This window comes from Arthrobacter sp. NPDC058127 (assembly GCF_042884555.1).
GTDB lineage: Bacteria > Actinomycetota > Actinomycetes > Actinomycetales > Micrococcaceae > Arthrobacter.
Map to the genome: position 1 here is coordinate 57,672 of NZ_JBHVTT010000007.1, position 113,536 is coordinate 171,207.

Genomic DNA, 113,536 nt, shown 5'->3' on the forward strand with positions numbered 1-113,536 from the left:
TCGCCGAACAGCCCAGCCGCTGGATCGACCTGCTTGATGACCAGCGGGCCGCCATCGACGCCGCCGCCGACCTGATCCGTGAAACCCAACCAGAATTGCTCGTCTTCGTGGCACGAGGGTCAAGCGACCATGCCGCGATGTACGGCCAATACCTCGTCCACAACCTTCTTCACATCCCGGCCATGCTGGCGACCCCGGCAACGGTGACCGCGTTCGACACGAGCCTCCGCTACCCCTCGACTGTCGCCATCGCCGTATCCCAATCGGGCCAGTCCCCGGACCTCCTCGCGACCGCCGAATCCATTGCCGAAGCGGGCGTGCCCATCGTCGCGATCACCAACGATTCCCGGAGCGCCCTCGCCGCACTCGGGCGCGTTCATATTCCGCTCGCGGCAGGGCCGGAACTCTCGGTTGCCGCGACCAAGACATACACCGCGGAGCTCTTGGCCATCGCACTCGTGGTGTTCCGCGTCGCCGGCCTCGATTGGGACGACATCGGAACTCGCGTCCGTGCGACAGCGGAGGAGGCGATCGCAGTCCTCGGTCAGCCGCTCGACGAGCTGGTCGATGCGTTCGAGGGCCGCGAACGCATCCTCATCGTCGGCCGAGGCTACGGGATGGCCACCGCGAAGGAGGGTGCCCTCAAGCTCATGGAGACGAATGCGATCGCAGCCTCGGGCTGGAGCGCCGCCGATGCGACCCACGGCCCGCTCGGGCAAGTCGTGCCTGGTGCGGGCATCATCGCGTTGACGCGCGGCGACGCAGGCCGCGACTCCGTCATCTCCTTCGCCGAAGCGGCCACCCGGCTTGGCGGGCTCGTCGCTGAGCTGGGCGGCCGGACAATCGCGGCCGCCCAGGTCCAGGTGCCGAGCGCCACGGTGTCGACCGAACTGTCGCCGCTCGTCGACATTCTCCCGCTGCAGAGACTGGCCCTGGAACTGGCACTACGCCGCGGACTCGACCCAGACAGTCCAGTCGGTCTCGCCAAAGTCACCAAGACCCACTAACGGTTCCGGGATGACGGCCGCGATGTCCAGGGAAGGCAGGAAGCTGAACAATGAGAGTAGGACTGCGGCTGCAGGGAACCAGCTGCCGGACCGTTGTGCTGAACGGGCGGACTGTAGTTTCAGCCATTCGGGAGGTGCACGCGGGCAGTTTGTCGGAAGCCTTGGAATTGTCCATGTCAGGGCTCCGTCGGGAGTTCGGGCCAGGCATCACGGAGATCACTGCCGACGTCGGACGGGTCTTGGTGGAGCGGAAACTGGCCGACGTTGTCGCCATCCGCATTTCGCCCCGTCCGCCCGCGGACGCCTTCCACATGACCGTGCCGCCACCCCTTGTTGAGCCTGCAGTGACCCGGACCGTGCATGTCCGCGGGGGTCACGACCTGCGGGGACGGCCTCTGGCCCGGTTGGACCTGGAGGCGTTCCTGGCCGATCTCCCCGGCATCCTTGCCGGTGACGCACGGAACGTGGCGATCACTTCCGTCGGTTCGACCGCGTCAAGGAACCATGAAACGCGTATAGCCGATGCCATCCTAAGCAACGATAGAGATATGCGGATCAGTATTTCCAGTGATTTCTATTCCAGTGTTTTCCGGGACCGCGACTACACGGCCATCCTAAACAGCGCCCTGATGGAGACGGGGGAAGAGCTGGCTGCAATGCTTACGGAGGTAGGCCGGCGGCAGTTCCCGGCCACCCACTTGTCGTTTGCAAAGAACGACGGCGGCCGCGCGCCTCTATCACGGTTGGCGTTGGCTCCTGTGCACGGGTTGCACGCCGAGCCCGCGATGGCAATCCTTGGCGCGGCCACACTGGCGGGAATCCCCAACGGGGAAGTCATTCTCTGCATGGAGGCTGGGGCCACCGTGGGCCACACCCGCGGAGGGCTGCCTGTCTCCAGAAGCCTCATTCGCCAAGGATTCGACGCAAGCCTCGCCAGCAACGCCGCCATTCTCGAGCCGTACACCGTCCACCACCCGGTTCGCCCCGACATCCCGTCCGTGATTGCCGACCTCCGCGAGCGGCCGGAGAGTGCGCTGCCCTTCGGGCTGGTGCCCACTCTGCCAGCGGTGCAGGACGCCGCACTGGTAGGGTCTGCAGCGGCGCCGCTGACGGCGTGGATCGACAGACTCGAGACCGTCAGCGGCCGGGTTGACCTGGAACGCGTACAGAACCTCGCCGAAGAGGACGCCCACTCAGCGGCGGTCCAGTTAGGCGCCAGCCCCGGGCAAACCCGCATCCTTGAATCGAACGTCTACGCCATGCCCTACGGTAATCCCGGAATCGTTAGAATCCGGGTCCAAGCGGCAGGAGAAACGTCCGCCGACGAGGAACACGTGCTGCCCGCTGCCGTGCGGGGAACCAACCCATGAGCACCATACTCACTACCGAGGACATCCGTAACCTCCGCACCGGGGCCCACTTCCTGACCTGCACCATCGACCCGACGGCCATCTACATCTACGCCGAGATGATTCAACGAGCGATGGAGAACCGGTCGTTGGAGCTCATCACCGTCGATGAGCTTGCTCCCGACGATCTGGTGGTGGCGGTCGGAATGGTAACGCAAGGCCTTTTCATCGCCGACATGCCTCCCGTGGGCGATGAGTTCCTTGGCTGCATTCGTGCCATCGAGGCGAGTCTCGGCCGGTCGGTGCGGGCGATCTATTCGCTCGCCGCCGCCAACATCAACGGAATCGTCCCCCTTATGGTTGGGCTGCAGTCCTCGCTGCCTGTCATCGATTCCGACCCCATGGGCCGTGTTTTCCCCTTGATCAGCCAGACAACTCTGAACATTGGAAACGTGGCAATCGGCCCTATCGCGCTCATGGGGGTAACCGGGGAACGGGCGGTTGTTGAGGTCGAAAGCCCGCAGCGGGCCGAAACGCTGGTGCGTGCACTGGTGACCGAACTCGGCGGCTGGGCAGCCACAGCCATGTATCCGTGTTCCGCGCAACAGCTGAAGGAGCATGGCGTCCATGGCTCCATCAGCCGGATGATCCGGATCGGGCAAATCCTCGACGCGAGCACATCGGTTGAGAGAAAGCTGTTGTTGCTCGCCGATCTCCTCGGCGCGACGCGCATCGCCCGGGCCCGCGTGAGCCACATCGAAAGCCTCTCCCGGCCCACCGACCTCGGCCTGCCGGCGCAGCCGTCCAGCGTAACGCTCGAAGACGAAACCACCGGACGCATCGTCCGTCTTGAAATCCAGAATGAGATCCTGCTGGTCCTCGTGGATGGTGCGGTGACAGCAGCCGTCCCGGACATGGTGACGCTACTCAATTCCGAGCACGGCACGGTGGTCAACATCGACGACGTCCAGGTGGGCGACGTCATCGACATAATGAAGATCACGGCAGCGGCGCAGTGGTACACGGAGGCGGGGTTGGATCTCACCGAGCCAAAGGCCTTCGGCATTCCGATCGTGCACCCAAGGCGGAGACATGCGTAGATCGAAAAATGAAACCCGCCTCGATGTCGCCGGGCTATTGGCGCACGGTTCCCTCCGTGGCACCACTCCGCTATATCTCACTCCATCCAGCGGGCTGATAGAAAGTGTTGTTCTCGTCTCCCAGCTTGAAGCAATCCGGCAGGTGCGGCCCAATACCGTGGTGGTCCTCACCTCAGAGATGGGATCAGGGGGTTGGCTTGTGTCAGCGGCGCTGCGACACGCCTGGGAGCGGCGGGCCAGCGCCGTCGTCGTGGCCGGCAGCGCCTATGCAAGCGCGGCGGTCGGACTGGCAGAGCGGTTGGGCATCACGCTGCTGGCCACTGACGGGGAACCTGCAGCGCTCGCCTTGGCGCTGGCGGCCGAGATCGGAGCGGCCCTGTCAGTGGTCGATGCGGAACTGGCCAGGGTTGCCCGGACAGTCGCAAAGGACACCACACTCGGTGATGTCCTCAAGACCATTTCCAGGGAACTGGACGGATCCGGAGTTTCGCTGGAACACGACGGCGTTGTTCTGGCCTCCGCCGGAATGCCTCCACGGGAGACTGACGAAGTCATCACCGTGGAAGTCGGCGAGGCCAATAGTGCCGTCCGCTTCACCCTCACGGCCCGCGTGCCCACTTCCGGCGTCCACAACCTGCGGCTGGTCCGCTCAATCCTTGAAGTAGCCACCCCCTCTGTGAAGGCTGCCTGGCTGTTGGAGGACCTACTCAGCACTGCCCGGGCCGTTCCCACAGCGGCTATCGCCGGGTTGGATCAGGACCCTGCCGCGTCAGGCGCGGAGTTCGAGGAAAAGCACCGACATCTGCTGAAGCAGTTGGGCTGGCGCGAAGGGGAGCCGTACGTGGCCGTGTGGTTCCGCAGCGGGCAGGTGCAAGACCATCGGCCTGAGCTGACGGCCGTGTTGCGCCTGCTCTGGCGCAAGGTCACAGTACGCAGCCCCTTGGCGGAGGTTCAAGGCGGTTGGCTGACGCTCGTACCGGCCGGGGAGGAGGACGCCTCCACCCAGCTCGAAACCCGGATCAGGACACGTCTGGGGCCGGCTCTTGCCGAGCTTGGCCTGGTGGCGGGACTGTCCCGATGGCAGGAGGATGTCCCAGCGCTGGCGTTGATCGTGCGTGAGGCGCGGCTGTCCGCTGAATCCGCCCGGTCAACGGGACCCGGCACGGTTCTAGGCTTCGCCAGCCTCGGGGTGGTCGCGGCCACGACCTTCGTCGACATGGCCGCCGTCGCGCTCGTGGCAGAACTATCACTGCCGCGGCTGATGACCTCCCCTGACCGCGACGTAATCATTACCGCAGTGGCCGTCTTCCTCGATCACCGCGGCTCAGTCAGCCTCGCTGCGAAAACCCTCAACCTGCACCGGAACACCCTGCAGGCCCGGCTTAACCGGGCGAGGGAACTCGGTGTCCCGCTTGATATTCCCTCTGAGCTGCTGTCCGTCCACCTCATCGCCAAAGTGCTGCAGCGCGCGTCTTCATCCGTCAGCAGTACGTGACGGCGCGGTCCCTGCCTGAGCTCGACCCCGGTCCGTGCCCGCGGACTGTTCCACGGACACGGACACGGAGCCAGGCGCGTCCGGGCTAACTTATTTCGACGACAATCTTCCCTGACTGTTCGTTCGACTCCATGTAGCGGTAGGCATCAAGCACTTGGTCGAAAGCAAAGACCCGGTCGACTCTGGGCCGCAGGGCCCCGGAGCTAATCCGCTCGAGGATGAAGTCGACACCTCGCCGCCGCTCATCGGCCCGTCCGACGTGGTTGAACATTGAGTACGGGTGGAAAACCGATTGAGTCCTGCACATTGCGGCCATAGGGATGACGGGCTGCAAATCGCTCAGCGTTCCGTAGCCGAAGATGACGGCGTTGGGTGCGAGGTGATCGACGTAGGTGCCGAGGGACTCTCCTCCGACAGGATCGAAAGCGACCCGCACGCCTTTGCCATCGGTGGTGCGGTCGATGACTTCGCCCAGGTCGTCGACTCCTACGAGGGCCACTTCGTTTGCGCCGGCCTCGAGGAGGAGCGATCGCTTCTTCTCCGACCGTGTCGTCGCGACCACCTTCGCCCCAAGTGCGCGTGCGATCTCGATGGCCCCAAACCCGGCTGAACTGGCGGCGGCCGTCACGAGCACTGTGTCTTCGGATCCGAGGTTGGCTACTTCTGCGAAAGCGAAGTAAGAAGTGAGATATTGCATCCACACAGAGCAGGCCTGGGCGTCCGAAAGTTCCGGTGGAGCAAGGGTTAGGTAGTCTGCCGGGAGGACGGCTGTTGTTGCCTGCACGCCGTCGGTTGTGGTGAAGAATGGAATGCTCGTAACGCGGTCGCCGATGCTGAAGGCGGTGACGTTCGCGCCGATCTCGGTGACGGTGCCAACTGCCTCGGAACCAATGCGCGAGGGGAACACCGGGATGGTGTAGTGCTCTCCGTGGATGAACATTAGATCTGCCCGGTTGAGTGCGAATGCTGCGACGTTGATCCGGACATCGTTTTCGGCGACTGGACGTGGAGAAGCAGCTTCGACGGCCAGCACATCGGGGCCGCCTAATTTGCGGAAGACAACCGCGGATTCCGGCCTGTTCACGAGGACACCGTGGTCATTGACACCATGTGCTTTGGCTCGAGGGCCGGGAAGAACCGCTGGCGTTCTTGGGCCGTGGGCCCGTCGTAGCCCAGGCGCTTGCTGTGCGTCCAACCGAACCGACGAACCGAGTCGACGAGCTGCTCGGCGTGCTTGAGCGGGGCCACAGTCGCGTCGATCACGGGTACGCCGATTTCCTCTTGAACCGTTCGGAAGAATCCGAATTCGGCCGTGCAGCCGAGGATGACGACGTCGGCGCCGTCCTGCTCCACGGCCTTGCGGGCTTCGGTCATGATCCGCTGTTCCGTGAGTGCCGGGTCCTCCTGGAAGTCATCGACGCCCATCTCGAGCACGCGCCATGAGGCAAGACGGTCTGACGCGCCGCAACGATGGACGTTCTCGGCCATCTCCGGAATCCACTTTTTCCGTCCGACGAGGATGGAGAATCGCTCGCCCAGACTTCCGGCGATGCTCAGCGCCGAGTGCGCCGGGCCCACAACCACCATGCGATCGGTGATTTCGCGTGCCGCCCGCAGCGCGGGGTCGTAAAAACAGCCGATGACGGCGGCGTCATAGCCTTCTTCTTCCGCCCACCGCACCGTTCGCAACAGCGATGGAAGCATGAGTGCCTCGAAAGCGTTGTACTCGACGTGTGAGGGGCCCTCTCCGTCAAGGGAAACGACATCAACTTCGGTGCCGGGACGGACTATCTGGCGGAAGGAATCCGCCATCGCTCGGTTGTACGCATCGGTGTAGAGCGGGTTGATCCACAGGATTCGGGCGTTCTCCGAGAGATCGTGGAGATTGTCGGTGGGGGTGATCATTCCAATTCACTTCCTTCGGTTTCGGGCAAGAACAGGCCAAGGATGACTGTGACAAACAAGAACATGTTGATGAACAGAATTGTCGAGGTGGCTCCGGTGGCGGAGGCTAGGAGGAACCCGACAAGACTCGGTGCGACCGTATTCGCGACGCGCTGACCGAAAATCCCGAACCCGTAGCCTGAGCCACGAAGGGCTGAGGGATAGAGCTCGCCCATCCACGTGTCCCAGACACCCCAGGCTCCCAGAGCGAAGAAGGCCAGGGAGAACATGCCGAGATACATTTCGGTCTCGGTTGAGGCTGTCGCGAAGAAGAAGCCGCCGCCAGCCGCGGCGAGGACGTAGATCGTGAATATCCATTTGCGGCCAAAGCGTCCCGTCAGGTAGGAGGCCGTCATGTATCCGGGGATCATGAGGACCGCGCTCAGGGCAATGAAGGCAAAGCTTGATGAGGCGCTCAGTCCCCGCCCTTCAAGCAATGTTGGCATCCACGATTGAAGTCCCCAGTAGCCCCAAGAGAAGGTGAAGTTGATGAGGACTTGAATGACCGTGACCCGGCCCATCCTCCCCTTGAAAAGGCCCCAGATGGACTGCTTCTTGCCCTCCGAGACGGTGAAAATGGTGCCACGGGAGATGCCGCGGGCTCCCAGATGGTCGAGGACATCGTGCGCCTCTTCGTTCCGCCCCCGCCTCGCGAGCCAGTACGGGGATTCCGGAACGATCTTGTACAGAACGATGCCCCAGAGGCTGGCAAGTGCGCTAACAGCAATGACCCAGCGCCAGCCGTGCCCTCCGATCAGAGCAGCGGTGCCGAGGGCGGCCAGGATACCAATCGGCCACCCTGCGGCCAGATAGACCGTTGCCTTTCCGCGGGCCTTGACCGGGAGCAGTTCTTCAAAATAGGGGAAAGTCACAGTGAAGACGCCGGAGAACAACAGCCCGGAGAGGAAACGAGCCACCGAGAGGGTCTCAAAGTTCGGTGCGAAGCAACTCAGGAGCGTGAAGACGCCATAACCGGCGAAGCTCCATGCACACGTGGCCTTCCTACCGATCCGGTCAGAGATGGGCCCCCAAACTAGTGACCCGGGGATCATGCCCAGGAAGAGCGCCGAGATGGCGATTCCTACCTGCGTCGTGCCGACCTGCAGGCTGGTAGCCAGATCACCAGCAACGTAGGTGAGCATGAGCATTTCCCAGGCTTCGATTGCGAAAGCGAAGAATAGAACGGCGCAGATTTTAAAGTGGATGGACCCGAAAGGCATGTCGCGGAACGCGTGCCCGACGGCCATGGAGCGAGGCGGGCTCGCCGTCCCGGGCGCTTGCCCTGAAATGAGTGGGTCGATGCTGGACATGTCTTGACCTCCGATATTTTGGACAGGATAAGAAGTACACGCAGTGTTTCTGGGCACGGAGAACAGTCCGGATATTAGGGAATTCACCTCGGAGCAGCTCACCAAAGCCTCCACTCGGGGTAGCTCTTCCTGGCCTCCCGCCGAGTGATTGCACTCACACTACAAGCGGGGAGTGCTCAGAAAGTGTTCACTTTGCACTTTTTTGATTCGAGCGTTTGGGCGTAAAGCACTGCCCCTCTAAACGCGCACCCTCTGGGGCGCCGGTCACCGTTCGTTCCAGCACTTGCGCCTGCCCCGGCCGGAATGGCTCGTGCCGCTTCAGGCCACCGGCCTCGTCAGCTCTGGTGCCCGCACAACCCTGTTATGCACTCTGCCCGTCCAGCCGTAGCCCAATCATGCAGTATGCCCACCATCTTGCTCGGCCCCGTATGTACCGTGATGTCCCACACACAAAGTTCCATCCCAAGACCATGAGGAGATATACGTGCCGAACTACAGGGTGTCGATGGATATCGGCGGAACCTTTACCGACATTGTGGCGTACGATCAGGACGCCGGAACCTACGCGGCTACGAAAGCGTCCACCACGCCGGGGAACCTGAGTGCCGGAGTCATCGCAGGCCTCGAATCGATAGTTAATGATCTATCGGACATCGATTTCCTGGTCCACGGCACCACCCAGGGCCTGAATGCGTTCCTGGAACGTCGGGGGGTTCCCGTGCTACTGCTGGCAACGGCCGGCATCGAAGATACCTATCACATCGCCCGCGGCCCGCGTCTTGAGCTCTACAATGCTCAATACCGCAAGCCTGCCCCGCTGGTCGATCGCAAGGACGTCATCGGCGTCGGTGGCAGGCTGGACAGTCAAGGCCAGGAACTCCGGCCTTTGGACGAACTGGCAGTCCGCCAAGCAGCGCGCCGGGCGGTGGAGGAGGGCTACGGCGCCGTCGCCGTTGCGTTCTTGTTCAGCTACAAGAACCCCTCGCACGAGCTCCGGGCCCGCGAAATCTTGATCGAGGAACTCGGCGAAGAGTTCACGGTCTCCCTCTCGCACGAAGCAGCGAAGGAATGGCGCGAATACGAGCGCACGTCCTCCGCCGTCGTCGAGGCCTACACGGGTCCGGTCGTACGCAACTACCTCTTGGACTTGGAAGAGAAACTCGCTGACCGGGGAGTGGAAGCCCCGCTGCACATTATGCAGTCCTCCGGCGGCGTTCTTACCGCAGAGTCCGCCCGTAAGCGCCCGCTGCAGACACTGCTTTCCGGCCCCGTCGGCGGTGCCATGGGCGATGTCGAACTGGCAGGTGTCTCGGGAAACCGCAACCTCATCGGTGTGGACATGGGCGGCACATCCTTTGACGTTTCCTTGGTGGTCGACGGCAAGCCGGATGTCTCCACGGAAGCCCACCTTGAAGGTCTGCCGATGCTCATGAGCGTCGTGAACATCCACACCGTCGGCGCTGGCGGCGGCTCCGTCGCTTGGCTCGAAGCCGGCGGCCTCCGGGTGGGACCGCGTTCCGCAGGAGCCAACCCTGGACCGGCCTGCTACGGCCGCGGCGGGACGGAACCCACCGTTACCGACGCCAACCTGGTGCTCGGCCGAGTCGACCCCGACTGGTTCGCCGGCGGACAGGTGGCCTTGAACCGCGAGGCCGCGATCACAGCCCTGAAGACAGTCGGTGACCAGCTCGGCCTTGACCCCATCGCCATGGCCGAAGGCATCTGCGACGTCGCCAACTCGCAGATGGCCCAGGCCATCCGGACCATCACCATCTCCCGCGGCATCGAACCCCGCGACTTCGCCCTCGTGGCCTTCGGCGGAGCCGGACCCATGCACGCCGTCTTCCTCGCGAAGGAACTTGGCATCCCGGAAACGGTCGTTCCCCGCTTCCCCGGCGCTTTCTCGGCCTGGGGCATGCTGCAGACCAACATCCGCAAGGACTTTTCCGAACCGTACTTCTACCTGGACGAAGACATCGATGTGGCAGATATGGCCGGCATCCTGCGCTCGATGGAAGTAGAAGGCCTGTCGTCGCTGGTCTCGGAAGGGGTCCCGGAGGAAAGCCGCGCCACGACGGCGTCCGTGGACGTCCGCTATCAATCGCAGGAGTTCTCCCTGAACGTTCCCCTGACGTCCGCTGACGAACCCGAATCTCCGGACTTCGTCGCGAACCTCGCTGTCCGCTTCTCCGCGATGTACCACGAGCGCTACGGCCACTCCAACCTCGGCGCCCCGATCGAAATCGTCACGCTGCGCACGCAGGCCGTCGGCGACCTGGGACGGCTGGAAGCTCCCAGTTACGTAACCGCACGGGGCCCGGAGTTCAAGCACGAAATACGCCGGGTGGTCTTTGACCACGTCGAGCAGGACACCATCGTGGTCCGCCGGGACGACCTCGGTGCCGGGCACACATTCGAAGGACCAGCCATCATCGTGGAGCAGACCGCCACCACCGTGGTTCCCCCCGGGTTCAGTGTCAAGGTCGACGAGTTCGGCTCACTGGTTATCCGCTCTGAAGACGTCGAAGGAAACTGAGGTACCAAAAATGACAATTGCAGCAGTCAAAACCCTGGATCCCGTCACCGTGGAAATCATCCGCAACGCGCTCACCAGCGCCGCGGATGACATGAACGCCACACTGATCCGTTCCGCTTACTCACCCATCCTCTACGAGGGCGGGGACTGCGTTGTGGCCCTGCTGGACACCGAACACCGCGTGCTCGGGCAGTCCGCCGGCCTGCCGCTCTTCCTCGGCAACCTCGAAACCTGTTCCATCGCTGTGGAGGAGATGTACGGCCGCGCGGTCTGGCAGGAAGGGGACATTTGGATCCTCAACGACTCATACCTGGGCGGCACCCACCTGAATGATGTGACCCTTTTTGCTCCGATCTTCGACGAAGGCGCGGTGGTCGGATTCGCCGCCACCCGTGCGCACTGGATGGACATGGGGTCCAAAGATGTGGGCGGCTCGATGGACTCGACAGATATCTTCCAGGAAGGCTTCAGAATGGGGCCGGTCAAGCTGGTCGAAGCCGGAGTCGAGACTTCGGTTGTGGACCTGATCCGGACCAACGTGCGCTTCCCCTACCAGACCATTGGTGACATGCATGCGATGATCGCAGCCCTCCGGATGGGGACCACCCGGATGAAGGAGCTCGTGGGCAGGTACGGGATGGAGCAGCTGGATGCCGCCCGGGATGAGATCTTCCGCCAAACGGAGGAAATTGAGCGTGCGACCGTCAGCAACATCCCGGACGGGGTCTACGAAGCCGAGGGCTTCCTGGACAACGACGGCATCAATTTGGACACTCCCATTCCGATCAAGCTGCGGATCACTGTAGCCGGCGACACCGTTGACTTCGACGTCACCGGATCGGCGGACCAGACCCTGGGTCCGGTCAACTGTGGTGCTGCCCAGGCCGTCTCGGCACTGCGCGTTGGCTACAAACTCCTTGTCAGCCCTGAGTCCAACTCCAACGGCGGTTCCTTCCGGCCAATGACCACTCAGGTGCGGTCCGGCTCAGTGCTCGGGGCCGTAACGCCGGCCCCGTGCCAGTGGTACTTCTCCCACCTTGGGCTGCTGATCGACCTCGTCTCTAAAGCGATGGCTCCTGCCATGCCGGAACGCGTCGCCAGCGCCAGCCACGGTGACTCAATGATCATCACCGCCGCCGGTTTCGACACCCGCTTCGGCCGGAACTTCGTCACCATGGAAGCAACCCTGGGCGGCTGGGGTGCCTGGCAGGGCACGGATGGTGAATCAGCCATGATCAATAACGTCAACGGCTCTCTCAAGGACCTGCCCATCGAGATGCTGGAAACCCGCTACCCATTCCGGATCAACGAGTACTCCATCCGCCCCAACTCCGGAGGTCCCGGGCAGTACCGCGGCGGCAACGGCGTGGTGCGCGAGTACGAATTCCTGGCCGACTGCGTGGTCGGGCTCTGGTTCGAACGGTCGAAGACCCCCGCCTGGGGGCTCTTCGGCGGATCAGACGCCCAGGGCCCGGAGGTTGTGATTAACCCCGGCCGCACTGATGAGGTCCGCACGCTGAAGGCGAACGCCCGCAAGGTCAAGGCCGGCGATGTCATCCGCCTCGCCGTGGGAGGGGGCGGCGGCTTCGGAGACGTCTCCAAGCGCTCCCGCGAGGACATCACCTATGACATCGTCAACGGTTTTATCACCGAGGACTTCGCCAAGGCGCACTACGGCTACTAAGCACCGCCAGCTGATGGGTTCCCATCTAGAAAGGAAAGGACCTTATGAGTTCCCAGTTTGAATCCTTTGACGACGTGTACGCTCACGCCCAGGAGGCAGTCGGTGTCACGCTCTTTACCGCCTCCGTGATTGCTGAGAATGGCGCCAGCATGGCCCGCGTCTACACCACGCATCCCGATGTCTATCCGGTGGGCGGGAAGAAGACTCTCGCCGGGGACACGAACCAAGTGTGGCTGAAGCAGGTGCTCAATGGACAGCAGCCGTTCTTGGGGGCGGATAAGGAAGCGGTCCGCGCATTCTTCTTTGATTCGGCAACCATCGAGTCATTGGGCTGCGGGGCCATCGTCAACGTTCCGGTCGTGAGCAACGGCCAGACTATCGGATCCATGAACTTCCTCGGCCCTGAGGGCAGCTACGACCAGAGTTCGGTGGACGCAGCCGTGGACGTTGCACGGCGGTCAGTCCATCTGCTCGAAGAATCCCTTACCGCCGCCAGCTAGTTCCTTCACGGGCGGGCACCAATTGGGGGCCCGCCCGTGCTGGACAACAGGAAGGAACCGTACGTGACCACTCCGGAACGCCTGACAATACGGAACGCCCTAATCTTCGACGGTGAATCACCTGAGCTGATTGAGGGCTCAATCAGCATCCGGGATGGCCGGATCATCGCCGTAGGGCGGGAGGTGGAAGAGACCGGTGCCGTCCTTGACGCCGGCGGCCGAACCGTGATTCCAGGACTTATCGATGCGCATTTTCATGCTTACGCGCTCAGCCTGACGTCCGCCAGAAACGAGACGGGGCCGCTGAGCTATTCTGCACTGGTCGGAGCAAGGCGCCTCGCGGCTACACTGCTCCGCGGGTTCACTTCGGTTCGTGACGTAGCCGGTGGTGACGTTGGCCTTGCCAGCGCCATCGAGGAGGGTCTGTACCCTGGTCCGCGCTACTTCTTCACAGGCCCGGCGCTAAGCCAGACAGGCGGACACGGCGATATCCGTCCCGCGAACGACGGAGGATGCTTCCATGGCGGGCACATGTGCGAAGTGGTGGACGGCGCCGAAGACCTGCTGCGGGCGGTGCGTCACCGCTTTCGCACAGGCGCCTCCGCTATCAAGCTCATGACCTCCGGAGGCGTCGTTTCACCGGTCGATCCGATTCGGGTTCCGCAGTACAGCGCGGCGGAAATCCGAGTCGTAACCGAGGAGGCTTCCCGCCGGGGCAGCTACGCCACGGCTCACGCATATTCGCCCGAGGCCATTCGCCATTCAGTACTCAACGGGGTTCGCTGCATCGAACACGGCAACCTGCTGGATGCCGAAACCGCCCAGCTAATGGCCAACAATGACGTCTATCTGGTCCCCACCTTGGTGACCTACGAAGCCATGGAACGGCGCGGCAAGGAAGTCGGCCTCACCGAAGTGGGAGCGGCCAAGAACCGGGAAGTGCTAGAGGCAGGGAGGAACGCCGTGGCACTGGCCCGAGATGCGGGGGTCCGGATTGGGTTCGGAACAGACCTCATGGGTGAACTAGAGGATGAGCAACTGGCCGGACTTCGCCTGCAGTGTGAAGTGCTTGGCGTGTACGGCGCCCTCCGGTCGGCAACGTCAACCAACGCCGCCCTGCTTCGGCGCGGTGACCTTGGACGCATCGCCGTAGGGTTCTGCGCAGACTTGGTGGTGCTAGACGGGAATCCCTTCTGTGAGCCCTCGATCCTCTGGGACGAAAGCAAGACGCGTACCGTCATCAAGGACGGGCAGATCATCTCCACCGGTGCCCTTCGGGGCGCGGCGGGTTTAACCTTAAACGTTCCGGTTGCCTGAGAAAGCCGGAAGACGGACTTGTGCGCGCCCGGGCGCCGTCCCGGTCATGCTGGACGTACCCCAAACGGGTCCTGGCTGCTTTGGATACGGCGCCAAACATATCGACACAGCAGCCTGCCCAGGATCTCCGGGAGGAGAAGGTGCTCAGGCAGGTTGGGCGGCGGCCTTGAATGGATCACCGAACCGCGGTTGGGTGAGCTCTGCGTCGAGCTCCGCCCAGGTTGGCGGGTTGGCGCCGGGACGGCTCACGGTGATGGCTGCTGCCATGGAGGCGCTGCGGCCTATCGTTTCGAGCACGGACGGGGTGAGGCCTTCGCCGGTGCGGTTCAGGAGCCCGTGGATCAGTGCGGACATGTAGGAGTCTCCGGCGCCGATGGTATCGGCTACCTGTGTTGCCACCGCGGGGATGGTCAGTTGCGTTGCGGCGGTGGAGAGCAGGGAGCCGGAAGAACCAGTGGTGATGACGGCCAGTTCGGCGCCCAGGGCGAGGACCCGGGCTGCGATGTCCTCCAGCGGTGTTCCGGGGTACAGCCAGTGGGCGTCGTCGTCGCTGAGTTTGACGACGTCGGTCAACGGCACTAGTTCTTCGAAGATTGTCTTGGCTGTATCCCGGGTCGTCAATGAAGAGCCCGGCGTCTCGGAAGCCAAAACGGTGCGGGTGCTCCGGGCCGTGGAACAGCTGAACTACCAGTTGGACATGGCCGCGGGCAGTCTCCGCCGCACCGGGCGCCGGACCCTGTCCATCGGCTTGCTTCTGCCCAGCGTGGCCAACCCGTTCAGCGGGGAAATCCACCGCGCCATTGAAGATGCCCTGGCGGCGCGCGGCATTGCCATGTTTGCCGCGAGCCTGGACGACGATGCCGAGCGGGAGAAAGCCCTCGTCGCCGCGTTTCTCAGGCGCCGGGTCGACGGGCTTATCCTCACACCCATTGCCAAGAGCCAGGCCCACGTCATCCCGGAACACTCCCAGGACTTGCCGGTCGTTTTCATCGACCGCGAACCCAACGGGATCGACGCCGACGCCGTCGTGAGCGACAACGCCACCGGCGGAGCGCGGGCGGCCGCCCACCTGCTCAGCCACGGCCACACCAGGCTGGCATACCTTGGAGACCGGACCGACATCCAGACCGCACGGGAACGCCGCCGGGGGTTCCTGGAGGAACTCGCCCGCTCCGGCATCGCCGTGTCCGACGTTCCCGCCATTGAGAACCTTCACGACGAAGAGGCAGCACGTCGCGCGACAGACGAACTGCTCGCCTCCCGGAATCCCCCTACCGCGATATTCTCCAGCCAGAACCTGGTCACCTTCGGCGCCATGAGGGCACTGAAGGAAGCGGGCGCGAGCCACAAAGTGGCCCTGGTCGGTTTCGACGACTTCGCCCTCGCGGACATGATGGAACCGGGCATCACGGTCATCGCGCAGCACCCTGAACGCATTGGCAAACTCGCCGCCGAAAGGATCCTGGCCAGGATCGACGGCGACCAAAGCCAGCCCAGCACCTGGGTTGTCCCCTCGGAGCTGATCGTGCGCGGCTCGGGCGAACTCCCACCATCTGACTGACCCAACCAACCACTCCAACAATTTCGCCTGAAAGAAGGAACCCACCATGACCAAAACGCTGTATGCAGAATTCACTGTCAAGCCCGGCCGCGAAGCCAGCGTCGCGGAAATGATGCGCGAGCTCACCGAACACGTCCGCGCCGAGCCGGGAAACGTGGTCTTCTGGCCCTACACCAGGTAATCCCGGCCCAACGAGTACTTCGTCTTCGAGGTCTACCGCGACCAGGCCGCCTTCGAGGAGCACATCGGCGCCGACTACGGACGGAAGTTCAACGAAGAACTCGCAGGCCCCATCGAGGGCGACGGCTCGGAACTGACCTGGCTCCGGGCGATCCAATAGCCGCCGGCACGATCCTGGGAGCCTGCGTCCTGCACATTCACCGCTCCCCGCGGACGTGCACGCTTTGCCGGAGAAAGGACCGGTGGGTAGATGAAATGAAACCTACCCCTGAGGGAAATCAAGCTGCCCAGGATGACGGTGAACGCACTGCTGAGGTCAGGCGTGCAGACGGTGGGGCAGCTGATCGCCCTCTCAGCCAAGAACCTGAGGGAAGACGTCGCCGGCATCGGTGCCGGCAGCATCCTGGCCATCGAAGGCGCGCTGGCCGATGAAGGCCTGCGACTGGCCCCGGACAACGGAAGCGACCGGTACATCCGTCCCTCAGACCGTCACGTCCGCAACCACAAGGCCTGGCTGCAACCCGTCGTCGAGCTGCCCGTGCCCGCCCGGAACGAATAGGCAGCCTGGCAGAAAAACTACGGGCCCAGTTCGCTTGAACCGGGCCCGTAGTTTGTGTGCAAAATTTACGCGGTAACGCCACTTGGCTGCCGCGTCGATGTGAGGTCCTCGACGGCCTTCTGCATGTGTCGCTTTATGGCTTGTTGAAGTCCGCTCTGGTCGCGCGCCTCAAGAAGATCCAGGATGTCTTGGTGTTCCTGTACCAGCACATCTATGCGGGGATATGAGACTTCCAGGCTGAGGATACACATGCGGGATTCCGCGGCAAGTGTCTCGTAAATCCGGATCAGTCGAGTGTTCCCGGTGCCTGAAACGAAAGCGGTGTGGAATTGCATGTCGAGCCTGGCGATCGCCTGCCAGTCCGACGCCGCCACCTGCTTTGCCATGTTCTTGATGATGCCCTTGAGCTCTCGGCAGGTATCCGTGATCTGGTCGGGAGCAGAGTCGAGGAGAGTGTTGGCGGCGGCCAGTTCCACTGCCTCGCGCACGGCGTAGATCTCTTTGATGTCTACGGTTGAAAGCTCCAGCACGAAAACGCCGCGGTTACGCTTGCTGACTAGGATGCCTTCCTGGCATAACCGTTGCAGAGCTTCCCTGAGTGGCCCCCTTGACGTGTTGAGCTGGCTAGCCAGGGCAGATTCGTTCACCTGCTGACCGGGCCTGAAAGCCCCTTGGACGATGAGCTCACGGAGTTGGTCAGCGATCAGCTGCGCCGTGGGCCGGCCCTCCAATACGAACATTCCCTCCGGTGCCGCCATTGACATCCCCTCATTTCATACTTCGCCAAATTGAATCTATTAGACCGCTATCGCGGTGTACTTGTATTCCAGGAATTCTTCGATGCCGATCTTTCCGCCTTCACGTCCCAGGCCCGACTGTTTGACGCCCCCGAAAGGAGCGGCGGGATTGGACACGATGCCGGTGTTGACACCGACCATTCCGACCTCCAGTTCCGCTGAGAACCGCATGGCCTTGTCCACGCTTTCGGTGAACACGTAGCCCACCAAGCCCCATGCGGTGTCATTGGCCATACGGAGTACTTCGTCCTCACTGTCGAAGGGAGTGATGGCTGCTACCGGTCCGAATATCTCCGTGGTCATCAGCTCGGATTCCAGCGCCACATCCGTCAGGACAGTGGGGGAGTAGAAGTAGCCGGGACCTTCCGGGCGGCTTCCGCCAGTCAGCACCCGTGCACCCTTGGAAACAGCGTCGGCAACAAGAGACTCCACTTTGTCCAACCCTGCCTGTTCGATGAGCGGACCCACTTCTGTGCCTGCCAAAGCGCCGTTGCCCACCTGCAATTCTGACATCTTTTTGGAGAACTTCTCGCCAAACTCCTCTGCAACGGAGCGATGGACGAAGAAGCGGTTTGCGGCCGTGCAGGCTTCGCCCATGTTCCGCATCTTTGCTTTCATGGCTCCATCCACTGCCTTCTCGACGTCGGCATCGGCGAGCACGATGAACGGTGCGTTCCCGCCGAGCTCCATGGAAGAGCGCATGACGTTGTCAGCGGCTTGCCGCAAGAGGATTTTGCCCACCTCGGTGGAGCCGGTGAAGCTGATCTTGCGGGCGATGCCGCTGTCCGTCCAGGTCCGCACCACGCCGGAAGCGCTCGACGTCGTCACGACGTTCAGAACGCCGTCGGGAAGTCCGGCTTCCTGGAAGATGGCAACCAAAGCCAAAGAGGTCAGCGGCGTCAGCTCGGCCGGCTTGAACACCATGGTGCACCCTGCGGCGACTGCGGGGGCGATCTTGCGCGCTCCCATGGCGAGCGGGAAGTTCCAGGGCGTGACCAATACCGACGGTCCGACTGGTTCCTTGGTGATGAGGATGCGCGTATTTCCGTCCACGGAGGTGGTGCTGTCGCCGCCGATCCTTACGGCCTCTTCCGAGAACCAGCGAAGGAACTCGGCGCCATAGGCTACTTCTCCCCTTGCTTCGGCCAGGGGCTTTCCCATTTCGGCGGTCATGATCGCCGCGAGCCGGTCGGTGTTGGCAATGACCAGATCGAAGGCACGCCGCAGGATGTCGGCCCGCCGACGCGGCGTGGATTTGCTCCACTCCGCCTGCGCGCGACCTGCGGCCTCGATGGCCAGGGCGGCGTCTTCAGCACTGCCATCTGCGACGTGGGCAATGACTTCGTTCGTGGCCGGGTTCTCTACCGGGAAGGTGGCTCCGTCAGCAGCGCTTTGCCATTTTCCGTCAATAAACAAGTCTGTTTGGAGAGTGGTGGGATCAAATGGGGGGTTCATGTTCGCTCTTTCAGTGATCAGGGGAACTAGGAAGTGGCCGACTTGAGCGCCTGCGTGAACTTGGACAGGCCTGCCTGGATTTCATCGCTGCTGACGTTCAGCGCGGGGATGAGACGAATGACGTTGCCATGCGGGCCGCAGGTGAGCAGCAGGAGCTCTTCCTTGATGGCAGCCTGCTGGACCGCGAGTGCGGTTGCCGCATCTGGAGTGTTGCCTTCGGAGGTGAATTCGACGCCCTGCATGAGGCCGCGTCCGCGCACGTTGCCGATTCCCGGGAATTCTGCCTGGAGCGCGTCCAGCCCTGCCCTCAGTTCGTCGCCGCGCAGCAAGGCATTTTCCACCAGGTTCTCCCTCTGAATGACACCCAAGGTGGCGACACCGGCTGCTGCTGCGACCGCGTTTCCACCATAGGTACCACCTTGGGAACCAGGCCAGGCCTTGCCCATCAAATCCGCCGACGCGGCAATAGCCGAAATCGGGAAGCCGCTTGCGAGGCCCTTTGCGGTGATGACCACGTCGGGCCGTATCCCGGCCCAGTCGTGCCCCCAGAACTTCCCCGTCCGGCCGACGCCGGCCTGGACTTCATCGAGGATGAGTACGATGCCGTGCCGGTCTGCCCGTTCCCGAAGTCCTTGGAGGAAGGCAACAGGCGTGGGGATGTATCCGCCGTCGCCGAGGACGGGTTCGATGATGAAGCCTGCCGTATCGGCCGGGGTGCTGACGGTCAGAAGGAGGTGGTCCAGTTCCTTCAAGGCAAACTCGACAGCCGTGGCTTCATCCCATCCGTACCGGTACCAATGCGGGAAGGGAGCTACGTGCACGCCGCCCATCAGGGGGGAGAATCCTGAGCGGAACTTGGTTCCGGCGGTGGTCAAGGACGCCGCAGCCACCGTCCGCCCGTGAAAGCCTCCCTGGAAGGAGATGATGTTGGGGCGGCCGGTTGCCATGCGGGCCAAGCGGATGGATGCTTCCACGGCTTCTGATCCGGAAGTCGCGTAGAAGACACTGTCCAATCCTTCGGGCAGGACGCTGCCAAGGAGTTCCGTCAATTCCAGAAGGGGCTTGTGCATCACAGTCGTGTACTGGGCGTGGACAATCTTGCCCACCTGATCGCGGGCTGCGGCCACCACGTCAGGGTGGCAATGGCCAGTGCTGGTGACACCAATCCCGGTGGTGAAATCGAGGTACTTCTTGCCGTCGGTCGCGTGGATCCAGCTCCCGAGTGCGTAGTCGACGACTACGGGAGTTGCCTGCTTGAGGATGGGGCTAAGTGCTGCCATGACTTCATACTTTCTTAGTAACTGTAGATTGTCAACAATACGCGATTATGGGTTCACCCAGGGAACCCATAAGAAGTCGCTAAATCTTTTCGAACCTGTGGGGCCGAACGAAGTCCAGCCCGTCGAACCAGCGCTTACCGAGGGCTTCGCTGGCTGCGATCTCGCCGTAGCCGGAAGCCATTTTGAATCCGGCGCCTGAGAATCCAGTTGCGGCGTAGATCCTGCTGGAATTGTCGAGGAAGCCCAGCAAAGGCTGGGAGTCCGTGGTGTAGAGGTCCGGGAACGCGTCCGAGCGAACGATGCTGGGGAAAAGGCCGGGGAAGAACTCACGTACCGTCTCGGTGGTTTCGGCGATCTCCGCTGCGGTGAGGTCCCTTGGCACTGAGTCAGCCGCTGGGGTTGGCGCCCCGCGACCATCCAAGGTGGCCTTTACCGTCGCTCCGTCAACGCTCGGTGCACCGTACATGGAGCGGTCTCCGGAAATCCTGATGAAGACGGGGAATCTCTCCGGGGAGAATTCCGCCGCGTCTCTGGCCACGAACCAGGACAGGAATATCCGCCGCGTCTCGGTTGCCGCTTTCAGATAGTCGGGCATGAGCTTTTGGGACCAGCCGCCGGACGCGACGATCACGTTTTCGAAGGTCCACGACTCGTCGCCCGAGGTGACGACCACGCCGTCGTCAGTTTCCTGGATGCTGTCGATCGGCGTGTCGGTGACCACTGTTGCCCCGTTTGCCTGTGCGGCGGCAACTGCCGCCGTCACTGCGCGGTCAGTGCGCAGGGCGCCGGCATGCGGATCGAACACGGCGCAGTCATCAGGCCGAAGGTTGTGCTGCGGATACCGTTCCGCCATGGCGTCGCGGCTCAAGATCTCGTGCTCAGCCCCGTTGACCCGGGTCGTGTCGAGCAGGGCGGCGATATAGGGGCCGTCAACCGTCCCGATCGATAGCCCGCCGCAGCGCGTCAGGATGTCCTGGCCCGATTCCGCCTCGAGTTCGGCCCAGAGGCCGCGGGAACGCTGCAGGATGGGGTAATAGTCGGGTCGTCCTCGATATAGCATGCGGAAGAGACGGGTGTCGCCCCCAACGGCGCTACGGGCATGACCCGGCGCCTGCGCCTCGAATCCGACGACGGAACCGGTCAAACGGGAGGCCTGCCACAAGGCCATGCTTCCGATGCTGCCCAGGCCGATCACGGCCAGTTTTCCGTCCATCGTTCAGAGCACCTGCTTCAGGAAGGCCTGGGTGCGGGGTTCTTTGGGGTTGGCAAGGACCTCCCGGGCGTCGCCGCGTTCGACGACGAAGCCCTCGTCCATGAAGATCAGCGAGTCCGCGACTTCGCGGGCGAACCCCATTTCATGGGTGACGACCACCATGGTCATGCCCTTTTTGGCGAGGTCCTGCATGACCGTGAGGACTTCGCCGACTTTTTCGGGGTCCAAGGCGCTGGTGGGTTCGTCGAAGAGCATGATCTCCGGATCCATCGCCAGGGACCGTGCGATGGCGACGCGCTGCTGCTGTCCGCCGGAAAGCTGGGCCGGGTAGTGGTCGCCGAAATCGCCCAGGCCGACGCTGGCCAGCAGCTCGTTGGCCCGTTTGGCCGCCTGCTTCTTGTCACCGTGTTTGACCAGCACGGGGCCGGCCATGACGTTCTCCCTTGCCGTCATGTTGGGGAAGAGATTGAACTGCTGGAAAACCATGCCCACCCTGGTGCGCTGCTCGGCGAGTTTCTTCGGACTGAGTGCGTGGTAGGCGGTGTCTGTCTCGAAGTAGCCAAAGTCCTCACCGTTGACCTTCAGGACCCCGGAGTCGACGGTCTCGAGTCCGTTGATGCAGCGCAGGAGCGTTGATTTGCCGGAGCCCGACGGGCCGATGATGCAACAGACCTCACCGCAGGCGATGTCCAGGTCGATGTTCTGCAGGACTGTTTTGTAGCCGAACGATTTTCGGATCCTGCGGGCGTGTATGGTGCCGTCGTTACTCATCGGGCAACACCTTCCGGTTCTGTCAGCACAACCTTCTTCGCGTTCCGGGGAAGCCTGGAAGATGTACGGGAGTATTTTTTCTCGAGCAGGGATTGCGGGTAGCTCAGAAGGAGGGTCATGACGAGGTACCACAGGCTGGCAACGATCAGCAGCGGGATGGTCTCGTACGTGCGGGCGTAGATGAGTTGGGCGCTTTGCAAAAGCTCTGCGACGCCGAGCACGCTGACAAGTGAGGTTTCCTTGAACATGCCGATGAATTGGTTGCCGGTGGCAGGGATGATCGATGGCATGGCTTGGGGAATGATGACCTTGCGCATTTTCGTTGCGCCGCTCATTCCCAATGAGTCGGCAGCTTCAATCTGGCCCTTGCCGACGGCGGAGAAGCCGCCGCGAATGATTTCTGCCATGTACGCGGCTTGATTGAGGCTCAAGCCAATCAGGGCTGCCGTGATCGGTGCCATTAAGGCGTTGATGTCGACCGCCGTGCTGATGTTAGTGAACGGAATGCCGACGGTCAGGTTCGGATAGAGGGCGGCGATGTTGAACCAGAAGATCAGCTGGACCAGGACCGGCGTACCCCGGAAAAGCGTGATGTAGACGCCTGCCGTAGCCGCGATCGGCTTGATCCGGGAGGATCTCATGATCGCCAGCGCCAGGCCCAGAAGGGTGCCCAGGAGCATGCTGGCGACGGTGAGGAAGATCGTGAGCATTAGCCCACTGATGATTGTTTGATAAGTGAAGTACTTGGCGACCACGTCCCACTTGAAGTTGGGGTTGGTCGACACGGAAACGAGGATGCCCAGGCCAATCAGGCTGCACACCACCCAGGCCACGTATTCGAAGACGCTCCGCCGCCGCAGCCTTGGCTTGAGCGCCGGGTCGGTCCCATCTATCTTGTTCCCGCTTCCGCGACTGATGATTTGCACCATGGGAGCGCGCCTCCTAGTTGAGCTTGGCATCCGTGATGGCACCCGATTCGAGGCCCCAGTTCGAGAGTGACTGTTTGTACTCCGGGCTGTTCAGGACCGACTGGACGGCAGCCTGGAGAGCGGGGGTCAACGCCGAACCTTTCTTGAGGCCGATGGCTGTAACGTCGCTCGAGCCGACGTTGATCTGGGGGGTGAGGACAGTGAAAGCGCCAGGCTGTTGCTTCGCGGCCCACGCGAGGGAGGTGGTGTCGTAGAGGATGCCGTCGATGCGCTTTGACGCCAACTGGGTCAGCGCCTCCTGGACGTTGGGAAGCGTGACGGCGTTAATGGCCGGCTGTCCTTTGGAAGTACAAGTTTGATCCGAGAGGGCGGGGAGGCGCTTGAGCTGGCCCGTCGAACCGGCCGTGACGGCAATGTTCTTACCGCACAGGCTCTCATTCGTGAGCTTCAGCGGATTGCCCGCACTCACGGCCACTGAGTTGCCGGCCTTGAAGTAGTTGATCATATCCAGGACCTTCAACCGCTCGGCTGTGGGGGACATGGTAGTGACGGTGAAGTCGTAGCGGCCACCGTCGATACCGGGAATGATGGTGTCAAACACGGTGTTCTCGAACTTCAGGTTCAGCCCAAGCTTCTTGGCCACCAGGCGGGCAATATCCGGGTTCAGGCCGATCGGGGTCTTGTTGTCATCGGAGAGGAAGGTGGTTGGCGGGTAGTGAAGGTCCATCGCCACCGTCAGCTCACCTTTGTCCTTATAGGACTGCGGCAGCAGCTTGACAGCGGTAGCGTCGGGCTGGACGCCCTGGGAAATATCAGCGGTGCTTGACGCCTTGGAGCTGTCCGGTGTCGAGGTGGTTGTGGCGGTGCCCCCGCAGGCGGTCAGTGCAAGCAGCACCGCCAGTGCTGCGGCTGCAGTTTGGGCTTTGGTTCGAGTCTTCATAATGCTTCCCTTCGAAGGGGTAGTCAGCTGGTGGTTGTCACCGGGGAGGGGAGAGAAGTGTGATCCGAATCTCTCCGCCATCTAATGCAATGCAACCCCCTCAACAGTAGATTGTCAACAATTTACAGAAACTTTTTCGGAGGCCGGATCGGTTCTGAATCGTTCCGGCCGGTCGCGTTCAAACTGTTGACAATTTACAATTTGCAAGCCTAGAGTCGAGTCATCGGGCAGGATCTTCCAGCCTGGCGGGGACCCGTTCCCGGCCCACCACGCGCTTCCCGAAACCTCCAATACGCAGGGACGGCAACCGCTTCCATTTCCTGACAAAGAACGGAACCGAACATGGCAGAGACCAATTTCCGGCCGAAGTACATCTCTTTTGATATCTACGGCACGCTCATCAACTTCGACATTGACCCCACCACGCGTCGCCTGCTGGATGGCCGCATCTCGGAAGAGCAGTGGCCGACCTTCAAGAAGCAGTTCCGTGGGTACCGGTTCGACGAGGTCCTGGGCGACTACAAGCCTTACGAGCAGATCCTGCAGGATTCCTTTGACCGCGTGTGCAAGCGGTGGGGCATTGGACCGACCGAAGGTGCCGGCGCAGAGTTCGCTGAGGCGGTACGCGGCTGGGTTGCCCACGAGGACGTGCCCGCCCCGCTGAAGCTCATGGGCGACAATTACAAGCTGGTGGCCCTCTCCAACGCGGACACCAGCTTCCTGGACATCAGCATTCCGAAGCTCGGTGCAGACTTCCACGCCGTGTACACCGCTGAGCAGGCCCAGGCCTACAAGCCGCGCTACCAGGCGTTCGAGTACATGCTGGACACCCTGAACGCCAAGCCGGAGGACTTCCTGCACGTCTCCTCGCACACACGCTACGACATGCACCCAATGCACGACTTGGGCTTCCGGAACCTCCTCCTGCTGGACCGTGGTTATGACCCCGTCACCACGGGCTACGACCTCTTCACTGTTAAGTCCCTGGACGAGCTCAACAAGCACCTCGGTCTCTAAACCGACTTCGAGGCGAAAGGTCACACCGTGAAACTTGTTCCTTACTGGCTGGACACAGCCGAGCCTTCCGGCGACTACCGGCAAACATCCGTGCCGGAAAATGTTGATGTGGCGATCATCGGGGCCGGATTTACGGGGCTCTCCGCAGCCCTTGAATTTGCCCAGCAAGGCGCCAGCGTCGCTGTCTTCGAGCGCCACACAGTTGGTTGGGGCGCCTCCGGACGTAACGGGGGCATGGCAACCACCGGCTTGGCCATCAGTTTCAACACAGCCGTCAAGCGGTACGGGAGTACCCGTGCCGTGGAGATGTTCCGCGAATACAACGACGCGATCGACAGCATCGAGAAGCTTGTCCACGACAACGGCATCGACTGCGACTACAAGCGCTTCGGCAAGCTTTCGCTGGCCTTCCACAAGTCCCACTACGAGGGGATGCTGAAGTCCCAGGAGCAATTGGCGAAACTTGCCGACTACTACGTGAAGGTCATTCCCGAGTCGGAGATCCACAGCGAAATCGGTACGGATTTCTATCACGGTGCAATGCTTGATCCGCTCGGGGCCGGCCTCCACGTAGGCAAGTTCGTGCACGGCTTGGCCGGTGCAGCCGCTGCTGCCGGTGCCCACATTTGCGAGAACGCCGGCGTCACCGAGCTGAAGAAAGTCTCCGGCACGGTCCATGACGTACACACCACCCGTGGCATCACACGGGCCAAGCAGGTTCTGGTCGCCACAAGCGGATACACAGGCAATGTCACACCGTGGCTGCAGCGCCGCGTGATTCCGGTGGGCAGCTTCATCATTGTCACCGAACCCTTGCCGGATGACGTGGTGAACCGCATCCTTCCGCACAGGCGCCAAGCCTCGGACAGCAAGATGCTGACTTACTACTTCCGGATCACCCCGGACAACAGGCTCCTTTTCGGCGGACGTGCTCGATTTGCACTGTCCAGCCCGGATTCAGATGTCAAGAGCGGCGAGATCCTGCACAAGGCGATGACTGAGCTCTTCCCGTATCTTGCCAACGTGAAGGTGGACTACACCTGGGGCGGCTTGGTGGACCTCTCCATGGACCAGATGGTCCATGCCGGCGTGCACGATGGCCTGTTCTATTCGCTCTGCTACAGCGGCCACGGCGTGCAAATGGCCGCCCACATGGGCAAGAAGATGGCCCATTACATGGCCGGAGACAAGCAGGCGAACGTGTGGGAAGACCTTAAGAACCCGCCGGTGCCCGGCCACTTCGGCCCGCCGTGGTTCCTGCCCTTCATTGGCGGAGCCGCGAAGATTATCGACCGATTCAGTTAGGCAAGAGAAGGTTTCCTATGAGTTCGTCAACAACCGTCGCTGAAGCGCGCCCAAAAACAGCAGAAGAAACGGCCTACAGGCGGGCAAGCATAGCCGCGCTACCGGGTGGTGCATTCCTGGAAGGCCGTTGGGAGAGAGCCGAGATGATCCTGGAGGTCCGGGATCCCGAAGACGGTGTCCTCTTGGGAAATGTGTGTTCCTCGACCCCACAGGATGTGCGGCGGGCCGTAGCCTACATTCATCGGCACCTGCAGGACAGTGAATGGCCCCTCCGGGCCCGCCGCGAGGCTTTGGAACGTGCGGCCGTGCTTCTGGCGGAGCAGTCCGTTCGCTTCGCGGAGCTCATTGCCGCAGAGAGCAGCAAGACCATCAACGAGGCCGAACGTGAGGTGCGCCGCTGCACCGAAACGTTGCGGCTCTCCGCTGCTGCGTCCAGCGAACTCAATGGAGAAACCCTCGCTTTTGAGGACAGCATGGCCAGAGCAAACAAGATCGGATGGTACAACCGCAAACCGGTGGGAATCGTCGCCGCCATCACGCCCTTTAACGATCCGCTCAATCTCGTGGCACACAAGCTGGGGCCGGCGCTCATCGGAGGCAACGGCGTCGTGCTCAAGCCCTCAGGCCGAACGCCGTTGACCGGGCTGGCCTTCGTCCAGCTGCTGCTGGAAGCCGGTGTCCCTACCGGACGCATCGCTGCGATTGTCGCCGGACCCGGAGTCTCCGAGGCGATCGTGACGGACCCGCAGGTAGACCTCATTTCCTTCACCGGCGGCCCAAAGACGGCGGACCGCATCGCTGCCGCCGCAGGTGCCAAGAAGATCCTCTCGGAACTGGGCGGCAACAACGCCACGATCGTCTGCGCCGACGCTGAACCAGCGAAAGCCGCTGAGGCAATCGTTGCCGGCGCGTTCGGAGTGGCCGGCCAGAACTGCCTTTCGGTCCAGCGCGTCTACGTCCACATTTCGCTGTTCGACGAGGTCCTCGAACACGTGATCACCGGGACCAAGGCGCTCCGCTTCGGGGCGAAGTTCGATCGCAGCACGGACATCGGCCCCCTCATCACCGAAACGGAGGCACGCCGGGTGGAGGAATGGGTGGACGAGGCCAAAGCTGCGGGCGCCACCGTCCAGGTGGGCGGGCAGCGCAGCAACGCCTTCTACGAGCCAACTGTTCTCACCGACGTGCCGGCGGACTGCCGGGTCATCCGCGAGGAAGTGTTCGGCCCGGTGGTCAGCATCATGCCGTTTATCCAAGCCTCCGACGCCATCCGCGCGGCCAACGATTCCGAGTACGGGCTCCAGGCTGGAGTTTTCACGGAATCCATCGATCTGGCTTTGGCGATTGCCGAGAAGCTGGATGTGGGGGCAGTGGTGATCAATGAGACCAGCGACGTCCGGATCGATTCCATGCCCTTCGGCGGGTTCAAGAAATCCGGTGTTGGGCGTGAAGGCGTCAAGCACGCCGTCCGTGAAATGACCGAACCCAAAAGCACCATCATCAAACTGGCCGAGCCAGCCACCGGGTGGCAGCAGTTGACGACCGCAGAACGGAATGCATCATGACCACCCACAAAATCGCGGTGATCGCGGGCGACGGCATCGGCAAGGAAGTTGTCCCGGCGGCCATCGAATGCCTTGAACGCATCGCCGGACTCCACTCGTTGCACCTTGAGTTCACCTATTTCGACTGGGGATCGGACTACTACGCCGAGCACGGGCGCATGATGCCGCTTGACGGGCTCGAACAGCTGTCAGCGCACGAAGCGATCTTCCTGGGCGCTGTGGGCTCGCCGTCCGTCCCGGACGCTGAATCCCTCTGGGGGCTGTTGATCCCCATCCGCCGCGAATTCCAGCAATACATCAACCTCCGTCCAGTGAAAACGCTCGACGGCGTGAAGTCGCCCCTCGCGTCCAAGGAACCGATCGATATCCTCATCGTGCGTGAAAACAACGAGGGGGAGTACTCGGAGGTCGGCGGCCGCGCCTATCGCGGGCTGCCGCATGAAACCGCGGTCCAGGAAACCATTTTCACCCGGCTGGGAGTGTCGCGGGCAGCGCACTACGCCGCATCGCTCGCATCCTCCCGGAAGGGCCGACTGACCTCGGCAACCAAGAGCAACGGCATCATCCACACCATGCCGTTCTGGGACGAAGTGGTGGAAGAGACAACCCGCCTCTACCCCGACGTGACGCTCACCAGTGAACTTGTCGACGCGTTGTCCGCGCATCTGGTCCTGAAACCCTGGACCTTCGATGTCATTGTTGCCTCCAACCTGCTTGGCGACATTCTCTCAGACCTTGGCAGTTCCGTCACCGGCTCCATCGGTGTAGCCCCGAGTGCCAACCTCAATCCCGAAGGTGACTTCCCGTCCCTCTTCGAACCTGTCCACGGATCAGCGCCGGACATTGCAGGCAAAGGCCTGGCCAATCCGGTAGGCCAGATGTGGTCCGGAGCAATGATGCTCCAACACCTCGGGTACCCGGAAGCTGCCGAGCACCTCCAATTGGCCTTCGAGTCCGTCCTACGGGACGGCCTGGGTACCCGCGATGTCGGAGGACCGTCCTCGACCTCCGAATTCACCGCCGCCGTCCTGGCCGCCATTGACGTCATCGACGCCGTTGGGGCGGTGGACGCCACGACGGGAAACACGCCGCCGGCAGCAACGGCGTCGTCATGACAGCTACGGAACGCAAGCGGCCCGTCGTCGCGGTCCTGTACCGGGAGGCTTTGCCGCCCCGGCTGCAGGAGATCGAGGAGCTGGCGGATGTCCGCCTTAGCAAGGCCGATGGGCTTGCTAAGGCGTTGGACGGCGCGGACGTGTTGTACCAGTGGCACTCGTTCTCACCTGCCTTGAAGGAGAACTGGGCCGCAGCCTCGTCGCTGAAGTGGGTTCATGCCTCGGCGGCAGGCGTCAGCCAGCTGCTTTTCGAGGAGTTGGTCCAAAGCGGCGTTGTCTACACGAACTCCCGGGGTGTGCTCAGCAGGGCCATTGCCGAATTTGCGCTCGGGTTCGTTTTGGATTTGGCCAAGGATGCGCAGGGTTCGTTCCGGCTCCAGCAGCAACAACGCTGGCAGCACAGAACCACGCAAAAGATCCATGGCAAAAATGCGCTGGTGGTGGGCATCGGATCGATCGGACGTGAAATCGCACGCCTGTTCCGTGCCGTGGGCATGGAGGTCAGCGGTGCCGGACGCACAAGTCGTCCCGGGGACGATGATTTCGACTGGATCTACTCTTCCCAAGACCTGCCCGGCATCGTCCATGACTACGACTATGTTGTGCTCGCCGCTCCGCTGACCGCGGAGACCAGGGGACTGATGAACGTCGACGTGCTTGCGTCCATGAAAACGTCGGCGCACCTGATCAACGTCGGCCGCGCCGAACTTGTTCACACCGGCGCCCTGACTGAAGCACTGGCATCGGGCTCGATCGCCGGTGCCGCCCTCGACGTCGTGCACCCGGAGCCGTTACCTGGGGGACACGCGCTTTGGAGCATGGAGAACGTCATCATCACCCCTCACATGAGCGGTGACGCTGAAAACTATCTCGATGACCTCAGCAAGCTGTTCTTGGAGAATCTGGGACGGTTCGTCAAAAGCGAACCGTTGTTGAACGTGGTGGACAAGACCCTCGGATTTGTCCCTGTTTCCTGATCCAGAAGGCGTCTAAGGAGCCGCAACATGCCCACTATTGCCAACGCGTATATCGCCAATTCGGCTACGTCCGCACTGCAGCCCGGCATCATTGAACGCCGCGATCCAGGTGAGTTCGACATCAAAATTGCCATCAAGTTCAGCGGCATCTGTCATTCCGACATCCACACTGCGCGAGGCGACTGGGCAAGCGTCAACTTCCCGATCGTTGTAGGACACGAGATCTCCGGAATTGTTGAAGCTGTCGGAGCCAAAGTGACGCGCCATGCCGTGGGCGACCGGGTAGGTGTGGGCTGTTTCGTGGATTCATGCCGGAACTGCGTCAACTGCCTCGCAGGCGAGGAGCAGCACTGCCTGTCGGGATCGACGAGTACCTACAACTCGGTGGGCCGGGACGGCCGGCCCACCGCAGGCGGCTACAGCAACAGCATTGTTGTGGACGAGAATTACGTTCTGCGGATTCCCGAGGGCATTTCGCTCGAAACAGCCGCACCACTACTATGCGCCGGGATAACCATGTACTCGCCCCTCCGCAATTGGGGTGCAGGCCCGGGAAAGCGGGTGGCCATTATCGGCATGGGCGGGCTCGGCCACATGGGCGTCAAGATCGCAACAGCGCTCGGGGCGCAGGTGACGGTGCTCAGCCAATCGCTCAGGAAGCAGGAGGACGCGCTCCGTTTCGGGGCGGCGGCCTGCCACGCGACGTCGGATCCCGCCACTTTCGCGCGCCACCAAGGCTATTTCGATCTAATCATCAATACCGTCTCCGCGGACATCGACATCGATCAGTACCTTTCCTTGCTCGCCTTGGACGGGACCCTGGTCATCGTGGGGCTGCCCTCGAAACCCCTAACACAACGGGCCTGGTCACTGGCCAGTTTCAGACGCAATCTGGCCGGTTCAAAGATGGGCGGCATCAGGCAGACGCAGGAAATGCTGGACTTCTGCGCCGCCCATGGGCTCGGCGCCGAGGTGGAGGTGATTCCAGCCGGCAAAATAGCCGAGGCTTTTGACCGAGTCATTGACAGTGCGGTGCGGTACCGCTTTGTCATTGACGCCGCGACGTTCTGATCTTCCGCATTTCGAGTGTTTTGGCGAGTCGGGTAACGCCGAGTTCCGACCGCTCAGGGGTTTGCGAGGCAAAGCATAGACGCAATGCGTTGCCAAACTGTCCTGCCACGGAAAACGCCGCATGGCGAAGCTGACAATATCGTGGGTCTGCTCCTGCAGCAGTGACGTACTTGAATCGATGATGGAGCCGACAAGGCTTTTGGCGCGGGCCGCCCACGGAAGGCTTGCTGGCTCAACGGATGGTGCTGACACGATGAGTTCCCCTTCCAGGCAAGGGGTCTTTAGCACTGTATGACGAGGCTGCCCATCAGACCTCCCAGTTGAAGGATCCGGGATGGCCGTCATGTCCCGCTGCGGCCACAGCCTCCTGGGCAGGTGTGGACAACGCCATGATGAGCAACTCGTAGTCGTCCTCTATGTGGAAGAGTCGACGGTCACCGATGGCATCGGTCACCCAGATCATTCGGCCATCTTCGGTTCGTTCGTCAATAGTGCCCCTGTGGCACTGCATACCGCGCCGGAGAAGCGTGACGATGTCTCCGCGCTGGAGGGATGTCCACAGAGACACCTGACTGGACGCACGACCGCTTTGTCGCATCTTTATCTGCCTTTCTGGTCCGGCGCGAGATAAGGAACTTTAGCAGTCTATCGTCGATTGTTGACAATTACTAGACCTATGGAGCCGGCAGTTTCGACGGAGGCGGTGCATTGTCGACAAGCGTTGCCGACGCTCTTCGCGACAACGTCCAGGCGGGGCAAAAACTAGGTCGAGGCTTCGATTTCCGCTAATTGTAGAGGGAGTTCGGGATCTCTCCGAAGGATGCCAGCGCCGCCTAGTAGCGGGATGGGGCGAGCTGGGAAGCCGCCCGTCCCGAGGTTGTCGACAATCCAAGAGCAAAAAATCGTTGACAATCGACTATTTCGATGGAAATGTGTTCCGCACCACTTCAATGTGTGTTTCGCATCACTTCTTGGACCAACTCCACCGCATCCCCTGACTAAAGGCAGTTTGCATCATGCGAAGAAGCAAAGCAGTCCTCCTCGGCGCATCAGGCGCCACCCTTGCGCTCACCATCAGCGCATGCTCGTTCTCCGGTGGAAGCGGCAACGGCGCCGCCACCGGAAGCGGGAACGCCATCATCGACATGCAGTTCACGCCAAGGGCGAACTTCGCCCTGGAGACCGACGACGCCTTCATCCTCAGCCAGATCGGCTGCCTTGAGACCCTCGTGCGCTACGACGAGGGCACCGGCAAGCTGCAGCCCTCACTCGCCACGGCGTGGAAACAGACGACGCCGACGACGTGGGACTTCACTATCAGGGACGGCGTCACCTTCCAGAACGGCACGAAACTGACGGCGGCGAACGTCGCGGGCGCGCTCTCGCGTGCACTCCACGTCGAGACCCCTGCCCGGTCATTCAAGCCCAGCGTCGTCAGCGACGTCAAAGCACTCGACTCCAGCACCGTGCGCGTGACTTCGCCGAAACCCAACGCCCTGATCCCGTTCAATCTGGCCAGCGTGAACACCGGCATTCTTGCACCGGAGGCATTCAAGGCCAACAGCGTCGACCCGATCGGCGCCTGCACCGGCCCGTTCAAGGCGACGGCCTACACCCCGGGGCAGTCGATGAAGCTCGTCCGCAACGACCAATATTGGGGCGCGAAGCCAGCCCTGAGCAGCGTTGAGGCAAAGTTCGTGCCGGACGGAGCGACGCGGGCTACCCAGGTGAGGACCGGCGAGGCCGACATCGCCCTGGGCATTCCGGCCTCGAGCCTGGCGGACCTCAAAGGCGACAAGAACGTCGTCGTGACCCAGACAGGCGCCCCCAAAACCAACGGGCTGTATCTCAACACATCCAAGGCGCCATTCAATAACCCAGACGTCCGCCGCGCCATCCAGCTCGCCATGGACACCTCGGCAATCGCTTCCCAGGTGTACGACGGCACTGCACAGCCCGCAATCGGTCCCTTCGCTCCGAACGAGCCGTGGTCGCCCAAGGACCGAGCGGCGAAGCAGAACCTGGACCAGGCCAAGGCCCTGCTGAAGTCCGCCGGGGTCGACCCCGGCAAGCTCAGCCTCGAACTGCTCGGCTATACCGAGCACCCCGAGTTCCCCGACCTCGCGACGGTGATCCAGTCCGACCTGGCCAAGATCGGCGTGACCGTAAAGGTGCGGATCGCCGACTACGCTGCCATTGAGCCCAGCCTCCTCTCGGGGAAGTACGACATGGCGCTGCTGTCGCGGAACCACCTCATCGACATCCCCGACCCGCTCGGGTTCCTCTCATCCGATTACACCTGCAAGGGCTCCTTCAACATCAGCCACTACTGCAGCCCGGAGCTGGACAAGCTCATCGCCGACGCCGGCAGCAAACCAGAGGTACAGGACCGGGACGCCATCTACGCCCAGATCGCCCAGAAGCTTCAGGACGACGCGGTCACGGTCTTCCTCGTGCACGAGCAGAGCACCGCTGTGGCGCGCGCCAATGTGAAGAACTTCCACATTGACCCGTTGGCCAGGGACGCCATCACCCCGACGCTCACAGTCGGCGGCTGAACGAAAGGAGAGCAAGGTGATCTTCTTGCTGAGACGCTTCGTCGTCCTCCTCGGCACGCTGGCCTCGGTGTCGTTCCTCGTGTTCCTGATCCCCTACTTGACCCCCGGGGACCCGGCCCGGAAGATCCTCCAGGCCCGGACGGGGGAGCTGAACCTGGACCCCTCGGCGGTGGAGGCCGCCCGAGTCCGCTATGGCCTCGACAAGCCCGTGATCGAGCAGTACTGGAACTGGGTGCAGAATGCCCTCCATGGCGACTTGGGTCTGTCGTACACGAGCCGCACCCAGGTCTCCGACCTGGTGGGCAGCGCCCTTGCGGTGACGACCTCCCTGGCCGTCGCGGCACTGTTCATCGCCTTGGTGGCGGCCCTTCCCCTCGGGTCACTGGCCGCGATCAGGCGCGGAAAGGCCTCCGACATCGCCATCACGACGGTCACCCAGGGCTTCGTCGCGCTCCCCGAGTACTGGGTGGCCCCGGTGCTTGTCCTGGTGTTCGCCCTCAAGCTCGGGATCCTGCCCTCCGCCGGATGGACCGGACCGGCGTCGATGATCCTCCCCGCTGTGACCCTCTCGCTCCGCCCGCTGAGCTACTTCACCCAGGTGACCCGGGCATCGATGGTGGACGTCCTGGAGTCACCCCACCTCACAGCCGCGCGTAGCCGGGGACTGAGCTTCGCCCAAGCGATGCTCAGGCACGGGCTGCGCAACGGCCTCCTGCCAGTGGTGACGCTGTTCTCCATCTGGCTTGCCGGACTGCTGGGCGGCTCGGTCGTCATCGAGGTCATCTTCGCGGTCCCCGGAATGGGGAGGCTCCTGTATCAGGCCGTGACCGACGGCGACGTCCCGGTCATCCAGGCTGGAATCGTCTGCATCGTCGCACTCACGGTCCTGATCACCACGCTGACCGATCTGCTCTACGCGCTCATTAACCCGACTGTGAGGTCCTCGAATGTCTCGCGTTGATAACCCTGCAGTTGAAAACCCTGCAGTTGAAAACCCTGCAGTTGATAACACTGCATCCGGGGCACTGGATGGCGTTCTTGACCCCGTGCCTTCGCCTGGCGCCCCGCGCATCCGCGGCTTGCGGCGCCTTCGGGTCTGGCCGTGGAGCCTTCGCGTGGGCCTGTTCGGCGTCCTCGCCGTGGTCCTCGTGCTCCTCGCCACGCCGTGGAGCGCCCCGTTCGACCCCGCACTCCAGGACCTGTCCAATAGGCTGGCGCCGCCCAGCGGCGCCCACTGGCTCGGCACTGACCAGCTCGGGCGCGATGTGCTGAGCCGGCTCATGTGGGGCGGCCGGTTCTCAGTCACCATAGCGGCCATCACCCTGACCATCTCCGCCGTGTTCGGCACCCTCCTGGGAATCGTGTGCGCCCGGAGCAAGGGAGCGCTCGACGAGTTTGTCATGCGCGTCTCGGACGTCCTGCTGGCCTTCCCCGAGATGATCGTCGCGATGTTCCTGGTGTCGATCCTCGGCGCCGGGTACGGCACGCTGATCCTGGCGCTGGCCGTCGCCGGGTGGACCCCGTTCGCCCGCCTGGCACGCGCCTTGACGCTGGAGATCAACTCGCGCGACTTCATTGAGGCGGCCGAGAGCCTAGGCTTTTCGCGGACCTTCATCATCCTGCGCCATCTCCTCCCGAACGCGTTCAGCCCTCTCCTGGCCCATGCCTCGGTGCGCTTCGGGCACACGCTCATCACGGTGGGTGCGCTGTCCTTCCTCGGTCTTGGCGTCGCGCCGCCGGACTCCGACTGGGGCTCGATGCTGGCCGATGGGCTGCCCTACATGTCACGCGCCGCGGGGCTGGTCATCTACCCTGGCCTGGCGATTTTCCTCACCGCTCTCGCAGTGACGCTGACGGGCAGGGGCATCAATGTCCGACCGAGGCGACAGGGGCGAGGCTGACATGAATCCGCTTTCAAAAACACGCGAAGGGCAGGAACGACGATGACAGCGAGCTACGGGCGTCAAAATGGAAAATCCGAGGTACCCAAGCGGACCCTCTCGTCAGTGGTCGCCTCCCAAATGCGACGTCGGATCGTCGACGGGACCTACCCGCCGGGCATGCAGCTGAACGAGCAGGAGCTCGCGGCGTACTTTGCGACGAGCCGCGCTCCGGTGCGGGAAGGAATCCAGCGACTCGTCCAGGAGGGGCTGCTGGTGAGCGAGCCGCACCGCGGCGTCTTCGTGCCGCAGCTGACCTACGAGGACCTCGACGACATCTACTTCTCCCGCGCGGCCATCGAGCGGGCATCGATGGTGAGGATCACCGAGCGGGGCCTGGCCGCCGCCGATATCGCGGCCCTGGAACATTCGCTTGGCCAGATGGCAGTCGCTACCCGGCAACAGGAATGGCGGGACGTGGTCGCGGCCGACCTGCGCTTCCACGAACTCATCGTGGGCGCCGCCCGAAGTCCCCGCCTGTCGCGCATGTACGCGTCGCTCTTGGGGGAGTCCCGGCTCGGCCTGAACATGCTCGTCGGCAGCTTCGAGGGGCGGGCCGACTACCTCGAGGAGCACCAGCGGATCTTTGACTACTTGGTCGCAGGAGACCGGACCCGGTTGGTCGAGGAACTCGAGTCTCACCTAGGAACAGCCCTGAACACGCTGCACAGACACTATGCGGAGGCCGCGGAACCCCTGCAAAGCCCGTTCGGCGCCGACGCCGAATTGAGTGTGCCTGCTGCCGGGGGCGCACCGAAAGCTCCAGGAGGAAGCAATGACTGACACCCTTACAATCAGCGGGCTCACGGTCGAGCTCGGCCCGCCCGGCTCGCCGCCGATCCTGGACCGGGTCTCGCTCACGGTAGGCCCGGGCGAGATCGTGGCCCTCGTGGGCGAATCCGGATCCGGGAAGAGCATGACCGCGATGTCATTGATGCGCTTGCTGCCACCCGGGGCGCGCATGCGCGCCGACGCCATCAGTCTGGGGGACATCGACGTGCTCCACGCCAGCGAGCACGAGATGAACCACATCCGGGGCGCCCGGATCAGCATGCTGTTCCAGCAGCCCAAGCGGATGCTCGACCCCACCGCCACCGTGGGCGCCCAGGTCGCCGAACCGCTACGCCTGTGCCTTGGTCTGAGCCGGTCGCAGGCGCACGCCCGAGTCATCGAGCTCCTCGCCGACGTCGGCATCGCCGAGCCGGAGCGGCGCGCGCACTCGTACGCCCACCAGCTTTCCGGCGGCATCGCGCAGCGCGTCATGATCGCCATGGCCCTCGCGGGACAGCCCGACGTCCTGATCGCCGACGAGCCAACGACGGCGCTGGACGTCACCGTGGAGGTCCAGATCCTGCAGCTCATCGCGGCGAAGCGGGCGAAGCTGGGCATGTCGGCGCTCTTCGTCTCCCACGACCTCGGAGTCGTCTCCTCCATCGCGGACCGCATCGCGGTGATGTATGCCGGCCGCATCGTCGAGGAGGGTACGACCCGGGAGATCCTCCATTCCCCGCAGCACCCGTACACCAAGGCACTCGTCAAGTGCGCGATGCTCAAGCCGGAGGCAGACGGGTCCTTGTACACGATCCCGGGCGACGCGAACGCTGCCCGGGCGGTATCGCACGGATGCAGGTTCCGAGCGCGGTGCCCCGTCTGCACGGCCGAGCACCTTGAGCAGAAGTGCGAGAGCGAGGAGCCCGAGCTCGCAGGGTGCGGCAGGGCCGAGCACAGCTCACGTTGCTGGGCGACGATCGAGACGAGGAAGGCGAGATGAGCATGCTCCGCACCGCACCGGTCAAGGACACGGCTCAGCCACTCGCCGTCGACATGGTGGCGCTGGACAACGTGGTCAAGCACTTCCGTCTCGCCCGGAAAAAACTGGTCGGCAGCCCCGAGTCCGTCCGTTCGGTCGACGGGATCAGCCTGCGGGTGCGCGCCGGCGAGGTGCTTGGCCTGGTCGGGGAATCGGGTTCGGGCAAGAGCACCCTGGCACGGGTGATTCTTCGATTGCTCCCACCTGACTCGGGAACCGTGAGCATCGATGGCCAGGACGTCTCCCGAGGGGGCAGGGCCCTTCTCAAAAGCCTTCGAGCCAAGGCACAGCTGGTCTTCCAGGATCCCCACGCCGCGATGGATCCGTGCATGACCATAGGCGTGGGCCTCGCTGCGGTCCTGCGTACCCACGGGATAGGCACGAGGGCCGACCGGCGGGCGCGGGTCGTGGCGGCGCTCGCGGAGGTCGGGCTCGATGCTTCTTACCTGGACCGGTACCCGGGCGGTTGCTCCGGCGGCCAGCTCCAGCGCGTTGTCATCGCGCGTGCGCTCCTCACGAACCCCAAGCTCCTGATCTGCGATGAGCCGACGTCGGCCCTGGACGCGTCCGTCCAGGCCAAGGTGCTCAACCTCCTCGCTCGGCTGCGCAAGGACCACCGGTTGACGATGGTCGTGATCTCCCACGACTTGCGGGTGGTCCAGTACGTCAGCGATCGCGTCGCGGTGATGTACCTCGGCCAGATCGTGGAGACGGCGGACAGGGAGGACCTGTTCCAAGGATCGCTGCACCCCTACACCATCGCACTGCTCTCCGCGGCACTGGCTACCGACGAGAAACATCCGGAGCAGCTAGTGGCGGCCGGGGAGCCTCCATCGCCGATCAACCCACCGGCAGGATGCCGGTTCAACTCCCGGTGCCCGCTCGCCACCGAGCAGTGCCGCACAGAGATGCCGGCGCTGCTCGAAGTCGCCCCTGGCCACGAGGTCAGGTGCCATCGATGGACCGAGTCGCGCGCACTGCTGATCCAGACCCAGGAGCCCACGATGTGACTCACCGTCCCGCCTTCCGCTAGACCCCATCCCCGACAGCCGGCCCCCGAGAGGAACGGCAATAGCCAAATGCGAAGAGTCGGATCGCGACCATCACGATATTCATCCGAGAACGGAGAACTAAGAACATGAGCATTGAAACTGTCATCTTGCATCACGAGCCTCAGGGAACAGGCCTTGCGGCAAAACTGAACTGGCTCCGGGCCGGCATACTCGGTGCCAATGACGGCATCGTCTCAGTTGCCGCGGTCGTCGTCGGCGTCGCAGGCCTTACAACGGAGACTGGTCCCATCCTCGCTGCGGGTATGGCCGCCGTCGTGGGCGGCGCCATTTCGATGGCCCTCGGTGAGTACGTCTCGGTCAGCAGTCAGAGCGACAGCCAGAAGCAACTCATCGAGAAGGAGACCCGGGAGCTGCGTGAGCAGCCGGAGGAGGAATTCGCTGAGCTCGTGGGGATGTACCTGTCGAAGGGGCTGTCCCAGGAGACAGCATCGAGGGTCGCCCGGGAGCTTACGGAGACGGATCCGCTGCGCGCACACCTCGACATCGAACTTGGAATCGACCCTGACGAGATCGTGAGTCCGTGGCATGCCGCCATCGCGTCGGCGGTCTCGTTCCTGCTTGGCTCGATCCTCCCGATACTCTCGATCCTCCTGGCCCCCGCAGCGGTCCGTGTCCCGCTGACATTCGCGACGGTCCTCATCGCCCTCTTCCTTACCGGATGGGTCGGCGCGTGGATCGGCGGCGGCTCCAGGCTCAGGGCCTCGAGCCGCGTCGTCGTGGGAGGCGCCCTCGCACTGGCCGCGACGTTCGCGATCGGAAGCCTCCTGGGCACCACGGGTATTGCCTAAACATCGAACAATCAAGAGGAGCGCGCATGAAGCAGGAAGATCGGGTCGTCGTGGTTGGGTCCGGGATAGCCGGTGCGGCATGCGCCGCGACGCTGCGGGAAGGAGGGTACGACGGCGAAGTCACAGTCGTGCGCGGCGAGGACGCCCTGCCGTATAACCGCACGGCCGTGAACACGAAGATGTTGTCCACGGCAGTCTCCCACCTTGAGTTGACCCTGCCGGAGGCGCGGACACCCGACGTCGAATGGCTCTCGCCGGACGAGGCTGCGGCATTGGACCCCGTGCGCCGGGAGGTGGGGCTTGCCAGCGGCAAGGTGCTTCGATACCGCTCCCTCGTGATAGCCACCGGCTTGCGCGCGCGGTCCTGGCCGCGGAGCGCCTGTTCGATGCCGGACCGAGTGGTGACCCTGCGCACCTCGGAGGACGCAGCACGCATGAGGTCGCTGCTCGGCTGGGCCGGCAATCACCTTCGGCGCTCTGGGCGCGTGATCATCCTGGGTGCAGGGCTGACCGGAGGGGAAACGGCTAGCCTGCTCAGTGGCGCCGGAGCGGAAGTGGACCTGGTCGCGAGGCAGCCGGTACCCATGTCGGACCGGCTCGGCCGCAATGCGGCCGCGTGGCTCCTGGACCGCCACAACGAGCACGTGCACACGCACATGGGGCGCACGGTCACCGGCTGCAGCGTCGGTGAGGACGGGGTCATGGTCCGCCTGGATGACGGACACCGACTGACGGGCGACCTGCTCCTGTTGGCGGTGGGCAGCCTCCCGAACACCGAATGGCTCCAGGGCAGCGGGCTTGACGTGGAGGACGGGGTGGCCGTCGACCCTTCGCTGCGGGCGCTCGGGGCCGAAGGGGTCTACGCGGCGGGGGATGTGGCCAGGGTCGCGACAACTGCGCGAGCCCGACGCACTGAGAACTGGGCCAGCGCTCTCGCCCAAGGCCGGCACGCGGGTCGCTCGGTCCTCCACGACCTCGGCCTGGGCGAGGCGCTCGGGCCGTTCTCGGACCTGCCGGTCTACACAAGCAAGATCTACGGGACAAAGCTGACCATGCTGGGGGAGACCGGCGCCGCCCTGCACCAGACCCCTATCCCCGGGGATACCCCGGTTCCGCTGACGGTGTTCACCGACGAGCGGGAATGCCTCCGGGGGGCCGTCGCAGTTGGCGTCGAGCAGCTGGAGGACTCGCTTGTCGAGGCCATCCGGGACCGGATTCCGCTCAGCAGCCTGCTTACCGCGGCCGCCGTCGGCAAGGTTCACCGCTAGGCTCCGTCGCGCAGCCCGCCTTCAGAAATCCGCAGGCCGGCCTGGGCCACCAGTTCGGCCAGCCATGGGCGATGCCCTCGATGAAAGACCATCCCAGGTGGAAGTCCCTGCACGGTGGGAACCGAATCTGCAATGTCGATGGTTACCCGGCCGCCCGCCATAGGCGCGTTGGTGATATGCAGGTCGCCGTAGGAAGGCGGCAGCTTCGGGTCCATCCAGAACCCGCCGCGGGAAACATGGGTGTCGTATCTCATCAGGCTCGTCACTAGTTGGATGGGTGAAGTCGCTGCCCACGCCTGGGGCGAGCATGCAGTCGGATAGGGCACGGGTTGGCTGTACTGGTCCCGGCTGAATCCGCAAAAAAGCTCCGGAAGGCGGCCTTCCGAGTAGTCAGCGGCTTCAAACAGGGCGGACGCAATCCGTTGAGCCTCTTCGACGAATCCGTAGCGCATCAGGCCGGCGGCAATGACGGCGTTATCGTGCGGCCAGACGGAGCCGTTGTGGTAGCTGGCAGGATTGTAGGCGCCCATGTCGCTGGCCAGGGTTCGCACGCCCCAGCCGCTGAACATCTCAGGGGACATCAACCGTTCGGCGACCAGCGGCGCTTTGTCCTCGTCTACGAGGCCGACCCAAAGGCAGTGCCCCATGTTCGAGGCGCAGGCATCCACTTGCCGTTTGTTGCCGTCCAAAGCTATGGCGTAGTACCCGCGATCGGGCATCCAGAACTGCTCATTGAACCGTGCCTTCAACCGGGCAGCCAGATCGGCGAGTTCGGTCGCCAAAGCTGCGTCTCCGTCGTCGTAGGCAATCCAAGCTCGTGCCATGTACGCGTCATAGACGTAAGCCTGAACTTCGCAGAGCGCGATCGGCGGTTCTGCGAGGGTTCCGTCGGCGAAGTTGATCCCGTCCCAGGAGTCCTTCCAGCCCTGGTTGATCAAACCCCGGTCGTTGAGGCGCTCGTACTCGACGAAGCCGTCGCCGTCCCTGTCTCCGTAGTCCCGGATCCAATCCAAAGCCCTGTCCGCGTGGGGGAGCAGGGCGGCGATGGTGTCCTTGGCAAAGCCCCAACGGCTGACCGAGCCCAAGACCGTCACGAACAGCGGTGTCGCATCGATGCTGCCGTAGTAGATGGACTTGCCTCCCAGGGCCAGGCTGCTGGAGACGTCCAGCCTCACCTCATGCAGGATCTTGCCGGGTTCCTCCTCTGTCACCGGGTCGACCACCGCCCCCTGCCGGTCCGCCAATGTCTGCAGCGTGCCAAGAGCCAAAGATGGATCAACGGACATGGCCATTTCCGAGGCCCAGAGCGAGTCCCGGCCGAACAGCGTCATGAACCATGGAGCACCGGCTGCCACGACGATCCTCTCCGGGTGGGTGGGGTCCTCGATGCGAAGGGCGCCAAGATCGTCGTAGCTTCGCCGCAGCGTCCGTTCGATGGAGTGGTTGCCCATATGGAGAACGGGGATCTTGGCCACCCATTCCTGTCTGCGGCGGTCGCTGCGTGAGAGTTCGCCGACGGCGGGATGAACCACAGTTGCCGCCGGCACCATTCCGTCATGCACTGGCGCGACGGTGAGCACCGTTTTCCATTGGCCACGTGGCGGAATCGTGGTGCGATACGTCAGCGCATCCGGGGCGACATCCGCACCTTCGGACTTGATGACGACGGCCTTGCGGATGTCCTGCCAACTTGCACGGATGGTGAGTTCATGTTCGCCCAGCTCGCGTGATTCGCTCCATTGGCGCTGGATCCGGGCTTCCTTCACCTCGAACACGTCCGCGAAATCGGAACCTACGCTGAACGAGATCGAGCATTCTGCTGGCTCCATGGAGTGGTTGTGCACCGTGACATGCTCCAGGATTCCAACGCCGACTTCACGAATGCGCTCCACGATGAGCGGACTGTCCCCATATCCTTCCGACCGGACAATACGGCCTGCAAAAACGGCCCGGTAAGGCTCCTTGGTCTGGGCTGCCAGGGGCTCCAATGGTTGGCCGTTGATGGTCAGGTACCAACGCGACAGGATGCGGGTGTCCTGGACGAACACCCCGTGCGGTGAATCCGGATGGATGTCCCCGTTGGGCAACGAGATGCAGAACGACGTACCTTCCACGAGGGTTACCGTCCCGGCGCCGAGCGGGCCGGCGGCCGTGTCAGCATTCCATCCAGCCATTGTTGGCTCCTTCAAGAACCCCGTGTCAGGCAGCCCCGGCCTTTCGCCTGGCGCTGACCGTCCCTCCTGCATCCTCACACCGACGCTACTCCTGCGCGCGGATGCGGGCCAGAGAGGTCGGGGCAGGCGCCGCGCCTGACCGGGACATTTTCCATCTCAGCCCTATCGTCGATTGTTGACAATTGCTAAGGTTAAGTTTGTGCTCTTCCGAAGACGGGAGGCACTTTCGAAGGGCGCAGTCCCAGAAGGAGTAACAATGGTCAAGGCCACTGTCATGAGCGATGCAAGCACAACGAACCCGGGCGAGCACAGCCCCAAGGCAACGTCCAGCACCCCGGGGCAGACGGAGGTGTCGTTGCGTCTTTGGGCCCGCGAAGGGCTGAAGACGGGCATCTGGGAGGTCACTCCGGGAACGTTCGCGAGCACCCGGCCGGGCTATGACGAGATCTGCCAGATCCTGAGCGGCACAGCGACCATTACGGAAGAAGACGGAAGCAATTTCGAAGTCGGTCCGGGTTCCCTGTTCGTCACGCCTGCAGGGTGGCGGGGTACCTGGGAGATCCACGAGACCCTCCGGAAGATGTGGGTTGTGATTGACCTTCCCGCCTAAGTAGCCGCGGCCTGGTCGAACGGAAAAGCGCCCCCGGGACAGGAGCAACTGTTCCGGGGGCGCCGGCGGGCGGCGCCCCATCCCATCAAATCCTTTGCCAACATGACTTGGTTTCATCGCCATTTGTTCGCGAAATCGTCAACTGTAGACAACAGGATGAACGTCATGAACTCTCACCTCACTGCCTCCGCGATCGCCTATACCATCCCTCCGCTTTGGCAAATGCTGTCCCTATTTGGCTACTTCGTCGGCCTGTCCGGGGCCATCGGCACCACAGTGACGTACGCGACGGTGGTACGCCCGGCACTGCGAATACCAGGCAACGAGGGTGGCGATGTCGAGACGCTGCGTCGCCGGACCGCGACCTCGCTGGCGTGGGCCGGGGTCCTGCTGGCCGTCACCGCCTACTTCCAGCTCGCAGCGTTCGTGGCCCAGTCAGGCAATGGCACGCCGTATGGCGATGCCCTGCAACCCGGACTGATATGGGCCTTCATGAGTGCGCCCGCGAAGCCGGGAAACTGGGTTTCGGGGGGCACGCTCTTCCTGGTGCAGAGCCTCATCGTCGTCCTGACCTCCGCCCTGCTGATCGCCCTCTTCAGCCCACACGCACGGCGCCGCTTGGACAGGCTCGCGCTGCCCGCGTTGCCCCTTGCCCTGGCGGCGGCGCTGATCAGGCTCGTACCACCGGCCCCCTTCGCAACCACGGACGCCCTTCTCAACAAGGTCTTCTTGCAAACTCACATTGTCAGCGGCTGCACGTGGCTCGGCGGTCTGGCCTTGCTCGTCGTGCTTGCTGGCACCCGTCGCAGTCTGAGCGAACGCGCCGGCCTGCTGTGGGCGGACATGTGGCGGCGGTTCGGCTTTGTCGCATTGACAAGCGTCGGAGCGGTACTGATCTCCGGCCTGTGGCTGACCTGGCAGCACATCGGCAGCATCCAGCAGCTGTGGACCACGACCAACGGACTGATCCTGCTGGTCAAGATCGTTCTGGTATTTGGAATGATCGCCGCCGGCGCCGTGAACTCGTTCTGGCTGATGCCACGCATCGCCCTGGCCCGTGAGGCCGACCCGGCCGCCTCCCTCGTACACTTGACCCTGCGTCACTTCCCGCAGGTCGTCTGGACCGAGGTCGCCCTCGGTGTAGGCGTACTGACCGCCATCACCTTCTTCAACGGGTCGGCCCGCGCCGAGGCGACGGGCCAAGGTGCCCCGCCCGTTGACCCCAGCCTCATCACAGCAGGCGTTGTCCTCTCCCTCACGCTGGCGGCTTCCCTCTACGCCTCGGCGAAGGCCTCGGATGCCCTGGCCAGACGCCAGGTCACCGCCCATGCGGCTACCGCCACGGCCCGCGGCTAGGACCCGTCAGTCATGTGTCTGCCTGAGTGCGGGGGATGCTGGTCGAACCCCGTGTGATGAGCCGGGTCGCGAGCTCAATCCTTGGCCCGTCCGTGTTTGGGTCGATGCCTTCTCGCTGATTCGTCAAGCGCAGGAGCATGCGAAAGGCGGTGGCTCCCATTTCCTGAATGGGCTGCCTGACCGTCGTCAGTTGCGGTGTCGCCCAAGTCGCTTCTGGCACGTCATCGAATCCGACCACGCTGACGTCCCCGGGGATGTCGAGGCCGAGGTAGCGCACCGCGTCGTAGACGCCGAGGGCCATCATGTCCGATGCCGCGAAGATGGCGGTCGGCCTGTCCTCCCGGCCCAGGATGTCGACGGCGAAATCGCGTGCCTCGTCGCGGTTCCAATCAGCAGCACCGATTAACCGAGGCTCGACGTGCAGGTCCGTGGCCGACAGGGCAGAACGAAAACCGTCGAGGCGCGCCCGACTATAGAGGTGATTCTTCACCCCTCCGATGAGGCCGAAATGCTTGTGCCCCAGGCTTAGAAGGTGCTCCGCCGCAATCCGTCCACCTTCCCAGTTCGCCACGCCCACGCTCGCGGCACTGCGAGGGGCAGGGCTCATCGGGTCGATGAGGACGACCGGTATGCCAGCCGCGTCGAGTGCGCTCAGCTGCGTCGACGTCGGATCGACCAGGACGACGATGGCTCCGGTTGAGGGGCGGCGCAGGAGGCGGCCCACCCAGTCGCGGTCCGGGCGGGCGATGGTGAGGACCACGTCGCAGTCCGCGACCGCCGCGGCTTCTTCGACGCCGGTGAGGATGCTATTTGGCCAGGAACCACCGATGTTGCTCACCACAAGGTCGACAAGGCGAGGCGCGTTCGCGGGCAGCCGGCCCACAGCTTGTGATCGCTTGGTCTTCGCGTAACCCATCTCCTGTGCGATCCGGACCACGCGCTCGCGCGTTGCGAAGGACACGTCTGTTGCTCCGCGGAGAACCTTTGACACTGTCGGTGTGCTGACGCCGGCCGCGGCTGCCACGTCGGCCAAGGTCGGGTTCTTGCCATCCGCCGCTGGACTGTTGTTTTTGCGCAAAAAAATTATCCTTTGATCTCCGAATGGCGATATGTATACTCACTCTGCGCAAAACGATAATCGAAAATTGCGCAACTTTTCAATATTCGATGACCCGGTGGCGGGTCAAGGAGGAAAGTCGATGGAGACTTCACGTCTTACTACATCAAGGCGGGGCTTCTTGGGCCTTGTCGGAGGCGGCGCGGCCGTCGCCGCTCTTGCGGCTTGCTCGACCGGGGGCGGTGGCGGTGGGGCAAGCGCCAGCTTGAAGTTCTGGAACATGCCCTGGGGAACTCCGGCGTTCAACACGCTCGACAGCAAGATCACCCTTGGCTACAAACCGGAGTCGGGGCTTCCTGCGGCGACATATCAGGCGATCCAGTGGGCAAACTTCAACCAGACCTTCTCGTCTGCCCTCGCATCGAAGACCGGGCCGGCCATCTCCTCGGGCGGCGGAACCCAGGCTTTCCAGTTCGCTAAACAAGGCTTCATCGCTCCCGCGGACGGCCTCATCGAGAGCTGGAAATCCAATGGCATCTACGATGACTTCCTCCCTGGAGTCCTCGACACGATGAAGACCGACGCCGGATACGTCGCCGTTCCGTACAACCTTGACATGCGGGTGAATTGGTACAACAAGGAGCTACTCGAAAAGGCGGGCGCGACTCCTCCCACCGACTGGCAGTCCTACCTCGACGCCGCAGCCGCTCTCAAGAAGATCGACGTGTACGGGTTCGCGGCCAACGGCAACGCCAGCGGCGGTAACGCCTTCCAGATGATCGTGGGCCTGATGATCAACAACGGTGGCGGCATCTTCGACGAAGAGCACAAGCCTAACCTGGTGACCGCCGCGAACATCGAAGCTCTCGAGTTCGTGCGCGAGAACATCAGCAAGGGCTACATGGACCCGGCAGCCATCAGCTACACGGCCACGAACGCGAACTCGCAATGGAAGGCCGAGAAGTTCGGCATGGGCTTCGACGTCCCCAACCTCGCGGCAAACGTCGGGGGAGCAGCAGCATCCAAGTTGCTTGTCAGCGATCCGCTCACTGGCGCCAGCGGCAAAAAGGGCGCGCTGTATTTCCCGAACAACATCATGATGTACAAGAACACGCCCAGCCAGAAGGGTTCGGAGGCGTTCATGACCTACTACTACCAGAACATGAAGGCCCTGTGGACCCAGAACACCGGTATCGGCCTTCCGGTTCTGAAATCAATCGCGGCGACCCCGGAATTCCAGTCGGACCCAAACGCAGTCAAGATCGTCAAGATGTGGCAGCCCATCGCCAAGACCTGGGCAGCGCCCGGCGGAACCCCCCTTTTCTCGAACATTTCTTACGTCGACAGCACGCCCGCCATCTCCGACTTCGGCCAGAACGTTCTCTCAGGCAAGGCTCCGAAGGACGCCCTGACCACATTCCAGGCCACGTTGACGTCGCTCATCAAGGACTGATCCATGACATCCACGAGCATCGCCGAGAGCGTCAAACGTGCACGCCGTGGGGTCGGACCGGCCGGGGCGGGACGCAAGCCCGGTCCGGCGCCCGCCGGTCGGGCCAGGAAACGGTTTACACCGCGTACCTGGACTCTCATAGCATTCGCAGCACCATCGCTCATCCTCCTCCTGCTCCTCAACGTCTACCCGCTCGTCTATGCCTTGATTCAAGCACTCCATGACGGCACCCTTCTCGACACCGGGCCCTTCGTCGGATTGAAGAATTTCGGCGACGTCCTCGCCCAGCCCTCGTTCTGGTCGGCGACGTCCTTCACCGTCGTCTTCACGATTGTTGGCGTGTTCGGCTCCTGGCTCGTCGGACTCGCGCTGAGCCTGCTGCTTCGCACCCACATCCCTGCCGGCGGGCTGTTCAAGGTACTGCTTCTCCTGCCGTGGATCGTTCCCACGGTGGTCTCCGCCACGTCGTGGAACTGGCTGGTTGCAACACCCCAGAGCCCGCTTCCGGTGATCGCTGAGCGTCTAGGCTTCGGAAACGTGCTCTTCCTGGCAGACCCGGTGCTTGCGCAGGTGGTCGTCTGCCTCTTCAAAGTGTGGATTTCGTTCCCGTTCATGATGATGATGATGTCCTCGGCTCTCGCCTCAGTCGACACGAACGTCTACGAAGCGGCGAAGGTCGACGGGGCGACAGGGTGGCAGTCGTTCCGGCTGATAACACTCCCGCTGATTGCGCGTACGACGTTTGTGTCGTGGATTCTGATGACGATCTTCTGCGTGAACGACTTCCCGACGATCTTCCTGCTCACCGGCGGGGGCCCGGCACATGCGACGACGTCGCTGGTCCTGCTCGCCTACCTCACCGTCTTCCAGAACTTCCAGACCGGGCCCGGCGTCGCCATCGCGTTCTTGATGACGTTCGTCCTCGTGGTGATCTCGGTCGTTCTTTACCGCCAGATCCGAAAGGTCAACGTCGAATGATAACGACCAGTGCTCCTCAAGAAGAAGTCCGAACGGGACCCACGGACAGGGCCGGAACTCCGGCCGACCGCCAGACCTCACAGGACATCCGTGAGAGAGGCAAGTGGCCCCGCTTCGTCTTGATCCTGCTCATGACCGCCGTCGTCCTGGTCCCGATCGTCGCCGTCTTCGGACTGTCGCTGACACCGTCACTCGGCTCGAACGCAGAAGGTCTCACCTTCGAGAACTTCGGGAACATCTTCACGCAGACGGCCGTCCTGACCTGGCTCGGCAACAGCCTTGTCATCACCGCCTGTACCGTCGTTGTCGCCGTCGCGGTCGCGGCTCCCGCCGGTTACGTTCTGTCCAGGGCCCGCAACCGGCTCGTGTCGGGATATTCGCTCATCCTGTTTGTCGTGCAGTCCCTGCCTGTCGTCACCTCGGCGATCCCGCTCTTCATCTTGTTCGCGAACCTTGGGTTGGTCGACAGCCTCTTTGGCGTCGTGATCATCTACGTCGGTGCCACGATGTCCGTCGCCATCTGGATGATGGCCGCCTACTACGACTCCATCCCCATCGCTCTCGAAGAAGCCGCCTGGATAGACGGTGCCACGATCTTCGGTTCGTTCACCCGCATCGTCCTCCGGAACTCCCTGCCGGGCGTCCTCTCAACCGCGATCTTCTCGTTCCTCCTGGCCTGGAACGACTACCTCATCGCCGTCGTGTTCCTCCGGTCCGACCCGAATTACACCCTTCCGGTCGGTTTGGAATCCTTCTTCCAGCAGAACGCCACCAACTGGGGCCTCGTCATGGCGGTCGCCGTCGTGATGATGCTCCCGCCGATCATCCTGTTCGCGTTCCTCAACAAGCACTTCTCGGTCGGCGGAATCGGCGGGTCGCTTTCCAGCCGCTGAGCGACGCCCGCAAGAACGCATCAACGAACCATGCCGCATGGCGGCAGCAAGGAAAACATGAGTACCCCTGATCCAGGATTCACGACCAAAACCGCACTCGTCGTGCGCGGCGGTTGGGACGGGCACCAACCCGTCGAGGCCACAAACCTCTTCATCCCGTTCCTCAAGGCGCGCGGCTACACGGTCCGCGTGGAGGAATCACCCGCAGTCTATGCTGACAGCTCCTACATGCCCTCGGTCGACCTCATCGTCCAGTCGAACACGATGACCTCGATCGAGAAGGAAGAGTTCGAAGGCCTCCGATCAGCCGTCGAAGCGGGAACGGGACTCGCAGGCTGGCATGGCGGCATCGCCGACTCCTATCGCAACAACTCCGACTATCTGCAGTTGATCGGAGGCCAGTTCGCTGCGCACCCCGGCAAAGCCCCCGAAGAGCTCACCGGCGAGCAGGCTGACAATTATCGCCCTCACACCATCAACTTGACCGAAGCTGCAGCCTCGCACCCCATCACCGAAGGCATCGGCGACTTCGAGCTGACCACTGAGCAGTACTGGGTACTCCACGACGACTACAACGACGTGCTCGCGACCACCACCCAAGCCGTCCGGCCCTGGGATCCGTGGAACCGCGAAATCACCTCACCCGCCATCTGGACTAGGCAGTGGGGCGAGGGCCGCATCTTCGTCTCTACTCCCGGTCACCGTGTCGACATCCTCGAGAACCCGAACGTCAAAACCATCATCGAAAGGGGACTGCTGTGGGCGTCCCGCTAACCGTCGGAGTCATCGGCGTCGGAAAGATCAGCGAACAGTACTTCGAAAGCCTCCCGAAGTTGCCCGGTCTCAAGCTCGTCGCTGTCGCAGACATCAACGAAGAACGAGCGCACGAGGTGGCGGCCGAGCAGGGCATCGAAGCCCTGACAGTCGATGAACTCCTTGCCGACGACCGAATCGACTCGATCATCAACCTGACCATCCCCGCCGCGCACGTCGAAGTCGGGACGCGGGCGCTCCACGCCGGCAAGCACGTCTTTGCCGAGAAGCCCCTCGCGCTGTCCCCGGAAGAAGCCCTCCCCATGCTGGAGCTTGCCGACTCTTTGGGACTTCGAGTCGGGAGTGCCCCCGATACGGTCCTCGGCACGGGCGTCCAAACTGCCCTGCAGCTGCTCAACGCAGGTGCCATCGGCGCACCGGTAGCGGCGCAAGTTCACTGGTCCGCACCCGGACACGAACGCTGGCACCCGTCACCCCTCTTCTACTACCAACCCGGCGGCGGCCCATTATTCGATATGGGTCCCTACTACCTGACCAGCCTTGTCATGTTCTTCGGACCCGTCGTCCGCGTATCGGGAGTAGCCACAAGGTCCGACCGTGCGCGAACCGTCGAGACCGGCCCCCTGGCCGGCACGCCGATTCCCGTCGAGATCGACACCCATGTCAGCGCGATCCTCGAGCACGCGAACGGGGTGACCACCACGATCACGGTCAGCTTCGAAGTCTGGGCCACGCGGACACCGCTCTTCGAGATCTACGGCACCGATGGCACCATCGCCGTCCCCGACCCGAACCGATTCTCCGACCCCGTCGAACTGATGACCCGGGAAGAACCTGAACGGCGTGAGGCGCCAACCTCCGCTGGTTACGAGGATGCCGGGCGCGGTTACGGCCTCGCAGACATGGCCAGAGCCATCGAGACAGACCGCCCACATCGGGCCTCCGGACGGGTAGCGTTCCACGTCCTCGAGGTCATGGATGCCATCACGCGCGCGAGTCAAGAGCGTCGGGTCATTGAAGTGGACAGCACGGTCGACAGGCCGGACGTCGTGCCCTTTGGTGCGGCACCCGACACCTGGTAGCCGCGCGGATCGCGCATGGCGCCCCGCGCCCTCGGGGTCAGGACCGGCCCTCTTCCGGCTCAACGTCCGGAAATCTAGCTAAATCTACTCATAGACTTTGGAGAATTTCGACCATGGCATCCTCGCCCCGGCTCGTCGTCAACCTGGACATCGCGGGCCCCACCATCAGCCGTCACGTCTACGGCCATTTCGCTGAACACCTTGGCCGTTGCATTTACGGCGGCTTCTGGGTGGGGGAGGACAGCGGTATCCCCAACACCCGGGGCATCCGGAATGACGTCGTGGAAGCCCTGCGCGAACTCCGGATCCCCAATCTGCGCTGGCCGGGCGGCTGCTTCGCCGATGAATACCATTGGCGTGACGGCGTCGGACCCCGTGAGCAGCGCCCGCGCATGGTCAATTCCCACTGGGGCGACGTCGTCGAGGATAACTCCTTCGGTACTCATGAGTTCATGGACCTCTGCGAGATGCTCGGTGCGGACGCCTACGTCAACGGCAATGTGGGTTCCGGCACCGTCCAGGAAATGAGCGAGTGGATCGAATACCTCACCCGCGCCGATGATTCACCCATGGCCGCCCTCCGACGGCAGAACGGCCAGGACGAGCCCTGGAAGGTCCCGTTCTTCGGCATCGGCAACGAGCCCTGGGGGTGCGGCGGCCACTTCCGCGCTGAGGCCTATGCAGATGTGGCCCGGCAGTACAGCACGTTCGTCCGTTCCCACAATGGCAACGAGGTGTACCGGATCGCGGCCGGTGCCAACGCCGATGACGTGGCCTGGACCAAAGCCCTGATGGAGGCTCTCCATGACAAGGGTGGCGTGGACCGCAAGGCGTTCCCATACCAAGGCATTTCCCTGCATTACTACACAATGTCCGGCCACTGGGACGCGAAGGGCTCTGCCACTGAATTCAGCGAGGAGGAGTACTGGAAGACCGTCAAGGCAGCCCAGCATATCGAGACCCTGCTGAGCGCCCACTCCACCATGATGGACGTCTACGACCCGCACAAAGCGGTGGGGCTGGTCCTGGATGAGTGGGGCACTTGGTGGGACGTGGAGCCCGGCACCAACCCCGGCTTCCTGTACCAGCAGAACACCGTCCGCGACGCCCTGGTGGCGGCCATCCATTTCGATTCCTTCCACCGCCACGCGGACCGCCTGGTCATGGCCAACATCGCCCAAACCGTGAATGTCCTGCAAGCCATGCTGCTCACCGATCCGGAGAGCGGCGCCCTGGTCAAGACCCCCACGTTCCACGTCTTCGCCATGAACGCAGGCCACCAGGACGCCGCGGTGCTGCACACGTACGTGGACTCCGGCGCTTCGTATGAGCTGGATGGTGCCCAGCTCCCGGCATTTACTGCGTCTGCCAGCACGAAGGACGGCCAGGTGCTCATCTCCGTGGCCAATCTTGGGCTGGAGGATGAGAGCGAGGTGGTCCTGGATCTGCGCGGCGGCCGGCTGGAGCACGTGGAGGCCTTGGTGCTCAGCGGTGACAGCGTCGCAGCGTTCAACGCGCCGGCGCACCCCTACGCCGTCGCTCCCCGTCCTCTGGAGGTGAAGGAACGCGACGGCCAGCTGGTACTCCGCCTGCCGGCCCACTCGTTCTCGACGGTTCGCGGCACACTGGCCGGTCAGATGCCCGAGACCGTTGTTTCCGCCGCTTCCGCTACGGTGACAATCGCGCCCGCCACGGGCAGCAAGCCCTGCCTCAACTGCTGAGCAGTATTAACACCTGGCAGACGGCCCAAGTAAGTGGTTGGTGGAAGTGAGTTTCTCTTCCGTTTACCCACCCTTGAACGCTAAACGTCGAGGACGAGTTCTGGCGTATTTGCACGGGACACGCAGATGAGCATCGTCGCCCCCGATTCACGGTCGGCATCGCCAAGGAGGAAGTCGCGGTGGTCAGGAACTCCGGCGATCACTTTGGTCTCGCATGTACCGCAAATGCCTTCCTTGCAGGAGGTCGGCACGACGATTCCGGCCCGCCCCAACGCATCTGTGATCGACTCACCAACAGCAACTTCACAAGTCACGCCGCTGCGCTCCGCGACGACGGTGAACACGCTTGAGCCCGCTTCCACGCCTTCGTCGAGGCTTCCGGCAGAAAATCTCTCCAGATGCAGTGTGCCGGTCGGCCACGTCCCACAGAGTTGCTGGACTGCGTCCAGAAGTCCCGTAGGTCCGCAGCAGTAGACTTTCGTGTCGAGCTGAGGCACTCCCAGGAGTGCCTGAAGGTCGATCCGGCCGAGTTCGTCTTGGGGCACTATTTGGACCCGTGACCCGTAGCGCTGGAGTTCGTCAAGGTAGGCCATCGAGTCTCGAGACCGGCCGCCGTAGACGAGGCTCCATTCGATGCCGTCTTCGTTGGCTTTTCTGATCATGGGCAAGATTGGGGTTATGCCGATACCGCCTGCGATAAAGAGCGCCCGCTCGCTGCTGCTAACTGCGAAGGGGAAGTTGTTCCGCGGTCCGCGCACGGTCACTGCGTCGCCCACCTGGAGATCGTTGTGCACGTATTCTGACCCTCCGCGACTTTCGGGAGCCAAGAGCACCGCCACCTCATACGAGTCGGTTTCGTTGGTGTCGTTACAGAGCGAGTAATGGCGGATCAGCCCGTTAGGCAGCTCGAATTCGAGATGTGCACCCGGATCCCAATTGGGGAGTGGAGCACGGTCGCCGCGCGCAAGGCGCAGCGACCGCACACCGGCGGCCACAAGTGAAGCCGCCGTGATCTCAAGAGAGAGCTCCAGGTCAGATGACATGGGAGGCGCCCAAGCTAATCTGTAGTGGTTTCTCCCAACGACCTGTCAGATAGGCTGTGGCGAGTTGGGCTTGGAAAGCACGGACGCCGTCCTCGCGTTCATCGAACGGACCTGGGCGGTAACCGTCAGTGAGCATGCCCTGGTAAACGGACTCGCAGGCGCCGAAGTCCTGCTTGTTGGTGATGTCCCAGAAGTCCGCAGCGAAGGACGGGTCAAATCCCGGCCGCTCGGCAACCTCGCGCGGGAAGTACCACGTGCACTCCACCCACGTCTCGCCCGGGGAAAGTGGCACGAGCCGATGGGTCATCACGTAGTCCGGCTGGAGCGTCAGTAGCAGGTTGGGGGCGAGCATGAAGTAGAGCGTCCAGCGGGCCTGCTCGTCATCAATTCCGACGATGCGGTCGCCGCCGCTGCGGCCGTCGAGGCTGTTCGTGTCCGCGTCGTCACGAAACTCCAGGCCGCCGCCCAGCCACATGCCTGTCTGATGCAGGCCCATTGCGGATTCCGGCGGGGCGACGCGGCAGAGCTCGGGGTGAATTGACGGGCAGTGGTAGCACTCGAGGTAGTTCTCGACGACGGTCTTCCAATTGGTCTTGAGAGTGTAGTTGTGTGACTCACCGACAACCATATCCGTGGGGTCCCATGGAGCCACCACCTCGGTCAGATTGCCGACCCACTCGCTGAACTCAGGGGCGTCACCGGAGGCGTTGATGAAGATCCAACCGAACCACTCGACGGATCGGACCTCGAGCAGCGGCCACTCCTCCTTGTTGAAGTTCTCGGTGTCCATGAACTGGGTCGCCGACCGAAGCTCCCCATTGAGGCCGAAAACCCAAGCGTGGTACGGGCACTGCACCAACTTCTTGTTCGTGCACGCGCCCACCGGAAGCAATTCGTGGCCGCGGTGGCGACAAGCGTTGTAGAAGGCATGGAGGGCGCCGGAATCGTCGCGGGTCAGCAGGATGCCCTGGGTGCCGACTCGGACGGCACGCTGGTCCCCTGCCTTGGCGACGTCGCTGCTGCGGCCGACGCAGACCCACGCGGCCTCGAGGAGGTGCTTGCGCTCCCAGTCAAGAATGTCCTGTGATAAGTAGGCGTCTGCGGGCAGCGTCCGGGCGTCCGAGAGTCGTTCTTCGAGCACAATGTCCAGGTCGGATTTGGTGAGGGGTGCCGGTGGCAGTGAAGTGGTCACTTGTCGTCTCCATCGTCGATAGTCGAGCTGATAGGGACTAACGTTATTCAGGCGCACTGCGCATCAACATAGGCATGCGCACCGTTCAAGCCGCCCTAACTGTGCGCGCCCACATTCACGATTGGGACTTCGCGTGCTCGACGAGCAGATTGTCTGAGAGTGGCGTCTGTAGTCCGAAGGTGACGCCGAAGGGATCCGCGAGCAGCGCGAAGGGACCTAGGGCAGACTCCGTGACCGGCACACGAACCCTGGCCCCGAAGTCACTCAGGCGCGCAACCTCCCCTTCTAAATCAAGCACCCGCCAGTACGGAATCCAGTGCGGTGGGACGGATTCCGGGAGAACATCAAGCATGTCGACCACACCCGCGACTGGCTCATCGCCCCAGGCCAGGAATCGGTAGTCGCCCGGGGTTGGCTTCAGTTCATGAATTACACGACACGACAATGCGTTCGCGTAATAGTTCGCGGCTTCCTTTGCCCGTGGCGTGTAGAGATCGACAAACGCCACCTGCCCGAGTCTCTGCGGTTGCGGCTTAGAGCCGACAAGCTCAGCGAGCACGAAAAGCGCTCCAGCGGGCGCCGAGTACACACTCAGGTCCTGCCCACCTACAGCCAATTTGGCCACCAAGTCGGCGCCGAAATCTAGGGCTCGGCGAGCCGATGCGTCCTTGTCAGTGCTCCCGAAGCACGGAATCCAGCAACCTGATGGGGGTATCGGCGCGTCGACTGACGGTACGAAGGACACCGTTTGGCCGGAGTCTGAACCTTCGTGCAATCGGTCCATTACCAAGTTGAAAAACGCGCGTGTTGCGCCCGTGTCTCCGCCTAAGAAGAGGACGCTCTCCATGGCGACCCGGACGTTGTTAGTCATCCTGAACTGTACCTCGTTCGAAAAGGGAGGAGAGATTGGCGCTGGAGCGAAGATCCAGACCTGACGTGGCCAGCCAGAAGTGAGCGTAGTTGCTTGGCGATGACACGTCGCGTCCGGTGAGTTCTTCGATTAGCCGCAGGCGGTTGCGCAGGGTGTTTCTGTGTACGAAGAGCGCAGCTGCCGTCGCGCTCATGTCGCCGTCTTCTGCGAGGTAGCAGCGGAGTGTGTCTACCAGCAGGGTGTCGTTCTTTCGGTCGTACTCCACCAACGGAGCCAGAGCTTCGGCCGAGAGGTCGCGAAGCGGTACCCCTGCCTCCAGACTAGCTATCAGGAGGGCCGTCGCCAGATCTTGCGTCCGATGCACATGAACACCGTACCCTTCAGCCAGCGCGTTGCGCGCCTCGAAGTAGCCTAGCCTCAGGCCCCGCACTCCAACGCGCGGCTTACTTACACCGACTCGTGCGTTGGGCCCGAGCCTGGCCAAATGTTCGTGGCAGAGCCGCGCCACGAACAGGCCGGCTTGTTCTGGAACGACTAGTACCAATCTGTCGTCCACGATCGTCCGCAGGTGCGGATCGTTCTGCTGGGTCAGCAAGGTGTGCAGGTTCCAGGGGTACGACCGGAGCCGGCGAGGCGAACCATCGGCGGACCCGACGACGACCTCGTGCGGCTTGGCTACGTCCAGGCCGTGGTCAAGGAGTCGTCGCGCGCCTTCTTTTTCGCCGAGGTAACCGGCAATCACGTCTTCAAGGACTTGGCCCAACAGCTCTCTTCGCCCGCTCAAGATGGCGTGCCGTCGTGACAGTTCGATACCTGCCAGGGTGGCGGCAAAAGTGAGGAGCTTCGTCGACGCGCCTTGTCCACGCATGGCCAGCACGGCGACTGGTTCCCCTTCCAGCTCAACCGACCGAAGGATGCATCCGGCGACGGGACTGTCCGGAGGAGGCGATACGGCGACGAGTTCCTTCGCCATCCATTCCGCTCGCTCAGGTACACTCACCAGCACGCCGCCACGCAGATCGATCACAGCCACAGGCGCAGAAGAGATGCGGTATAACGCCCTCACCAGCGCATGCAGCGGCCGTTCGGCGGTGAGCGCGTCGGCCAATGCCCGGTGGTCGGCGAAATCTGAATCGGCCGCCCTCATGATTCGAATCATACCTTCTGGACGGCTACAGAACCCGACGACGATTCGGTTACCAAAGGGGTCCGCAAGTCGGGTACCGCTGTTGTGTCGAAGCAGCGTTGCGGCGCTTGGGCTCTTGCGTCATCCAGTCGGTTCACGTCGGCTGAGTCAAAGGACAGGCTGGCGGGCCAACGTACCGCCATCAACCGTGAGCGTTTCACCGGTCATGTATGCGGAGGCGTCGGAGATCAGGAAGCCAACAACGGTCGCGATCTCCTCGGGCAGTCCGAACCGGCGCATCGGTGCCCATCGCGCAACCACGTCATCGGACAGGCCGGTGATCCAGGGCTCCGCCATCGGCGTTCGGATCAGGCCGGGAGCAACGCAATTGACGCGGATGCCTGCATCTGCGAGCTCGATAGCGGACGTCCTTGTGAGTGAAATCAACCCCGCTTTTGAGGCGTTGTACGCCGCGAAGTTGGCCTCCGGTGCCAAACCGTTGATAGAAGCGATGTTGACGATAGAGCCATGGCCCGCGGCCCTCATCACCCGCGCAGCAGCGGCGGAAGTCAGCGCCGGTCCGCGCAGGTTCGTGTGCATCGTCGAATCCCAGTCCGCGGCCGTCACGTCGACAAGCGCCGTCGACTCGAAGATCCCGGCGTTGTTCACCAGGGCATCGACCCCGCCGAAGAGATCGACACATCGCCCAACGACTTTGGAGCCCACTTCAGGGTCAGCAAGATCGGCTACCATTCCTTCAGCAGTACCGCCGACTTGCTTGAGCTCAGCGGCTACTGCCTGCGCCTCGGAAGCACTACGCGAACAGACCAGGACACGGTTGCCGCGTCGGGCGAAGTGCTCTGCGCACGCGCGACCAATTCCTCTGGTTCCTCCGGTGACAATCACGCGCCGGCTTGCGTGGTTTTCGGTGTCGGCCACGTCTACTTCCTTTCGAGTTAGTCGTTTGTGCTAGTTACGCAAATGAGTCAAGGCAGCGGGTAAAGAATGATGGGATTGAAACGGCGGAAGAGTCTTGCATGACGTCGTCTACGATGCTTTTGCAATGCCATGTCCAGCCTTCTTCTCGTTATGAGCGCAGCCCATCTTCATCTTTAAATCTGAAGGGTGGACATGAAGAGCGGCCCGGCAGCGGCACAAGAAGCGACTACGCCCAGGCATATGCGGGCTCGCATCCGATGCCGGCCAGACCGCCCTTCACAGGGTTTTCGATTCGGCTCACATGATGTCTACAACTGAGCTGATCGTGCTTGCCGCCGACGCTCACGCTCCGCCTGGACCTGGCGCATTTCCTCTTCGAGGGCGATAGCGTCTTCGCCTTCTGGCAACGCGGGCGAAGGAAGGCGCCAGGCCATCGGCTTCTTGTCCTGGACCACGCGTCGGTAGATGTAGAGCACGACGGACAGGAGCAGGATAGCGACAGCGACGAGGGTGTCGCGGAAGTCGCCGTAGCCGAGGAGCTCAGGATTGGCGACGCCGACGACGGTGATGACGATGTTGAATGCAACCAAGATGACGACCACCGCGATCCAGCCACGACCGCGGCGGATCGGACGCGGCCAGTTCGGGCGGTCCTTGCGCAGCAGGAGGAAAGCGGACAGACCAAGGATGATCGACAGCAGGTAGCCAAGGTTGCTGGCCAGCAAGATGCTCACGGGTGCCCCGACAAGTACCATGACCGTGGCGTTCAGGAGCACGTCCAAAGTGAGGGACCGTCCGGGCACTCCCCAGCGGTTCACCCAGTGGAGCTGCTTGATGGTCATACCTTCTTCAGCTAGGCCGTAGAGTGCCCTGCCGCCGTCGGCCGTCGTGGAGATGATCGCGATCAGCAGGGCGGATCCGATCACGATGGTACCGATCCAGCTGGCGCCGCCGAAGGCTTCGCCGAACGCCACCGACACATAAGTCACCGGGTTGTCGCGCACCGCTCCCTCACCGATGGTGCCGGCGAGCACGGTCGGGACCACGCAGAACAACACGATCATGAACATCGAGATGCGAGTCATGGCCTTGGAGGTGTCGCTCGACGTGTTCTTATACTCTGGCGCGAAGGACGCGACAATCTCACTGGCGTAAACCGCCCAAGCGGTCACGTACAAGACGACTGCGACCGTGCGCCAGTCTCCGTTGACATACCAGGTCATGTTGCTGGCCGACCAGTGCAGCGATGGGCTAACTAGGCACGCGACCGTCACCACGGCGAGGCCGACGATGACGAAGGCGCCCAGAAACTTGTTCACGGTTGCGCCGAACTTGAGGCCGAAGTAGTTGAAGGCCCAGGCGAACAACATGGCGCCGAGAGCAATGATGTGCTCGAGGCCGAGTTGGTTTCCGAGGATGCTGAAGCTCAGGTTATTGCTCGGGAACCACGTGGCCTTGATGAGTTGCCCTAAGACAACTGAGGCCATCGAGATCGACAGGGACCAGCCAATCCAGTACCCGAACGCCGCCATGGCTCCTAGCGGAGCGAAGTACCGCTTCCAGCCCTCGATCGCATAGCGGGCTACGCCACCCGAGTCCCGAGGGAACATCGCCGCCATCTCGGAGAATACGAAGCACTGGAGCAGGGCGATGACGGCTCCCACGCACCACACGGTGATCGCGGTCCAAGCGCCAACGACTCCAAGAAGGTATCCGAAGGTTACGAATAGGCCCGTGGGCAAGGTCAGTGCAAGCGCCATTCCGTCACGCCAGGTCAGGGTCTTAGCGAGCCGGCGACGCTCGGTAACAACCTCGGTAACGACCTCGGTCTCGGTCATATTGAAGTCTTTCTGTGTGAGTGCGCTGTATCTGAGGCAGGAGCGCTGTGAGAGGAGGTGCTGAGCAACTGTGTGTGGACCTCACGGCCGGCGCGGATGCCGGACTCGATGGCACCGTCTATGAAGCCGTTCCACCCGTTAGCGATATCCGATCCGGCGAAGAACACGCGACCTTCGGCCTGTTGGAGTTCGGAAAGGTACGCGACCGTCTGGCCAGGTCGGAACATGGACCAGGTGCCCTGGGAAAACTCGTCATTTGCCCAGTTGTGCCCGGTGGTTTCCACGATCTCGAGGTCTCCGAAGATCTTGCCAAGTTCCTCACGCACCATCCCGGCATTGGAGGCGTCTGTGTTTGCCCCATCGGGACCGAACGCAATCAGTATTTGGCCGTCGTCGAAGATTTTGTCCGTTACGACATAGTTGATCAGATGGTTGTCGGGGGCGACCGCGAAGAAAGGCTTGGGCAGGTTACCGCGGACCCGCACCCAGACTTTCGAGCCGCGGCCGGCTTGCCGCTCAGCACTGACCGTTCGCTTGCCGGGCGAGAGTTCCGGAGTGAACTTGATGGACCCGAGTGTGTTGATCGGAACAGCCATAACGACTCCCGACGCTTGGAGAACCTCGCCGTCACGCGTGACGACGCGGACGCCTTCATCGTTCTGTTCGACTGAAGCAACCGGGGTGCTTAAGCGAATTTCTGCGAGGGAGTCGTCAGCGATTGCCTCAATCAAAGATCGGGTACCGTCCTTAAACTTGTACCGTCCCACGGCGTCAAACATGGACCCGATATTGAAATCGCTCAGTGCGTACCAGCGCATGGCTGCAACGACGCCGACCTCATTGCATGGAGCGGAACCCATGGCACCCCAAAGCCCGTTAGCAAGGTCTTTTTCCTCCTGGGAGATGTCCAGCGAGTCGATGCGATCCTGGATCGACAGCTTGTCGACCTCTGCGAGGGCTTCCGGATGCAGGAAAGGCTCGAACGGCCTATCGAAGACCTCGCGGGCACCTGCGACCACTTTTTCCATCACGGCGTTGATTGAGTCGGCCACCTCGTCGTACTTTCGGATGCTCTGCTTACCACCGGTCACCGTGGCTGCCAGTTCCGGCCCAGAGACGCCAACGGTCTCGACCAACTGGAGGCCGTAGCGGGTGATTTCCGAGTACACGTGGGGTTGGAACCAGTGCACCCAGGTGCCACCCAGCTCCAGCGAATAACCCGGAAGTGCATCATCCTTGTACCAAGTGCGTCCACCGAGGCGGTCGCGACCTTCTAGCAGCGCGACCTTGTAGCCTTGGCGGCCGAGTTCGCGTGCAGCAGTGACGCCGGCAAATCCGCCGCCGATGACAATGACGTCGTATGATTTATTGCTCATTTTCTTCTGCTACCTTTATCCGCTGATTACAAAGAACTTTTTGATGGGCTCATGAACGTGAGCAACGGTCTTTGTTCCCTTCGGAAACGATGCGACGTCGCCTGCTTTCAGGGAGACCGACTCGCCACCTATCACCTCGACGGTCATGCGACCCTCTAACATGTAGACAGATTCGTCACCGAGGAGCTCGTCTTCCACCCCGCAGGGCTCGCAGGTGAAGAGGCCGACGTAGAGTTGACCTTCGCCGTCTGTGGACGTCCGGAGCCATTGAACCTTGGCGGCCGGTGTTCCGTAGAGAACATTCTCCAAGGGGTAGTCCTCGGGAGGACTGAGGTGTTCTGTTGAAACCGATAGTTCAATCATTTGCGTTTCTTGCCTTCCTAATCATTCTGATTCGCTCTGCTTTGTGTGGCCAGACCGGCCGCGAAAAAGCAGTGTGGTTCCTGAATGGTTCAGTGATCTGAGTACGCCTTCTTGGCGATGTGAATGACGGAGCTGTCCGTGTACTCCAGAAGTCCATCGATCCCGAATTCGACACCCAAGCCGGACTGTTTGCGGCCGCCGAACGGCACATCGGGCGCGACTGCCGAGTGCGTGTTCACCCAAACTGTCCCGCTCTCAAGTTGCCGCGCAACGGTTGTGGCACGTTCCACGTCGCTGCCCCAAACAGAGTTTCCGAGGCCGTAGTCGGTTCGGTTGGCCCGTTCGATGACCTCATCGATGTCGTCGTACTTCAGGACGCTGCGTATCGGGGCGAAGGTCTCTTCGGCGACAAGCGGACTGGTCTCCTCAATGTCGCGCACCACGGTGAGTTCGACGAAGTAACCAGGCCTGTCGATCACGTTTCCGCCCGCGATGATTTTTCCGTCGCGGGCAGCGATGCCGAGTGCGTTCTTGGCGGTCTGGAATTGGCGCGCATTCTGCAGCGGCCCGAATTCGTTATCCCGGTTGAGCCCGGGGCCGATCTTCGCCTTCTCAGCGAGCCGGGCGAGCTCAGTGCAGAACTCGTCGTACTGCGAAGAGTGCACGTAGATTCGCTTGATGTTGATGCACACCTGACCCGTGTTCCAGAACGCCTTCTCAAAGATCCGCTGGGCGACGGCGGGGATGTCTGCATCGTCGAGCACCACAGCCGCGTCGTTGCCGCCAAGTTCGAGGACTACTCGCTTGACGGTGTCACCACTCGCCATGACTTTCCGACCCACGGCGGTTGAGCCAGTGAAGGAGACCTTTGCGATCGACGGGTGCGCGCTAAGGAATGGCCCGATTTCGCCGCCGTCGCCCACCACGTTGACCACGCCTGCTGGCACCAGATCGTGGACGATTTCGGCCACAACCATCGCGTTGAGCGGGGTGGTCGGCGCCGGCTTGATGACGATTGTGTTGCCCGCAAGCAGCGCCGGAGCGAGCTTGTAGATGGTCTGGAAGAACGGAAAGTTCCACGGAATGATCGCAAGAACAACACCTAGGGGCGTGCGGTGGACCTCGATGCGCGACTCGTCATCCTCGCGGAGGACCTCCGGGTCCAGACGAAGGCTGTTGAAGTACCGCAGCCATGTCACCGCCGCGTCGACGTCACCCTCAGCTTCAGCAATCGGCTTGCCGTTCTCGAGGGTAATGATCTGCGCGATCTCCAGGCGGCGCTCTTCGATCCGCACCGCGATCTGTTCCAGGATATTAGTCCGGTCACCATGCGTGGTCTTTTGCCAGCCCGCGAACGCTCGGGCGGCTGCGAGGCATGCTTCGTTTGCCTGGCTCTCGTTCGCGACCGGAGCTACGGCGAACGCTTCGCCAGTCGCAGGGTCGATGACAGGCTGGCTGGATGCGCCCTCGAGCAGCCGCCCGTCGATGAGTTGCTTGAATGACCTGTCGGATAGCTCGGTCTTGGTCCGTACGGGATCCATCTGGAGCGTCATCTGGGCTCCCTCTCCATTGAGTACTGATTGCTTGTAGCCGATCACGCTGATCGGCGATAGCGATATCGTCCTCCAACACCCATGTGAGTAACTGTTCAGGAATCGGACACCTGACGTTCTTGCAGCGTTCCAATGCGGAGATCTGGGCTGAGCCGCCCGGTGCCGTCCGGTCGATCCACCTGCCAAGGTCTTCGCCCGGCGAACCGACTCTGGCGGAGGATTGACGGCCCGTGCGAGCATTGATATACCCCTGCTCGGAAAGAAAGCCATATGCCCATCCGTGAATTTGTCGGAAATCCGATGCCCGAAGGTGACTCGCCCATGGATCCGGACATCCGGCAGTCGTGGTATCGATCGACCCTAGCCGGACTGAACCCGGGCAGCCAGATCGTCATTGATCAACTCGTCGACATGAATCTCGGCTCCCGACTCATGCGGGCAGCCACGCCGGTCCTCGAAGGTCTAGAGAACCAGCTACACGACTCCAATTTCGGGCTTCTGCTTGCCGACAACGAGGGCTACATCCTGCATCGCACCTTCGGCACACCACATTTGGCCGCCGCGTCGGATCGTCTGGGGGTGTTGGTTGGCGCCCAAATCACAGAACAGACAAGCGGCACCAACGCGATCTCGACACCAATCGAGACCAGGCGCGGTGTTTTCGTGCTGGGGGAACAGCACTTTCTGGAATGCCTGCGCGACCAGATTTGCTTCGGTCTCCCGATCTTTCAGCTTGGCACAAGGCGTTTGGAAGGCGTGATCAACATAATGGGTCCGGGACGTGAAAGCCCGGCCCTGATGAAGCCCGTACTCACCGCTGCGGTCCGGGAGATCCAACAGAGGCTCTTAACTACGTACTCGGACGCGCAAGTTGCGCTCCTGCTCGCCTTTCGAGCTGCATGTGAAAGCCATCGCCGAATGCCGGTGGTGGCGGTCGAGCCAAGCGAGACTTTCACCAACGGTGCGGCGGCCACGGAGTTACAAAGCAATGACCTCGCCGTGCTAAAAGAGTTCGCTGCGCAACACGGCGTGGTCTTCGGTGACCGAGTGCGGATGGACTTGAGCATTGGACAGCGAACGGTCCTCGTAGAGAGGGTCTCGGATCAGGGTGCGGTGTTCCGCGTTCTGCGAGACGAAGAAGATACCCTGGCTGTGCCCCGCGCTTCAGTTCGATACCGAACCGTCGGTGACCAACTTACCGAGACGCTCATCCGCGCACGCGCTGCCTCCGGCCATGTGCTCGTCTCCGGTGAGCCAGGATCGGGCCGCACCACCGCAGCTCACAGCGTGACAGGTGACGATTTCGTCCAAGTGATTGACGCCAGCGAAGCTGTCGTCAACGGCGCAAAGAAGTGGGCAGCGAGTCTTCAGAGCTTGGCAGAGCAATCGCCGGCCAGCCTCGTCGTCGAGTCGGTCCACCTTCTTGATGCGCGGTTGCTCCGGGTGCTGTCAGACGCTATGGAGCAAACGAGCACACGACTAGTGCTGACGAGCGATACTGGAGTAGATTCACTTGCTGCGGTCGTGACGCACTGTCGTTCGGTTATCGATCTGCCAACGCTGCGGCAACGCCGACTCGAGCTGGCTTCGATAATAGGGGCGATGCTGTCAGATCGCGGCGCCAAGAACATTAGGTTCACACCCCCGGCTCTGGCGGCCCTGTCAGCCCACGACTGGCCCGGCAACTACAAAGAGTTACAGGGTGTGTTAGACGAAGTTCTTGCCGCGCGGTCAGCCGGCGATGTGACTCTTAGCGACATTCCGGAGCGGTATCGAACGCCTGGCCGCCGCCGGAATCTGGGGCTCCTGGAGCAGGCTGAGTTCGACACTATTCGCAAGGTTCTGGTGCAAGTGAGGGGCAATAAGGTTCAAGCTGCAGGGCTGCTTGGCATCAGCCGCTCCACCCTGTATTCGCGGATGAAAGCACTCGGGCTCCAGTAACTCCCGGAGAGCGCAAAGAGCCGCGCACCGGATTACATCAGAGACAACCTCACAGCTTCGGTGAAATCGGGGATGTTTGGATGCGGGTCTCCTTTTCGCCAAGCCAGAACAACGGGCACTCGCGGGGCATCCGATAAGGTGCGGAAATCAATTTGCGGATGAGTATAAAAGCGTGCGGTCGACGCTGGAGTGATACCGATACCCCGACCCAGCGCAATCGCTTCCATCCACTCGTCAATATTGCGGACGCGCACGATCTTGGTGGGCATGTCTGCCTCATCCCACAGAGTGACACTGGTGGTACCCGCGAGGACGTTCATCACCAACGTCTCGCGTGACAGCTCCTTGAGGCCGATGGCGCTTCGTCCAGTGAGTCGATGACCAGCCGGAAGTGCCACCATCCTGGGTTCCTCAGTCAGCACCAGCGTTTCAAGCGCCGGGTTGTTCGGGGCGCCGAGAAGAAAAGCCAGATGGCATCGTCCCTCAGAGAGCCTCGCCATCGGGTCGTCGTAACGGCGAATGTCCACCTGAATGCCCGGATGCATGTTTTCAAAGGTCCTGACCGCCGGTCCTGTTATCTCCGCAAGAGGACCGGCGAAACAAATGCGCAAAACCAAAGAGGTGCCGGTAGCCGCGTCCGCGCCTTCTTGTAGGGCCCTCAAGCAGAGCTGAGCGTAGGCGAGGAGACGTGTCCCTGCCGGGGTCAGGGTAACGGAACGGCGGTCACGGCGCACTAGAACGGTTCCCAGAATCTGCTCGAGGCTAGCAATGGTCCGGCTCAGGGACGGCTGGGTGGTTCGAAGCCGTTCTGCCGCACGGGTGAAGTTCAGGTCTTCTGCGATGGCGACCAGAGCCCGGAGATGACGGAACTCAATGTTGAGAAGCCGATTTTCGAGATCCATCCCTTATACGTACCACGCATAAGGGATGTGAAATCGGCATTTCACAGCAAATTGATCCAACCGTAACGTGAGTCACCTCAGAACTCATCCAATGCAGAGGAGTACTTCCATGACACCTTCACCCCTTTCGATTTCAGGCGTTATACCTGCCCATTTGCAGCCGTTCACAGCCGATGGCCGCTTGGACGAGGTAAACCTAAGGAAGCATCTACGTGCGCTCTTGGATGTTCCCGGGATCTCTGGGATCACAACCAACGCCCATGCCTCGGAGACGGCAACGCTGACTCAGGATGAACGCGCCCGTCAGCTGGATATTGTGCTCGAAGAAACTAACGGGCGTGTGCCTGTTATCGCCGGTATCTATGAAGACGGATCAACCAAAGCCGCGGCAGCTGCGGCTCGGGCACAGCAGGCCGGCGCTGATGGCCTGCTGGTCTTCCCGTCCGCGGTATTGGATGGCGGCGGCTATCAGCGTCCGGAAATGGCGCGCGGGCACTTTGGCGAAATCGCCTCATCAACGGATCTACCGTTGATTGCCTTCATCTATCCCAACTTTTCGGCGTTGCGGTTCACCGTGGACGGCATCACGCAGCTGTGTGCGGAAATCGACACGATCGCCGCCGTCAAGGAATGGTCCAATGACATTGTCATTTACGAGCGGACGTGGAGGGCGCTGAAATCACTCGACAGGGACGTTGCGGTCTTGTCTAGTTTCAGCCGTTCCCTGTTCAGTTCCCTATGTGTGGGGGCCGATGGCATTCTCTCGGGTCATGGCAGCATTGTGGCCAGCCTTCACGTCCGGCTTTGGGAGGCTGTCAACAAGCTGGACCTCGCCGAAGCCCGTACGGTATGGGACCAGATCTGGCCGCTCGCCGAAGAATGCTACAAGGAACCTCTTCTGGACGGACACAACCGAATGAAGAACATCCTGGCATTGACGGGCGGCATCGATGAGGCTTATGTGCGCTCTCCGTTGCAGCCGCTCAGCGACGAAGAACGGACGGCCTTGCGCGCGGCTATAGCGGAGTCGGGACTTGTCCATGCCTGACGTGCAGACTTCGGCATTGTTTACTCCGATCTTTATCGGAGGCGTCGAGATCAGGAACAGGGTGGTCATGCCTCCCATGACGACCAGATACTCCACGAATGCGGGTTTTGCTACCTCTGCCACCGTTGCCTATTATCAAGCGCGCGCCCGCGGAGGCGTAGGGCTGATCACCGTCGAAATGGCAGCACCTGAGGTTGCCGGACGTCACCGGTTCCATGAGCTGGGCATCTATGATGACAAGTTTCTGCCGGGATTGGAAACGATAGTCAAGACAATCCACGATGAAGGTGCCCGTGCGTCGATCCAGCTAGGTCACGGTGGCAGCAGGGCTCGCCGTGCGGTCTCGCAGGTGCAGCCCATCGCACCCTCCGCCATACCAACACCCGTCTTTGAAATCGAAAAGGAAATAGCCCATCCCGAAGCGATGACCAAAGAACGAATCGAGGAAACAATCGGAGCGTTCGTCTCCGCCGCCGCACGCGCCAAACGGGCCGGCTTCGATATGGTGGAGCTTCACGGAGCACACGGCTACCTGATCGCGCAGTTCCTCTCTCCATCGGAGAATGTCCGTACGGATGAATTCGGCGGATCGCTGCGAAACCGGGCTCGTTTATGCCTTCGAATCATCGAAGGCATAAAAGCCGCAGTTCCAGGGTTGCCGGTAATTTATCGACTTGGCGCCGAAGACTTCTACGCCGAAGGCTTACACGCCGAGGACGCCTATGCTGTAGCCGAATGGGCTGTCGAAGCAGGAGCCGACGCGATCAGCGTCACGGCAGGACACTACAAGTCCCAACCCGGCGCCGAGGTGATGATCCCGCCCATGGCCTACAAGGAAGGAATCTTCCTGGACATGGCCGCAGCCGTCAAGGCGCGGGTCAAGGTCCCCGTCATCGGCGTCGGAAGACTGGGCGACCCAGAGATAGCCGGCAGGGCCATAACCGAGGGAAAGCTGGACATGACGGCCGTTGGCCGTCCGCTCCTGGCAGACGCGGAATGGGTCAACAAAGCCAGAAACGGGGAACCTGTTCGCAGCTGTCTGTCATGCAATCACTGTGTGAACAACATGCGAGGCGGTAACAACCTGTCCTGCGTCGTCAACCCAACCACTGGCCGGGAACTGGAGTTCGCAGCCGGTCGTCGAACGGCGACCGGACGGAAAATCGTCATTATCGGTGCCGGACCGGCCGGTCTGTCATACGCATCGCTAACCGCCCCCGGTAACACGGTCAGCGTTATCGACAAACGAGGCCAAGTGGGCGGCAATTTCCTACTGACGGGGAAGGCCCCCACCTTCAATGACGTTGAGGCCACGGAGCCGAGCTTCGCGGCTTACATCTCCAACCTGGAAAATGAATGCAGACGGGCCGGCGTCAGGTTCCATCTTGGTAAAGCTGCGCAATCCAGACCCGAACTTCTGCACGAAGCCGATCTCGTCGTCATCGCTGCCGGAGCTCGATACCGGGCCGGACTTGGTCCTTTGGTGGAGAAAATCCTGAACACGGCGTTCATGAAGTCAGGAGCCGTCAAGAAGGTTTTCAGCAACCAGAAAGTTCGCGATTTCTTTTACTACAGGCTACGCGTCGGGAGGGGAAATTCCCTCGTCCGTGCGCTCGGCCTGGGGGATCTCCCGAGCGACAGACTCGTAATCATCGGTGACGCCGCCCAAGCAGGTAAGGCGCGCGAGGCGATTAGCAGCGCGTTCGACGCAGCACTAAGGCCGCTACCAGCCGCAAACATTGATTCTCTACAGTTCGAACGAAACATCGGAGTGCAAAAATGAATACCTCGCTTAAAGGAAAGACCGCCATTATTACCGGTGCCGGTCGTGGCATTGGCAAGGCAATCGCCGCCCACCTCGTTGCCCAGGGTGCGAAAGTCGCAATCATCGACATCGACGCTGCGACGGCGGCTGACACTGCCGCCGAACTGGGCGGATACAGTGTCGCCGCTGACCTCACGGATCCCGCCTCTGTGCAACAGGCCATGGACGATGCTTCACACCAGCTCGGAGGACTGGACATCTTCGTTAATAACGCTGGAGTCTGCAACCCTGGTGAACTGCTGTCCGGAGATATCGGCCTCTGGGACAAGCAGTTCGCCGTGAACACACGAGCTGCCTATCTCTGTAGCGTCGCTGCCGCCCGAAAAATGATCGCCCACGAAAACCGTGGCTCGATCGTGATCATCACGTCCAACTGCGCAAGCAAACCTAGATTGGATCTTGCCGCATACTGCGCGTCCAAAGCGGCCACACAGATGATGGCGCAGTGTCTAGCGTTGGAAGTAGCGGGACACGGCGTCAGGGTCAACACGGTAAACCCCGGATCCTGCGAAACCGAAATGCAGCGCGAACAGTGGGCGCGGCTGGGAGTAGGACCCGAACGCCAGATCGAGGGGGATCTCAACGCCTTCCGCACCGGGATTCCGTTGGGCAGGCTTGCCCAACCGCAGGACATCGCCAATACCGTGGCTTTCCTGGCGTCCGACGAAACCAGCTTCGTGACTGGCCAGTCCTGGTATATCGACGGCGGCCAAACTATCTAATTGCTCACCCAATAAGTGGCCATGGAGACGGGTCCCGGCAGTCACTCTCGCCGCGGGCCCGTCCGGTCGCAGAGAATTCTCGACACAGTCAGACGCCTGTGGAGAGTGACCAATCAGGACTGTCCTCACAGGAAGTAGACCCGAGCGGAGAAAAATGAGTTTTCATATCCAGTCTGACTGGTTGCCGTTAGTTGGTGAAGTCGTCGAGGTGCGCCTGCATAACGAGGTCGTCCGGCACGGCATCGTTGATGCCGTCACCAACGACAACTCGATTCTCTGGCTTGCCGTGGATGGCGTGAATCCACGCACCATGGTGCAAAGGTGGGATGGCTATGAGATCTGGATCGACTACAAATGGGAAAAGCCCAAAAAATCTCCGGTAAGTCTTCCTGCATGGTAGAAGAACGCGTGGTCGCTACAAACATTCAAATCTTAGGGAGCACTCACCTGGCAGTCATTCCCGAGCGCGAGCCGCAGCAGGCGAGCGGTCAAGCGGCCATCACGGCGTCAGCCGATGACCGGATGGAGATGTTGACATCTGACTGTTGGGGATCGATCAGGGCCGGAAGGCGGCGGGATTGCGAGCAGCGGCGGAGCGCTTCCATTGCCGCCGAGTCGACGTTGGCCCCGCTGACGTCGATTTCAAGGGCCAGACCATGCATGAGGGCGTTGGCCCGCCTCGCGACTACATAGAGGGCGTGAAGGCTCCGGGAGGTTAGCCGCCCGTGGGCTGTGATGCGGACCTGGGCACCATCGATGTCCATTTTTACGAGAAGCCGGATTTTTTCGGTCATGAGTCCTCTTCCGATCAGGAACCGCGACGCTGCGGTCCGGAACAAACACTAAACGGAGGATGTGACGCAGGCAACAGTTACTCCAGTTGTCGGCTTAACTGATTGCGAACCATCTTTTCTGGCTGGGCCATGGCCCTTCAGGGAATCCTGGCATAGGGTTTGACCCACTACCCGCTGGCTGTCCCACTGGGTTTATACGCACGATGTGGGCGTCCGGGCATGAACTTTGAACGCGGGATCTGGCCGACGCCGATTCCCGAATGATGAAGACGTGAGGGAGAAACATGACGCTTGCTCGTGCTGGACAACGAATAGCTACTCATCGTCCCTGTGTTCCCGCAGCGCTGCCAAGGGTACCGGCTTGTGGGCGGTGCGGCCCAGGGTTTCCGCTGACATTCCATGAATATGTTCCGGCGGTCTATGCGGCCGATGGCAGCGGATTGCGTCCGCCGTCGGCAAGCTACAGCTGTGCACGATGCGGTACAAAGGATAACCATCAGGTTCCCTCGGGCTGGGCCCCGCCTGAGTGGCAGTGGTACTCCTGAGCTAGGTAGGACATTGCTGCGACCACATGGGTTTGGACGCCCATGGACAGCGTCGGGTCGATCACGGGCGCGAAGAGCGGGGAGTGGTTGGCCGGAATGTCCCGGGCCACTGTTCCGCGTTCGACGGCGGCCCGGTAGGTTTCGGGATCCACGCCGCCCAGGAGCCAGAATGTGTATGGCGCATCGAAAGCGTCCGGAATGCGGCTGAAGTCTTCGGAAGCTGTCTGCCTATATGCGGTACGCACTGAGTCCTCCCTGAAATGGGCGGCGAATGCGGCACGTACCTTCTCTGTCACAGCCGCGTCGTTGCTCGTGAGCGGGAACTGGTCGTAGTACTCGAAATCCGGGTCTTGCGGTGATCCGGCGGCAGAGCACTCGCCCCTGACTATCCGCTCAATCGCCGCGAGCACGGACGCACGAACCTGGGGGTCGTAAGTGCGGATGTTCAGGAGGAGGGTGGCGCGGTCCGGGATGATGTTCGACGTTGCTCCGGCGTTGAGCGCCCCTACCGTGACAACCGCGAAGTCGCCCGGCTTGGTCTCCCGCGAGACGATGGACTGCAGCCTGAGCACGATCGAGGAGGCCAGCACCACCGGGTCAACGGACATGTGCGGCATTGAGCCGTGTGCGCCCTTGCCGTACACCGTGATCTTGAGCGAGTCCGCGGCGGAGAGGACGGGGCCGGCCGTTGTGGCGACCATCCCTGCCGGGATCGGCATCACATGTTGGGCGAAGGCGACGTCGGGCCGCGGCACTTTGGCGACGAGTCCGTCGTCGAGCATTGCTTGGGATCCTGCCCCGATCTCTTCGCCCGGCTGGAACAGCGCGACGTACGTCCCGGACCAGGCTGTCCGCCCGTCGGCCAAGAGCTTGGCAGCGCCGAGCAGCGCAGCGACGTGCAGGTCGTGCCCGCACGCGTGCATGACCCCGTCCACGGTCGACGCATAAGGTAGCCCGGTCGCCTCGGCGACAGGTAGCGCGTCCATGTCCGCGCGGGCAAGCACGGTTGGTCCGTCCCCGTTTGTGAGGATCCCGACGACGCCGGTGCCTCCGACGCGGGTTACTGCATAGCCGAACGCGGCGAGCTTCCCCTCGACGAGCTTCGAAGTCCTATGCTCCTCGAGGCTCAGCTCGGGGTGTCTATGCAGGTCCATATATGTGTCCTGGATCCAGGCGAGTTCTGTGCCAAGGCCTGCCAGGACTGCATCGCAGCCGCTCATGGACAATCGCTCTCAGTAGCAGTTCGGAGCGCTTGGACGAGCCGGCGCAACCGGGAAACCCAGCATAGACCCGGAAACCGAGCCGGGGGAGTGTACATTCCGAAGCCGCGAGCGGGATTACTTCCACGTCGCGGCTTCGGAAGGGGCGGTACTAGTCAGCGAGGATGTGGTACAGCGCTCGCCGGGCTTCGTCGATCTTTTCCATAGCCGCCGTACGCTGTTCGTCCGTTGCTGCGAAGCGGAATTGATGGATGACTCCCATGAGCTTTGCCACGCTCTGGTGGAACGCGGGTCCTGATCCCTCCGGATCGATGTTCCACGCATTTTCCAGCTCCTCAGCATGCTCCGCTACATATGCCTTCCCGGCATCGGTGAGTGTGAACTCGGTGCGCCGGCCTTCGCCGACAGGCGCAATGAGTTCCTCGTCAACGAGCTGCTGCAGGGTCGGATAGACGGAACCCGGGCTTGGGCGCCACGATCCCGACGTCTTCTCGGCGATTGTCTTGATGAGCCCGTATCCATTTGATGGCGCTTCGGCCAGCAGGGAGAGGATCGCGAAACGAACGTCGCCCTTGTTGGCCCGACGCGGGCCCCCGGGACCAAAGCCGGGACCAAATCCTGGTCCGAAACCGCGGCCCGGCCCAAATCCGCGGCCCGGCCCGAATCCGCCGTGTCCGTGGGGACCGCGACGGCTGCGGCCGCGTCCGAAACGTTCCATATCCGGACCGCAATCTGTGTGCCTATTGTCGTGAATGCCTTTCAAAACGGCATCGTCCTTTCAGTGTTTTGTGGGTTGCCCTCAGGCTCGCAGTTTGTTCTGCGATACTTAACGATATATCGCTGACTGTCGTTAAACAAGAGCTGGATTTGTTCGAACTTGGTCTGCGACGCAGGCCGGGGATACCCGATCGCTCTGCCGATTGCCCGCTCGGAACTTACGATGGTCGTGAACGAGATTGAGGACACTAAATGAGTGAACTACTGACGACCATCGAGGTCGAAGAATTCCTGCCGCATTCGCCTGTCAAGGTCTGGCGGGCTCTGACGGAACCCGGGCTGATCGCCCGCTGGTTGATGGAAAACGACTTCCAAGCGATCGTCGGGCGTCAGTTCCAGATGCGCGGGATTCCCGTTCCGGCAGTTGGCTTCAGCGGCTTGGTGGCAAGCGAAGTCCTTGACGTGGAAACGGAGAAGCTACTGCGTATTTCGTGGCGGGACGCGAACTCCGGAAACAGCCTCAACAGCACCGTGACGTGGTCGATCGCCGCGGAAGACACGGGCACCCGTCTGTCGCTTGTCCATGACGGGTTCAATCCCGACGAGCCGACGCACGTGGCATCGCACCGCATCATGAGCGGTGGCTGGCGAAACCATGTGCTTCCGCGGCTCGGCCAGACCTTGGCCGGACTCGACAGCACTGAATCCGACAGCGCCGAGTCCGACAGCGCCGAATCCGACAGCTAAGGGCAAACAATGCAATTCGTCGTTTTCTACAGCTCGGACCCTTCGGCACTTCCGGGGCTCCAGGCCGTCTATCCCCGGCACGTTGAATATATGCAGGCCTTCGCCGCCAAGGGCGGCCTGATCGGCATCGGGACTTTCAACAATCCCGCCGTGAACGGTTCGATGGGCATCTTCACCAGCAAGGAAAGGGCGGAGCAGTTCATCGCGGGCGATCCTTTCGTCCTGGAAGGACTGGCAGTACCCAGCGAGATCCGGGAATGGAACGCAGTAATGTTCAGCCCACAGGATCTCGCCTGACGTCGGTCAATCCGCGCAGCTCACCCGCGCGGGCTCCACGAACGCTGGCACTTTAGGCTCGATTCCCCACGCCACCCGGTGTAGTGCGGTTGCGAGCCAACCCCGGAGCCGAGACGGCCGCAGGCGCCTTGCCGGGCGTGCCGGAACAACCGGTGCCCCCGGCAAAGCACTGCGGCTGTCATTGTTCACGAGGCCAACGACTGCGCAAGCCATCATCAACGAAAAATCCATAGTCATCTTCTTCTCATCTAAGCGTGGAGCCCTGAACTGGTTGACCAGTTAGCGGCTGGAAGAAACCCGAATAATCCAAGGCGGAACCGCCGTCGTTCAAGGTTCTGTTAAAGACGCTAAGCGCTCTGGAAGACGATGTCAGCAGATGTGCCGCTCCCTGCTTTTCCTAGGACTGACGGTCCTACCCCCACCGCACGCGGCCAAGCCGCAAGGCCTTGAACCCTCAGTCCGAGATCGACGCCGGTGCCGCCAGTTCGCTTGCGGTGGTGGCCGCCCAGCTCGCGAGCAGTTTCAGGCGTTCGTCGCTCGCTGACCCGGGTTCCGCGGTGTACGCGAACATCGTCCACCCGGGGTTGGCCGGCAGTTCCATTGCCTCATAACTGAGTTCGAGGTCCCCGACCACCGGGTGGTGCATTCGCTTGGTGCCGGTTCGGTGGAAGCGGACGTTGTGGGCGGCCCAGCGTGTGCGGAATTCCTCGCTCCGAGTAGCGAGCTCGCCGACCAGATCGCTCAGGCCCTTGTTGTGCGGCTGCCGTCCGGCGTAACCGCGGAGGGTGGCGACGATGTCGTTCGCGCCTTGCTCCCAATCGAGGTAGAGGTTGCGTGACTCGGGGTTGAGGAACACAAACCGGGCGTTGTTCACGGGCCGGACCGGATCGGTAAAAAGGGGCGAGAAAAGGGCGCGGCCGAGTGGGTTCGCAGTGATGAGATCCATGCGCTCGTTCCGCACCCACGTCGGTGCACCCGTGATTGCGTCCATGAATCGCTGGAGGCTCGGGCGGATCTGCTGCGCGGGCGTGACCGCCCGGCGGCGGCGGGCCGGCCCGGGCTGCGCGGCCCGGGCGAGATCGAACAAGTGGGCGGTTTCGGCTTCGTCGAGCCTGAGGGCGTGGGCAATCGATTCGAGCACTTCGTCCGAGACACCTGTGAGGTTACCGCGTTCCAGCCGCGCGTAGTAGTCCACGCTGACTGAAGCCAAGGTTGCGACTTCTTCCCGCCGCAACCCAGGCACCCGGCGGTTGGCACCCACAATGAGATTCACTTGCTCGGGTGTCACTTTGGCCCGCCGCGAGCGCAGGAACTCACTCACATCGTTTCGACTGTCCATGGATTCAGGCTACTTCCGGCAGGGGACGTGTGGGAGGTCCTGTCAGTACACCGTTTAAGCACTGTGGGCGGATACGGCAGGGTGCCGTATCCGCCCACAGTGCTTAGTTGCCTTGGGGGTTAGTGACCGGGGCCGCCGGTTTCGGTTGCCGTGACCTTGAAGCTCGCATCGAGCTTGACGGTGGCGTGTGTGCCGTCCGACTTGGTGATGTGGGCTTCATAGGCGGCGCTGCCGTCGTCTTCGGTGGTCATGTTCTCCACCGTGGCGCCGGAGTTGGCGGCCAGCACGGCGGCCTTGACCTTGCTTGCAGTGTCGCCGGTCAGGGCCGTTTCGTTTCCGTGCGTGCCACCATCCGCGGGGGCGGATGGGCTGGCAGTTGAGGTGTCGGTGGTTGCGGCGTCGGCGGGAAGTGCCATGGCCGTGAGGGCTCCGCCGCCTGCGACCGCGCCGATCAGGGCAGCGCCCACTGCGATTTTCCGGACTTTGTTCACGATGTTGCTCCTTAGAGGTTCAACTCCGAGGGGTTCGAAGCTGTATCCCATCCTCGAAGCCCACACTTTGGCCCCTCTATACCTGTGCTGTGCCTGAACTGTGACAATTCCGCCTGGCTCACAGGATCCGGTTGCGTGGCACCACGCGAACGCCTAGAGGTTGGTCATCCGTTCTGCGGCGTCGTTGTAGCGCCCGCCCTGTACCTGGATCTTCGAGGCGGCATCCTCGATTTCGCCCAGTTCCGCGGCGGACAGTTCGACGACGGCGGCACCGATGTTTTCCTCCAAGCGGTGCAGTTTGCGCGTTCCGGGGATCGGGACGATCCATGGCTTCTGCGCCAGGAGCCATGCCAAGGCGATCTGGCCCGGAGTAGCACCCTTGCGTTGTGCGATGTTCGCGAGCAGTTCGACGACGGCGGCATTGTGCTGGAGCGCTTCCGGCGCGAACCGGGGGATGGTGCTGCGGATGTCGTTGCCGGCGTCGAAGCTCGTGGCCGCGGTAATGGTACCTGTCAGGAAGCCTTTGCCGAGTGGGCTGTAAGGGACAAAACCGATGCCCAGCTCCTCGCACGCGGCCAGCACTTCCTCCTCGGGGCGGCGCCACCAGAGGGAGTATTCGCTTTGGACGGCGCTCAGGGGCTGGACGGCATGCGCCCGGCGGATTGTTCCCGCAGATGCTTCGGACATGCCGAAGTGCTTCACCTTGCCGGCCTCGATCAGTTCCTTGACCGCTCCCGCCACGTCTTCGATGGGAACGTCGGGGTCCACCCGGTGCTGGTAGTAGAGGTCGATGGCGTCGACGCCGAGCCGGCGCAAAGAGCCGTCCACAACATCCTTGATGACCTCCGGGCGGCTGCTCACGCGCCCGCTTGGCTTGTGCTCTGCGGGATCGATATCCCACCCGAACTTGGTGGCGATCACCACTTGGCCTTTGTACGGGGCGAGGGCTTCGCCCACCAGTTCCTCGTTGGCATACGGGCCATAGATTTCGGCGGTGTCGAAGAATGTCACGCCCCGGTCCACGGCGGCTCGGATCAGCGAGATCATTTCCTGCCGGTCCGGCTTGTCGCTGTATCCACCAGTCATGCTCATGCAGCCCAGTCCGACGGCGGAGACCTCCAAGCCGTTGGTGCCCAGTGTGCGCTTTTCCATCGTTCGTCCTCCCGTGTCGTGAATCCAGTGTCGTGAAACAAGATCCAGCCTTGCCGTCAACACTAGGGACGCGACGGTACTGCCAGGGAGTCCCTGTCAGTACCTCTCTCAGGAGAGATAGTGGCCGTGAACTTTGTCACATAAGCTACTAGGAGAGTAGGAAGAGGTTGGCGGTGCACCCAGAGTTGCGTGGCTTGCGATTTTTCGGCGCGCGCTGGAAGGCCCGGCCCCTTGCCTCCCAGATCCTGGTGTGGTTGCTCTGCATCCTCTTTGTGACAGTCACGTTGGGCGCGCTTCTTTACACCCAGATCAGCAACCAGACCCTCGAAGACCAGTACCGGCTCCGGGCGCTGGGAATCGCCACGACGGTGGCGCAAATGCCGGAGATCGTGACGTCCTTGGGGAACGGAGATCCCACGCACTCGATTCAGGCGATTGCGAGCAAGGTCCAGTCCCAGGCACAGCCGGACTACGTCGTGGTCACCGATCGGAAAGGTGTCCGGTACTCCCACCCGAATCCAAACCTCATCGGGCAGACCCTGGAAGAACCCGTCGCCGTACTTGACGGGCAGACCCATGTCGGAATCGACAAAGGCAGTCTCGGTGACTCGGTCAACGCCAAGGCGCCGGTGCGCGCGGCGGACGGGACCGTCGTCGGGCAGGTCTCGGTGGGAATCCTTGAGACCACGGAAAGCAGCGAGCTCACCAAACAGGTGTTGCTGATTGCCGGTTATTCAGCAGTGGTGCTGGTGATCAGCGCCATGGGTTCGGCCCTGCTGGCGCGCAGGATCAAACGGGTCACCTTCGATCTCGAGCCGGTGGAGATCGCGTCCCTGCTGCAAGAACGCGAAGCCCTGCTGCACGGCATCCGTGAAGCGATGATCGGGTTCGACGACGACGGCCGGGTCACCGTGATCAACTCCGAGGCGCGCTCCCTGCTTCACCTGGAAGAAAACGTGCTGGGAGAGAAGATCGAGGATCTCCTGCCTGCCGGGAGGCTTCGTTCCCTCTTGACCGGCCAAATCAGCGGTTCCGACCAGATCGTGATCACCGAGGACGCCTTGCTGGTGGTGAACCGGATGTCCGTTGCCTTGGCTGGAAGGAGCATAGGTTCGGTGGTCACATTGCGCGACCGCACCGAGGTTGAGGGCCTGGTGCGTGACCTTCGCTCGGTCGAAGGCCTGATGGAAGCTTTGCGCGCACAAGAGCATGAGTACGCCAACCGTCTCCACGTGGTGGACGGACTGTTGGAACTTGGAGACGTGGACCAGGCCCGGAATTTCGTATCGCGGATTTCGGACACCTCGCGCTCACTTGGCGAAGGACTGCGCTCGCGGATCGAACCGCCGGAGCTCGCGGCCCTGCTGCTCGCGAAAATCACCGTGGCCGCTGAGCAGGATGTCGAGATATCGGTGACTGACGACTCGCAGCTGCGCCAACCGTTCCTCGAAACTCAAGCGCTGCTGACAATCGTCGGGAACCTCCTGGACAACGCCGTCGAGATCCTCGCCGAGCAACCCGCGCCCCGTGAGGTGACCATCCAGCTGGACGATTCCTCGGGCATTTTCATCTGCGTGACCGACAATGGGCCCGGCGTTCCTGCAGAATTGGTGGGCACGATCACCGCCGACGGATTCACCACCAAGGAACCGCGGCCGGGGATGCGACGTGGGATAGGCCTTGCACTGGTGAGCCGGATCGTTCACCGTGCGGGAGGCACCATGGATGTTTTCCCGGGCCCCGGGGGACGCTTTGAAATTTGGTTACCGGAGCCGCACATGGAATCCGAAACCACCGTCATGACAGGAAAATCGATCGAATGATCCGCACCTTGGTAGTCGACGACGACTTCCGCGTAGCGCGCATCCACGCTAGCCGCGTGGCCAAAATCGAGGGATATGAATGCGTCGGCGAGGCCCACACCGCGGCGGAGGCCAGGGAAGCGGTGCAGCGGCTCAAACCAGACCTGCTTCTCCTTGATGTCTACCTTCCAGATGAAGACGGAATCAGCTTGCTGCGGTCCCTTCAGGGAGCCGGCGAAAAACTCGACGCCGTCATGATCACTGCCGCCCGGGACCTTGAGACCGTAAGGGCTGCCATGCGTGGGGGAGCGGTGTACTACCTCGTCAAACCGTTCGGCTTCGAGCAACTGCAGACCCAGCTCGAGGCCTATCGGCGCTGGCGGCAGGAGGCGGAGTCCCGGACCGTGGCCGATCAGGCGACCGTGGACCAGCTCTTCAGCCTGCGCCGGACGGCTCCCCCTGCCAAAGGACCCCGGCGCCTGCCACCCACCATGCAAAAAGTCCTCGACATGGTGGTTCACTCCACGGAGCCTTTGGGGGCCTCGGAGATTGCGGGTACCGTCGGCATCAGCCGCCCCACGGCCCAGCGCTATCTCAGCGAACTCGAACGCAAGGGACTCGTTGACCTCCATTTGGCCTATGGGTCGACGGGGCGCCCGGTGAATACGTACCTGCCGCGCAAGGGTTGAATCCGGCGGCCGCTATCTGCAACCTAGGGGTTGCTCTTTCGATGGGTTAATGCAACCCTGTAGTTGCAGTAACTGACTGAAAGGAACAGAATCATGACTATGACTGCAAACCAGGCCTCCGTCGTCGACGCCGGCGAATTCACCGTGAGGCGCACCATCACCATCGCGGCACCAATCGAGAAGGTTTGGGCCGCGATCACCGAAGCCGAGCACATCGCGCGGTGGTTCGGACAAACCGCCGTCCTCGACGAGGTCGCCGTCGGCGCCCGCGGTGTCTTCTCTTTCGAAGGATACGGTGCGTTCCCGGTCCTGATCGAGGAACTCGACCCACCGCGAATGATCGCCTACCGCTGGAGCAACGACGACGCGCGCGGTACCCAATCCGCCGAGGTCGACCCCGACCACTCGACCGTATTCCGCTTCACGCTTGAAGCGCTCGACGGCGGAACGCAGCTCACCGTCGTCGAGACCGGCTTCGACACGACGAGCGATCCGGCCTTCAACATGGAGAGCCACCGCCAGGGCTGGGACTCGGAACTCGACGAACTGGCCGCTTATGTCGAGGGTGGGTCGTGACAACGAGCACCCTGGTTCCAGTGTTCGCCGCGCTCGGAGACGAGACGAGGTGGAGCATCCTGGTTGCCCTCGGCGAAGGCGACGCATCGGCGTCGGCCCTCGCCGGGCGGCTCCCGGTCACCCGACAAGCGATCGCCAAGCACCTCGCCGTGCTGCAGGAAGCGGGACTCGTTGAATCGCTGCGCGTCGGTCGTGAACTGCGCTACAGGGTGCTCGGCTCGCAGCTGAGCGAAACGGCGCGTAGCCTCGATCGCATCGGCGCCGAGTGGGACCGCCGCCTGGCCGCGATCAAGCGGATCGCGGAAGGGTTGTAGTTCTTCGACGACGGGGTGGGCTAAGTCGAGCGCCGGTTGCGCGCTTGGTGCGCCAGCTGGACGAAGCCATAGACGAAGGCGGCCTCGATGAGGACCATCAATCCGAGCCACAGCAATTCGCCGGTGCCGATAAAGTCGATGATCCCGACGAGGACCAGAATGGTTCCGAGGACCAGCGTGTAGACGGCGAAACCAAATGCCACCCTTGCGCTCCGCACACCCGTCTGGAAGCCAAAACCCAAAGGTTCTCCTCCCGGGTAGCCCTGGACACGATCGTGTCCCGCGGGCTTGAGCCTGTCGAACTCGTCCCAAGGATCCTGATCCTGATCGGCCATAGTTCCATTATCCCGCGAATCGGGCGGGGTTGCTTGGGGGACGCGTTGCCGTGCCAGCCCGCCGCGCCGCGTGTCATATTCGGGAAACGCTCGGGAAAGCCATGAACAATGGGGGCCATGATGCCCGAAGAACTCACCGCTAGCCCGCGGGCCAAGGACACCGTAGCTGTTGGCGATCAACTGCAGAACGCCGTCTCCCGAGCCTCTGCCTCGAAAGTACCCGAGGTAACCGTCTTGTTCTGGGTAGTGAAGATCCTCACCACCGGGATGGGCGAAACGACATCCGATTTCCTTGTCCACCGCTTCGAGCCCGAGATCGCTTTGGGCCTCGGGTTCGCGGCACTGGTGATTTCGCTGGTCCTGCAGTTCCGTGTGCGCCGGTACATCCCCTGGGTGTATTGGACCGCCGTCGCGATGGTCAGTGTGTTTGGGACCATGGCTGCGGATGCCGTCCACGTCGGGCTTGGCGTCCCCTACCTGGCGTCGACCCTGTTCTTCAGCGTGGCGCTCGCCGTCGTTTTCCTGCTCTGGCACCGGAGCGAGAAGACCCTCTCCATCCACAGCATCACCACCCGGCGTCGGGAGTCCTTTTACTGGGCTGCGGTGCTGACAACCTTCGCGCTCGGTACGGCTACCGGAGACCTGACTGCCTACTCGCTGGGCTTGGGCTACCTCGCCTCGGGCATCATGTTCGCGGTTGTCATCGCTATTCCGGCACTCGCCCATTGGCGTCGGCTGTTGGCGGCGATCCCGGCCTTTTGGTTCGCGTACATCCTGACCCGTCCATTGGGGGCGTCCTTCTCCGATTGGACCGCCGTTACCCCTGACCGAGGGGGACTCGACTGGGGCACCGGCCCCGTCAGCCTGGCCCTCGCCGCGGCGATAGCCGTCCTGGTCACGTTCCTGACGATCAATTGGAAGCGAGCCCGCAAGTAGGGCGATCCGGTACCGCTCGGTTTCACCCGGATGTTCGCATGTCCTGACATATTTGCGTGAATTCTGTTTCCGGTTAACCACGGATTCATTGCCCATGACCCACTCCTTCACCTTGCCCTTGGAAGGTAGTTCCTGCACTTGGGGGACTTTTCGGTTCAAGATGAAGGAACACCATGACCAACCGCTTTCTAGCAGCGGCCGCCGTCGCCGTTGTTGCAGCCACCGCTGTGACCGGCTGCGCCCAAAGCAGTACCGCTTCGGCCCAGAACAATGGCGCCAGCGCATCCCCGGACAAGACGATCACCGTATTCATCAGCGGGGACACCAACGTCCAGAACCTGTGGGAGAAGAGCCTCGTTCCCGCCTTCGAAAAGGCCAACCCCGGCTACAACGTGAAGGTCACCCTCGATCTGCACGGCGAGCACGATGCCCAGACCCTGGCGAAACTGACCAGCGCCACGGAGCAGAACAAGGAACCTGATTTCGACCTCGTGGATGGCGGTTTTGTTTCCAAGGCCTCCGCAGCCAATCTCCTGACGTCCGTAAGTTCCCAGACGATTCCGGCACTGAACGATGTCCCGAAGGACGTCATCAAGGCCGGCGGCACGGGCGGCATCCCGTACCGCGGCTCCGCAGTGCTCCTGGCCTATGACACCAAGACGGTTGCCTCTCCGCCGAAGACCCTTGACGATCTGCTCGCCTGGATCAAGGCAAACCCGGGCAAGTTCACCTACAACTCGCCCAAGTCCGGAGGATCCGGCGGTGCATTCGTTGCCACCGTTTTGGACAAGTTCGTCCCTGCAGACGCCCGCGCCAAGATGACGGTGGGCTACGAGAAGGACCTCGAGAAGTACTGGGACCAGGGCTTCGCGACGTTGAAAGACCTCAACTCGTCCGTCTTCCAGAGCGGTGTCTACCCCAACGGCAACCAGCAGACCCTTGACTTGCTTGCCAAAGGACAGATCTCCATGGCTCCCGTATGGTCTGACCAGTTCATCACCGGCTTGACCAACGGCCAGATCCCGTCCACCGTGAAGGCCACCCAGATCAGCAACCCGTCCTTCACCGGCGGTGCGGCGTACCTGGGCATTCCCAAGTCCTCGCCCCGACAGGAGGCCGCGCTGAAGCTTGCCAACTTCGTACTCTCGCCCGACGCGCAGACCATGATCATCAAGGAAATGTCAGGTTTCCCGGCCATCAGCCTGGACAAGCTGCCGGCTGATGTGAAGGACAAGTTCAAGGACGCAGACACCAACAACCTGCGCAAGGGCTACTTCGACCAGATGGGCAAAGACCTGAACAACCTCTGGGACCAGAAGGTTCCCGGCCAGTGACAACCACGCTTCACAAGCCGGCGGAACTGCAACAAACAGTTCCGCCGGCTGGTGCCACGCGCCCCAAACGCCTGGGCCAGCGCGCCGTCGGGTTCTTCATGGCACTGCCGCCGATCCTGTTGATTGCGATCTTCGTCGGCTTCCCGATCGTTCTCGCCTTCGGGTTCAGCATCGGCCTGACCGGCGGGTTGAACCACACCATCGCCACCATTGGCCAGAACGTGCACGAGGCAGACGCCTGGTGGGGGACCCTCGCGGCGTACCAAGAAATGTTCACCAACAAACGTTTCCTCGGAGACCTCCTGGTAACCGTCATCGTGACGCTGGTCAGCACGGCGACGGTCATCTTCCTGGCCTTGGGCATTGGGCTCTACTTCAAGCTCAAGGGCGGTCGAATGGCCCGGCTTCTCTCCGGACTGGCGATCGTGCCGCTCTTCATCCCGGTGGTCATCGCCTCGTGGGCGATCTTGACGTTCTACTCCGGCACGGGTTTCCTGCGGAGTGTCTTCGCGCTCTTCGGGGTTGACTTCCCCGTGTGGGCATTCACCATGGTGACGGTCATCATCGGCTCGGTCTGGACTTCACTGCCTTTCGCTGTGCTCATGGTCTCCTCCGGGCTGCAGTCCGTGCCAAACGCCATGATCGAAGCAGCCCGCGACGCCGGTGCCGGCTCCTTGCGCACGATCGTTTCAGTGATCGTTCCCATGGCCGCCGTTCCCATCATCATCGCGACGACGTTTACTGCGATAGGAATTGTTGGATCGTTCACGGTTCCGTACTTCACCGGGCCCAATTCACCGAACATGCTCGGAGTGGACATGTCCAACTACTTCTCTGCCTTCAACCAGCCCCAGCAGTCGGCAGTCATGGCTTTCACCGTCTTCCTGATCGCCTCCGGAATCGCCGCGCTCTACGTGTGGGCAAACTTCCGTTCCGCCAAGGAACAGGGGAAGGTCTGATGGCTATTACCGCTGCTTCCCGCACCCACAGGCCGCTCACGCTGGACTCGATTGTCCGGAGTGCCCTGGTGGGCCTGTTCGTGGTCCTCATGGTCGTTTTCATCCTTGGCCCCCTGCTCTGGCTGGGCGTCCGCGCCTTCGCCGGCAATTGGACCTTCCCCAATCTCCTTCCCGATGACTGGACGCTGCGTTGGTGGCAAGTGGTGGTCAACGACGGCGCGCTCGGCATCGCGGTGCAGAACTCCTTGTTCTTCGCCCCGCTGACCGTGCTCGTGTCTGCGATCATTTGCTTGCCCGCGGCCTACGCTTTCGCCCGCTTTGATTTTCCCGGACGCAGATTCTTCCTGATCAGCCTGTTCGCGACCAACGCTTTCCCCAAGATGGGCTTGTTCGTTACCCTTGCGGCGCTCTTCTACGCGTTGAACCTCATGAACAGTGTGCTGGGAATCCTGGTGGTGCACGTGCTGGGCACGGTGGTCTTCATGACGTGGATCCCGGCGGCAGCGTTCGCTGCCGTGCCGCGCAACCTTGAGGAAGCAGCCCGCGACGCCGGAGCCTCCAAATTGCGCGTGTTCGCTTCCGTGACGCTCCCCATGGCCCTGCCCGGGATTATCGTCGCGGCCGTGATGTCCTTCCTTGCGTCCTTCGACGAAGCACAAGGAACGTACTTGGTGGGTGCGCCGGCTTTCATGACCATGCCAACCCAGATGTACAGCCTCGTGCTGAACTACCCCACCCAGGTGGCTGCCGTCTTCTCGATCCTGCTGGCCATTCCCTCCGTAGCCCTCATGCTCGCGGCGCACAAGCACATCCTCGGCGGCCAGCTCGCCGAAGGCTTCCAGATCAAATAGCGCACCGCGCTCAATGTCAGACAGAGAACCCATGACAATCCACGAACCATTGACTAAACCACCCGTCAGCCCCACGAAGCCGGGCACCCCGGCGTCGGGCGGCGGCCTCACCATCCGCGGCCTCCACAAGATCCTCGGCGGCCGCACCATCATCGACAACCTCGATCTGTCGGTGAAGGAGGGCGAACTGGTCTCCTTGCTGGGGCCCTCCGGCTGCGGTAAGACAACGACGCTGCGCATGATTGCTGGCTTCCTCGAGCCGGACTCCGGCTCCATTGAGGTGGAAGGCCAGGAGGTGTCGCACCTCGGAGCGGAGAATCGCCCGAGCGCCATGGTGTTCCAAAACTACGCGCTGTGGCCCCACATGACAGTGGCCAAGAACGTCGGCTTCCCGCTGAAGCTCCGCAAAATGTCCAAGGCCGAAATCAAGGACAGGGTGGAAGCCGTCCTGGAGTTGGTCAGCCTTTTGCACCACAAGGATTCCAAGCCCGCCCGCATTTCCGGTGGCGAACAGCAACGCGTGGCCTTGGCCAGGGCACTCGTCCAGGAGCCGAAGCTGTTGCTCCTCGACGAACCCTTGAGCAACCTGGACGCGAAACTGCGTGTCAAAGTGCGCGAAGACATCCGCAAGATCCAGCAGGAGCTGGGCATCACCACGGTCATCGTCACGCACGACCAGGAAGAAGCGATGTCCATGTCCGACCGCATCGCCGTGATGAATGCGGGCCGGATCGAGCAATACAGCACCCCGGAAGCGCTCTATGCCCGCCCGGAAACCGAATTCGTGGCCACCTTCATCGGCAGCATGAACCGTCTGGAAGGCTCGCTCAAGGACGGACTCATCACCGCGGGCCCGGACGTTCTCGGGATCCGACCCGAGGACGTCATCCTGGCAGACGCGCCGTTCGCAGGTGCCGTCCCGGCGACCGTCGAGAGGGTGGTCCCGCGCGGACACTTCCAGGAAGTGTACGTGCGCAGGGCCGACGCCGTGCTCCGCAGCTTTGTCAGCGGTGAACCCATGCGGCCCGGTCAACAGACGTATGCGGGGATCGGCAAGGCCATGACCTTCCGGGACGGACGCCTGGTAGGAGAGGCAGGTGCCGCACTGTGAGCAACACGATCGACACCAAAAGGACCCGGGCCGCGGCCCATCGGGGCGACTCCAGCAAATACCTGGAGAATACTTTGCCCGCCATAGCGTCAGCCATCGACGCGGGTGCTGACCTCGTGGAAGTGGACGTCCGGGTAACGAAGGACGGGCAGGTGATCCTGCTCCACGATGCCTCGCTGCTCAGGATCTGGAGCCTCGACGCCGACGTTGCGGACGTCGACTATGACCGCATCAGGCAACTGGGCGCCGGCGAGGAACGTATCCCGCTGCTTTCCGAAGCCCTCGAACTTTTCCGCGGCAGCCGGTCAATCTTGCTCATCGACATGGACGAGGCCGGCCCCGCAGAGGCGGCTGCCGCCGTCGTACGCGAAAGCGGCATTGAAGTGGCTTGGTGCGGGAACCTGGACGGAATGCGGATCATCCGTGCCCTCGACCGGGACGCCCGGATCTGGCTCCCCTGGAGCAAGAGGATCGCCCCGCCGGAAGAGCTGCTCGCCGAACTGCGTCCCGAGTTCGTCAATTCCGAGCACGTGGTCCTCAGCAAGGACATGGTCGAGCAGATCCACGCCGCGGGAGCAAAGGTTGCGTGCTGGACCGTGGACGACTTGGAAACCATGCGCTGGGCATTGGGACTCGGCGTGGATTCGATCACGAGCAACCAACTGGACCTGTTGCAAAGTGCCATCGCCGAAGACCCTCAGGCATGGGTATCAGCTCAGGCTCCCGGGGGACTGGCCGGAGACGAGGTTCTTGAGTCCCGGAAAGTCGCGTTGGAGCTGGCCGAATGGGCCGTCGGATACATGCGCGACGCCGATCGCGGCCAGGTCTCAACCAAGGCGCACCCCGCTGACCTGGTCACGGAAGTCGATGTCGCCGTCGAGCGCCACGTCCGCGAGGTGATTGCCACCCGCCTTCCCGGACACACTGTAGTTGGCGAGGAAATGGGCGGAGTCGCAGTGTCCGGTGCACCGTGCTGGTACCTTGATCCCGTCGACGGAACCACCAACTACGTGAACCAGATTCCCTGGACGGCGTTCTCACTTGCCTTGGCTGTGGACCGCAAGCCCGCGGTGGCCGTCGTCGCAGATCCTTGGCGTGGCGAGATTTTCGAAGGGTGGGCCGGTCACGGTGCCTGGCTGAACGGAAAGCCGCTATCGCTGGCTCCTGCGGAAGTTTCGACGGCGGCCCTGGCCGGAACCGTGGTGGCGACCGAACTCGCGGGGCACTTGCCCTGGCCCGGAATGCTGGAACTCCTGGCCGAGCTTGGCGAGCGGCACAGCATCATGCGGATCATGGGATCGGCGACCATGACGGTGGTTGGCGTAGCAGCCGGGCGTGGCGCGGGGGCAATCATCGGGAGTTTCAGCCCGATCGACCACCTGGCGGCGACGCTCGTTGTTCAAGAGGCCGGAGGCATCGTCCTCAATGCCGAAGGCGAGATGGACACGTTCCCGGAACAAGGCGGAGTGCTTGCGGCCCGTCCGGAATACTCGGCCGAGCTTTACGAACTGTGGCGCCAGGCAAATGACGACGCGGGCAACTGAGCTTCTCTCCGACGCCGTTTCCGCGATTGACCGGCGGAGCCGCTTCGAACTGCTTGGGGAGATCCTCCTCGACTTTCCGACGCACCACCCGCAGGGCATGGCGTTCGCCAAGGGACTGACCTTCTTGTCGTCCGTTGAGATCCTCGATGCGCCGCGCCCTGCGGCGGATCCGACGCTGCGCACCCCCGGGCGGGGGAACGGGCACGTGTTCGTCCTCGGGCCGGACGGTGCGCTGCTTCGCGATATTCCTGTGGGCGAGGACGCGGCGTATCACCCCGGTGGTATCGATTTCGACGGCGACCACGTGTGGGTTTCCGTCGCCGAATACCGGGCCGCGAGCAGAAGCATCATCTACACGATCGATCCGGACACCTTCGAGGTCCGCGAGCGGTTCCGCGTGGACGACCACATCGGTTGGATCGTGCGCGATCCCGGACTGGACCTGGTGTTCGGGGGAAGCTGGGGTTCCCGGCAGCTCTACACCTGGGACACGGAAGGCCGCCTGCTGGACGCATGGGAGAACCCCGGCCATTTCGTCGACTACCAAGATGCACAGCTCCTCGGTCCGGGACTCCTGCTGTGCAGCGGGATTTCCCTGTTGCCGCAGGTTGATGGTGGTGTCCTTGAACTCGGAGGACTGGCCCTCATGGAACCGCTGCGGCAAAGAATCAAACGGGACGTGCCCATCAGCGTGTTCAGCGGTGCCGGTCACGTCATCACCCGAAACCCTGTCACCGTCACGGCGGATGAATCCGGGCTGTTGATTCACGCGGCGCCGGATGACGGTTACGACGACGGCGGTACGCGGATACTGAGCTTCAGGATCATTTAACACAGCCGTGACAGACCGGAAACGGGTCCCGAACCCGGCCTCGATAGCGTGGCCGCATGATCGTATCCATCATGTCCAAGGTGAGCGCCTGGATCGAAGCTGCCTACTTCTACGACGCCGCCGAGCTGGGGGCCTCCGGAGCCACTGAAACCACCCGCTACGGCTGGCTCCCGGCGCTCAGCGGTGTGGCCATCGCAGACGCCCAAGCGCGGAAAATCCGCGCTGCGGAGTAGCAAAAACCCCGGGATTCCGGGGTTCTTACGTGGCCAAATGTCTTGTTGAACACACTATTCGTTGATGGCGTGTAGCATGCCCTAAACTGCTTCACTGAGGTGCCTGAAATGGCACTATGCAGCAACGAAAGTGAACCACAACAATGGCTACCGATTACGACGCCCCACGCAAGACCGAAGAAGAGTCTCCCGCCGAATCGCTCGAGGCCCTTCAGGCGTCGCGCGGCTCCGGTGCCCAGACTGCTGTCATCGACATCGACGAGAACGACACAGCCGAGGGCATCGACCTTCCGGGCGCCGATCTGTCCGGCGAAGAACTGACCGTCATCGTTGTCCCGGAGCAGTCCGATGAATTCACGTGTTCATCGTGCTTCCTGGTCCGTCACCGGTCGCAGATCGCGCTGGAAAAGAACGGCCTCAAGTACTGCCGCGACTGCGAAGGCTAAACCCGCACGCAAAGCAGCCCCGCTCGACTGGAACAGGCAACGCCAAACGAGTCAGGTGGGGCTTTTGCGTGCCCGCGGGACTCGACGCACTTGCGGCGCGCACCCTTAAGCGGCCCGCAGTTTGGCGGGTTGGGCGTATTTAAGCGCCTTTGCATGGTGTCGGAGCTTGCGTCGGTGGTGCCTGGAATCTGGCGCCGCCGTGGTCATGGATAGCCCGGTTCCTGGCGGGGGTGGGGCTGTTGATCGGTAGTGGTGTCCGGTTGGGGTGCTGATGTCGAGGACATGCCGTGTCCCGTGCTGGGTTGTTGCTGCTCCGGTTTGTGCTGTCCAGCCGGGGAGTTCTTTGGTGTGGTTGCAGGCTTCGCACAGGCCTGCCCCGTTCGCCAGGCTGGTGGGTCCGCCGTCGTGCCAGGGGATGATGTGGTCGAAATGCCTGATCGGCGCGTCGCAGTACGGGGTGCGGCAGGTGTCGTCGCGGGCTTGGATGAAGCGCCGCAAGCCCGCCGGGAAAAGCCGCGCCCGCGAATCGACGGCGACAAGGTCCCCGGTTCCGGGGGCCATGAAGAGGCGCCGGAGCCAGACCTTCAGATCCTGATCCTGGGCAAGTTGACCGGGTTCACCGGCCGCGGGCTGGCCGGTCGTGAGCAGGGTCCGTGCCCAGCAGGCGGGCACGATCCCGTATCCGGGGAGCCGGGCGGGTTCGCTGTCGCCCTGGAAGAGGGTGCGGTCGGTCATGACGAGCTGGACCTCAACCCCGCTGATGCCACCGGCGGTGCCGGTGGTGCGTTCGACGAGCGCGTCGGCCATGATCTGTCCCCGGGTGCGTGTGTCCCCTGTATTGCGGAGGGTGTCTGCGTGCCGGGTCAGGGCCGCGTGAACGGCCACGCCCTGGGCGACGGGAAGGAGCGCGGTCAGGTAGGTCATGGTGTCCGGTGCCGGGCGTAGGCTCACGTGCCGTTCGGTGGCGGCGTGGCTGGCGCGTTGGGTCACGGAACGGGGGTCCCGACGGTAGGCCGCGGCCCGGGCGATGGAGATGATCGTCCGGTCTCCGGCGCCGTCGAAGGTTCCGGTGTCGGCGGCGAGTTCCTCGTCCACCGCGCAGCGGTCTTCGGCGGACAGGCAGGCTGTTTCCTTGACCAAAAGGGTTGCGCGCCATTCGTTGAGCCGGCCGGTGTCCAGGGCGGCGAGGGTGTGCGGCATTTCGGTCACCAGCGTCTTCGCCAAGCCGAACAGCCGTGATCCGCGGGCCGGGGATTCCCGCCGGGCCAACGCAATTTGAGCTCCGACGCCGCGGCCGCGTTCCTCGGCCGGCACACCTGCCGCCGCGTCGGCGCTGCGCTGGGCGGCATCGAACGCGACGGCGATCCGGGCCTGGGCAGCGGCGGCCGCCGACTTCAAATCCTCCAGGGCACGCAACTGGTTGATCAGTTCAGTACTTTCGGAGCGTGGCCGAAGCGATCGCACGGCGTCGATCAGGTCCCGCACCCGGACGCCCGGGACAGCGACACCGGGGACAGCATCCGGGACCGCGCCGCCCGAAGGCGCGCCCGCTCCGATTAGCTGGGTTCCCCGATTTCCTGCCATAACCAAAGCATTTCAGGGACCTACGACATTATTAGGCCGAAAAGACCCGTCCAATCGAAAGAGCTTAGGAAAAATTTGAGGAACTACAGCGGACAGGCCATCCGTAGGGAGCAGTCGAACCGGCGGAACCATCGTCACAACAGCGTCACCGACACCCGGACCACCCCCACGCAGGCCGACCAAGACGCCGATTGCACGGCCGCTTGGCTTGTGCGCACCTGCACGGCGCGAGCCGCAGACGAGGCACCGCTCCGGCGTCGTTATCGGTGATAACGAACAGAGGCGCGAAACCGCGCTGAAACCCCGGAAAACCGCGGAAACCTGGCCGCTGAATCACGTCCCCGTGACCCTTCGCGAGGTTCATTAACAGTTGGGCGCCGAAGCGGATACGAAGCTCCTGAAAGACCCCTGACGCTCTTACGCTTGAGGTATCGGATCGCTCAAGTACTCAAGGGGAGTGGGCCAAAGTGAGAAGGTTTTACGCTTGGTTGGCGGCGTTGGCAGTGGCCGCCGGGCTTGGTCTCGTGGCTCCGGGGGCGGCGTCCGCGGCCCCGTATTGCGGAATCGTCTGGGGATCGTTGGCGAAGTCCAACCCGGCGCTAACCCAGGCGCAAGTGGTCAATGTCAGGACGGGCCAGCAACCCTGCTTTGACCGTCTGGTAATCGACCTGAACGGCGCCGTTGCCGGCTATTCAATCCGCTACGTTCCACAAGTACTCCACGACGGCTCGGGGCTTCCCGTCGAGCTGAGGGGCAATGCGTTCCTGCAAGTGACGATTAACGCCCCCGCGTACAACTCCAGCGGCAATGCCACGTTCAACCCGGCCGACAAGAACGAACTGACGAACGTCTCGGACTACAAGACCTTCCGGCAGGTGGCCTTCGCGGGCAGCTTCGAGGGATACACCAGCCTTGGCCTGGGCGTCCGCGCCCGGCTCCCCTTCAGGGTCTTCACGCTGGCCGGTCCGGGAACGGGATCGCGGCTGGTGATCGACGTCGCGCACATGTGGTGACGCAACCACAACAGAAGCCCTGCTCCGGGTGGTCCGGAACAGGGCTTCTGCCACGCTGAGGCTTACTCGGGTACTACGAGGGCCGGCGTGTCCTTGCGGAGCGTTTCGCCGCGGAAGAAGCCGGGCCTGACGCGGGCCATGATCACCATGACCACCGCGCCGAGGACCAGAATGCCCACGCCGATGATGAAAACGAGGCCGACGCCGAAGATCTCGGAACCGCTGCCGAAGTCCGGCGACCAGCTGTCCACTGCCGTCTGGATGAAGACCAGCGTCAGAACTACGCCGCCGATCACCGGGAAGAGCAGGCGCATGAAGAAGTTGCGGACGCTGCTGAACACGCTGTGCCGGAAGTACCAAGCGCAGGCAAAGGCGGTCATTCCGTAGTAGAAGCAGATCATCAAGCCCAGGGCCAGGATGGTGTCGTTGAGGACGTTCTCGCTGACCACCTTCATGATGGCGTAGAACCCGCCGGAGATCGCGCCGGCAACGATGGTGGCGTATCCCGGGGAACCGAAGCGCTTGCTCACGGTGGAGAACTTCTGCGGCAGGGCGCCGTAGTGACCCATGGCGAGAAGGCTTCGGGCGGGGGAGGCCATGGTGGACTGCAGGGATGACGCAGTGCCCGCGAGTACAGCCAGGGACATCAGGATGGCCAAAGGACCCATGACAGGTGAAGCCAGTGCAGCGAAGATGTTCGACTGGTTGTCCGGGTTGTTCAACCCGATCCCATCGCCGCCAATACCGGCAACCATCATGGTGGCCACGATCACCGCGACGTAGAGTCCCAACACGGCAATCGCCGTGGTGGTGCCGGCCTTGCCGGCGGTACCCTTGCCGCCCTTGGTCTCCTCATTGACCGTCAGGCAAACGTCCCAGCCCCAGTAGACGAAGACCGCCAGGGACATGCCTGCAGCGAACTGCTCGAAGCTGCTGATCTTCGTGGGGTCGAACCAGTCCCAGCTAAAGGCAATGGCCGTGGGAGTGTCGCCGGAGGAAGCATGGGTGAGGGCCATGACAACGAAGACGCCCAACACCACAACCTGGAACCCGACCATGGCGTACTGCACCAGTTTGGTGGCGTGCAGGCCCCGGTAGCTGACCCAGACGGCCAGTGCCACGAAAGCCAGGCACGTGGCGATGTTCAAAGCCTTGTTGGAGGTGAGGTCGGCTAGATCGGGATTGCCGAAAACCTGGGCGAGGAACAGGTAGAAGAAGTCCACCGCGACGCCTGCCAAGTTGGACAGGACGATGATGTTCGCCGCCAGCAGACCCCAGCCGCCCATCCAGCCGATGAACGGGCCGAATGCCTTGGTGGCCCACGTGAAGGTGGTGCCGCTGTCGGGGGAGTCTGCGTTGAGCTCCCGGTAGGCGAACGCCACGAGGATCATCGGGATGAAGGCGACGATGAAGATCGCAGGCAACTGCAGGCCCACCGCGTTGACCGCCGGGCCCAGTGAGCTGGTCAGGCTGTAGGCGGGTGCCACGGAGGAAATACCAAGGACGACGACGGCGAGGAGCCCCAGCTGCCCCGTCTTGAGTCCTTTGCCGCTAATGCCGTGTTCGGTGCCGGCCGGATCGTGGGCCTCCACGGTTTTCCTGGCGCTTGGGCGGGTTATTTGAGTCATGTGCTTGGCTCTTTCTAGATGGGCCGAAGGTTGTTGCTGGGTGATGCAGTGAAAGCCGTCTGTGGGGTCATCGAAGCTGATGGCGGGCGGCGGAGGTTGGGGCGCCCGGGTAGGTGGTGCAGATCATGATGGCTGTTCTCCGGTGAGACGGGAGTCACTAAATGAATGACGTTCATTTAGTATGGACGGGGAGACGCCCTGACGCAAGTGGTTTGACCAAACAATTTTGGTTCGGAGTGGATCATCTGAGCGAGCGTCTGTCGGAAACGGCCCAAAAGTGAGCGAGCCTCGTGGAGGCCCAAACGGTTGAACGAGCCGAGATCCCGCGGCTCAAGAAGGGACGCTCGCTCACATATGCGGCCAAAAGCGGCGACGCTCGCTCAGATCATCTGAGCGAGCGTCGGCCGGAAGGGGCCTAAAAGTGAGCGAGCGTCGCGGTCTTAACAGGTTGGGGTCTTAACAGATCGGGGTCTTAACAGATCGGGGTCTTAGCAGGTCTGCGCCTCAGGGTCGGCGGGTCTCAACGAAAGGGGAGTGGCGCTGCCTAGGCGCTCAGCTCGGCCCGCAGGGGGTATTCCTTGCTGTCCAGGAGAAGCTGCGTGCAGCGTCCGGTTTCCGGGTTCAGCACGATGGGGGCCGCGAGATTGACCGTGGTCTTTTCCGGGCTCGGGTTGACCACCACCAAGGTGGTTGCCAGCTCGGCCCGGTCCAGGCCGAGATCGTCCAGGGTTCTGCGGGGGATGGTTGGCGCATAGCCCGGAACATAAACCGTGGACTCGGCCAGGAACATCCGGATGCGCGGGTTTGCCGACTCCATCGCGTAGAGCCCGGGGGCGCCGTCGATTCCCCGCAAGACGAAGCCGCCTGAGGCTTCAAGCCCCGGCATGGGCGCGGTGAAGCTCAACTCCAGGGAAGCCTGGGCCGTGCTCATTTGAGGAAATCCATCAGCGTTGGCTGGAGCGTCTTGGCGGTGACCGCGAGCGCAACCTGGTAGTTGGTTTCCTGCAGCTTCAAGTCCATGACGACCTTTCCTATGTCGGCGTCTTCAATTCCCGAGCGCTGAACCTCAAGTGAGGCCTTCAGCCCGTCCACGGAGCTCTGCGCGCTCGTCAGCTTGGTCTGCCGCGCTCCGACGTCTGCCCGCCCACTGATGACTGTTTTGATGCTGTCGCTGAGCGCCGTCAAACGGCTGCTGACGTCCGCACCGGAGCGGATGTCAGCGACGACGTTGCTCACCAAAGCGAAGACCGAGCTACCGCCGCTCCCGAAGATCGCACCGCCGTCGGCGTCTACGCGCACCGTTTGGCTCGCATCGACGCGCCGCTCCACCGTACTGCTTGGCGTTCCATTGAAGACAGGTGGCGTGGCATTGCTGAAGGCGCCAGCCGAGTCGGAGCTTCCCGCGAAGACATTGCGGCCGAGGTACTGCGTGTTCGCCTGGGCGAGGAGATCCTTGTTGAGGCCCTCGATTTCGACGGCGATCGCCTCCTTGGCGGAGCTGCTCAGGGAACCGTTGCCGGCCTGAACGGTAAGGTCACGGACCCGGTTGAGGATGTTCGTGGCCTGGCCGAGGGCTGAATCGGCGGTGGTCAGCCAGCCGTTGCCGTCATTGATGTTGTTCGAATACTGTCCGGCGGCGCTGATCTGTCCCCGCACAGCCAAGGCATTCGCCAGCCCCGCTGGGTCGTCTGAGGGCCTGGTGATGTTTGTGAGGTTGCTGGCCTTGTCCTGCAGTGCGGCGAGCTTGGCCTGGCCTGCCTGAAGGTTCAGTTGCGCGGCGGCGGACATCGTCTGGGTGGTGACTCTGTTCAGCATGGCTTACCTTCCCACCAATCCGGTGTGATTGATCAGGACGTCGAGGGCCTCGTCCACCGCGGTCATTGCGCGGGCGGCCGCCTGGTATGCGTGTTGGTTGGTGAGGAGGCTGATGTTTTCCTCGTCGAGGCTCACGGAGGCTCCTGAGGAACGCTGCCCGACGGCGGCAATGCTCGCCGCGTCGGCGAGCTGCTGGTGCTGTTGTGCCGAGCGCGAAGCCGTGCCGATTCCTGCGACGATTCCGGACCAAAGAACGTCGGGGGAAGCCTGCCCGGTGCCGATTTGGGCCACTGCGTCCGCGATTTTGCCGTCGAGGGCGCCGGAGCCGGGGCTGCCGGTGGCGATTCCTGCGGCGCTCGTCGGGACAACGCTGAGGGACAATGCAGCCGGGGCGCCGGGACTGGTCGTGAAGAAGTCGAGATTGGTGGCACCGGTGGTGGACTGACCGGTGCGGTGGACGGCGTTGACGTCGTTCATGAGTTTGCTCGCGAACGCGTTGTACGACGCGGCGGCTTCGGCGATCGCCCCGCCGGTGCCTCCCGCTGCGGCCGGGGCGAGGAGCGAGACCGCGCCGGCGAGCTTTCCGCCGTCGAGGGGTACCGCCACGCCGGGGCGGTCCGCCCATTCCAACTGGACCGGCCCCGCCAACGACAATGTCGAACCGGGCGGGCTCATGGTTGTTTGGCCCGCCAGAGCGAGGTCGCGGTGCGAGGTGCCGGAGACGATTGCGTTGCCTCCGACGAAAACATCCACCGTGCCGTCGGCGTTGTCCCGGACGGCGCCCCCGGCCAAGGACGAGATGGTCTCGGTCACCTGGTTGCGGGCGTCGATGAGCTCGTTGGCGGAGCCCCCCGAGGCCATCACGGAGCGGATGGTCGCGTTGAAGTTGGCCACGCGGGCGGCGGCATCGTTCAGGGTGGCGACGGTGCTTTGGGCTTCGCCGCGGACGCGCGTCCACTGCGCGTCCAAGGCCTTGTAGCCTGTCGAAACAGTATTGGCGAGGGTTGTACCTGCCTGAAGCAGCACGCCGGCGGGCGCAGACTCTCCCGGGTTGTTGGAGATACCTTGCCAGGAGGACCAGAAATTCTGCAGCGCCGTGGATATCCCGGCGGCACCGGGCTCGTTCAGCGAGCCTTCGAGCTGCTGGAGCTCGGTGGAGCGGTATCCGGCGTAGCCGGCCTGGGCGGCACTGGAACGAACCCCGGCGTCGAGGAAGCTGTTCCCCAAACGGGCGATTCCATCCACGGACACGCCCTGGCCTGCTTGGACCCCCGCCCCGACAAGGCCCGTCCGGACCGGCGCGCTGAGGGCCGATTGTTCGATGCGTTGCCTTGTGTAGCCGTCCGTGCCGGCGTTGGCGATGTTCTGCCCGGCCACGTTGATGCCCTGCTGCGCTGCGGTCAGGCCCAAGTAGGCCGTATTGAGTCCGCCGAATGTGCTCACTGCTGTGTCCTTTGGGTGATCCGGGCCTTTGCTTGCCCGGCCGTTGGTTGTCCGTCTACGTTTGATGAGTTTCGGTCAGAACTGCTGGTCGAAAAGGCGGGACGGGGTTGAGTCTGCATTCTTGCCCTGGGAACCCGTCCGGCCGTGGGAGTCGTAGGTCCCGGCCGCCGGCTTCAGATCCGCCATGGTCTCCTGGGTGGAACGGACGGCAGCGCGGAGGAACTGCTCGTTGGAATCACGCAGCTCCTTGATGGCGGCGGTCTGATGCTGCATCGCGTTCAGGTGCGAGGAAAGGACATCTGCCCAGGCCTCTTCCGGGGCGGACGCGGCCAGCTCGCCCAGTGAAGACTCGGCAGGCAGGCCCCATTGTTCTGCCACGGCAGCCACCTCCACCGCCCTCGCGAGCCCGGCCTTGGACAGGTGTTCCAGGACTTGTTCCACTTCCCGCGTGCCATGCGGCAACCATCGGGATTTGCCCGCGGTGAGGAGCAGCTGCTCTTCCTCCAGCTTGAATGTCAGCAGATCCAATAGCTCACGTTCTCGCCACAGCAGGGCCGACAGTTCATGGATGGCCATGTCGGGTCAACTCCAGTTCCGGGTTGGTTTCTCGGGTGCGTTGCCGCGAGAAGGCACTTTCCCCTGTGCCTTCGCCGCGCCAATGACAACTATCGGCCGCCGCGGCCCGTGCGTTAGATCAAGCGACGTGCGGTGGATTTTGTTGGCCGCGGCAAATTTTCCCTGCGGCTTTTTCTAACCAAAGGCCTGCTTGTTCCGATAACCAGAAGTGACAGGCCACGGACGGCCTGGAGTACCAGCAGACCCAATCACGGAGGAAACACCATGGGCATGGCAATCAACAACAACCTGATGGCTAACAACGCATACCGCAACCTGAGCAACACCCAGAACGAAGTATCCAGTTCGATGGAGAAGCTCTCCAGCGGCCTGCGCATCAACCGGGCAGCTGACGACGCAGCCGGACTGGCGATCTCCGAGGGCCTCAAGTCCCAGGTTTCCGGTTCCGCCGTTGCGGCCCGTAACGCCCAGGACGGCATCTCGGTCATCCAGACCACTGAAGGCGCCTTGACTGAAGTCACCTCGATCCTGCAGCGCATGCGTGACCTGGCCGTCCAGGGCTCGTCCGACACGAACAACGCCGATGCGCGCACCGCTATCAAGACCGAAGGCGACTCGCTCGGCCAGGAACTCGACCGCCTGACCAAGGGCACGAACTTCAACGGCATCGACCTGCTCAAGGGTGCCGCCGGAGCCGGCGTTTCCGCCACCTCCACCCCGGGCTCCCTTGACATCCAGGTGGGCACCGGCGGCACCGCAAACGACAAGATCTCCGTCAAGGTCGGCGACGTGACTACGGCTGTCGGGGCGCTCTCCAGCTCAACCACCGCTGCGGACTTCCTGGTGGACACGTCCGCCAACGCGCAGACCACGATCACCAAGATCGACACCGCCATCAAGAACATCTCCACCCAGCGCGCGGGCCTCGGCGCCACCCAGAACCGCCTGCAGCACGCGATCAACACCCTGAATGTGTCCGGTGAGAACCTGCAGGCCGCTCAGTCCCGCATCACCGACACTGACATGGCCCAGGAAATGGTCAAGTTCACCAAGGCCAACATCCTGCAGCAGGCCGGTACGGCCATGCTGGCCCAGGCCAACCAGTCCGGCCAGGGTGTCCTCAAGCTCCTCGGCTAAACCCGGAACCGCCTGGCGGATCCATCATCGCCGGTGGCGGTCAGCTCGGGTCCTATACCCGTCTGGCCGCCATCGGCCGTTAGCGCAGCAGCATAACTTTGGAAGGAACCCTCCGTGGGAACATCGATTGACGGCCTCGCCAGCGGCCTGAACACCACCTCGATGATCGACGCGCAGATGGCAGTGGAAGCGCTGCCCCAGCAGCAGTTGCAGTCCAAGGTCACCGCCGACCAGTCGATGATCAACGCGCTGAACAGCCTCAACACCCGTCTGACAGTGTTGGACTCCCTGGCCACCTCCATCTCGGCGCCCGGCGCGAGCAATCTGTTCACGGCCACCACCAACAACCCGGCCATCACGGCCAAGGCCTCCACCACGGCGACCACGGGTTCGATCGACGTGACCGTGACCCAGTTGTCGAGCACCAAGATCGGTGTGACCGAAGCTCTCACCACCTGGCCCACCGACGCGTCCGGCAACCCGGCACATCTGACTCTCGTCGACAAGACCGGCAAGGCCACCGAAGTCACTCCGGCTTCCACGAGCCTTGACGATGTAGTCAAGGCCGTGAATGCCGCCGGCGGGGGAGCGAACGCGGTGAAGGTCCCTGCCGGCAACGGCACTTACCGCCTGCAATTGACCTCCACCACGGGCGGCGCGGCCGGCGACTTCCAGGCATATCAGGGCACCGCTGCCGATGTAACTGCCGGGACCGCAGCAGACCTGTTTGCCGCACCAACAGCTGCCATCGTCAAGCCAGCCGCGGACGCCCAGGCCATCCTCTATGCCGGCACCGCCGCGCAACAGACCATCACCTCCTCCAGCAACACGTTCAGCGAGGTCCTTCCCGGCGTCGCGGTGACCGCCACGGCCGTGAGCTCCTCGCCGGTGACCGTCACAGTCGCAAGCGACACACCTGGGATTACAAAAAAGGCCAGCGATCTGGTCTCCTCCGTCAACGATCTCTTGGGCTACATCGCGAGCAGCAGCGCGGTGAGTACGACGACGAGCACCGCCGGCGTCGCCAGCGCCAAGGGCGGCATCTTCACCGGTAACAGTTCCGTCCGGGCTGTCAGCGATGCCGTCACCGAAGCGGTGGTGGCCCCCGTGAACGGCAAGTCGCCCTCCGAATACGGCATCGTCATCGAAAAGGACGGCACCTTCACTTTCGACAGTGACAAGTTCGCATCGGCGATGGCAGCCGACCCGGCCGGAACCCAGTCGGCCCTGTCGCAGATCGCCACGAGGGTTGCCTCGGCCGCGACGAACGCCTCGGACCCGGTGAGCGGCTCCGTGCCGCAGCTGATCAAGGGGCAGCAGTCCGAAGTGACCGATCTGACCTCCCAGATCGCCGACTGGGACGTCCGGCTCGCGGACCGCCGAGCTTCCCTCAAAGCTGTCTACACCAACATGGAAGTCCTGCTCGGTGGCCTCAAGTCCCAGGCGTCGTGGCTCACCGGCCAGCTCTCCGCCCTCTCCAACTCATCCTCGTCCTCCTCGTCGTCGTCAGGAAACTAAACCGTGACAGCCACCGCCCTCCGGGCCAGCCAGCTCAGCAAGTACAACAAAGACGCGATTCTCTCGGCTCCGCCGGCACGGCTCCTCACCATGCTGTACGACCGCCTCCTCCTGGACCTGAACCGTGCCCAATTCGCCCAGGAGAACGCCAATTGGGGCGTCGCCAGCGAAAACCTCCTGCATGCGCAGTCGATCGTCACGGAGTTGTCCTCCACGCTGAAGACAGATGCTTGGGATGGCGCGCCCGGACTGCTGAGCATCTATCAGTACTCGATGGAAGCGATGATCGGGGCCAACATCTACCGCGACGTCAACCGGACCAAGGAATGCATTGCGCTGCTGGAACCGCTTCGGCAAGGCTGGCATGACGCCTCTTCGCAGCTGCCTGCCCAGGGCGGGACCGCAAGTACGAACGGCACGCTCGGTGTCGGCTGACCCGGTACGGGAATGGTCGGACATCCTGGACCGGTTTGAAGGCGACATTGCCTTGGCTGTCTCCGGTGGCGAACCCGAGCCATGGAGTCCTCCCGCCGGGGCCGGCTCGCTTCCGGAGGGGCTGGCCGACCGGGCTCGGCGGATCCTTGACGCGCAGTTGGAATCCATGGCCATGCTCGGCAAGGTACGCAACGACGCCCTCGCCCATTTGGACGCCCTCGGCACAGTCCCTGGAAGCCGGAATTCCCCGCGTCCGTTGATCCTCGACGTCCAAGGCTGAAGCGAAAGTACCGAAAACAATCCCTGAATCGGCTAACGAATCGCCGACGCGTGCCGATGGTGGAAGTTGAGCAGGGATTGCTCGATGCACGGCCACGGATCGGCCTCTTCATATCTATTCGCGAAGGCAGGCCGTCGTGTTCGAGTCAGTGACTTCTGTTGCCCTTGGTAGCGCCTTGGACGCGCTCACATTGCGCCAGAACACCATCGCCAACAACATCGCGAATATCAATACCCCGAACTACCATGCCAAAAGGGTCCAGTTCGAAGACGCCCTCGCGGCTTCGGTGAGCGCCGGGAATGGTTACGCTGCACCCACGGTGTCAACGTCCCAGGAACCCACCCAGCTCAACGGCAACAACGTGAACCTGGACACCGAGACCCTCTCCAACGTGGACACTGTGCTGCGGTACCAGTTCGCGGCCCGGGCCGTCGGAGACGAATTCACCGCGATCCGCACGGCCTTGAGGACCAGCTGATGACCTTCGATGCGATCGGGATTGCCGGTTCCGCCCTGACTGTCCACCGCAAATGGCTCGATGCCGTCTCGGACAACCTGGCCAACATCAACGACGTGTCCCGCACCAGCGGCAGGGCTTTCCAAGCCCGCTACGTCGAAGCCGCCGAGGGCAGCGACGGAAACGGCGTGTACGTCAAGAGCACCCCCCAAGGCAGCGCAACCGGCAGGCTCGTGTACCAACCGGACCATCCGCTGGCTGACGCCCAGGGCTATGTCCGTTACCCGGACATCGACCTCTCCGAACAGATGGGTGCCCTGATTGTGGCGCAACGCGGCTACCAGGCCAACGCCCAAGTGGTTGACCGCGCCCGTGAGACGTACCAGGCAGCGCTCGAGATAGGAAAATCCTGATGGCTTTGGACCCGATCGGCGCAATTCAAGGTGGCGGAGGACTTTCGGTGCAGGGCGTCAGCGGCACCGGCTACCTAGGCACAAACAACGTAAGCGGAGCCGCCGGAACATCGGACGGCAATGACTTTGCGACCGCTCTGACCGGTGCCGTGGACAACCTCCAGTCCCTGCAATCGGCGTCGAACCAGCTGGCAGTGTCCGCGGTGACGGGCAACCTTGACGACATCCACAAGGCGACGATCGCTGCCACGCGCGCCCAGATCACCATGGAGCTTGTCTCCACGGTACGGAACAAGGGCGTTGACGCGTTCAACGAGATCATGAGGATGCAGGCCTGATGCCTCCACAGATTGCCGCCTTCTTCCGCAAGATGGGCGATGGATTCAAGGGATTCACCGCCGGGCAGCGCACCATCGCCATCATCGGCATCGCTGTCCTGGTGCTCGGCGGGGTGGCCCTGTCAGCATGGTTGGGCAAGCCGTCCTACTCGCCGCTGTTCTCCGGACTGAAGGACACGGACGCCAACGGGATCGTGGAGCAGCTGCGTAAGGACAACGTCCCGTACGAGCTCAGCAACGGCGGTTCCACCATCCTGGTTCCCGACGACAAGGTCAACGACGAACGGCTGAAAGCGGCCGCAGCGGGCCTTCCTGCGGCCGCAGCCACGGGCTATTCACTGCTCGACAAGCTCGGCGTGACCTCCTCCGAGTTCCAGCAGTCGGTGACGTACAAGCGCGCGCTCGAGGGCGAACTCGCCACCACCATCCAGGCCATGGACGGAGTGAAGACAGCAGCCGTGCAGCTCGCCATTCCCGCAAAAACAGTGTTCGTGGACAAGGCTCCGGACGCCACGGCATCCGTGTTCGTGGAAACGCAGCCGGGCATCACCCTGTCTGCCGATAAGGTCCAGGCGATCGTGCACTTGACCTCCGCCGCGATCGAAAACCTGAAGCCAACTAACGTGACCGTGGTGGATTCCCAAGGCAACGTCCTCTCCACAGTGGGAGGGGGAGCCACCGGCTCCTCGTCCAAGCAAGCCGCCGACTACCAACAGCGCACCTCCGATTCGGTGAAGGCAGTCCTGGACAGGGTAGTGGGACCGGGCAACGCCACCGTAGCCGTCGCGGCCGACGTGACCGCGGAGTCCGCGCAGCAGCGCAGCGAGACGTTCTCCACGGCCAAGGACGCCGCTCCGCTGAGCGAGACCACCAAGACCGAGAAGTACACGGGAACCGGCGGCGGCGCCTCCGGTGTCCTTGGCCCGGACAACATTGCCGTGCCGGGCGGCACCAACGGTAACGGAACGTTCGATTCCAGCGACACCACCAAGAACAACGCCGTCAACAAGGTCACGGAAGACCGCACCATTCCGCAAGGAGCCGTGAAACGCCAGACTATCTCCGTCGCCATCAACCAGGCCGCGGCGGCCGGACTCAACGTCAACTCCGTCAAGGCCCTCGTCACTTCCGCGGCAGGCGTCGATCCCGCCCGCGGCGACGTGGTGACGGTCGAAGTGCTGCCCTTCAGTACTTCGGCCGCAGACGCAGCGGCCCAGGCATTGGGCGCGGCCAAAGCACAAGCCGACGCCAAGCAGCAGTCGGATTTGATGAACACGCTCATCCTGGCGGGCAGCATCCTGCTGGCAGTTGTAGCGCTGATTGTGCTCGTGCTGATCCTCTTGCGCCGCAGGCAGCGCCGCGAACCGGTTGACCTTGGCGAACGCCTTGACTACGAGATGCTGCCGCAAGCCGTCTCCACCCCGGCACTCGAAGGACCACCAGCCACCTCGGCGATCGAACTGCCGCCTGCACATCCGGTTCCGGCGTTGCCGATGCCTGCGTTGCCTATACCTGGCGCCGAAGCGCTCGACGGCGAGCGGCGGCTGGCCCAGATTGAAGCCATGGTTGCAGAGAACCCGGCCCGGACCGCCGACTACCTGCGCGGGCTCATGGATGATAGGCAAGCGGTATGAGGGCAGGGGAGTTGGAAGCAGGCGTCCTGACCGGCCCGCAGAAGGTGGCCGTGGTGCTGATGCAGATGAGCCCTGCCAGCGCCGCCTCCGTCATGACCCAGTTCTCCGAGTCCGAGGCCGAGGACGTCGCCGCCGAGATCGTGCGCTTGCGCCGCGTCTCCCCATCAGTGGCGGACCTCGTCATGACCGAGTTCCACGACCTTGCAGTCAGCGGACGCCGCACGGCCCGCGGGGGCCAGGAATTCGCCGTCGGGCTCCTGGAAGCGTCCTTCGGTGCGGACAAAGCGGCCGGTTTCATGGACCGTCTCGCGTCCACGATGGCCGGGAAGTCCTTCGAATTCCTGGAAATGATGGATTCGGGGCAGCTTCTGGCCCTGATCGACGGCGAGATGCCGCAGACCATTGCCTTGATCCTGGCGCATTTGCGGCCGGGCAAGGCTTCCGCGGTCATGGCCGGCTTGGGCGATGTGCAGCGGAGCGAGGTGGCCCGATGCATCGCCACGATGGGGATGGCTTCGCCGGAGGCCGTGGGCATCGTGGCCGAGACCCTCAAGGTTCGTGCCGGAGCCGTCATGTCGCAAAGGAAGTCGAGCGAGATTGTCGGCGGCATCCAGCCTCTCGTTGACATCATCAACCGCTCCGACGTCAACACCGAGCGCTCCGTCCTGGAAGGCTTGGAAACCCTGGATCCGGAGCTGGCCACGGAAGTGCGCGCCCGGATGCTGACTTTCGTGGACATCGTGAAATTGGAACGCCGCGACATCCAGCAGATCCTTCGTGGCGTCAATGCCGAAGTGCTCGCTGTCGCCATGAAGGGTGCCCCTGCCGCAGTGCTCGAGGCCGTGCGCACCAACGTGTCCGGGCGCAACCTCGAAATCCTGGAAGCCGAGATGGCTTCCGCCGGACCGGTGCGCGCCTCCCAGGTTGAAGAGGCCCGGGCCGAGATTGTCCGTTCCATCCGTGAGTTGGAAGCCGACGGCGCCATCGTGGTCCGGCGCGGCGAAGAAGACGACTATGTCTACTGAGGCTGGGCTCCAGAGGGTGGTCTTCCCGGACATCCAGCCGGCCTCGAGGTTACGCAAGGAGGACCGGGGGTACACCCAAGGACACGCGGCAGGTTACGCGGCCGGGATCCAGGCCGCGGCCGTGGAACAACGCCGTCTGCGCGAACAGTTTCAAGGCGAACACCGCGCAATGCTCGACGCCGGGCGGCTGGTTGTGGCGCAAGCTGTCCGCGTGCTCGAAGCTGCCGCCGCCGCATCCCGGCAGCGCAGCGGCGCTGTATTGGAGGAAGCGCAGGACGTGTTGGCGGCCAGCGCGATGGAGCTTGCCGAAGCCATCCTGGGCTACGAACTCAACGACGGCGGGAACACCGCCCGCGCCGCGCTGGCCCGCGCCCTCAGCACCGCGTCCGGCGCGGAAACCGTGACTTCCGTCCGGCTCCACCCGGCGGACCTGGCCGCGCTGGACGCCGTCGACGTCGGGAACATAGCCGGCGTCGAACTTAAGGCCGATCCCACCTTGAACCCCGGCGATGCGATCGCGGAATTTCCGCAGGGCTGGCTCGACGCCCGGCTCGGCACCGCTTTGGACAGGACCAAAGCAGCGCTGCTGGGGAACGACGCATGAGCACTACGGGATACCGGCCGCACGCAAGGCGCTTCCGCGCAGCCCTCGCCGCCGCGGCACCGCAGCGCGTGGGCACCGTGACGTCCGTGCTCGGCCTTGGACTGGAGGTCTCCGGGCTGGACTGTGCGGTGGGAGACCTGGTGACCGTGGGCGAGGCTCCGGGGCTCGACGCCGAAGTGGTCGCCTCGGTCAGTGGCGTGGTGCGCTGCATGCCGCTGGGACGGTTGACCGGAGTGGCCGCGGGTGACCCGGCACGCTCCAAGGGCGCTCCAATCCTGGTCCCCACCGGCCGTGGCCTCTTCGGGCGGGTACTCGATGGGCTCGGGCGTCCGATCGACGGCAAAGGTCCGTTGCCCGCCAGTCCCATGGTCCCTTTGGACAACGAAGCGCCGCCGGCCATGCACCGCGCCCGGGTTGACACTCCGCTGCAGACCGGCGTCCGCGTCCTGGACACCATGGCAACGCTCGGCCGCGGCCAGCGCATGGGGTTGTTCGCGGGCTCGGGGGTCGGCAAGTCCTCGTTGCTGTCCATGATCGCCCGGGGCACGGACGCCGAAGTATCGGTGATTGCCTTGGTGGGGGAGCGCGGACGTGAAGTGCGCGAGTTCCTGGAAGACGACCTCGGGCCTGAAGGCCTGGCTCGTTCAGTGGTGGTTGTGGCGACGTCCGACGAGCCTGCCCTGATGCGCATGCGCGCCGCCGTCACGGCCACCCGGATTGCCGAATCGTTCCGCGAAGCCGGCCAGGACGTGGTCCTCATGATGGATTCGCTGACGCGCGTGGCCATGGCCCAGCGCGAAATCGGCCTGTCCGCCGGTGAGCCGCCGGCTACCCGCGGCTACCCGCCGTCGACCTTTTCCGTGCTGGCCCGGCTCCTGGAACGCGCCGGCACCGCTGAAACCGGATCCGTGACCGGCATCTACACGGTGCTGGTGGACGGCGACGACCACAACGAACCGATCGCCGACGCCGCCCGCTCGATCCTCGACGGACACGTGGTCCTGGACCGGAAGCTCGCCGTCACGGGGCATTTTCCCTCGGTGGACGTGCTTGGTTCCGTGTCCCGTGTGGCCTCCAAGGTCAACTCCGGTGATCGCACGGCGCTCGCGGCCTCCCTGCGCAGGGTCCTTGCCGCGCGGCGCAGCGCCCAGGACCTGATCGACGTCGGCGCCTACCACCGCGGCAGCAATCCCTTGGTGGACGCGGCACTGGACCACGAAGCCGCCATCAACGGGTTCCTGCAGCAAAGCATGGACGAATCCACTCCCTACAGCGAGTCCTGGCCGGAACTCTTCCGCCTCTCAGCAAGCCTCGAAGGAGCCGCGTGAACCGTCAATTCTCCCTGGCCGGGCTGTTGCGCCTGCGCCAGACGCAGCAGGACGCCGCCGCCAGTGGACTGGCCCGCGCCAACTCCCGGTCCGCATCCTTGCGATCCCGGCGTGCTACAGCCCGCGAGGAACTGGCCGAGTCCGCCGGAGACGCCGGAAGCTCCGCGTCTCTCCTGGCCATCGCGGCGGCCCGTGCTTCCGCGCAGAGCATGTTGGCCGAGCTTGACGCCCTGGCCGCCAGTGCGGAGGCTGAAGCCGCCGAGGCCCGCGCGGAATACACCGAAGCCAAACGCCGCGCGGTAGGGCTCGAGAAGCTCGAAACCCGCCACGGCGCCGCGTTCGAGGCTTCCGCGCTCCGTGCCGAGCAAGGCGTTCTGGACGAAATAGCGTCTTCCGCGTGGCATCGGAAGGCCACCTCGTGAGCATGACCGAGGCCATCGGGCGCATCCAAAGCATCCAGTCGATGTTGCAGCAATTGAGCCAAGGCGTCCTCCCGCAGGCATCTTCCGCGGGCACCACCGCTTCCACCGGGACCCGGGCCCCCTCCGGGGGCGCGGCTAGTTCGACGGACTCGGCATCCTTCGCTCAAGCGCTGAGCTCCGCCGTCGGGGGCTCGGGCGCGCTTTCGGGTGTCATTACAGGCATGGCCACCGGCGCTATGACGGGCGATGCCGTGGCGGCCGACGCCAAGAAATACGTGGGTGTGCCCTATGTTTGGGGCGGCACGAACCCGGCGGTGGGCATGGATTGCTCCGGCTTCGTGCAGCGCGTCTTCAAGGACCTCGGCGTCGACCTGCCGCGCGTCGTCAGCGACCAGATGCGGCAAGGCACCCCCGTGGCGTCCTTGGCCCAGGCCAAGCCCGGCGACCTGCTGGTCAGTTTCGGCGGCGAACACATTTCCATCTACCTCGGCAACGGCAAAGCGATCGACGCGCCCGTCCCCGGCCAGACCATCCAGATCCGCGATGCGTGGGAACAGCAGTCCAATCTGACCGCCATCCGCCGGATTGTCCCCGCGGGAGGCTCGTGATGCAGTTGCCTTCCGCCGGTGTGGCTGCTCCGCGTCCGGTTGTTCCCGGATCTTCGCCTGTGCCGCAGCCCGGCGCCGCCGCCGGCTTTGAGGCCGTGATGAACGGCCTGCTGGCGTCCGGCTCGAAGACCTCCGATGGGACCGCACAACAAGCGCCCGACGGCGGAGCGCAAGGAAAGCCTGCCGCCGACGGTTCCGGGACGGCCGCCCGAGCCGCCAAACCGGAAGCGTCGAAGGGCGCCAAGGACACGGTTGATGCGGCGGGTTCGCCTGGTGCGCCAGGCGCTGTTGTTGCGGGTGGGGCCGCTGTTGCGGGCGGACTCGCGATGGCCGTTGTCGCTCCGGGGACCGCTGCTCCGCAGGCGAGCAGGTCGGGCAATGCTGTACCGGTTAAGGACGCTACGGCACCGGCCAAAGCGATTGCAGGAACGTCGGCAGCTGCAAGTCTTATAGGTGGGATGCCCGCCCCCACTGTGCCGGTAGCGCCGCCGCTCGGGAGCCCTGGCCAAAGTCCAACCCAGCCTGGTTCGGCCCCGAGCAACCCGCTGCCCGCCGGCCCGCAGCCTGCTGGCACCCTGCCGCCCAGCCCTATCCCCGGTAACTCGTCGCCTACCAACCCGCTGCCCGCCAACCCCGTACCCGGGGTCAGCATGGCCGCAGTCCCGGCACGCGAGTCGGGCACCGCCGTCGTACTTCCCGTGGGGAAACCCGCGACGCAGCGGGACACTCAAGCCGCCGCGGCACCCGGGCTTCCCACGGGGATTCAGGCAGGAATTCCGGTGATGGGGCAGCCAGCGTCGCCACTCCAGCAGGCCTCTTCGACAGCCGTCCCAGGCATGGTGACGCCCACGTTCCAAGCAGATCCGGCGAAACTGTTGCCTCAAGTGTCCGGACCGTTGTTCTCCCTTGCCTCGGCGGAGCCTGGCTCGCACGTGATGACCTTGAAGCTGTCGCCGGAAGACCTCGGTCCGCTGACCGTCCGGGCGCATATCGAGGGCGCTGGGGTGCGGATCGAATTATTCGCCCCCGGAGAAGCCGGCCGTGAAGCAGTGCGCAGCATCCTGCCGGAACTGCGGCGCGGACTCGGGGAATCAGGTTTCGGCGCCAGCCTCGACCTGTCCGAACACAACGCTCCGGCCGACGCCGGGGCGGGCGGCTCGGACCCCCGGGACCGTCGCCCGGCGGAGAGCCCGGCCTTCCCACGGAGCAGCGACGGCGACACGGTTCGCTTGCCGCGGACCGCCGTCGTACTTCCCCGAAGCATTACCAGCAGCCTGGACATTCTCGTCTGATGAAGGAGAGCCAATAGTGACCATCCAAGCCATCGCGGCAAGCAGCGGAGTCCAGTCTGGAACCACCGCTGGAACTACCGCGGCCAAACCCGCGCAGACCATGGACTCGAGCATGTTCATGTCCCTCCTGGTGACTCAACTTAAGAACCAGGACCCGAGCGCCCCCATGGACACCAACCAGATGATGAGCCAGACCGTCCAGCTGTCCATGATGGAGAAAATGACGGAGCTCACCGCCGACGCCAAAGAGAGCTTTTCCCTGCAGATGCGCAGTGCCGCGGCACAGATCATCGGGCACAACGTCAGCTATGCGCTCGCGGACGGGACGAAGGGCTCCGGCGTCGCGAGTTCGGTTTCCTTTGCGGCCGGAACCCCCACTGTGGCGGTCGGGGGAGTGAACGTTCCGCTCGATTCGATCAGCGGGATGACCGCCGCCGCCACTCCAACCGCCTGACTCAAGCCTCCCTAAACCACCCCGAAGAAAGGCAACACCATGCTTCGTTCGCTGTACTCCGGAATCTCCGGCCTCCGCGCCCACCAGGCCATGCTGGACGTCACGGGAAACAACATCGCCAACGTGAACACGGCCGGCTTCAAGGCTTCCTCCACCCAGTTCCAGGACACACTCTCGCAGATGACCCAAGGCGGCGGCGCCCCGCAGGCTGAAACCGGTGGCACCAACCCCGCCCAGATCGGCCTGGGCGTGCGTGTGGCGGGAATCAGCACCAACTTCAGCCAGGGTTCATCGCAGAACACCGGGCGAGCCACCGACATGATGATCTCCGGCGACGGGTTCTTCATCACCAGCAAGGCCGGCCAGCAGCTTTACACTCGCGCCGGCGCCTTCGACATGGACGCGGCCGGCCGTCTCGTGAGCCCCGACGGCGGCATCCTGCAGGGCTGGTCCGCCGCCAATGGTGCGGTGAACCTGGGAGGTCCCGTTGGCCCGATCGCCCTGTCGCCCAACACAACGGCCGCGGCTGTCGCCACCACAAGGGCCTCGCTCGACGGGAACCTGCCGTCCGACGCAGCCGCGGGGACCAGCGTGGAGCGCCAGCTCAAGGTGTACGACGCCGACGGCGCCTCCCGCAGCCTGAACTTGACGTTCAGCCGGTCCGCGGCTGGCTGGGATGTGGCCGGGGCAGATGCCAACGGCGCCACAGGCAACTCGACGCTCACGTTCGCGAACGGTGCGCTGACCTCGGGCGGTGCCATGACGGTCGGCGGCATCACAGTGGACATGTCCACTGTTACCGGCTTCGCGGCCATGAGCACACTTACAGTCGGCAGCCAGAACGGATCCGCGGCAGGAAAACTGGAGTCCTTCACCCTCGGCGGCGACGGCTCGCTCATCGGCTCGTTCAGCAATGGTGCCAAGCAGGTTCTGGCACGCGTTGCCCTCGCCCGCTTCACCAACCCCGGCGGCCTTGAGAAAGCCGGTAGCTCGACATACGTGGCCACCGCCAACTCCGGCACGGCCCAATTGGGCGCCCCCGGCGACGCAGGACTCGGTACCTTGACCGCGGGGGCCCTTGAAATGTCCAACGTGGACCTCTCCCAGGAATTCACCAACCTGATCGTGGCCCAGCGCGGCTTCCAGGCGAACGCCCGCATCATCACGACGTCGGACGAGGTCCTGCAGGAGCTGACGAACCTGAAGCACTAGTGACGCTGCCCGTTCACAGACAGAAGGGTGGCCGGCATCCTTGGACGCCGGCCACCCTTCAGGCAATTACTGCTTTTTAGAGTCCGGCGACCCCGTTCGGAGTGCCGACCCCCGTGGGCCCGTCCCATCCGGTGCCGGAGAGGCACCATTGGCTCGTGGAGCAAGTGCCCGTTGAACCCGAGGCAACGTCATTGAATGTCCCGGAGTTTGTGTACGGGAGAGAGTTGGCCAGCGCCGTGGAGCTGCCGGAGTTGCCGGAAAGCGCATACATGGCCGCGATCAGGGGTGAGGAAAGGCTAGTGCCTCCGTACTGTGCCCATGACGAGGTGGTGCTGCTGCTCGGTGCGAACACCGCCAATCCGGTCTGCGGATCCGCGACGGCGGCGACGTCTGCAGAGGCGCGCTTGCCGCACCCCGTGCCGAAGTTGGCAGCCGCAGGCAGCGCGGCATTGACACTTGAGCATCCGGATCCCGAGCCGGACCATGCGGACTCGCCCCACCCGCGTGTACTGGTGTTCTTGACCAACGATGTGCCTCCCACAGCGGTGACATAACTCGAGGAAGCGGGGTAGGACGAGCCGGAGTACCCGTTGTCACCGGTTGATGCTGTCACGGCGATGCCCGGGTGGTTGTAGTACGCGCCGTAGGTGGAGTCCGCCGAATCCCCGCCGCCGTAGCTGTTGGAAATCGCGACGACCCCTGGCTGTTTGGCGGCCGTTGCCACGGCTGTACCGAGATTGGTGATGCTGGCTGTTGTCGCTTGCACAACGAGGATCTTGCAGTCCGGGCAGGCTGCCGAGACGGCTTCGACGTCGAGGGCGGTTTCGTCGGCCCAGCCGGAATTGAACCTGGGAAGCTTGTTGCCGCCGTTTTGGTTCATGATGGTGAGGCAGCCGTTGTTGACCGTGCATGCCGGAAGGCCGAACTGTGAGCGGTAAACGCCGAGATCGCGTTCAAGGTTCGGATAGCCATAGGCGTCCACGATTGCGACGGTTCGGCCGCCGGACGTCAGGCCTGTGATGTTGTAGGCGCTCTGTATATCCGCAGGGGTCTTGCCGGTGGCGGGCGGAGCGCTCGAAGCGGGCTTGGCTTGTCCTCCCTGCGACAGCGCCTTGGCCGGGGTCGTAGAATCATCGACGTACTTGAGCGCAAAACACGACGCAATGCCGGCTGGGACATCGGCGCAGACCCTCTCCGCATGCCAATTTGCGGACGGAGATGGTTGGGCGACCGCCGCCGGCGCCGTCGCTGAGAGTGCACTCAGCAATAGCAACAACGCCCCGGAAACGCTAAGAATCTTCTTCACGAAACCTCCCTGAGGATCAATAAGATCCGAGTTGACAGAACGGTCAACTTGGCGTGACAAGCTTCGCACCAAACGCCACTCTTGTCACCCACGTCACATCCACCCCCGCGGTCTCATGAGCCACCACGGATCGGAGATTCATCGTTGGATTACCGGGGGTTCCGGCTCACCTCATCGACCGGCTGAGGCCGTCAAGGATGAGGTTCAGCCCGAAGTCGAACTCATCCCCGAAGTCGTAGCCGGGTTTGAGGACGTGTTCGGTGGCGATCTCCATCATGTGGGGATATTGCCCGGTCGAAAAACGCTCAACGATCGGCGCTGTGACCTCGGAGGCGGTGTCCCGGCCGTCAAAGGGCAGTGCGGCTTCCTGGAGCGCGAATCCGTAGATGTAACTGTCGAGCAGGGCATAGGCATGGGCTGTCATTTGAACGGAAAAACCTGCTGCTCGCAAAGTCGCCAGCGTCGCTTCGTGGTGGCGCAGGTTCGCTTCGCCTGGGGAAGAACGGCTTTCCAGCAGCCCTACCGCCCATGGATGGCGTTTGAGCGCGCTGCGCACCGCGTGGGCCCGCCGGTACATTTCCTCCCGCCAGTCGCCCGCGGGGGAGGGAGGCGCGATTTCGCTGAAGACCATGTCCACGATGCCGTCCAGGATCTCATCCTTATTGGCCACGTAGTAGTAGAGCGACATGGGCTTGGTTCCCATGCTCTGGGCGAGCGAGCGGATGGTCAGCGCTGCGATTCCCGACTCGTCAGCGAGATCCACGGCGCAGCCCAGCACCCTTTCGCGGCTCAGTGGAAGGCGCCGTTGGGGGAGGGGCTGTGCAGTATCCGGCATCGGGATTCCTCGGGCTCTAGTTAGTACAGCACTCGAGCGACTTAGTACAGCACTCTAGCGGTTTAGTACATTGTACGATAATCTTTTTAGTACAGCGTACGAAAAAGTCGTCACGCATCCAGATTGCTTGGAAAGGAACGGCCATGACCTATGGTCAGCAAGCTGCGGAGACTCCGATTTCGGCCGGCTCGCCCGCGCCGGAGATCACAATGCCGACCATGATGCGGGCCATCGTGCAGGAGGTTTATGGCTCAGCCGACGTCCTGCACCTGGAGCAGATCCCCAAGCCGAACATCGCCGAGAACGAGGTGCTGGTCCGGGTCCACGCTGCGGGCCTGGACCGTGGGACCTGGCATGTAACCCGGGGCCTGCCCTACGCACTGCGCCTGGCCTTCGGCGTCCGCGCCCCCAAAAACCCTGTACCGGGGCTGGACTTGGCCGGCACGGTCGTGATGGTCGGAGCGGCAGTGACCCGATTCGCCGTCGGGGACCAGGTCTTCGGGGTCGGAAAAGGCTCCTTCGCCGAGTATGCGGCGGCCCGCGAAAGCCAGCTCGCGCTCAAACCGGCGAACATCGGTTTCGAACAGGCCTCGGTGGTCCCGGTTTCCGCCTGCACTGCGCTGCAGGCCCTCCGCGCCGCGGGCCAGATAACGCCGGGACAGAAGGTGCTGATCCTTGGCGCCTCGGGTGGAGTGGGAAGCTACGCTGTTCAGCTCGCCAAAGCAGCCGGGGCCGAGGTCACGGGTGTTTGCAGTGCCGTCAAAATGGACCTGGTGCGCTCGCTCGGCGCCGATCACGTCCTCGACTACGCCAAGCAGGACTTCGCCGACGGCCCTGAACACTACGATCTGATCCTGGATATCGCCGGGAACCCTACCCTGGCACGCCTTCGCAAGGCGCTCACTCCTACCGGCACGGCCGTTATCACCGGCGGCGAAGAAGGCGGCTCCTGGACGGGCAGCATCGACAGGCAATTCCGGGCCCTGGCGCTGTCCCCATTCATCAGCCAGCGGTTCACCATGGTCATGGCCACGCAGGGCGCTGCAGACCTCGAACACCTGGCCGGGCTCATCCACGCCGGAGCCCTCACCCCGACCGTTGACCGCAGCTATCCGCTGGAGCAGGTTCCGGACGCCATGCGCTATTTCGACGCCGGCAAAGTGCGGGGAAAAGTCGCGATCACCATCTGAGAAGCCCGAGGCCACTGAAACAGGCACTGGCAGTACACGGTATAACAGGCACTCCCACGCGGACGCGGGGACTGGTTTTCTTGAATCAGTCCCCGTTTCCCAGCTTGGAAGGCCACCATGTCCGTGACTACCGTCAAATCCCTTCCGCAGGCCGTCGCCCGTCCGCGCGCATCTCTGGCGGTTGCCATGCTGGGATTCTTCGTGGTCGCCTTGGCTGCCGGACCGGTGCTCGGGGGCATCCTGACGCAACTGGACTGGAGGCTGATCTTCTTCGTCAATCTTCCGGTGGGAGTCGCCGCCCTACTCATACTCTCCCGTGTGGCTCCATCGCCGCGACGCCCGATGCCTTTTGACTGGCTGGGGCAGATCACGGCGGTCGTCACGCTGGCGAGCCTGGCGTACGGGATCATCGAAGGCGCGGAGCTCGGCTACGGAAGCCCCCAAATCCTGTTGACGTTCGCTATCTGTGTCGCA

At 63.0% G+C, this 113,536-nt stretch carries 110 protein-coding genes and 2 pseudogenes (2 of these 112 only partly in view); 72 read left to right on the forward strand and 40 right to left on the reverse strand.

Annotation, left to right across the window (positions count from 1 at the left end; translation table 11 throughout):
* From ACFVTG_RS11910 to ACFVTG_RS11925, 4 genes are all read left to right on the forward strand, one after another.
* Positions 1-1,007: the 3' portion of an SIS domain-containing protein gene (locus ACFVTG_RS11910; RefSeq protein ID WP_390280622.1), read on the forward strand. Its footprint begins 49 nt before the window's first position; only the last 1,007 of its 1,056 coding nucleotides appear in the window; the start codon falls outside the window, past its left edge; it ends in the stop codon at positions 1,005-1,007.
* Between the two features lie 173 nt (positions 1,008-1,180).
* A complete protein-coding gene (locus ACFVTG_RS11915) occupies positions 1,181-2,377 on the forward strand; it encodes a methylhydantoinase (RefSeq protein WP_390280624.1) in 1,197 nt (398 codons plus the stop codon).
* Positions 2,374-3,456, forward strand: coding sequence for a DUF917 domain-containing protein (locus ACFVTG_RS11920; protein ID WP_390280626.1), 1,083 nt, complete (start codon positions 2,374-2,376; stop codon positions 3,454-3,456). The genes ACFVTG_RS11915 and ACFVTG_RS11920 overlap by 4 nt, the downstream gene beginning before the upstream one ends.
* Complete coding sequence (locus ACFVTG_RS11925) at positions 3,449-4,951, forward strand: helix-turn-helix domain-containing protein (RefSeq protein ID WP_284755826.1); 1,503 nt, start codon at positions 3,449-3,451, stop codon at positions 4,949-4,951. Before ACFVTG_RS11920 ends, ACFVTG_RS11925 begins: the two co-directional genes overlap by 8 nt.
* Positions 4,952-5,036: 85 nt before the next feature.
* Here the strand turns inward: ACFVTG_RS11925 and ACFVTG_RS11930 are convergent, their stop codons facing one another.
* The 3 genes from ACFVTG_RS11930 to ACFVTG_RS11940 are packed head-to-tail and all read right to left on the reverse strand — an operon-like array spanning position 5,037 to position 8,205.
* Entirely contained in the window at positions 5,037-6,035 is a 999-nt protein-coding gene (locus tag ACFVTG_RS11930; protein ID WP_390280628.1) for a zinc-dependent alcohol dehydrogenase family protein, read from the reverse strand.
* Positions 6,032-6,856 (reverse strand): aspartate/glutamate racemase family protein, encoded by an 825-nt coding sequence (locus ACFVTG_RS11935; RefSeq protein WP_390280630.1) that lies wholly within the window; start codon positions 6,854-6,856, stop codon positions 6,032-6,034. The genes ACFVTG_RS11930 and ACFVTG_RS11935 overlap by 4 nt, the downstream gene beginning before the upstream one ends.
* The gene (locus tag ACFVTG_RS11940) at positions 6,853-8,205 is read right to left on the reverse strand and encodes an MFS transporter (RefSeq protein ID WP_284755829.1); all 1,353 of its coding nucleotides are present in this window, start codon (positions 8,203-8,205) and stop codon (positions 6,853-6,855) included. Before ACFVTG_RS11940 ends, ACFVTG_RS11935 begins: the two co-directional genes overlap by 4 nt.
* Before the next feature lie 484 nt (positions 8,206-8,689).
* Here ACFVTG_RS11940 and ACFVTG_RS11945 point away from each other — a divergent pair, with 484 nt between their 5' ends.
* The 4 genes from ACFVTG_RS11945 to ACFVTG_RS11960 all read left to right on the forward strand — a co-directional run bounded on the left by ACFVTG_RS11945 (position 8,690) and on the right by ACFVTG_RS11960 (position 14,242).
* Complete coding sequence (locus ACFVTG_RS11945) at positions 8,690-10,741, forward strand: hydantoinase/oxoprolinase family protein (protein ID WP_390280633.1); 2,052 nt, start codon at positions 8,690-8,692, stop codon at positions 10,739-10,741.
* A gap of 10 nt (positions 10,742-10,751) precedes the next feature.
* The gene (locus ACFVTG_RS11950) at positions 10,752-12,425 is read left to right on the forward strand and encodes a hydantoinase B/oxoprolinase family protein (protein WP_390280636.1); all 1,674 of its coding nucleotides are present in this window, start codon (positions 10,752-10,754) and stop codon (positions 12,423-12,425) included.
* Between the two features lie 44 nt (positions 12,426-12,469).
* Positions 12,470-12,925: a GAF domain-containing protein gene (locus ACFVTG_RS11955; RefSeq protein WP_390280638.1), complete on the forward strand. Its 456-nt coding sequence runs from the start codon at positions 12,470-12,472 to the stop codon at positions 12,923-12,925.
* A gap of 63 nt (positions 12,926-12,988) precedes the next feature.
* Positions 12,989-14,242 (forward strand): amidohydrolase family protein, encoded by a 1,254-nt coding sequence (locus tag ACFVTG_RS11960; RefSeq protein WP_390280640.1) that lies wholly within the window; start codon positions 12,989-12,991, stop codon positions 14,240-14,242.
* A 144-nt stretch (positions 14,243-14,386) separates the two neighbouring features.
* Here ACFVTG_RS11960 and ACFVTG_RS11965 read toward each other — a convergent pair.
* Positions 14,387-14,845, reverse strand: a pseudogene (locus tag ACFVTG_RS11965) (carbohydrate kinase family protein); the annotation flags it as partial.
* On the opposite strand from ACFVTG_RS11965, the gene ACFVTG_RS11970 reads away from it, so the two are divergent.
* The 3 genes from ACFVTG_RS11970 to ACFVTG_RS11980 all read left to right on the forward strand — a co-directional run bounded on the left by ACFVTG_RS11970 (position 14,841) and on the right by ACFVTG_RS11980 (position 16,542).
* Positions 14,841-15,803, forward strand: a complete 963-nt coding sequence (locus ACFVTG_RS11970; protein ID WP_390280642.1) for a LacI family DNA-binding transcriptional regulator — start codon at positions 14,841-14,843, stop codon at positions 15,801-15,803. The pseudogene ACFVTG_RS11965 and the gene ACFVTG_RS11970 overlap by 5 nt on opposite strands.
* Positions 15,804-15,849: 46 nt before the next feature.
* Positions 15,850-15,984: a putative quinol monooxygenase gene (locus tag ACFVTG_RS11975; protein ID WP_390280644.1), complete on the forward strand. Its 135-nt coding sequence runs from the start codon at positions 15,850-15,852 to the stop codon at positions 15,982-15,984.
* Between the two features lie 291 nt (positions 15,985-16,275).
* Entirely contained in the window at positions 16,276-16,542 is a 267-nt protein-coding gene (locus ACFVTG_RS11980) for a hypothetical protein (protein WP_390280646.1), read from the forward strand.
* A 65-nt stretch (positions 16,543-16,607) separates the two neighbouring features.
* Here ACFVTG_RS11980 and ACFVTG_RS11985 read toward each other — a convergent pair whose 3' ends face one another.
* The 7 genes from ACFVTG_RS11985 to ACFVTG_RS12015 all read right to left on the reverse strand — a co-directional run bounded on the left by ACFVTG_RS11985 (position 16,608) and on the right by ACFVTG_RS12015 (position 23,927).
* Positions 16,608-17,300 (reverse strand): GntR family transcriptional regulator, encoded by a 693-nt coding sequence (locus ACFVTG_RS11985; protein WP_390280648.1) that lies wholly within the window; start codon positions 17,298-17,300, stop codon positions 16,608-16,610.
* A 39-nt stretch (positions 17,301-17,339) separates the two neighbouring features.
* Positions 17,340-18,794, reverse strand: coding sequence for an NAD-dependent succinate-semialdehyde dehydrogenase (locus tag ACFVTG_RS11990; protein ID WP_390280649.1), 1,455 nt, complete (start codon positions 18,792-18,794; stop codon positions 17,340-17,342).
* 26 nt (positions 18,795-18,820) lie between these two features.
* Positions 18,821-20,074, reverse strand: coding sequence for an aspartate aminotransferase family protein (locus ACFVTG_RS11995; protein ID WP_390280651.1), 1,254 nt, complete (start codon positions 20,072-20,074; stop codon positions 18,821-18,823).
* A gap of 79 nt (positions 20,075-20,153) precedes the next feature.
* Entirely contained in the window at positions 20,154-21,287 is a 1,134-nt protein-coding gene (locus ACFVTG_RS12000) for an FAD-dependent oxidoreductase (RefSeq protein ID WP_390280653.1), read from the reverse strand.
* Positions 21,288-21,290: 3 nt separating this feature from the next.
* Positions 21,291-22,058: an amino acid ABC transporter ATP-binding protein gene (locus tag ACFVTG_RS12005; RefSeq protein WP_390280655.1), complete on the reverse strand. Its 768-nt coding sequence runs from the start codon at positions 22,056-22,058 to the stop codon at positions 21,291-21,293.
* Complete coding sequence (locus tag ACFVTG_RS12010; protein WP_390280657.1) at positions 22,055-22,987, reverse strand: amino acid ABC transporter permease; 933 nt, start codon at positions 22,985-22,987, stop codon at positions 22,055-22,057. Before ACFVTG_RS12010 ends, ACFVTG_RS12005 begins: the two co-directional genes overlap by 4 nt.
* Before the next feature lie 13 nt (positions 22,988-23,000).
* A complete protein-coding gene (locus ACFVTG_RS12015; protein WP_390280659.1) occupies positions 23,001-23,927 on the reverse strand; it encodes an ABC transporter substrate-binding protein in 927 nt (308 codons plus the stop codon).
* 342 nt (positions 23,928-24,269) lie between these two features.
* Between ACFVTG_RS12015 and ACFVTG_RS12020 the strand changes: the two genes are divergently transcribed.
* Genes ACFVTG_RS12020 through ACFVTG_RS12045 form a run of 6 tightly spaced genes read left to right on the forward strand, consistent with a single transcriptional unit; the run spans position 24,270 to position 30,977 of the window.
* Complete coding sequence (locus ACFVTG_RS12020; RefSeq protein WP_390280661.1) at positions 24,270-24,944, forward strand: haloacid dehalogenase type II; 675 nt, start codon at positions 24,270-24,272, stop codon at positions 24,942-24,944.
* Positions 24,945-24,971: 27 nt separating this feature from the next.
* Positions 24,972-26,249, forward strand: a complete 1,278-nt coding sequence (locus ACFVTG_RS12025) for an NAD(P)/FAD-dependent oxidoreductase (RefSeq protein WP_390280663.1) — start codon at positions 24,972-24,974, stop codon at positions 26,247-26,249.
* Between the two features lie 17 nt (positions 26,250-26,266).
* Positions 26,267-27,814 (forward strand): aldehyde dehydrogenase family protein, encoded by a 1,548-nt coding sequence (locus ACFVTG_RS12030; protein WP_390280665.1) that lies wholly within the window; start codon positions 26,267-26,269, stop codon positions 27,812-27,814.
* Positions 27,811-28,929, forward strand: a complete 1,119-nt coding sequence (locus ACFVTG_RS12035; protein ID WP_284755855.1) for a tartrate dehydrogenase — start codon at positions 27,811-27,813, stop codon at positions 28,927-28,929. The genes ACFVTG_RS12030 and ACFVTG_RS12035 overlap by 4 nt, the downstream gene beginning before the upstream one ends.
* The gene (locus ACFVTG_RS12040; protein WP_390280667.1) at positions 28,926-29,906 is read left to right on the forward strand and encodes a D-2-hydroxyacid dehydrogenase; all 981 of its coding nucleotides are present in this window, start codon (positions 28,926-28,928) and stop codon (positions 29,904-29,906) included. Before ACFVTG_RS12035 ends, ACFVTG_RS12040 begins: the two co-directional genes overlap by 4 nt.
* Positions 29,907-29,933: 27 nt before the next feature.
* Positions 29,934-30,977 carry an NAD(P)-dependent alcohol dehydrogenase gene (locus ACFVTG_RS12045; protein ID WP_390280669.1) on the forward strand — a complete coding sequence of 348 codons (1,044 nt, stop codon included), beginning with the start codon at positions 29,934-29,936 and terminating at the stop codon, positions 30,975-30,977.
* Between the two features lie 120 nt (positions 30,978-31,097).
* Here ACFVTG_RS12045 and ACFVTG_RS12050 read toward each other — a convergent pair.
* Together ACFVTG_RS12050 and ACFVTG_RS12055 are read right to left on the reverse strand one after the other, a co-directional pair.
* Positions 31,098-31,232 (reverse strand): annotated as a pseudogene (locus tag ACFVTG_RS12050) (PLP-dependent aminotransferase family protein); the annotation flags it as partial.
* Between the two features lie 52 nt (positions 31,233-31,284).
* Complete coding sequence (locus tag ACFVTG_RS12055; RefSeq protein WP_284755859.1) at positions 31,285-31,440, reverse strand: hypothetical protein; 156 nt, start codon at positions 31,438-31,440, stop codon at positions 31,285-31,287.
* Positions 31,441-31,993: 553 nt separating this feature from the next.
* Here ACFVTG_RS12055 and ACFVTG_RS12060 point away from each other — a divergent pair.
* The 8 genes from ACFVTG_RS12060 (at position 31,994) to ACFVTG_RS12095 (ending at position 40,414) form a co-directional block, all read left to right on the forward strand.
* Entirely contained in the window at positions 31,994-33,535 is a 1,542-nt protein-coding gene (locus ACFVTG_RS12060; protein ID WP_390280671.1) for an ABC transporter substrate-binding protein, read from the forward strand.
* 16 nt (positions 33,536-33,551) lie between these two features.
* On the forward strand, positions 33,552-34,496 hold the full coding sequence (locus ACFVTG_RS12065) for an ABC transporter permease (protein WP_390280673.1): 945 nt from the start codon (positions 33,552-33,554) through the stop codon (positions 34,494-34,496).
* Entirely contained in the window at positions 34,483-35,436 is a 954-nt protein-coding gene (locus tag ACFVTG_RS12070) for an ABC transporter permease (RefSeq protein WP_390280675.1), read from the forward strand. The genes ACFVTG_RS12065 and ACFVTG_RS12070 overlap by 14 nt, the downstream gene beginning before the upstream one ends.
* A gap of 42 nt (positions 35,437-35,478) precedes the next feature.
* Entirely contained in the window at positions 35,479-36,258 is a 780-nt protein-coding gene (locus ACFVTG_RS12075) for a GntR family transcriptional regulator (protein WP_390280677.1), read from the forward strand.
* Complete coding sequence (locus tag ACFVTG_RS12080) at positions 36,251-37,246, forward strand: ABC transporter ATP-binding protein (RefSeq protein WP_390280679.1); 996 nt, start codon at positions 36,251-36,253, stop codon at positions 37,244-37,246. Before ACFVTG_RS12075 ends, ACFVTG_RS12080 begins: the two co-directional genes overlap by 8 nt.
* The gene (locus tag ACFVTG_RS12085; RefSeq protein ID WP_390280681.1) at positions 37,243-38,295 is read left to right on the forward strand and encodes an ABC transporter ATP-binding protein; all 1,053 of its coding nucleotides are present in this window, start codon (positions 37,243-37,245) and stop codon (positions 38,293-38,295) included. Before ACFVTG_RS12080 ends, ACFVTG_RS12085 begins: the two co-directional genes overlap by 4 nt.
* Before the next feature lie 128 nt (positions 38,296-38,423).
* A complete protein-coding gene (locus ACFVTG_RS12090) occupies positions 38,424-39,146 on the forward strand; it encodes a VIT family protein (RefSeq protein WP_390280683.1) in 723 nt (240 codons plus the stop codon).
* A gap of 26 nt (positions 39,147-39,172) precedes the next feature.
* Positions 39,173-40,414 carry an NAD(P)/FAD-dependent oxidoreductase gene (locus ACFVTG_RS12095; RefSeq protein ID WP_390280685.1) on the forward strand — a complete coding sequence of 414 codons (1,242 nt, stop codon included), beginning with the start codon at positions 39,173-39,175 and terminating at the stop codon, positions 40,412-40,414.
* Here ACFVTG_RS12095 and ACFVTG_RS12100 read toward each other — a convergent pair.
* Positions 40,411-42,588 carry a glycogen debranching N-terminal domain-containing protein gene (locus ACFVTG_RS12100; protein WP_390280687.1) on the reverse strand — a complete coding sequence of 726 codons (2,178 nt, stop codon included), beginning with the start codon at positions 42,586-42,588 and terminating at the stop codon, positions 40,411-40,413. The genes ACFVTG_RS12095 and ACFVTG_RS12100 overlap by 4 nt on opposite strands.
* A gap of 256 nt (positions 42,589-42,844) precedes the next feature.
* Between ACFVTG_RS12100 and ACFVTG_RS12105 the strand changes: the two genes are divergently transcribed.
* A complete protein-coding gene (locus tag ACFVTG_RS12105; protein ID WP_390280689.1) occupies positions 42,845-43,198 on the forward strand; it encodes a cupin domain-containing protein in 354 nt (117 codons plus the stop codon).
* Between the two features lie 165 nt (positions 43,199-43,363).
* The gene (locus ACFVTG_RS12110; protein WP_390280691.1) at positions 43,364-44,554 is read left to right on the forward strand and encodes a CopD family protein; all 1,191 of its coding nucleotides are present in this window, start codon (positions 43,364-43,366) and stop codon (positions 44,552-44,554) included.
* Between the two features lie 10 nt (positions 44,555-44,564).
* Here ACFVTG_RS12110 and ACFVTG_RS12115 read toward each other — a convergent pair whose 3' ends face one another.
* A complete protein-coding gene (locus tag ACFVTG_RS12115) occupies positions 44,565-45,632 on the reverse strand; it encodes a LacI family DNA-binding transcriptional regulator (protein WP_390280693.1) in 1,068 nt (355 codons plus the stop codon).
* Positions 45,633-45,753: 121 nt separating this feature from the next.
* On the opposite strand from ACFVTG_RS12115, the gene ACFVTG_RS12120 reads away from it, so the two are divergent.
* From ACFVTG_RS12120 to ACFVTG_RS12145, 6 genes are all read left to right on the forward strand, one after another.
* On the forward strand, positions 45,754-47,064 hold the full coding sequence (locus ACFVTG_RS12120) for an ABC transporter substrate-binding protein (protein WP_390280695.1): 1,311 nt from the start codon (positions 45,754-45,756) through the stop codon (positions 47,062-47,064).
* Positions 47,065-47,067: 3 nt separating this feature from the next.
* Positions 47,068-48,042 carry a sugar ABC transporter permease gene (locus ACFVTG_RS12125; protein WP_332602298.1) on the forward strand — a complete coding sequence of 325 codons (975 nt, stop codon included), beginning with the start codon at positions 47,068-47,070 and terminating at the stop codon, positions 48,040-48,042.
* Entirely contained in the window at positions 48,039-48,935 is an 897-nt protein-coding gene (locus ACFVTG_RS12130; RefSeq protein ID WP_390280697.1) for a carbohydrate ABC transporter permease, read from the forward strand. The genes ACFVTG_RS12125 and ACFVTG_RS12130 overlap by 4 nt, the downstream gene beginning before the upstream one ends.
* A 57-nt stretch (positions 48,936-48,992) precedes the next feature.
* The gene (locus ACFVTG_RS12135; RefSeq protein ID WP_390280699.1) at positions 48,993-49,709 is read left to right on the forward strand and encodes a ThuA domain-containing protein; all 717 of its coding nucleotides are present in this window, start codon (positions 48,993-48,995) and stop codon (positions 49,707-49,709) included.
* A complete protein-coding gene (locus ACFVTG_RS12140; protein WP_390280701.1) occupies positions 49,694-50,791 on the forward strand; it encodes a Gfo/Idh/MocA family protein in 1,098 nt (365 codons plus the stop codon). The genes ACFVTG_RS12135 and ACFVTG_RS12140 overlap by 16 nt, the downstream gene beginning before the upstream one ends.
* Positions 50,792-50,904: 113 nt before the next feature.
* A complete protein-coding gene (locus tag ACFVTG_RS12145) occupies positions 50,905-52,512 on the forward strand; it encodes an alpha-N-arabinofuranosidase (protein ID WP_390280703.1) in 1,608 nt (535 codons plus the stop codon).
* 80 nt (positions 52,513-52,592) lie between these two features.
* Here ACFVTG_RS12145 and ACFVTG_RS12150 read toward each other — a convergent pair whose 3' ends face one another.
* The 9 genes from ACFVTG_RS12150 to ACFVTG_RS12190 all read right to left on the reverse strand — a co-directional run bounded on the left by ACFVTG_RS12150 (position 52,593) and on the right by ACFVTG_RS12190 (position 62,813).
* Positions 52,593-53,555, reverse strand: coding sequence for a PDR/VanB family oxidoreductase (locus ACFVTG_RS12150; protein WP_390280705.1), 963 nt, complete (start codon positions 53,553-53,555; stop codon positions 52,593-52,595).
* Complete coding sequence (locus ACFVTG_RS12155; protein ID WP_284755887.1) at positions 53,545-54,747, reverse strand: aromatic ring-hydroxylating dioxygenase subunit alpha; 1,203 nt, start codon at positions 54,745-54,747, stop codon at positions 53,545-53,547. Before ACFVTG_RS12155 ends, ACFVTG_RS12150 begins: the two co-directional genes overlap by 11 nt.
* A 115-nt stretch (positions 54,748-54,862) precedes the next feature.
* Positions 54,863-55,618 carry a hypothetical protein gene (locus ACFVTG_RS12160; RefSeq protein ID WP_284755888.1) on the reverse strand — a complete coding sequence of 252 codons (756 nt, stop codon included), beginning with the start codon at positions 55,616-55,618 and terminating at the stop codon, positions 54,863-54,865.
* Complete coding sequence (locus ACFVTG_RS12165) at positions 55,611-56,765, reverse strand: helix-turn-helix domain-containing protein (protein ID WP_284755890.1); 1,155 nt, start codon at positions 56,763-56,765, stop codon at positions 55,611-55,613. Before ACFVTG_RS12165 ends, ACFVTG_RS12160 begins: the two co-directional genes overlap by 8 nt.
* Before the next feature lie 147 nt (positions 56,766-56,912).
* Entirely contained in the window at positions 56,913-57,683 is a 771-nt protein-coding gene (locus ACFVTG_RS12170; RefSeq protein ID WP_390280708.1) for an SDR family NAD(P)-dependent oxidoreductase, read from the reverse strand.
* A gap of 308 nt (positions 57,684-57,991) precedes the next feature.
* Positions 57,992-59,521 carry an APC family permease gene (locus ACFVTG_RS12175; RefSeq protein ID WP_390280710.1) on the reverse strand — a complete coding sequence of 510 codons (1,530 nt, stop codon included), beginning with the start codon at positions 59,519-59,521 and terminating at the stop codon, positions 57,992-57,994.
* The gene (locus tag ACFVTG_RS12180; RefSeq protein ID WP_390280712.1) at positions 59,518-60,897 is read right to left on the reverse strand and encodes a flavin monoamine oxidase family protein; all 1,380 of its coding nucleotides are present in this window, start codon (positions 60,895-60,897) and stop codon (positions 59,518-59,520) included. The genes ACFVTG_RS12175 and ACFVTG_RS12180 overlap by 4 nt, the downstream gene beginning before the upstream one ends.
* A 15-nt stretch (positions 60,898-60,912) precedes the next feature.
* A complete protein-coding gene (locus ACFVTG_RS12185; protein WP_284755896.1) occupies positions 60,913-61,260 on the reverse strand; it encodes a cupin domain-containing protein in 348 nt (115 codons plus the stop codon).
* 89 nt (positions 61,261-61,349) lie between these two features.
* Positions 61,350-62,813 carry an aldehyde dehydrogenase family protein gene (locus tag ACFVTG_RS12190; RefSeq protein WP_390280714.1) on the reverse strand — a complete coding sequence of 488 codons (1,464 nt, stop codon included), beginning with the start codon at positions 62,811-62,813 and terminating at the stop codon, positions 61,350-61,352.
* Between the two features lie 321 nt (positions 62,814-63,134).
* Here ACFVTG_RS12190 and ACFVTG_RS12195 point away from each other — a divergent pair, with 321 nt between their 5' ends.
* Positions 63,135-64,754, forward strand: coding sequence for a sigma-54-dependent Fis family transcriptional regulator (locus ACFVTG_RS12195; RefSeq protein ID WP_390280716.1), 1,620 nt, complete (start codon positions 63,135-63,137; stop codon positions 64,752-64,754).
* A 32-nt stretch (positions 64,755-64,786) separates the two neighbouring features.
* On the opposite strand, the gene ACFVTG_RS12200 is transcribed toward ACFVTG_RS12195, so the two are convergent.
* Complete coding sequence (locus ACFVTG_RS12200) at positions 64,787-65,656, reverse strand: LysR family transcriptional regulator (RefSeq protein ID WP_390280718.1); 870 nt, start codon at positions 65,654-65,656, stop codon at positions 64,787-64,789.
* 109 nt (positions 65,657-65,765) lie between these two features.
* Here ACFVTG_RS12200 and ACFVTG_RS12205 point away from each other — a divergent pair, with 109 nt between their 5' ends.
* The 4 genes from ACFVTG_RS12205 to ACFVTG_RS12220 all read left to right on the forward strand — a co-directional run bounded on the left by ACFVTG_RS12205 (position 65,766) and on the right by ACFVTG_RS12220 (position 69,651).
* Positions 65,766-66,704: a dihydrodipicolinate synthase family protein gene (locus ACFVTG_RS12205; RefSeq protein WP_284755902.1), complete on the forward strand. Its 939-nt coding sequence runs from the start codon at positions 65,766-65,768 to the stop codon at positions 66,702-66,704.
* Positions 66,697-68,487, forward strand: coding sequence for an NAD(P)-binding protein (locus ACFVTG_RS12210; protein WP_390280720.1), 1,791 nt, complete (start codon positions 66,697-66,699; stop codon positions 68,485-68,487). Before ACFVTG_RS12205 ends, ACFVTG_RS12210 begins: the two co-directional genes overlap by 8 nt.
* On the forward strand, positions 68,484-69,251 hold the full coding sequence (locus ACFVTG_RS12215) for an SDR family NAD(P)-dependent oxidoreductase (RefSeq protein ID WP_390280722.1): 768 nt from the start codon (positions 68,484-68,486) through the stop codon (positions 69,249-69,251). The genes ACFVTG_RS12210 and ACFVTG_RS12215 overlap by 4 nt, the downstream gene beginning before the upstream one ends.
* A gap of 154 nt (positions 69,252-69,405) precedes the next feature.
* Positions 69,406-69,651 (forward strand): hypothetical protein, encoded by a 246-nt coding sequence (locus ACFVTG_RS12220; RefSeq protein ID WP_390280724.1) that lies wholly within the window; start codon positions 69,406-69,408, stop codon positions 69,649-69,651.
* A gap of 88 nt (positions 69,652-69,739) precedes the next feature.
* On the opposite strand, the gene ACFVTG_RS12225 is transcribed toward ACFVTG_RS12220, so the two are convergent.
* From ACFVTG_RS12225 to ACFVTG_RS12235, 3 genes are all read right to left on the reverse strand, one after another.
* The gene (locus ACFVTG_RS12225; protein WP_284755909.1) at positions 69,740-70,045 is read right to left on the reverse strand and encodes a hypothetical protein; all 306 of its coding nucleotides are present in this window, start codon (positions 70,043-70,045) and stop codon (positions 69,740-69,742) included.
* A 496-nt stretch (positions 70,046-70,541) separates the two neighbouring features.
* Entirely contained in the window at positions 70,542-71,810 is a 1,269-nt protein-coding gene (locus ACFVTG_RS12230; protein WP_390280726.1) for an amidohydrolase, read from the reverse strand.
* A 151-nt stretch (positions 71,811-71,961) separates the two neighbouring features.
* Positions 71,962-72,573 carry a PadR family transcriptional regulator gene (locus ACFVTG_RS12235; RefSeq protein WP_390280728.1) on the reverse strand — a complete coding sequence of 204 codons (612 nt, stop codon included), beginning with the start codon at positions 72,571-72,573 and terminating at the stop codon, positions 71,962-71,964.
* Between the two features lie 206 nt (positions 72,574-72,779).
* Here ACFVTG_RS12235 and ACFVTG_RS12240 point away from each other — a divergent pair, with 206 nt between their 5' ends.
* Together ACFVTG_RS12240 and ACFVTG_RS12245 are read left to right on the forward strand one after the other, a co-directional pair.
* Complete coding sequence (locus ACFVTG_RS12240) at positions 72,780-73,274, forward strand: SRPBCC domain-containing protein (RefSeq protein WP_390280730.1); 495 nt, start codon at positions 72,780-72,782, stop codon at positions 73,272-73,274.
* A gap of 9 nt (positions 73,275-73,283) precedes the next feature.
* Positions 73,284-73,571, forward strand: a complete 288-nt coding sequence (locus ACFVTG_RS12245) for a YciI family protein (protein ID WP_284755914.1) — start codon at positions 73,284-73,286, stop codon at positions 73,569-73,571.
* A 454-nt stretch (positions 73,572-74,025) separates the two neighbouring features.
* Here the strand turns inward: ACFVTG_RS12245 and ACFVTG_RS12250 are convergent, their stop codons facing one another.
* The 3 genes from ACFVTG_RS12250 to ACFVTG_RS12260 form a co-directional block, all read right to left on the reverse strand.
* A complete protein-coding gene (locus ACFVTG_RS12250) occupies positions 74,026-74,910 on the reverse strand; it encodes a helix-turn-helix transcriptional regulator (RefSeq protein WP_390280732.1) in 885 nt (294 codons plus the stop codon).
* Positions 74,911-75,029: 119 nt separating this feature from the next.
* A complete protein-coding gene (locus ACFVTG_RS12255; RefSeq protein ID WP_390280734.1) occupies positions 75,030-75,401 on the reverse strand; it encodes a hypothetical protein in 372 nt (123 codons plus the stop codon).
* A 153-nt stretch (positions 75,402-75,554) separates the two neighbouring features.
* Complete coding sequence (locus ACFVTG_RS12260) at positions 75,555-76,553, reverse strand: aldo/keto reductase (RefSeq protein WP_390280736.1); 999 nt, start codon at positions 76,551-76,553, stop codon at positions 75,555-75,557.
* Between the two features lie 194 nt (positions 76,554-76,747).
* Between ACFVTG_RS12260 and ACFVTG_RS12265 the strand changes: the two genes are divergently transcribed.
* From ACFVTG_RS12265 to ACFVTG_RS12280, 4 genes are all read left to right on the forward strand, one after another.
* The gene (locus tag ACFVTG_RS12265) at positions 76,748-78,376 is read left to right on the forward strand and encodes an ATP-binding protein (protein WP_390280738.1); all 1,629 of its coding nucleotides are present in this window, start codon (positions 76,748-76,750) and stop codon (positions 78,374-78,376) included.
* A complete protein-coding gene (locus ACFVTG_RS12270) occupies positions 78,373-79,044 on the forward strand; it encodes a response regulator (RefSeq protein WP_390280740.1) in 672 nt (223 codons plus the stop codon). Before ACFVTG_RS12265 ends, ACFVTG_RS12270 begins: the two co-directional genes overlap by 4 nt.
* Before the next feature lie 93 nt (positions 79,045-79,137).
* A complete protein-coding gene (locus ACFVTG_RS12275; RefSeq protein WP_390280742.1) occupies positions 79,138-79,620 on the forward strand; it encodes an SRPBCC family protein in 483 nt (160 codons plus the stop codon).
* Complete coding sequence (locus ACFVTG_RS12280) at positions 79,617-79,934, forward strand: ArsR/SmtB family transcription factor (RefSeq protein WP_390280744.1); 318 nt, start codon at positions 79,617-79,619, stop codon at positions 79,932-79,934. The genes ACFVTG_RS12275 and ACFVTG_RS12280 overlap by 4 nt, the downstream gene beginning before the upstream one ends.
* Before the next feature lie 20 nt (positions 79,935-79,954).
* On the opposite strand, the gene ACFVTG_RS12285 is transcribed toward ACFVTG_RS12280, so the two are convergent.
* Positions 79,955-80,269: a hypothetical protein gene (locus ACFVTG_RS12285; protein WP_390280746.1), complete on the reverse strand. Its 315-nt coding sequence runs from the start codon at positions 80,267-80,269 to the stop codon at positions 79,955-79,957.
* Positions 80,270-80,386: 117 nt separating this feature from the next.
* Between ACFVTG_RS12285 and ACFVTG_RS12290 the strand changes: the two genes are divergently transcribed.
* The 9 genes from ACFVTG_RS12290 (at position 80,387) to ACFVTG_RS12330 (ending at position 88,515) form a co-directional block, all read left to right on the forward strand.
* A complete protein-coding gene (locus ACFVTG_RS12290) occupies positions 80,387-81,205 on the forward strand; it encodes a hypothetical protein (protein ID WP_390280748.1) in 819 nt (272 codons plus the stop codon).
* Positions 81,206-81,378: 173 nt separating this feature from the next.
* On the forward strand, positions 81,379-82,539 hold the full coding sequence (locus ACFVTG_RS12295) for an extracellular solute-binding protein (RefSeq protein WP_284755962.1): 1,161 nt from the start codon (positions 81,379-81,381) through the stop codon (positions 82,537-82,539).
* Complete coding sequence (locus ACFVTG_RS12300; RefSeq protein WP_390280750.1) at positions 82,536-83,498, forward strand: ABC transporter permease; 963 nt, start codon at positions 82,536-82,538, stop codon at positions 83,496-83,498. The genes ACFVTG_RS12295 and ACFVTG_RS12300 overlap by 4 nt, the downstream gene beginning before the upstream one ends.
* Positions 83,498-84,349 carry an ABC transporter permease gene (locus ACFVTG_RS12305; protein ID WP_390280752.1) on the forward strand — a complete coding sequence of 284 codons (852 nt, stop codon included), beginning with the start codon at positions 83,498-83,500 and terminating at the stop codon, positions 84,347-84,349. Before ACFVTG_RS12300 ends, ACFVTG_RS12305 begins: the two co-directional genes overlap by 1 nt.
* 31 nt (positions 84,350-84,380) lie before the next feature.
* Positions 84,381-85,460, forward strand: coding sequence for an ABC transporter ATP-binding protein (locus tag ACFVTG_RS12310; protein WP_390280754.1), 1,080 nt, complete (start codon positions 84,381-84,383; stop codon positions 85,458-85,460).
* Positions 85,457-87,004, forward strand: a complete 1,548-nt coding sequence (locus ACFVTG_RS12315; protein ID WP_390280756.1) for an inositol monophosphatase family protein — start codon at positions 85,457-85,459, stop codon at positions 87,002-87,004. Before ACFVTG_RS12310 ends, ACFVTG_RS12315 begins: the two co-directional genes overlap by 4 nt.
* Entirely contained in the window at positions 86,985-87,836 is an 852-nt protein-coding gene (locus ACFVTG_RS12320) for a DUF6454 family protein (protein WP_390280758.1), read from the forward strand. The genes ACFVTG_RS12315 and ACFVTG_RS12320 overlap by 20 nt, the downstream gene beginning before the upstream one ends.
* A 56-nt stretch (positions 87,837-87,892) precedes the next feature.
* Positions 87,893-88,069 carry a hypothetical protein gene (locus ACFVTG_RS12325; RefSeq protein WP_236815494.1) on the forward strand — a complete coding sequence of 59 codons (177 nt, stop codon included), beginning with the start codon at positions 87,893-87,895 and terminating at the stop codon, positions 88,067-88,069.
* A 143-nt stretch (positions 88,070-88,212) separates the two neighbouring features.
* Positions 88,213-88,515, forward strand: a complete 303-nt coding sequence (locus ACFVTG_RS12330) for a DUF4193 domain-containing protein (RefSeq protein ID WP_059388261.1) — start codon at positions 88,213-88,215, stop codon at positions 88,513-88,515.
* Positions 88,516-88,620: 105 nt separating this feature from the next.
* Here ACFVTG_RS12330 and ACFVTG_RS12335 read toward each other — a convergent pair whose 3' ends face one another.
* Complete coding sequence (locus ACFVTG_RS12335) at positions 88,621-90,099, reverse strand: HNH endonuclease (RefSeq protein ID WP_390280760.1); 1,479 nt, start codon at positions 90,097-90,099, stop codon at positions 88,621-88,623.
* A 467-nt stretch (positions 90,100-90,566) separates the two neighbouring features.
* Here ACFVTG_RS12335 and ACFVTG_RS12340 point away from each other — a divergent pair, with 467 nt between their 5' ends.
* Entirely contained in the window at positions 90,567-91,112 is a 546-nt protein-coding gene (locus ACFVTG_RS12340) for a hypothetical protein (protein WP_390280762.1), read from the forward strand.
* A gap of 62 nt (positions 91,113-91,174) precedes the next feature.
* On the opposite strand, the gene ACFVTG_RS12345 is transcribed toward ACFVTG_RS12340, so the two are convergent.
* The 5 genes from ACFVTG_RS12345 to ACFVTG_RS12365 form a co-directional block, all read right to left on the reverse strand.
* Positions 91,175-92,740, reverse strand: coding sequence for an APC family permease (locus tag ACFVTG_RS12345; RefSeq protein ID WP_390280764.1), 1,566 nt, complete (start codon positions 92,738-92,740; stop codon positions 91,175-91,177).
* Positions 92,741-93,284: 544 nt separating this feature from the next.
* A complete protein-coding gene (locus ACFVTG_RS12350) occupies positions 93,285-93,671 on the reverse strand; it encodes a flagellar assembly protein FliW (RefSeq protein ID WP_390280766.1) in 387 nt (128 codons plus the stop codon).
* Positions 93,668-94,555: a flagellar hook-associated protein FlgL gene (gene flgL, locus ACFVTG_RS12355; protein WP_390280768.1), complete on the reverse strand. Its 888-nt coding sequence runs from the start codon at positions 94,553-94,555 to the stop codon at positions 93,668-93,670. The genes ACFVTG_RS12350 and flgL overlap by 4 nt, the downstream gene beginning before the upstream one ends.
* A gap of 3 nt (positions 94,556-94,558) precedes the next feature.
* Positions 94,559-95,998 carry a flagellar hook-associated protein FlgK gene (flgK, locus tag ACFVTG_RS12360; protein ID WP_390280770.1) on the reverse strand — a complete coding sequence of 480 codons (1,440 nt, stop codon included), beginning with the start codon at positions 95,996-95,998 and terminating at the stop codon, positions 94,559-94,561.
* Positions 95,999-96,073: 75 nt separating this feature from the next.
* The gene (locus tag ACFVTG_RS12365; RefSeq protein ID WP_284754189.1) at positions 96,074-96,574 is read right to left on the reverse strand and encodes a flagellar protein FlgN; all 501 of its coding nucleotides are present in this window, start codon (positions 96,572-96,574) and stop codon (positions 96,074-96,076) included.
* Between the two features lie 264 nt (positions 96,575-96,838).
* Here ACFVTG_RS12365 and ACFVTG_RS12370 point away from each other — a divergent pair, with 264 nt between their 5' ends.
* The 16 genes from ACFVTG_RS12370 (at position 96,839) to ACFVTG_RS12445 (ending at position 109,731) form a co-directional block, all read left to right on the forward strand.
* Positions 96,839-97,711 (forward strand): flagellin, encoded by an 873-nt coding sequence (locus ACFVTG_RS12370; RefSeq protein ID WP_284754190.1) that lies wholly within the window; start codon positions 96,839-96,841, stop codon positions 97,709-97,711.
* Positions 97,712-97,825: 114 nt separating this feature from the next.
* Positions 97,826-99,229 carry a flagellar filament capping protein FliD gene (gene fliD / locus ACFVTG_RS12375; protein WP_284754191.1) on the forward strand — a complete coding sequence of 468 codons (1,404 nt, stop codon included), beginning with the start codon at positions 97,826-97,828 and terminating at the stop codon, positions 99,227-99,229.
* Between the two features lie 3 nt (positions 99,230-99,232).
* Entirely contained in the window at positions 99,233-99,664 is a 432-nt protein-coding gene (gene fliS, locus ACFVTG_RS12380; protein WP_390280773.1) for a flagellar export chaperone FliS, read from the forward strand.
* A complete protein-coding gene (locus tag ACFVTG_RS12385; protein WP_390280775.1) occupies positions 99,654-99,944 on the forward strand; it encodes a hypothetical protein in 291 nt (96 codons plus the stop codon). Before fliS ends, ACFVTG_RS12385 begins: the two co-directional genes overlap by 11 nt.
* Positions 99,945-100,080: 136 nt before the next feature.
* Positions 100,081-100,422, forward strand: coding sequence for a flagellar basal body rod protein FlgB (locus tag ACFVTG_RS12390; protein ID WP_390280777.1), 342 nt, complete (start codon positions 100,081-100,083; stop codon positions 100,420-100,422).
* Entirely contained in the window at positions 100,422-100,814 is a 393-nt protein-coding gene (locus ACFVTG_RS12395; RefSeq protein WP_390280779.1) for a flagellar basal body rod protein FlgC, read from the forward strand. The genes ACFVTG_RS12390 and ACFVTG_RS12395 overlap by 1 nt, the downstream gene beginning before the upstream one ends.
* Positions 100,814-101,152, forward strand: a complete 339-nt coding sequence (fliE, locus tag ACFVTG_RS12400; RefSeq protein WP_390280781.1) for a flagellar hook-basal body complex protein FliE — start codon at positions 100,814-100,816, stop codon at positions 101,150-101,152. The genes ACFVTG_RS12395 and fliE overlap by 1 nt, the downstream gene beginning before the upstream one ends.
* Entirely contained in the window at positions 101,152-102,786 is a 1,635-nt protein-coding gene (fliF, locus tag ACFVTG_RS12405) for a flagellar basal-body MS-ring/collar protein FliF (RefSeq protein WP_390280783.1), read from the forward strand. The genes fliE and fliF overlap by 1 nt, the downstream gene beginning before the upstream one ends.
* A complete protein-coding gene (gene fliG, locus ACFVTG_RS12410; protein ID WP_390280785.1) occupies positions 102,783-103,811 on the forward strand; it encodes a flagellar motor switch protein FliG in 1,029 nt (342 codons plus the stop codon). The genes fliF and fliG overlap by 4 nt, the downstream gene beginning before the upstream one ends.
* Entirely contained in the window at positions 103,801-104,415 is a 615-nt protein-coding gene (locus ACFVTG_RS12415) for a FliH/SctL family protein (RefSeq protein ID WP_390280786.1), read from the forward strand. Before fliG ends, ACFVTG_RS12415 begins: the two co-directional genes overlap by 11 nt.
* Positions 104,412-105,743: a FliI/YscN family ATPase gene (locus ACFVTG_RS12420; RefSeq protein WP_390280788.1), complete on the forward strand. Its 1,332-nt coding sequence runs from the start codon at positions 104,412-104,414 to the stop codon at positions 105,741-105,743. The genes ACFVTG_RS12415 and ACFVTG_RS12420 overlap by 4 nt, the downstream gene beginning before the upstream one ends.
* Complete coding sequence (locus ACFVTG_RS12425) at positions 105,740-106,165, forward strand: flagellar FliJ family protein (RefSeq protein WP_390280790.1); 426 nt, start codon at positions 105,740-105,742, stop codon at positions 106,163-106,165. The genes ACFVTG_RS12420 and ACFVTG_RS12425 overlap by 4 nt, the downstream gene beginning before the upstream one ends.
* Positions 106,141-106,773 carry a C40 family peptidase gene (locus ACFVTG_RS12430; protein ID WP_390280792.1) on the forward strand — a complete coding sequence of 211 codons (633 nt, stop codon included), beginning with the start codon at positions 106,141-106,143 and terminating at the stop codon, positions 106,771-106,773. The genes ACFVTG_RS12425 and ACFVTG_RS12430 overlap by 25 nt, the downstream gene beginning before the upstream one ends.
* Positions 106,773-108,065 carry a flagellar hook-length control protein FliK gene (locus tag ACFVTG_RS12435; protein ID WP_390280794.1) on the forward strand — a complete coding sequence of 431 codons (1,293 nt, stop codon included), beginning with the start codon at positions 106,773-106,775 and terminating at the stop codon, positions 108,063-108,065. The genes ACFVTG_RS12430 and ACFVTG_RS12435 overlap by 1 nt, the downstream gene beginning before the upstream one ends.
* A 16-nt stretch (positions 108,066-108,081) precedes the next feature.
* A complete protein-coding gene (locus tag ACFVTG_RS12440; protein ID WP_284754205.1) occupies positions 108,082-108,519 on the forward strand; it encodes a flagellar hook capping FlgD N-terminal domain-containing protein in 438 nt (145 codons plus the stop codon).
* 39 nt (positions 108,520-108,558) lie between these two features.
* Positions 108,559-109,731, forward strand: a complete 1,173-nt coding sequence (locus ACFVTG_RS12445; RefSeq protein ID WP_390280797.1) for a flagellar hook protein FlgE — start codon at positions 108,559-108,561, stop codon at positions 109,729-109,731.
* Positions 109,732-109,807: 76 nt separating this feature from the next.
* Here ACFVTG_RS12445 and ACFVTG_RS12450 read toward each other — a convergent pair whose 3' ends face one another.
* On the reverse strand, positions 109,808-111,037 hold the full coding sequence (locus ACFVTG_RS12450) for a hypothetical protein (protein WP_390280799.1): 1,230 nt from the start codon (positions 111,035-111,037) through the stop codon (positions 109,808-109,810).
* 166 nt (positions 111,038-111,203) lie between these two features.
* Positions 111,204-111,872 carry a TetR/AcrR family transcriptional regulator gene (locus ACFVTG_RS12455; protein ID WP_284754210.1) on the reverse strand — a complete coding sequence of 223 codons (669 nt, stop codon included), beginning with the start codon at positions 111,870-111,872 and terminating at the stop codon, positions 111,204-111,206.
* A gap of 143 nt (positions 111,873-112,015) precedes the next feature.
* Between ACFVTG_RS12455 and ACFVTG_RS12460 the strand changes: the two genes are divergently transcribed.
* Positions 112,016-113,062, forward strand: a complete 1,047-nt coding sequence (locus ACFVTG_RS12460) for an NAD(P)-dependent alcohol dehydrogenase (protein WP_390280801.1) — start codon at positions 112,016-112,018, stop codon at positions 113,060-113,062.
* Between the two features lie 123 nt (positions 113,063-113,185).
* On the forward strand, positions 113,186-113,536 hold the 5' portion of the coding sequence (locus ACFVTG_RS12465; protein WP_390280803.1) for a hypothetical protein. Its footprint extends 210 nt past the window's final position; the window shows 351 of its 561 coding nt (coding positions 1-351); the start codon lies at positions 113,186-113,188; the stop codon falls past the right edge of the window.

Coding starts and splice junctions, on each gene's coding strand:
- ACFVTG_RS11915 (WP_390280624.1), top strand. CDS start 1,181: ATGTCAGGGCTCCGTCGGGAGTTCGGGCCAGGCATCACGGAGATCACT.
- ACFVTG_RS11920 (WP_390280626.1), top strand. CDS start 2,374: ATGAGCACCATACTCACTACCGAGGACATCCGTAACCTCCGCACCGGG.
- ACFVTG_RS11925 (WP_284755826.1), top strand. CDS start 3,449: ATGCGTAGATCGAAAAATGAAACCCGCCTCGATGTCGCCGGGCTATTG.
- ACFVTG_RS11935 (WP_390280630.1), bottom strand. CDS start 6,856: ATGATCACCCCCACCGACAATCTCCACGATCTCTCGGAGAACGCCCGA.
- ACFVTG_RS11940 (WP_284755829.1), bottom strand. CDS start 8,205: ATGTCCAGCATCGACCCACTCATTTCAGGGCAAGCGCCCGGGACGGCG.
- ACFVTG_RS11950 (WP_390280636.1), top strand. CDS start 10,752: ATGACAATTGCAGCAGTCAAAACCCTGGATCCCGTCACCGTGGAAATC.
- ACFVTG_RS11955 (WP_390280638.1), top strand. CDS start 12,470: ATGAGTTCCCAGTTTGAATCCTTTGACGACGTGTACGCTCACGCCCAG.
- ACFVTG_RS11975 (WP_390280644.1), top strand. CDS start 15,850: ATGACCAAAACGCTGTATGCAGAATTCACTGTCAAGCCCGGCCGCGAA.
- ACFVTG_RS11980 (WP_390280646.1), top strand. CDS start 16,276: ATGACGGTGAACGCACTGCTGAGGTCAGGCGTGCAGACGGTGGGGCAG.
- ACFVTG_RS11985 (WP_390280648.1), bottom strand. CDS start 17,300: ATGGCGGCACCGGAGGGAATGTTCGTATTGGAGGGCCGGCCCACGGCG.
- ACFVTG_RS11990 (WP_390280649.1), bottom strand. CDS start 18,794: ATGAACCCCCCATTTGATCCCACCACTCTCCAAACAGACTTGTTTATT.
- ACFVTG_RS11995 (WP_390280651.1), bottom strand. CDS start 20,074: ATGGCAGCACTTAGCCCCATCCTCAAGCAGGCAACTCCCGTAGTCGTC.
- ACFVTG_RS12000 (WP_390280653.1), bottom strand. CDS start 21,287: ATGGACGGAAAACTGGCCGTGATCGGCCTGGGCAGCATCGGAAGCATG.
- ACFVTG_RS12005 (WP_390280655.1), bottom strand. CDS start 22,058: ATGAGTAACGACGGCACCATACACGCCCGCAGGATCCGAAAATCGTTC.
- ACFVTG_RS12010 (WP_390280657.1), bottom strand. CDS start 22,987: ATGGTGCAAATCATCAGTCGCGGAAGCGGGAACAAGATAGATGGGACC.
- ACFVTG_RS12015 (WP_390280659.1), bottom strand. CDS start 23,927: ATGAAGACTCGAACCAAAGCCCAAACTGCAGCCGCAGCACTGGCGGTG.
- ACFVTG_RS12020 (WP_390280661.1), top strand. CDS start 24,270: ATGGCAGAGACCAATTTCCGGCCGAAGTACATCTCTTTTGATATCTAC.
- ACFVTG_RS12030 (WP_390280665.1), top strand. CDS start 26,267: ATGAGTTCGTCAACAACCGTCGCTGAAGCGCGCCCAAAAACAGCAGAA.
- ACFVTG_RS12035 (WP_284755855.1), top strand. CDS start 27,811: ATGACCACCCACAAAATCGCGGTGATCGCGGGCGACGGCATCGGCAAG.
- ACFVTG_RS12040 (WP_390280667.1), top strand. CDS start 28,926: ATGACAGCTACGGAACGCAAGCGGCCCGTCGTCGCGGTCCTGTACCGG.
- ACFVTG_RS12045 (WP_390280669.1), top strand. CDS start 29,934: ATGCCCACTATTGCCAACGCGTATATCGCCAATTCGGCTACGTCCGCA.
- ACFVTG_RS12055 (WP_284755859.1), bottom strand. CDS start 31,440: ATGATCTGGGTGACCGATGCCATCGGTGACCGTCGACTCTTCCACATA.
- ACFVTG_RS12060 (WP_390280671.1), top strand. CDS start 31,994: ATGCGAAGAAGCAAAGCAGTCCTCCTCGGCGCATCAGGCGCCACCCTT.
- ACFVTG_RS12070 (WP_390280675.1), top strand. CDS start 34,483: ATGTCTCGCGTTGATAACCCTGCAGTTGAAAACCCTGCAGTTGAAAAC.
- ACFVTG_RS12075 (WP_390280677.1), top strand. CDS start 35,479: ATGACAGCGAGCTACGGGCGTCAAAATGGAAAATCCGAGGTACCCAAG.
- ACFVTG_RS12080 (WP_390280679.1), top strand. CDS start 36,251: ATGACTGACACCCTTACAATCAGCGGGCTCACGGTCGAGCTCGGCCCG.
- ACFVTG_RS12085 (WP_390280681.1), top strand. CDS start 37,243: ATGAGCATGCTCCGCACCGCACCGGTCAAGGACACGGCTCAGCCACTC.
- ACFVTG_RS12090 (WP_390280683.1), top strand. CDS start 38,424: ATGAGCATTGAAACTGTCATCTTGCATCACGAGCCTCAGGGAACAGGC.
- ACFVTG_RS12095 (WP_390280685.1), top strand. CDS start 39,173: ATGAAGCAGGAAGATCGGGTCGTCGTGGTTGGGTCCGGGATAGCCGGT.
- ACFVTG_RS12100 (WP_390280687.1), bottom strand. CDS start 42,588: ATGGCTGGATGGAATGCTGACACGGCCGCCGGCCCGCTCGGCGCCGGG.
- ACFVTG_RS12105 (WP_390280689.1), top strand. CDS start 42,845: ATGGTCAAGGCCACTGTCATGAGCGATGCAAGCACAACGAACCCGGGC.
- ACFVTG_RS12110 (WP_390280691.1), top strand. CDS start 43,364: ATGAACTCTCACCTCACTGCCTCCGCGATCGCCTATACCATCCCTCCG.
- ACFVTG_RS12120 (WP_390280695.1), top strand. CDS start 45,754: ATGGAGACTTCACGTCTTACTACATCAAGGCGGGGCTTCTTGGGCCTT.
- ACFVTG_RS12125 (WP_332602298.1), top strand. CDS start 47,068: ATGACATCCACGAGCATCGCCGAGAGCGTCAAACGTGCACGCCGTGGG.
- ACFVTG_RS12130 (WP_390280697.1), top strand. CDS start 48,039: ATGATAACGACCAGTGCTCCTCAAGAAGAAGTCCGAACGGGACCCACG.
- ACFVTG_RS12135 (WP_390280699.1), top strand. CDS start 48,993: ATGAGTACCCCTGATCCAGGATTCACGACCAAAACCGCACTCGTCGTG.
- ACFVTG_RS12145 (WP_390280703.1), top strand. CDS start 50,905: ATGGCATCCTCGCCCCGGCTCGTCGTCAACCTGGACATCGCGGGCCCC.
- ACFVTG_RS12150 (WP_390280705.1), bottom strand. CDS start 53,555: ATGTCATCTGACCTGGAGCTCTCTCTTGAGATCACGGCGGCTTCACTT.
- ACFVTG_RS12160 (WP_284755888.1), bottom strand. CDS start 55,618: ATGACTAACAACGTCCGGGTCGCCATGGAGAGCGTCCTCTTCTTAGGC.
- ACFVTG_RS12165 (WP_284755890.1), bottom strand. CDS start 56,765: ATGAGGGCGGCCGATTCAGATTTCGCCGACCACCGGGCATTGGCCGAC.
- ACFVTG_RS12175 (WP_390280710.1), bottom strand. CDS start 59,521: ATGACCGAGACCGAGGTCGTTACCGAGGTTGTTACCGAGCGTCGCCGG.
- ACFVTG_RS12180 (WP_390280712.1), bottom strand. CDS start 60,897: ATGAGCAATAAATCATACGACGTCATTGTCATCGGCGGCGGATTTGCC.
- ACFVTG_RS12185 (WP_284755896.1), bottom strand. CDS start 61,260: ATGATTGAACTATCGGTTTCAACAGAACACCTCAGTCCTCCCGAGGAC.
- ACFVTG_RS12190 (WP_390280714.1), bottom strand. CDS start 62,813: ATGACGCTCCAGATGGATCCCGTACGGACCAAGACCGAGCTATCCGAC.
- ACFVTG_RS12195 (WP_390280716.1), top strand. CDS start 63,135: ATGGATCCGGACATCCGGCAGTCGTGGTATCGATCGACCCTAGCCGGA.
- ACFVTG_RS12200 (WP_390280718.1), bottom strand. CDS start 65,656: ATGGATCTCGAAAATCGGCTTCTCAACATTGAGTTCCGTCATCTCCGG.
- ACFVTG_RS12205 (WP_284755902.1), top strand. CDS start 65,766: ATGACACCTTCACCCCTTTCGATTTCAGGCGTTATACCTGCCCATTTG.
- ACFVTG_RS12210 (WP_390280720.1), top strand. CDS start 66,697: ATGCCTGACGTGCAGACTTCGGCATTGTTTACTCCGATCTTTATCGGA.
- ACFVTG_RS12215 (WP_390280722.1), top strand. CDS start 68,484: ATGAATACCTCGCTTAAAGGAAAGACCGCCATTATTACCGGTGCCGGT.
- ACFVTG_RS12220 (WP_390280724.1), top strand. CDS start 69,406: ATGAGTTTTCATATCCAGTCTGACTGGTTGCCGTTAGTTGGTGAAGTC.
- ACFVTG_RS12225 (WP_284755909.1), bottom strand. CDS start 70,045: ATGACCGAAAAAATCCGGCTTCTCGTAAAAATGGACATCGATGGTGCC.
- ACFVTG_RS12230 (WP_390280726.1), bottom strand. CDS start 71,810: ATGAGCGGCTGCGATGCAGTCCTGGCAGGCCTTGGCACAGAACTCGCC.
- ACFVTG_RS12240 (WP_390280730.1), top strand. CDS start 72,780: ATGAGTGAACTACTGACGACCATCGAGGTCGAAGAATTCCTGCCGCAT.
- ACFVTG_RS12245 (WP_284755914.1), top strand. CDS start 73,284: ATGCAATTCGTCGTTTTCTACAGCTCGGACCCTTCGGCACTTCCGGGG.
- ACFVTG_RS12250 (WP_390280732.1), bottom strand. CDS start 74,910: ATGGACAGTCGAAACGATGTGAGTGAGTTCCTGCGCTCGCGGCGGGCC.
- ACFVTG_RS12260 (WP_390280736.1), bottom strand. CDS start 76,553: ATGGAAAAGCGCACACTGGGCACCAACGGCTTGGAGGTCTCCGCCGTC.
- ACFVTG_RS12270 (WP_390280740.1), top strand. CDS start 78,373: ATGATCCGCACCTTGGTAGTCGACGACGACTTCCGCGTAGCGCGCATC.
- ACFVTG_RS12275 (WP_390280742.1), top strand. CDS start 79,138: ATGACTATGACTGCAAACCAGGCCTCCGTCGTCGACGCCGGCGAATTC.
- ACFVTG_RS12285 (WP_390280746.1), bottom strand. CDS start 80,269: ATGGCCGATCAGGATCAGGATCCTTGGGACGAGTTCGACAGGCTCAAG.
- ACFVTG_RS12290 (WP_390280748.1), top strand. CDS start 80,387: ATGATGCCCGAAGAACTCACCGCTAGCCCGCGGGCCAAGGACACCGTA.
- ACFVTG_RS12295 (WP_284755962.1), top strand. CDS start 81,379: ATGACCAACCGCTTTCTAGCAGCGGCCGCCGTCGCCGTTGTTGCAGCC.
- ACFVTG_RS12305 (WP_390280752.1), top strand. CDS start 83,498: ATGGCTATTACCGCTGCTTCCCGCACCCACAGGCCGCTCACGCTGGAC.
- ACFVTG_RS12310 (WP_390280754.1), top strand. CDS start 84,381: ATGACAATCCACGAACCATTGACTAAACCACCCGTCAGCCCCACGAAG.
- ACFVTG_RS12320 (WP_390280758.1), top strand. CDS start 86,985: ATGACGACGCGGGCAACTGAGCTTCTCTCCGACGCCGTTTCCGCGATT.
- ACFVTG_RS12325 (WP_236815494.1), top strand. CDS start 87,893: ATGATCGTATCCATCATGTCCAAGGTGAGCGCCTGGATCGAAGCTGCC.
- ACFVTG_RS12330 (WP_059388261.1), top strand. CDS start 88,213: ATGGCTACCGATTACGACGCCCCACGCAAGACCGAAGAAGAGTCTCCC.
- ACFVTG_RS12335 (WP_390280760.1), bottom strand. CDS start 90,099: ATGGCAGGAAATCGGGGAACCCAGCTAATCGGAGCGGGCGCGCCTTCG.
- ACFVTG_RS12345 (WP_390280764.1), bottom strand. CDS start 92,740: ATGACTCAAATAACCCGCCCAAGCGCCAGGAAAACCGTGGAGGCCCAC.
- ACFVTG_RS12350 (WP_390280766.1), bottom strand. CDS start 93,671: ATGAGCACGGCCCAGGCTTCCCTGGAGTTGAGCTTCACCGCGCCCATG.
- flgL (WP_390280768.1), bottom strand. CDS start 94,555: ATGCTGAACAGAGTCACCACCCAGACGATGTCCGCCGCCGCGCAACTG.
- ACFVTG_RS12365 (WP_284754189.1), bottom strand. CDS start 96,574: ATGGCCATCCATGAACTGTCGGCCCTGCTGTGGCGAGAACGTGAGCTA.
- ACFVTG_RS12370 (WP_284754190.1), top strand. CDS start 96,839: ATGGGCATGGCAATCAACAACAACCTGATGGCTAACAACGCATACCGC.
- ACFVTG_RS12395 (WP_390280779.1), top strand. CDS start 100,422: ATGACCTTCGATGCGATCGGGATTGCCGGTTCCGCCCTGACTGTCCAC.
- fliE (WP_390280781.1), top strand. CDS start 100,814: ATGGCTTTGGACCCGATCGGCGCAATTCAAGGTGGCGGAGGACTTTCG.
- fliF (WP_390280783.1), top strand. CDS start 101,152: ATGCCTCCACAGATTGCCGCCTTCTTCCGCAAGATGGGCGATGGATTC.
- fliG (WP_390280785.1), top strand. CDS start 102,783: ATGAGGGCAGGGGAGTTGGAAGCAGGCGTCCTGACCGGCCCGCAGAAG.
- ACFVTG_RS12415 (WP_390280786.1), top strand. CDS start 103,801: ATGTCTACTGAGGCTGGGCTCCAGAGGGTGGTCTTCCCGGACATCCAG.
- ACFVTG_RS12420 (WP_390280788.1), top strand. CDS start 104,412: ATGAGCACTACGGGATACCGGCCGCACGCAAGGCGCTTCCGCGCAGCC.
- ACFVTG_RS12435 (WP_390280794.1), top strand. CDS start 106,773: ATGCAGTTGCCTTCCGCCGGTGTGGCTGCTCCGCGTCCGGTTGTTCCC.
- ACFVTG_RS12445 (WP_390280797.1), top strand. CDS start 108,559: ATGCTTCGTTCGCTGTACTCCGGAATCTCCGGCCTCCGCGCCCACCAG.
- ACFVTG_RS12455 (WP_284754210.1), bottom strand. CDS start 111,872: ATGCCGGATACTGCACAGCCCCTCCCCCAACGGCGCCTTCCACTGAGC.
- ACFVTG_RS12460 (WP_390280801.1), top strand. CDS start 112,016: ATGACCTATGGTCAGCAAGCTGCGGAGACTCCGATTTCGGCCGGCTCG.